This window comes from Pseudomonas sp. GW821-FHT09E12, from assembly GCF_059416085.1.
In genome coordinates this window covers 664,732-765,671 of record NZ_JBWKOM010000002.1, presented here as the reverse complement: position 1 = coordinate 765,671, position 100,940 = coordinate 664,732, and the positions used below count along the sequence as shown (strand labels likewise).

80 protein-coding genes (1 of these 80 running past the window's edge) are annotated in these 100,940 nt (G+C 64.6%); 35 read left to right on the top strand and 45 right to left on the bottom strand.

The annotated features are described in order from the left end of the window. Nucleotides 1-309: 309 nt before the first annotated feature. From AC07PQ_RS08545 to gspG, 9 genes are all read right to left on the bottom strand, one after another. The gene (locus tag AC07PQ_RS08545) at nt 310-13,002 is read right to left on the bottom strand and encodes a filamentous hemagglutinin family protein (protein ID WP_493184873.1); all 12,693 of its coding nucleotides are present in this window, start codon (nt 13,000-13,002) and stop codon (nt 310-312) included. 212 nt (nt 13,003-13,214) lie between these two features. Then, nucleotides 13,215-14,381 carry a phosphate ABC transporter substrate-binding protein PstS gene (locus AC07PQ_RS08540; protein ID WP_493184874.1) on the bottom strand — a complete coding sequence of 389 codons (1,167 nt, stop codon included), beginning with the start codon at nt 14,379-14,381 and terminating at the stop codon, nt 13,215-13,217. A gap of 534 nt (nt 14,382-14,915) precedes the next feature. Continuing rightward, entirely contained in the window at nt 14,916-16,127 is a 1,212-nt protein-coding gene (gspF, locus tag AC07PQ_RS08535; protein WP_169897576.1) for a type II secretion system inner membrane protein GspF, read from the bottom strand. Further along, entirely contained in the window at nt 16,127-17,548 is a 1,422-nt protein-coding gene (gene gspE / locus AC07PQ_RS08530) for a type II secretion system ATPase GspE (protein WP_007928981.1), read from the bottom strand. The genes gspF and gspE overlap by 1 nt, the downstream gene beginning before the upstream one ends. Nucleotides 17,549-18,473: 925 nt before the next feature. Next, nucleotides 18,474-20,870 carry a type II secretion system secretin GspD gene (gene gspD / locus AC07PQ_RS08525; protein ID WP_493184875.1) on the bottom strand — a complete coding sequence of 799 codons (2,397 nt, stop codon included), beginning with the start codon at nt 20,868-20,870 and terminating at the stop codon, nt 18,474-18,476. Continuing rightward, nucleotides 20,867-21,433 (bottom strand): type II secretion system protein M, encoded by a 567-nt coding sequence (locus AC07PQ_RS08520; protein ID WP_493184876.1) that lies wholly within the window; start codon nt 21,431-21,433, stop codon nt 20,867-20,869. Before AC07PQ_RS08520 ends, gspD begins: the two co-directional genes overlap by 4 nt. Further along, nucleotides 21,426-22,619, bottom strand: a complete 1,194-nt coding sequence (gene gspL, locus AC07PQ_RS08515) for a type II secretion system protein GspL (protein ID WP_493184877.1) — start codon at nt 22,617-22,619, stop codon at nt 21,426-21,428. The genes AC07PQ_RS08520 and gspL overlap by 8 nt, the downstream gene beginning before the upstream one ends. Further along, nucleotides 22,616-23,599, bottom strand: coding sequence for a type II secretion system minor pseudopilin GspK (gene gspK, locus AC07PQ_RS08510; protein ID WP_493184878.1), 984 nt, complete (start codon nt 23,597-23,599; stop codon nt 22,616-22,618). Before gspK ends, gspL begins: the two co-directional genes overlap by 4 nt. An 8-nt stretch (nt 23,600-23,607) precedes the next feature. Next, complete coding sequence (gene gspG, locus AC07PQ_RS08505; protein ID WP_007930668.1) at nt 23,608-24,087, bottom strand: type II secretion system major pseudopilin GspG; 480 nt, start codon at nt 24,085-24,087, stop codon at nt 23,608-23,610. 148 nt (nt 24,088-24,235) lie between these two features. On the opposite strand from gspG, the gene gspI reads away from it, so the two are divergent. Continuing rightward, nucleotides 24,236-24,664, top strand: coding sequence for a type II secretion system minor pseudopilin GspI (gene gspI / locus AC07PQ_RS08500; protein WP_007930666.1), 429 nt, complete (start codon nt 24,236-24,238; stop codon nt 24,662-24,664). A gap of 181 nt (nt 24,665-24,845) precedes the next feature. Here the strand turns inward: gspI and AC07PQ_RS08495 are convergent, their stop codons facing one another. Continuing rightward, nucleotides 24,846-25,277, bottom strand: coding sequence for a type II secretion system protein N (locus AC07PQ_RS08495; protein ID WP_007930664.1), 432 nt, complete (start codon nt 25,275-25,277; stop codon nt 24,846-24,848). Between the two features lie 107 nt (nt 25,278-25,384). On the opposite strand from AC07PQ_RS08495, the gene gspH reads away from it, so the two are divergent. Together gspH and AC07PQ_RS08485 are read left to right on the top strand one after the other, a co-directional pair. Next, the gene (gspH, locus tag AC07PQ_RS08490) at nt 25,385-25,846 is read left to right on the top strand and encodes a type II secretion system minor pseudopilin GspH (protein ID WP_092418651.1); all 462 of its coding nucleotides are present in this window, start codon (nt 25,385-25,387) and stop codon (nt 25,844-25,846) included. Next, complete coding sequence (locus AC07PQ_RS08485) at nt 25,843-26,466, top strand: PulJ/GspJ family protein (RefSeq protein WP_097137032.1); 624 nt, start codon at nt 25,843-25,845, stop codon at nt 26,464-26,466. The genes gspH and AC07PQ_RS08485 overlap by 4 nt, the downstream gene beginning before the upstream one ends. Before the next feature lie 288 nt (nt 26,467-26,754). Here the strand turns inward: AC07PQ_RS08485 and AC07PQ_RS08480 are convergent, their stop codons facing one another. Genes AC07PQ_RS08480 through AC07PQ_RS08470 form a run of 3 tightly spaced genes read right to left on the bottom strand, consistent with a single transcriptional unit; the run spans nt 26,755 to nt 28,901 of the window. Next, a complete protein-coding gene (locus tag AC07PQ_RS08480) occupies nt 26,755-27,705 on the bottom strand; it encodes a FecR family protein (protein ID WP_493184879.1) in 951 nt (316 codons plus the stop codon). Nucleotides 27,706-27,744: 39 nt separating this feature from the next. Then, a complete protein-coding gene (locus AC07PQ_RS08475) occupies nt 27,745-28,290 on the bottom strand; it encodes an RNA polymerase sigma factor (protein WP_493184880.1) in 546 nt (181 codons plus the stop codon). Further along, on the bottom strand, nt 28,287-28,901 hold the full coding sequence (locus AC07PQ_RS08470; RefSeq protein ID WP_493185313.1) for an STN domain-containing protein: 615 nt from the start codon (nt 28,899-28,901) through the stop codon (nt 28,287-28,289). The genes AC07PQ_RS08475 and AC07PQ_RS08470 overlap by 4 nt, the downstream gene beginning before the upstream one ends. Before the next feature lie 281 nt (nt 28,902-29,182). On the opposite strand from AC07PQ_RS08470, the gene AC07PQ_RS08465 reads away from it, so the two are divergent. Further along, on the top strand, nt 29,183-29,530 hold the full coding sequence (locus tag AC07PQ_RS08465) for a hypothetical protein (RefSeq protein ID WP_493184881.1): 348 nt from the start codon (nt 29,183-29,185) through the stop codon (nt 29,528-29,530). Between the two features lie 75 nt (nt 29,531-29,605). Here the strand turns inward: AC07PQ_RS08465 and AC07PQ_RS08460 are convergent, their stop codons facing one another. After that, nucleotides 29,606-30,046, bottom strand: coding sequence for a carboxymuconolactone decarboxylase family protein (locus tag AC07PQ_RS08460; protein ID WP_007925797.1), 441 nt, complete (start codon nt 30,044-30,046; stop codon nt 29,606-29,608). A gap of 341 nt (nt 30,047-30,387) precedes the next feature. Between AC07PQ_RS08460 and pdxR the strand changes: the two genes are divergently transcribed. The 3 genes from pdxR (at nt 30,388) to AC07PQ_RS08445 (ending at nt 32,803) form a co-directional block, all read left to right on the top strand. Further along, complete coding sequence (gene pdxR / locus AC07PQ_RS08455) at nt 30,388-31,821, top strand: MocR-like pyridoxine biosynthesis transcription factor PdxR (RefSeq protein WP_493184882.1); 1,434 nt, start codon at nt 30,388-30,390, stop codon at nt 31,819-31,821. 183 nt (nt 31,822-32,004) lie between these two features. Continuing rightward, entirely contained in the window at nt 32,005-32,286 is a 282-nt protein-coding gene (locus AC07PQ_RS08450; protein WP_007925793.1) for an antibiotic biosynthesis monooxygenase family protein, read from the top strand. A 97-nt stretch (nt 32,287-32,383) separates the two neighbouring features. Then, the gene (locus AC07PQ_RS08445; protein ID WP_493184883.1) at nt 32,384-32,803 is read left to right on the top strand and encodes a cupin domain-containing protein; all 420 of its coding nucleotides are present in this window, start codon (nt 32,384-32,386) and stop codon (nt 32,801-32,803) included. Nucleotides 32,804-33,011: 208 nt separating this feature from the next. Here the strand turns inward: AC07PQ_RS08445 and AC07PQ_RS08440 are convergent, their stop codons facing one another. Further along, nucleotides 33,012-37,880 (bottom strand): NAD-glutamate dehydrogenase, encoded by a 4,869-nt coding sequence (locus tag AC07PQ_RS08440; protein WP_493184884.1) that lies wholly within the window; start codon nt 37,878-37,880, stop codon nt 33,012-33,014. A 496-nt stretch (nt 37,881-38,376) separates the two neighbouring features. Between AC07PQ_RS08440 and AC07PQ_RS08435 the strand changes: the two genes are divergently transcribed. The 11 genes from AC07PQ_RS08435 to AC07PQ_RS08385 all read left to right on the top strand — a co-directional run bounded on the left by AC07PQ_RS08435 (nt 38,377) and on the right by AC07PQ_RS08385 (nt 49,915). After that, on the top strand, nt 38,377-38,730 hold the full coding sequence (locus AC07PQ_RS08435) for a hypothetical protein (RefSeq protein WP_493184885.1): 354 nt from the start codon (nt 38,377-38,379) through the stop codon (nt 38,728-38,730). A 167-nt stretch (nt 38,731-38,897) separates the two neighbouring features. After that, nucleotides 38,898-39,608 (top strand): FadR/GntR family transcriptional regulator, encoded by a 711-nt coding sequence (locus tag AC07PQ_RS08430; protein WP_007925785.1) that lies wholly within the window; start codon nt 38,898-38,900, stop codon nt 39,606-39,608. Between the two features lie 113 nt (nt 39,609-39,721). Continuing rightward, nucleotides 39,722-40,915: an L-2-hydroxyglutarate oxidase gene (lhgO, locus tag AC07PQ_RS08425; protein ID WP_493184886.1), complete on the top strand. Its 1,194-nt coding sequence runs from the start codon at nt 39,722-39,724 to the stop codon at nt 40,913-40,915. A gap of 63 nt (nt 40,916-40,978) precedes the next feature. Then, complete coding sequence (locus AC07PQ_RS08420) at nt 40,979-42,319, top strand: MFS transporter (RefSeq protein ID WP_493184887.1); 1,341 nt, start codon at nt 40,979-40,981, stop codon at nt 42,317-42,319. Between the two features lie 223 nt (nt 42,320-42,542). Beyond that, entirely contained in the window at nt 42,543-43,502 is a 960-nt protein-coding gene (locus AC07PQ_RS08415; protein ID WP_007925774.1) for an AAA family ATPase, read from the top strand. Between the two features lie 5 nt (nt 43,503-43,507). Further along, on the top strand, nt 43,508-44,452 hold the full coding sequence (locus AC07PQ_RS08410; protein ID WP_367602812.1) for a DUF58 domain-containing protein: 945 nt from the start codon (nt 43,508-43,510) through the stop codon (nt 44,450-44,452). After that, the gene (locus AC07PQ_RS08405) at nt 44,449-44,943 is read left to right on the top strand and encodes a DUF4381 domain-containing protein (RefSeq protein WP_007925765.1); all 495 of its coding nucleotides are present in this window, start codon (nt 44,449-44,451) and stop codon (nt 44,941-44,943) included. Before AC07PQ_RS08410 ends, AC07PQ_RS08405 begins: the two co-directional genes overlap by 4 nt. Beyond that, complete coding sequence (locus AC07PQ_RS08400; protein ID WP_493184888.1) at nt 44,936-46,012, top strand: vWA domain-containing protein; 1,077 nt, start codon at nt 44,936-44,938, stop codon at nt 46,010-46,012. Before AC07PQ_RS08405 ends, AC07PQ_RS08400 begins: the two co-directional genes overlap by 8 nt. Then, entirely contained in the window at nt 46,009-47,769 is a 1,761-nt protein-coding gene (locus tag AC07PQ_RS08395; RefSeq protein WP_493184889.1) for a vWA domain-containing protein, read from the top strand. Before AC07PQ_RS08400 ends, AC07PQ_RS08395 begins: the two co-directional genes overlap by 4 nt. Further along, complete coding sequence (locus tag AC07PQ_RS08390) at nt 47,766-49,415, top strand: BatD family protein (RefSeq protein ID WP_493184890.1); 1,650 nt, start codon at nt 47,766-47,768, stop codon at nt 49,413-49,415. The genes AC07PQ_RS08395 and AC07PQ_RS08390 overlap by 4 nt, the downstream gene beginning before the upstream one ends. Before the next feature lie 122 nt (nt 49,416-49,537). Next, entirely contained in the window at nt 49,538-49,915 is a 378-nt protein-coding gene (locus AC07PQ_RS08385; RefSeq protein WP_493184891.1) for a hypothetical protein, read from the top strand. Between the two features lie 414 nt (nt 49,916-50,329). On the opposite strand, the gene AC07PQ_RS08380 is transcribed toward AC07PQ_RS08385, so the two are convergent. The 4 genes from AC07PQ_RS08380 to AC07PQ_RS08365 all read right to left on the bottom strand — a co-directional run bounded on the left by AC07PQ_RS08380 (nt 50,330) and on the right by AC07PQ_RS08365 (nt 55,387). After that, complete coding sequence (locus AC07PQ_RS08380; RefSeq protein ID WP_493184892.1) at nt 50,330-51,235, bottom strand: transporter; 906 nt, start codon at nt 51,233-51,235, stop codon at nt 50,330-50,332. Nucleotides 51,236-51,387: 152 nt separating this feature from the next. Next, entirely contained in the window at nt 51,388-52,179 is a 792-nt protein-coding gene (locus tag AC07PQ_RS08375; RefSeq protein WP_007923242.1) for a hypothetical protein, read from the bottom strand. A 225-nt stretch (nt 52,180-52,404) separates the two neighbouring features. Continuing rightward, nucleotides 52,405-53,898 (bottom strand): DUF1254 domain-containing protein, encoded by a 1,494-nt coding sequence (locus AC07PQ_RS08370; RefSeq protein ID WP_007923239.1) that lies wholly within the window; start codon nt 53,896-53,898, stop codon nt 52,405-52,407. A 34-nt stretch (nt 53,899-53,932) separates the two neighbouring features. Next, the gene (locus tag AC07PQ_RS08365; protein WP_493184893.1) at nt 53,933-55,387 is read right to left on the bottom strand and encodes a DUF1254 domain-containing protein; all 1,455 of its coding nucleotides are present in this window, start codon (nt 55,385-55,387) and stop codon (nt 53,933-53,935) included. Nucleotides 55,388-55,751: 364 nt separating this feature from the next. On the opposite strand from AC07PQ_RS08365, the gene AC07PQ_RS08360 reads away from it, so the two are divergent. From AC07PQ_RS08360 to AC07PQ_RS08350, 3 genes are read left to right on the top strand one after another with little or no spacing between them, the layout of a single operon-like run. Continuing rightward, entirely contained in the window at nt 55,752-56,996 is a 1,245-nt protein-coding gene (locus tag AC07PQ_RS08360; RefSeq protein WP_062825713.1) for an exonuclease SbcCD subunit D C-terminal domain-containing protein, read from the top strand. Beyond that, complete coding sequence (locus tag AC07PQ_RS08355) at nt 56,993-60,634, top strand: AAA family ATPase (protein WP_493184894.1); 3,642 nt, start codon at nt 56,993-56,995, stop codon at nt 60,632-60,634. The genes AC07PQ_RS08360 and AC07PQ_RS08355 overlap by 4 nt, the downstream gene beginning before the upstream one ends. Continuing rightward, entirely contained in the window at nt 60,631-61,230 is a 600-nt protein-coding gene (locus AC07PQ_RS08350) for a glutathione S-transferase (protein ID WP_493184895.1), read from the top strand. Before AC07PQ_RS08355 ends, AC07PQ_RS08350 begins: the two co-directional genes overlap by 4 nt. A gap of 145 nt (nt 61,231-61,375) precedes the next feature. On the opposite strand, the gene AC07PQ_RS08345 is transcribed toward AC07PQ_RS08350, so the two are convergent. From AC07PQ_RS08345 to AC07PQ_RS08310, 8 genes are all read right to left on the bottom strand, one after another. After that, the gene (locus AC07PQ_RS08345) at nt 61,376-61,633 is read right to left on the bottom strand and encodes a hypothetical protein (protein ID WP_007923226.1); all 258 of its coding nucleotides are present in this window, start codon (nt 61,631-61,633) and stop codon (nt 61,376-61,378) included. Beyond that, on the bottom strand, nt 61,630-61,836 hold the full coding sequence (locus AC07PQ_RS08340; protein WP_493184896.1) for a hypothetical protein: 207 nt from the start codon (nt 61,834-61,836) through the stop codon (nt 61,630-61,632). The genes AC07PQ_RS08345 and AC07PQ_RS08340 overlap by 4 nt, the downstream gene beginning before the upstream one ends. 115 nt (nt 61,837-61,951) lie before the next feature. Then, nucleotides 61,952-62,077 carry a hypothetical protein gene (locus AC07PQ_RS08335; protein ID WP_007923222.1) on the bottom strand — a complete coding sequence of 42 codons (126 nt, stop codon included), beginning with the start codon at nt 62,075-62,077 and terminating at the stop codon, nt 61,952-61,954. Nucleotides 62,078-62,289: 212 nt separating this feature from the next. Then, nucleotides 62,290-62,469 carry a hypothetical protein gene (locus AC07PQ_RS08330; RefSeq protein ID WP_007923220.1) on the bottom strand — a complete coding sequence of 60 codons (180 nt, stop codon included), beginning with the start codon at nt 62,467-62,469 and terminating at the stop codon, nt 62,290-62,292. 167 nt (nt 62,470-62,636) lie between these two features. Then, nucleotides 62,637-63,809, bottom strand: coding sequence for a lactonase family protein (locus tag AC07PQ_RS08325; RefSeq protein ID WP_007923218.1), 1,173 nt, complete (start codon nt 63,807-63,809; stop codon nt 62,637-62,639). Then, complete coding sequence (locus AC07PQ_RS08320; RefSeq protein WP_007923217.1) at nt 63,796-64,089, bottom strand: DUF5629 family protein; 294 nt, start codon at nt 64,087-64,089, stop codon at nt 63,796-63,798. Before AC07PQ_RS08320 ends, AC07PQ_RS08325 begins: the two co-directional genes overlap by 14 nt. Before the next feature lie 271 nt (nt 64,090-64,360). Beyond that, on the bottom strand, nt 64,361-66,736 hold the full coding sequence (locus tag AC07PQ_RS08315) for an efflux RND transporter permease subunit (protein ID WP_009043611.1): 2,376 nt from the start codon (nt 66,734-66,736) through the stop codon (nt 64,361-64,363). 47 nt (nt 66,737-66,783) lie between these two features. Beyond that, on the bottom strand, nt 66,784-67,833 hold the full coding sequence (locus AC07PQ_RS08310; protein WP_493184897.1) for a WD40/YVTN/BNR-like repeat-containing protein: 1,050 nt from the start codon (nt 67,831-67,833) through the stop codon (nt 66,784-66,786). A gap of 394 nt (nt 67,834-68,227) precedes the next feature. Here AC07PQ_RS08310 and AC07PQ_RS08305 point away from each other — a divergent pair, with 394 nt between their 5' ends. Next, nucleotides 68,228-69,862 carry a SulP family inorganic anion transporter gene (locus AC07PQ_RS08305; protein ID WP_493184898.1) on the top strand — a complete coding sequence of 545 codons (1,635 nt, stop codon included), beginning with the start codon at nt 68,228-68,230 and terminating at the stop codon, nt 69,860-69,862. A 135-nt stretch (nt 69,863-69,997) separates the two neighbouring features. On the opposite strand, the gene pepN is transcribed toward AC07PQ_RS08305, so the two are convergent. From pepN to AC07PQ_RS08275, 6 genes are read right to left on the bottom strand one after another with little or no spacing between them, the layout of a single operon-like run. Continuing rightward, nucleotides 69,998-72,655 carry an aminopeptidase N gene (gene pepN / locus AC07PQ_RS08300; protein WP_493184899.1) on the bottom strand — a complete coding sequence of 886 codons (2,658 nt, stop codon included), beginning with the start codon at nt 72,653-72,655 and terminating at the stop codon, nt 69,998-70,000. 13 nt (nt 72,656-72,668) lie between these two features. Beyond that, nucleotides 72,669-73,499, bottom strand: coding sequence for a DUF2797 domain-containing protein (locus AC07PQ_RS08295; RefSeq protein WP_009043607.1), 831 nt, complete (start codon nt 73,497-73,499; stop codon nt 72,669-72,671). Then, complete coding sequence (locus AC07PQ_RS08290; RefSeq protein ID WP_007920905.1) at nt 73,496-73,756, bottom strand: YeaC family protein; 261 nt, start codon at nt 73,754-73,756, stop codon at nt 73,496-73,498. The genes AC07PQ_RS08295 and AC07PQ_RS08290 overlap by 4 nt, the downstream gene beginning before the upstream one ends. Before the next feature lie 15 nt (nt 73,757-73,771). Beyond that, the gene (locus tag AC07PQ_RS08285) at nt 73,772-74,644 is read right to left on the bottom strand and encodes a rhomboid family intramembrane serine protease (protein WP_007920906.1); all 873 of its coding nucleotides are present in this window, start codon (nt 74,642-74,644) and stop codon (nt 73,772-73,774) included. Then, on the bottom strand, nt 74,641-75,618 hold the full coding sequence (locus AC07PQ_RS08280; RefSeq protein ID WP_493185314.1) for a metallophosphoesterase: 978 nt from the start codon (nt 75,616-75,618) through the stop codon (nt 74,641-74,643). Before AC07PQ_RS08280 ends, AC07PQ_RS08285 begins: the two co-directional genes overlap by 4 nt. Beyond that, nucleotides 75,615-76,505, bottom strand: a complete 891-nt coding sequence (locus tag AC07PQ_RS08275) for an NAD(+) kinase (protein WP_007920913.1) — start codon at nt 76,503-76,505, stop codon at nt 75,615-75,617. The genes AC07PQ_RS08280 and AC07PQ_RS08275 overlap by 4 nt, the downstream gene beginning before the upstream one ends. A 105-nt stretch (nt 76,506-76,610) precedes the next feature. Between AC07PQ_RS08275 and AC07PQ_RS08270 the strand changes: the two genes are divergently transcribed. Then, entirely contained in the window at nt 76,611-77,561 is a 951-nt protein-coding gene (locus tag AC07PQ_RS08270) for a DUF1853 family protein (protein WP_493184900.1), read from the top strand. Nucleotides 77,562-77,585: 24 nt separating this feature from the next. On the opposite strand, the gene AC07PQ_RS08265 is transcribed toward AC07PQ_RS08270, so the two are convergent. The 3 genes from AC07PQ_RS08265 to AC07PQ_RS08255 all read right to left on the bottom strand — a co-directional run bounded on the left by AC07PQ_RS08265 (nt 77,586) and on the right by AC07PQ_RS08255 (nt 79,948). Beyond that, the gene (locus AC07PQ_RS08265; RefSeq protein WP_087092872.1) at nt 77,586-78,872 is read right to left on the bottom strand and encodes an arsenic transporter; all 1,287 of its coding nucleotides are present in this window, start codon (nt 78,870-78,872) and stop codon (nt 77,586-77,588) included. Between the two features lie 40 nt (nt 78,873-78,912). Further along, nucleotides 78,913-79,260 carry a metalloregulator ArsR/SmtB family transcription factor gene (locus AC07PQ_RS08260; protein ID WP_493184901.1) on the bottom strand — a complete coding sequence of 116 codons (348 nt, stop codon included), beginning with the start codon at nt 79,258-79,260 and terminating at the stop codon, nt 78,913-78,915. A gap of 130 nt (nt 79,261-79,390) precedes the next feature. Next, on the bottom strand, nt 79,391-79,948 hold the full coding sequence (locus tag AC07PQ_RS08255; protein ID WP_007920924.1) for an NADPH-dependent FMN reductase: 558 nt from the start codon (nt 79,946-79,948) through the stop codon (nt 79,391-79,393). A 226-nt stretch (nt 79,949-80,174) separates the two neighbouring features. Between AC07PQ_RS08255 and AC07PQ_RS08250 the strand changes: the two genes are divergently transcribed. Both AC07PQ_RS08250 and AC07PQ_RS08245 read left to right on the top strand, forming a co-directional pair. Further along, the gene (locus tag AC07PQ_RS08250; RefSeq protein WP_025809195.1) at nt 80,175-80,411 is read left to right on the top strand and encodes a hypothetical protein; all 237 of its coding nucleotides are present in this window, start codon (nt 80,175-80,177) and stop codon (nt 80,409-80,411) included. An 86-nt stretch (nt 80,412-80,497) separates the two neighbouring features. Then, the gene (locus AC07PQ_RS08245; protein WP_493184902.1) at nt 80,498-81,391 is read left to right on the top strand and encodes a LysR substrate-binding domain-containing protein; all 894 of its coding nucleotides are present in this window, start codon (nt 80,498-80,500) and stop codon (nt 81,389-81,391) included. On the opposite strand, the gene AC07PQ_RS08240 is transcribed toward AC07PQ_RS08245, so the two are convergent. From AC07PQ_RS08240 to dnaQ, 3 genes are all read right to left on the bottom strand, one after another. Continuing rightward, nucleotides 81,388-81,978: a GNAT family N-acetyltransferase gene (locus tag AC07PQ_RS08240; RefSeq protein ID WP_007920929.1), complete on the bottom strand. Its 591-nt coding sequence runs from the start codon at nt 81,976-81,978 to the stop codon at nt 81,388-81,390. The genes AC07PQ_RS08245 and AC07PQ_RS08240 overlap by 4 nt on opposite strands. A gap of 14 nt (nt 81,979-81,992) precedes the next feature. Further along, on the bottom strand, nt 81,993-84,248 hold the full coding sequence (locus tag AC07PQ_RS08235; RefSeq protein WP_007920932.1) for an Orn/Lys/Arg family decarboxylase: 2,256 nt from the start codon (nt 84,246-84,248) through the stop codon (nt 81,993-81,995). Between the two features lie 119 nt (nt 84,249-84,367). Then, a complete protein-coding gene (dnaQ, locus tag AC07PQ_RS08230; protein ID WP_102679362.1) occupies nt 84,368-85,126 on the bottom strand; it encodes a DNA polymerase III subunit epsilon in 759 nt (252 codons plus the stop codon). A 195-nt stretch (nt 85,127-85,321) separates the two neighbouring features. Between dnaQ and AC07PQ_RS08225 the strand changes: the two genes are divergently transcribed. Then, the gene (locus AC07PQ_RS08225; protein ID WP_493184903.1) at nt 85,322-85,645 is read left to right on the top strand and encodes a DUF2388 domain-containing protein; all 324 of its coding nucleotides are present in this window, start codon (nt 85,322-85,324) and stop codon (nt 85,643-85,645) included. Between the two features lie 144 nt (nt 85,646-85,789). Continuing rightward, nucleotides 85,790-86,740 (top strand): glycerophosphodiester phosphodiesterase family protein, encoded by a 951-nt coding sequence (locus AC07PQ_RS08220; RefSeq protein ID WP_007920940.1) that lies wholly within the window; start codon nt 85,790-85,792, stop codon nt 86,738-86,740. Between the two features lie 16 nt (nt 86,741-86,756). Here AC07PQ_RS08220 and rnhA read toward each other — a convergent pair whose 3' ends face one another. Both rnhA and AC07PQ_RS08210 read right to left on the bottom strand, forming a co-directional pair. Beyond that, the gene (gene rnhA / locus AC07PQ_RS08215; RefSeq protein WP_007920943.1) at nt 86,757-87,209 is read right to left on the bottom strand and encodes a ribonuclease HI; all 453 of its coding nucleotides are present in this window, start codon (nt 87,207-87,209) and stop codon (nt 86,757-86,759) included. An 83-nt stretch (nt 87,210-87,292) separates the two neighbouring features. After that, on the bottom strand, nt 87,293-88,057 hold the full coding sequence (locus AC07PQ_RS08210; protein ID WP_493184904.1) for a class I SAM-dependent methyltransferase: 765 nt from the start codon (nt 88,055-88,057) through the stop codon (nt 87,293-87,295). Nucleotides 88,058-88,122: 65 nt separating this feature from the next. Between AC07PQ_RS08210 and gloB the strand changes: the two genes are divergently transcribed. From gloB to AC07PQ_RS08175, 7 genes are all read left to right on the top strand, one after another. Further along, nucleotides 88,123-88,890, top strand: coding sequence for a hydroxyacylglutathione hydrolase (gene gloB, locus AC07PQ_RS08205; protein ID WP_007920947.1), 768 nt, complete (start codon nt 88,123-88,125; stop codon nt 88,888-88,890). 99 nt (nt 88,891-88,989) lie between these two features. Continuing rightward, entirely contained in the window at nt 88,990-90,444 is a 1,455-nt protein-coding gene (locus AC07PQ_RS08200; RefSeq protein WP_493184905.1) for a transglycosylase SLT domain-containing protein, read from the top strand. A 246-nt stretch (nt 90,445-90,690) separates the two neighbouring features. Then, complete coding sequence (locus AC07PQ_RS08195) at nt 90,691-92,520, top strand: extracellular solute-binding protein (RefSeq protein WP_101337780.1); 1,830 nt, start codon at nt 90,691-90,693, stop codon at nt 92,518-92,520. Next, nucleotides 92,517-94,370, top strand: coding sequence for an extracellular solute-binding protein (locus AC07PQ_RS08190; protein WP_493184906.1), 1,854 nt, complete (start codon nt 92,517-92,519; stop codon nt 94,368-94,370). Before AC07PQ_RS08195 ends, AC07PQ_RS08190 begins: the two co-directional genes overlap by 4 nt. Nucleotide 94,371: 1 nt before the next feature. Then, nucleotides 94,372-95,445, top strand: coding sequence for a microcin C ABC transporter permease YejB (locus tag AC07PQ_RS08185; RefSeq protein WP_007920957.1), 1,074 nt, complete (start codon nt 94,372-94,374; stop codon nt 95,443-95,445). A gap of 1 nt (nt 95,446) precedes the next feature. Next, on the top strand, nt 95,447-96,466 hold the full coding sequence (locus AC07PQ_RS08180) for an ABC transporter permease (protein WP_101337778.1): 1,020 nt from the start codon (nt 95,447-95,449) through the stop codon (nt 96,464-96,466). Nucleotide 96,467: 1 nt separating this feature from the next. Then, nucleotides 96,468-98,078 carry an ABC transporter ATP-binding protein gene (locus tag AC07PQ_RS08175; RefSeq protein WP_493184907.1) on the top strand — a complete coding sequence of 537 codons (1,611 nt, stop codon included), beginning with the start codon at nt 96,468-96,470 and terminating at the stop codon, nt 98,076-98,078. Between the two features lie 97 nt (nt 98,079-98,175). On the opposite strand, the gene AC07PQ_RS08170 is transcribed toward AC07PQ_RS08175, so the two are convergent. Continuing rightward, nucleotides 98,176-98,544: an antibiotic biosynthesis monooxygenase family protein gene (locus tag AC07PQ_RS08170; RefSeq protein ID WP_007920961.1), complete on the bottom strand. Its 369-nt coding sequence runs from the start codon at nt 98,542-98,544 to the stop codon at nt 98,176-98,178. A 101-nt stretch (nt 98,545-98,645) separates the two neighbouring features. Between AC07PQ_RS08170 and AC07PQ_RS08165 the strand changes: the two genes are divergently transcribed. After that, nucleotides 98,646-99,116: a MarR family winged helix-turn-helix transcriptional regulator gene (locus tag AC07PQ_RS08165; RefSeq protein ID WP_087092849.1), complete on the top strand. Its 471-nt coding sequence runs from the start codon at nt 98,646-98,648 to the stop codon at nt 99,114-99,116. Nucleotides 99,117-99,144: 28 nt separating this feature from the next. Here the strand turns inward: AC07PQ_RS08165 and AC07PQ_RS08160 are convergent, their stop codons facing one another. The 3 genes from AC07PQ_RS08160 to AC07PQ_RS08150 all read right to left on the bottom strand — a co-directional run. Next, nucleotides 99,145-99,753: a GGDEF domain-containing protein gene (locus AC07PQ_RS08160; protein ID WP_493184908.1), complete on the bottom strand. Its 609-nt coding sequence runs from the start codon at nt 99,751-99,753 to the stop codon at nt 99,145-99,147. A 91-nt stretch (nt 99,754-99,844) separates the two neighbouring features. Beyond that, nucleotides 99,845-100,423, bottom strand: coding sequence for a hypothetical protein (locus tag AC07PQ_RS08155; protein ID WP_493184909.1), 579 nt, complete (start codon nt 100,421-100,423; stop codon nt 99,845-99,847). Between the two features lies 1 nt (nt 100,424). Further along, nucleotides 100,425-100,940 carry the end of a xanthine dehydrogenase family protein molybdopterin-binding subunit gene (locus AC07PQ_RS08150; protein ID WP_493184910.1) on the bottom strand. The gene runs 1,632 nt beyond the window's last position, so the window shows 516 of its 2,148 coding nt (coding positions 1,633-2,148); the start codon falls outside the window, past its right edge — the gene reads right to left on this strand; its stop codon occupies nt 100,425-100,427.

Genomic DNA, 100,940 nt, shown 5'->3' with positions numbered 1-100,940 from the left:
TAGCGGAGTCAGGCACAGCAAAGCCAGGCACAACCTCCCCGCGAGGGCGGGTGAGTACATGTTCGGTCCCTCGAGACAGCTTGATATCAAAATAGTGGCGCGATGTTAATTTGCCATTATTTTGCCGTCAATCATCCGCCGGGCCGGCCGATAGGCGCCGGTCTTCTCCATGAATGCGGGCAGAAAATGGCAAACCCGCGGACTAGAGCCTTCGCCTAGGTCTCAAGGGGTGATAGGCACCTGTGTGGCAGCTCTGCAAAAAAAAGGGGCGATCAATGATCGCCCCCAAACGTGTTGCCACGAGAGAACCTATAAGGTCAGTTGCCGCCGCTCCTCCTCGGTCAACTGCTGGCGCGCCTGATCGCTCAGCGGCCCGGCGCCCAGCACTTGCACCGGGCTGTCCGGGTTGTAACCGGGGTTGGCCCGGCTGGCGCCATCCTGGGTCGGCGCCAGGCGCTCCTGGCCGAAACTCAGCACCTGCACGCTAAACACCGACGGCATGTTCTGCCGCGCCGCCGCCTGCTGCTGGCGCGCCACATCCTCGGCGGCCTGGGTCGCCGAAGACGCCGCCGAACTGGCCGACGTCAGGGCCCCGGTGTTGACCGACGCCACCACCGGAATCCCCGAGGACTTGCCCTGGGTCTGGATATTCGCGGCGTTGACCACTTGCAGGGCGAAGATATTGACGTTGCCCGAGACCCGGATCCCCGCCTCGCCGGCGTCGATGGTGCCCAAGGGCGCCAGCAGGTCGATATCCCCGGCGGGCACCTCGGCAATCGGCGCCAGGGTGGCGATCCCCGCCCCCGAGCTCGGCACGTTCGACGACAGCGTGACATTGCCCCAGTTGTCGTAGACCCGCTTGGGCGGGGTGTAGATCACGGTGGTCTTGGAACCACGTCCGGCGTTGATGTCGCCGGCGTTCGACCAGCCAAGGATCGACCCGCCAAAGGTGGTCATAACCCGGCTCTGCCCCAGCAGGATGCTGCCTTGGGAATACAACTGGATATCGCCGGCGCCCTGGGTGATGACCCCGGCGCTGGCCGGCGGCGCCTCGCCTTCGATGCCGAATACCTGCTGCCCGCCCGGGGTGAGCATCTGGATATCGCCGCCAAACAGGGTGTGTACGCCCGCGCCGCCATACATCGTGATGTCGCCGTCGTAAACGATCGGGTTACCCGCCACATCCTTGCTCGGCAGCAAGGCGGCAATCGCGTTGCGACTGCGCAGGAAGCTGCCGAAACGCGGGCCGTTGGCATCGTTGTATTCGCGGCCGCCCTCACGCAGTTCCTCGAAGTAGACGCGACGGGCGAAGACCCGCTGCTGCTCCGCCGGCAAGCTGGCAAAGTAGCCCCGCGCCTCGTCGCCGGAACCCTCGAAGGCAAAGTGCTCCTTGAGCCACTGCAACAATTGCGCTTCATAGGTCTTGGCGACTTTGCCCCGTTGCTCGGCCAGCGGCACGCCGGCCTCGGCCTGATTGCTCGGGTCCAGGTAGGGCGTGACGAACTTCAGGTAATCCAGGCCGGCGGCCCCAACCCCGGCCTGCATGACGATGCTGGCGCCAGGCCGCGAGTCGCCGGCCACCACCGGGCCGAGACTGCTCACCGAGGCCTTGTCCTGCATCAGGATATTGCGTCCGGCGCTGATCTCCAGCGTGCCGGGGCCGGCGACGTTGAAAGAGCTGAACAGCAGGTCGCGTCCGGCGGAAACGATGGAAATATCCCGAGGATCGTTATGGACGAACAGGTTGCCGCTGCTGGTGCCGCTACCGGACAGCCCCCCCAGGGAACTGGCGATGACGGTGGGGATCCCTGTCGGCTCGCCCAAAGCAGTTCCCGAGTTGACAATATCGCGCCCCGCCTTCATCCACACCGGCCCGGCCGCTTCGTACCAGGTTTGTCCAAGCCGTGAACCGGCGGTGAAGTTCAGTATTTCACCACTGCGCAACCCGACTATATCCCCGCCAACCGCATAAAAGCGCGCCGCGTCACGGCTGGCAAACTGATTGCTGGCGGTATTGGAACCAAAGGCAAACAGCGAAAACTCGGCCTTGGTGTTCGGGATCGTAATGCCGTCGCTGCTCAGATTAGTCACTATGGGGTTAGCTATGGGGTTATTAGGGTCCATACCCCAACCCGCGAATGCCGGAGTAAAAGGCGTGGGCATCGCGCTCAGAGAGGCTCCAGACTGGTTGATGGCATACCCGCCGGCATAAATCGAATCCCCGGCCAGCACTTCCAGGCGACCCTGGGTCGACGGCGCCAACAGCAACGAGTACTGCGAGTTGTTACTCGTACCCCCCAACGCCGAGCCGCCGATAAACACATCGCCACTGGCGGCAACTGCGCTCAATTGCGAAGGGAAGATGAATCGGCCATCGGTCGGCGAGCTGTTGCGGTTGCCAATAGGTTGACCGTTATTGCCTAGATCACCGGCCTGCACACTCGGGGTCAGATTGCCGCCCGCCGAAAACAGGTTGATCGCAGTGCTATCGGTCCACAGCGAGAACCAGCCATAGCCCCCCGCTCCATAAGAAGTACCGTCATAGGTGAATGCCGAGGCGTTTTCAGTAGACGTCCGCCCTGGGTCGCCCGTACCGGCCAGCACCAGGTCACCACGGGTGGCCAAGCTGGCCGTGGAGTCGCCGAGCATCAACACCATGCCCCCTGTCGCGGTGCCCAGGGACGCGTTGAACGGATCGTAGGCGCGGGTCTCCTTGCTGTCGTTGAACAGCGCGAGACTGCCATAGTTCAAGGCAATCCCCCCCAGGCTCGAGGCTTGCAGGCCGAGCGCGCCACGCAGGTTGCTCAAGACCCCGTTCAAGCTCAGGTTCTGCTGGGTGTAATCGGTGGAGACTGAATTGATGACCGATGCACTGGTGGTGGCCCGAGCCGATAATCCGGGGTTCAGATCACCACCCACGCGCACCTCCAGATCACCACCGCCGGTCAGCAGCAGTTCACCTGCCGGGGTCACTCGACCGCTGCTGCCCACCGCCAGCACCAGCCCCTGACTACGTGGCGAGGAAGCCGCATCCGGAGCGCCACGACGGCTGAGCAAGCCGGCATCACGGCCCACGTCCAACGTCAGATTGCCACCGCCCAAGGTGCCGATACCGGTAAAGCCCACCAGTATTGGCAGTTGCGCAATCAGGCTGCTATCGGGATTACCGGTATTCACTGCTCCACGACCATTCACATAAGTGCCGAAGTTGATCCACCAACTGGCCGGAATCGGCGTAACCCCGGCCGTATCACCAGTCCCCTGGCGCCAGAGCCAATTGCCCAGGTTGGAACTGGCCAATTGAGCGCGGGCGTTTTCGTTACGCGGGAGGGTGTAGCTACTGAACACATCGCCGGTCAGACTGCCACCGCTACGCAACAGCAGGTTGCCGCCCTGATCCGGGTACCAGGCCGCATACAGACTACCCGGGGCCTCGTTGACCAGGGCTTCGTAAGCGGCCGCCGCACTGCCCAGCACACTGTCATCGCTGCCCCGACTGCGCGGCTGATCGAAAGCGGCCTGCAGATCGCCGGCTCGTGCGGCCGTCGAAGCCCCGGCGGTATAGACCCCATATGACGACTGCATGGCCACATTACCCGCCGCCAGCAGGTCCAGATCCCCGGTACCGGTGCGTAGTACACTGAAGTTCTGGGTGACTGGCGTCACTCTGTTCACCGGGCCGACGATGACCTGCTCCGGCGTGCCGGGGATGGCTTCGCCCAACGAGGTACACAGGCCTTCTGCACACCAGGATTCATATTCCGCCAGAACCGGTGTTCCCTCGACAAAGCCAGGGTCGATCAACACCCCGAGGTCGTTCCACACATAGTTGAAGCGATTGCACATACCTTCGGCGCACCAGGACTCATCCGCCGGCGCGACCCGTGTGCCTTCGACGAAACTCGGGTCGATCAACACCCCCAGCTCGTTCCAGAACCAGGCCCCCGCCGGACGCTCCGGAGTTCCCGGAATAATAATGGTCTCGTGCCCCTCGAGGACCGCGTAATGGGTATCGGCCAAGGTCAGGTCGCCAGCCATCACCGGTTTGATCGCCCGGGTGTCGGCGGCCTGGGTATCGGCCCCCGACACCAGGCGCATCGACCAGGACAACGAGCCTTCCGGCAACAACGGAGCGACGGCCCAGTTACTGCCCTGGCGCCCGCCGGTCACTGTGCGCAGGGGCACCGAAATCACCCCGGACGGCAACTTGATATCGGTTTCCGACGGAATCAACGCGCCCACCTTGAGCGCCAGCGAGCCGGCCAGTTGCACGCCGTCCGGGTTGTTCGGGCCAAAGCTGTCGCGTCTCGGCAACGGCACCCCGGCCGGCCAGGTCATGGCGCCCAGCGAGGCCGCACGGGGCAGTCGCGTTCCAGCGTCCAGGGTCATGCCGCTGGCCAGGGTCACGGCCTCGCGGATCAGGGTGCCGGCGGCATACACCTGATTGCCGGCGCTGTCGCGCACCGCTGCTTGCAGCACGGTGCCGGCCAGCAGTTCCAGCGGGGCCTGCAGGGTCGCCTCGACCGGCAGCACGGTCCCCTGCGCCAGGCGTACCGGCTTGATCGGCAACGCGTAGTTGAGGGTCTTGCCGGGCGGGAACAGGCTGCCGTCAGCCAGCGTCACCCCCGGCCCCGGCACCACCACGTCGCCGCCAAAGGCTTGGCGACCGGGTGTCAGTACCCAGCCGGCATCGTCCGGGGTCGGCGGTGGCGGCGCGAAACCGTCGTTGATACTGCCGTAGATATCCAGGTTGCCACCGGCGCGAATCACCAGGTTGCCCGGTTCGCCGGAGCCGTACACCGCGGTTTTCTGCGCATGGGGATTGACGCTGGCATAGCGATAGCCGGAGAGGTCCAGGTCACCGCTGATCACCAGATCGCCCTGGGTGACGATCTCCAGCCCTGGGCGCAGGTGGAAGGCGTCGGCATAGCTGGCGTTGTTCAAACCGGCCAGCTTGCCGTTCATCAGGCCAGCATTGCCCAAGGCATTGTCGATAAAGCGCTGGCTGTCCTGATGCTTGGCGTCCAGGTAGGCCTGATCGATCACCTGGTACGGCCGACCGCTGGCGGCCGGCGCCGTGCCCTCGGGGGCATCGGTGTAACGGGCGGTACCGTTTACCGCGATGGAACGGGCCCCCAGGATGTTCAGCCGGCCACTGGCGTCGATGGCGATATCGCCCAGGGTCGGATCGTTGGCATCCAGGCGCGGGGCATTGAGCTCCAGCGTCCCGCGGGCCTGGCCGTCGTACTGGCCAGGCGCCGTACCGGCAGCGACCGAGGTGCCATGGCGCAGGTCGATGCGTGCGCCGTCGGCCAGGGTCAATTGGCCCTGGCCGGAGTTGAGTTCGACCAGCGCACGGTTCGGCGAATCGATGATCTTGCCGTAGCTGTCGACCCGCAGGGCCGTGCCGTGGACATCGAGCACCGAGCTGCCGGCCAGGGTCAGGCCCTGGCTGGCGGCCAGGCGGATGCTGCCGACCCGCTCGCCACTGGCGTCGATGCTGCCCAGCACCGTCAACTGGCCGTTGTCCACGGACACGTTGACTTCGCCGGCCTTGAGTTCGTTGCCGATGGTCAGGTCGCCGCGCTTGATCTGGAAGCTGCGGGCACCGAACACCTGGCCCTGGTTGAGGCGCTGGTTGAGCGCGGCGAAATCCCCCAGGGTCTGCGCGCGGATATCGACGCTGCCAGCCTTGTAGGGCACCAGGGTGCCGCCGGCGTCGTAATACCCGCTGCTGGCGCCGAGCAGCGCGCCTTGCAGATCCACCTGACCGCCGCCCTCGCCCACCGCCAGCACTTTCAGATTGCCACCGTGGTTGTTCTCTGCCGACAAGTCGATCCGCGATCCCGCCGCCTGGCGGATATCGCCCTCGCGGCTTTGCAGGATCACATCGCCGCCCCAGCTGTATTGGCTGACTTCGTTGAAGGTGACCTGGCGCCCGGCCAGGTCCAGATGTGCGCTGTCGGTCAGGTTCAAGGCATGCTCGGCATTGACCGTCAGCTTGCCGCTAGGCAGGACCACGGCGCTGTCCAGTTCGACGTTGTTACCGGCCAGCAACACTTCAGCGCCAAGGCTGTCGATGGCCGGCAAGGCCGCCTGCTGACCCGGCGCGCGGCTCAAACGCAGGTCGCCCCCCGCCGTGAGGCGATTGACCGAACCGGCCTCGCCGGTGAGCAACGGCGTGCTGATATTCAGGTTGCCGCCGCTGTAGGCGAAGCCCTTGCCGGCTTCATAGGCACCCTGGGACTGGTACACCGCCAGGCTGCCCTTATGGTTAGCGGTCAGGCGTTCGCTGGCGCTGAGATTGACGTTGGCAAAGCCCAGGGCCAGGCGGGCGTAGTCGGCCAAAGGATCGGGCTGAGTGTTGGGGCCATAGCCGAATTCGATGCGCCGGGCCCGGATTTCCAGGGTGCCGCTGCCGGCGCCGGCGCCGTTGGCAATCACCGCGGCGGGCGTACCGGCGACCCCGTTCCAGATCAAGTTACCGGTCTGGATCAACGCCACATCGCCGGCCGCGCCGGCGCCGTAGATCGCCGGGGTGCTGAGCATCAGGTTGTCGAGCATCGACTGGCCGTTGCTGTCCAGGGTGCTCAGGGTGGTGCTGCCGTAGAAATTCAATGACTGGCCGGCGGTCAACGACAGGGTTTCCAGCGCCGGCGCCCCACTGGCGATATCGCCGCGCAGCAAGCGGTTCATGACCTCCTGGTTGAGGGTCAGCCCCGACGGCAGTGCATTGCGCGCCTGGGCGGCGGCCAACGCCTCTGGACTGCCGACATTGATCCCACCGACCGCCAGCGCCAGGTGACGGGTGCCGTAACGCACCGCGTCGCCCAACCTGAAGGTGTTGGTGGTGGCGAAGGCAATGGTGCCTTGGGAGTACAGCGTGGTTTCGCCCTGGCAGGTAGCCTGTGCACAGTCCCCGATCAAGATACTGCCAGGCCCTCGGGAAATATCACCCTCGGTCGGCGCGAGCATTTGCAGCACACCGTTGGAGACGGCCAGCACACTGCGAAGTCCGGGTTGGTAGATGAAACCATCGGTGGAGTCGTAGGCCGCTTCGCCACGCCCCAGGGTGTTGATCGATGCGCCCTGCTCGATTTGAATCGCGCCACTGGGCAGGCCGGAAACGAGGAACACTTCAGGGGCCGACAAGGTCGCGCCCTGGCGCAACGTCACCGACTCGGCGGCACGGTTCGCATCGAAGCCAACAAAATTGCCGCCCTGGCCATACACCACGGTCGGCGCTCCGCCAATGCTCATGCGGGCCGTGCCAATGGCGTTCAGATCATCGGCATGGAACGCCACCCCGTTGCCGCTGGCAGTGGCCCCGGCCGGCAGAATCTCGATGGCGCTGCCGCTGGACATCACCTCCAGGCTCGCGCCAAAACCGCCTTCGGCCGCCGCCGAACGTGCTACCCCAGCGAACTCGAAACCGTTGGGAGAACCGTTCTGGCCGGCGATCAGGCTGACCCGCAAGGTTTTGCCATCGGCCTCCAGCGCCGCCCGAGGCACGCCCTGGCGCGCGGCATCGCTGCGCACGAAATCGGCATACGGGGTTTCGTTGTATTGCGAGTAACTGCGCAACACCGCAGCCGGGGTCAGGATCACCTGGTGGCTCAAGGCATTCTGAATCCCGGTCTGGGCGATGGACAGCCGGCCGGCGCTGGACCAGGAGCCGTTGCGCATGGCCGCGCCGCGGGTCAGCGCGGTGGCGCCGAATGGCGCGGCCAAGCCATTGATCTCGACCCGGAACGCCCCCGGCAGCAAGGCATAGGTCGACGGCAGCAAGGTGTAGGTGCCCGCCGGCAAACCGGGGACGCCCGCGTCGATGCTGATCTGCTGGCCCACCAAGGGCGTTGTCGCCCCCGCCTCGCCGCCGCTGGGCGCGACATTCGCCTGGACCCCGGGCACGATGGCATACACCGGATTGGTATCCAGCCCCGGCAAAGTAAAGCGGCCATCGGCGCCGAACTGCACCAAGGGGTTATAGCGCGCATCGGTCGAACCGCCGCGTCCGGAAACGAATGCCGCGCCCAGCAACTGGCCACCCCCGGAGAGGTCCAGTACCGCGCCCTGCGGCACCTCGATCGACTGCCCCAGCAACTGCGCGCCCACCACTAGGTTACCGCTGGAACTGGTGCCACCCACACCCAGCAAATCCACTTGCTGACCGTCGAAGCGCCAGGTCACACCGTCCACCGTGCCGCCATAGGGCAAGGTCAGGCCCGCGGCGCTGACCGACGTCAGGCTGCCCGGCAGCAGGCTGAGTTCCTTGGTATAGCGCAATATCCCCACCTGGGTGCCCAGGGAAATATTGCCCAGGGGCGCCCGCAGCACGCCGCCCTGCTCGATGACGGCCGCACCAAGGGTCAGTTTGCCGAACACCGAATAGGGTTGCGCCGGATTGGCGCTGCCGGTGCGCCCGATACTCAGGGTGCGGTCTGGATCGTAGTCCAGGCCATTGCCCCGATAACCCGCGAGCACCTGGGCCACCGCGCCGGTGGCCGGGTAGATCTGCGCCGCCGCCAGCCGCAGGTCGGCCTGGGTGCTCAGGTTGGTATTGCGCGTATTGACGGTGCTGGCCAGGAAGCGCAGGTCGCCCTGGCTGATCAGTTGCGTGTCGTCGAAGGCGCGGCGGTCTATGGCCTGGCTCAGGCCGCTGGCGGTGGTGTCATGGGCACCGATACTCACGCCATCGCGGATATCCAGTACGTTACCCGCCGTGACCAACAGGCTGCCCGTCGAAGCCTGGGTCGAAACTCCACCCTGCACTGTAGGGCGCATCGAGCGGTCAGGCGCATCCACCGCGCCGACACCCGCCAGGCGTACATAAGGCGCGGCCAGTTGCACCCGCGAACCGGTCGCGGCGCCATCGCTCAACGCCAGGGCACCGGCATACAACTGCAGGCTCTGCCCCAGAGACAGCGACAGCGTGCCGTCGAAACTGATCAGGCCGTTGCTGAGCAGCGACAGGTTATCGAAGCCCCCCTCCTGAACCTTCTCCATCCCCAGCCGGGCATGGCCATAGGCAAGACGGTCTTGCACGGCTTCGGGACCGACGCCGCCGGGCAGCAGGCTGTCGGCGCTGACCTGGCCAACCACCATCTCCCGCGCCTGGCGTACCCGCTGCGACGCATTGGTGCGGTAGAGCGGTGTCTCCAGCGCCACATTCAGTGAGCCGCCCGCCGCGCCGCTGCCACCAGCGTGGGCGCTGAAACTGCCGTCCAGGTACAAACCGTTGTTCGACGCCAGGGAAATACTGCCGCCGCCGCTGGCAATCGCCACCGGCCCTTGACCCGCCACATCGACCATGGCCTGGGCGCCGGAAGCCTCCAGGCGCGCGCCTTCACGCACCACCACGAATTGATTGGCCGCGCTGGCGATACCGGTCTGCGGATCGATTTGCCCGCCGATCACGATGCTGCCACCCGCGTCCACCTTCCCGTAGCGACGCCGCAGGGCATCGGTCGCGGTAGCCGCCCGCGCGGCGACATCGAGCACCGCCTGTTCCCCCACCCAGATCGAGCGGCCATGACCGGCGCTCTCGACGTCTTCGGCCACATCCGGCGCAACCGAGATACCGCTCAAGGTGATGGCGCCGCCCCAGGCATTCAATGCACCGTCCACGGTCAACTGACCGATGCTGCCCAAGGTGATCGACTGGCCCGGATCGACACTGATGGCCGATCCCTTACCCACCACCAGCTGGGTACTGGCCATGTCCGCCGCGCTCGAACGCAAGGTGCCGGCCCGCAGGTTGATGCTCGCGCCCTGGCGCTGGCCGAGTACGGATTTGATCGGATCTTCCTGGTAAAGCTCCGGTAGCCAGCGCTCCAGCACAGAGGTCAGGTCCGCGCCCGTTGCCATACTCCTGGCCTGATCGCCCAACAGATACACCGGTTGGGTCACCTCGACCTGTGCCCCGTCGGCCACCTTCAGACCCTGATTGCCGGTGATGTCATACGCGGCGAAGCCTTTGTCGAAGAACTGCGGGGCCAGCACCAGGGTGTCGGCAGCAGTGTCGGCGGCGCGTTCACCAATCAGCACCTTGCCGCTCTGCAGGCTCAAGGTGCCGCCACCGTTCACGCCATAGCCGCGCAACTCACCGTCCAAAGTGAGCGTACCGATAGCCGCCGCGCTGTTGGCATTGGCCGCCAGGGTGACATTGCCGCCCTTGCCGGCGCGGGTCTTGCCGTCGCTCATCAGCGCCGCGCCCGACGACACGTCGATCAGGCTGCCGCTCTCCAGTGCGACATCGGCGCTGCTGCGCAGCGAGACGCTGCCGCCATTGAGGTAAGGCAAGCGACTGCCATCGGCGGGATCCAGCAACAGGTTGCTCCACAGGCCGCTGGTGTCCAGCCGGACGCCACTGCCAACTGTCAGCGTCGCGCGCTTGCCCCCCGTCGCCGCCAGGGTAGTGTCGAGCTTGCCATTGCTGGTGATCTGCTGCAGCACATTGCCCAGGGCGAGACTGCCGCCATGGGCTGTCAGGTCGGCATCAACCTGCACCTGTGGCCCATACAGGGTGATATCGCCGCCGGAACTGACCTGCAGCGCACCGTCAACCAGAATGCTGCCGGTGGCGGCGACCTTGATGCTGCTGAGCTGGAAACCGTTGAGCTGCTCGGTGTCGAGCCACAAGGTGCCCTTGCGCTCATCGGGCAGAACAGTGTCCAGGTCCAGCCCATTGGCTATCGCCGCGGCCTGCCCCAGCACCACTTGCTTGACGGTATTGGCATCGGCACTCAGGGCGTACTGCAGGCTGGCGCTGTCCTTGACGTAGTAAGGCACATAGGCCCCCACCACCAACTGCCCGCCCCGGGCCACGGCGTTTTGTCCTTGCTGGTAGCCATCGAGCCCCGGGCGTGGGGCCTGAGTCTGGCGATCGCCCTGGAAGGTATCACCGACGATCTGCCCTTCGAGTACCGCATGGCGAGTGCTGACTTCCAGGCGGCCGGCGTCTCGACCCACGCTGTAGCCTTGCTCCAAGCGCTCGCGGGGGGCAATCAATGAGTTGTAGTGATACTCGGTCTGGCCCCAGCGCACGCTGTGCTCTTCGAAACCCTTGTAGAGCCCGCTGTAGAGAATGTCGCCCGGAGCCCTGGACAACTCGATCAGCCGGCCATCGGCGGTCCGCAGCCAGGTCTGCTGGATCATTCCGTCCTGCACGTCCAGGGTGCCGCCGGAGAGGTTGATCTGCGAACCCTGCTGAGTCACCACCTCATTGCCGCTCAGACGTACGCTGCCGCCCTGGGCCATCCATTCGCCGACGTTGTGCGGCTGGGTTCCCAGATAACCGCCCACCTCCAGCAAGCCGCCAGCGGTATACCAGCGATCCGTGGCGTAGCCGTTGGTCCCCGCCGGGACCAGCACCAGCTCGCGGGCATCGACCCAGACATCGTTGTTGTTGAGGTTCTTGCTGTCGCGGTTGACCGAGGCGTCACGCTGCTCGTTGCCCTGGATATTGACCTTGACGCTGTTGGACTCCATCGCCACCTTGACGCCCACCGCCCCTGACACATCGATCACCGCACCGTCGCGCACCAGGCTGCGCTGCCCGGCATTCACCGCGACCTGGCCGCCGGTGGCCAGGGTGATCGAACCGCTCTGGAAGTCCACGGTGCCGCCGCTGGCGATCTCCACCAGTGACTGGTCGCGACGATAGGTATCGGCCGGCGTCGCGTTGCCAGCCAGGTTCAAGGCTGGCGTCAGCAACCCGTCCCGCTGGCTGTCCAGGGCCGTGCTGCTGTCGATCAGGATCGCGCTGGTACTGCCCTCGCCCAGGGTGACCTTGGCGTCGCTGCCACGGGCATTCAGATGCAGGGTGCCGCGGGCGTCCACCGAGGTGCTGCTCAGGGCCAGGCCTTGTTGCAGCACCTCCTGGGCGCTCAGGGTGATGTCGCCGGTAGCCGCCTGGATCGAGCCGTGGTTGCTGACCTTGCCGATGCCCGAAGCGACGACCTCGTTGCCGCGGGTGGTCGAGGTCGGGTTGCCGTCGGTGCTGTAGCCTTTCTTGATCACAAAACTGTCGCCGGCCACCAGAGCGGTCTGGCCTCGCGGAGTATTGATGCTGCCCGCGTTATCCACTTCCTTGCCCAGCAACAGCACATAACCGCCGCTGGAGGTGGAAGAACCTGGCGTGTGGGTCTGGAGCAATGCGCCCTGCTCCACCAGCACCTTGCCAGCGGCGTCGCTGAACGTCGGCGCACTGTCGCTGGCGCTGAACAGCCCACGGTTGTTGAACTGCTCGTCGCTGATGGTGGTGGCCGCAGCCACCAGGTTGCGCACATTGATCTGGCTGCTGCCGCTGAACACCACGCCGTTACGGTTGAGGATCATCACCGTGCCGTCGGCCTTGAGCGCGCCCTGGATCTGGCTCGGCGAGGTGCTGTTGTTGACGCGGTTGAGCGCGGCCCAATCGGCGTTTTGCTGGAACTCGACGGTGGTGTCACGGCCGATATTGAAGGTTTCCCAGTTGAGAATCGCCTTGTCGGCGGTCTGCTTGATCGACACCAGCGCCTTGCCGTTGGCATCGGTCTGCACCGGCCCCTCGGCATTGACGAACAGCGGCTTGCCGTCGGCCCCGAGCAGCACATTCAGGCCATTGCCCCCCAGGCCGTTATGCACAGTCTGTGGAGCGCTCAGCGCCGCCGCGCGCCCGGCCGCTTGCGCGGCCTGCTGGGCGGCGATGGCGGCTACTGTGTTGTTGAGATTGCTCATCGAACGTTGCAGTTGATTGTTGACCCGCTGCTGTTGCGCCAGGGGCGGTGGCGTACCGGCCGGCTGCGCCACCGATGGACGCGCCGCGCCGGCGCCCTGGTTCGCGCCCATGGCCCCGAACCAGCCCGAACTGAAAGCCTGGGGCTGCGCCGCCTGGGCCGTGCCGGCAAGCATCAACAAGGCAATGGCATGTGCCAACGGCTTGAGTCGTAGCACCGGTTGCCCGGCGACAGCGGAGGCGTTGATGAGTCGGGAAACAGGTAGATTCGGCTCAGAGCGCATCACTTGCGAGTCCTTCTTACGGTTCGGGCGAATGGCGGGTGCAGCGGTCGACGCCAAACATTCGCGGGGTTACTGCTAAGGCGGTTATGGGCAGGCGCGACCGAACTCTTGTCATGCAAAGTTCATCTACGCGACAACAGGCGGAAACGAGAAAGCCGGCAATGGCCTGAGCCATTGCCGGCTGTTACGCGAACCCTGCCGAGGGCGGGGTATCAGGCCGGACGACCGATGCCGTTGCAGACGTTGGTGTTGCCGACACGCAGGGCGCTGGTGGTGTTGTAGAAGGTGTTGTGAACAGCGGACTGCCAGGCGGCCGACAGCGGGATGAAGGAGTGGCTCGACACCGTGGTGTTGTTGCCACCGGTGTAGTGGGTGTTGAGGAAGTTACGGATACGCAGGTTGTCACCGGCGTCCTTGTAGCACTGGCTGAAAATCAGGTTGGTGTAGCCAACGATTGGGTAGCCGGTGCTTGGGTTGGGGAAGGTCGGTACCCAATCCCGAGGGTTAGCTGGATCCTTGCCGCTGGCTGGGTTGGTAGGTGGCAACTCGGTATCCAGAGTGATTTGCACGTTGACTTGAGTTGGCAGGAAACCATTGACTGTGGCCACCTTGGCAGCATTGTTGAACTCGGCGAAGTCAGGGCTGACATAACCGATGGCGCCATTGGTGTTGGCCACGGTGGAAGCAATCGCGCCGCTACCGGAAACACCGACGTAGGTCGAGCCGGCTGGAGCATTGGTGGCCGGGTTGAAGCCCACGGCTGTGGCGAAGCTGTTGCTGGCGGCAGGTACCGAAGCAGGTTTCACAGCTTTCAGGTGAGTGGTGAAGATTTCGGTGGTGCCACTGCCGTCGGTGCGATAGACGACCGTGATAGGCAGGTTTGGACCGGCAACCCCGGCGAAGACGATTTGATTCCAGTTTGTGATCTTGCCCGAGAAGATATCGGCCAGTTGAGCACTGGTGAGGTTCAGCGTGGTTTGGCCAGCGACGTTGTAAGGCACGGTCACCGAAGTGGCTTCGGCCGGGATCTGAATCAAAGGACCGAAAGAGGCACGGCCCTTGTCGGCGCTGGCGTTGTAGGCGTTAAGTTCGGTCAGGCTCACGATTGAGTCGCTACCGGCGTAGTCGACGTTGATGCCAGCAGCCAGGTTGAACTTGGTGGAGTCATTGTTGAAGAAGGCCTGCTTGCCTGCGCCGCTGCCTACGCCGATGTAAGGGTTGAAGCCAGGAGTCGAGGAAGCCAGGATGCCGGTACCGGCGGTGGTGCCGTACAGGTTCTGTGGCAGAGTGGCACCGCCACCCACAACAGCCGCCATCGATTGGGCCGAAGCCAGAGCCGCTACGGCCAGGGAAGCTGCGATCATAGTGCGCTTAAACATGAAGAATCTCCTTTCGTCGTGTGTATACGGAGGTCAATGGTTCTTGCATGACGCCATGGCGCTCAGATCCTCTGCCCTGCTCTGAGAGCGTTGTGCGGGGTGAGGCCATGGGGAAGAAGTTCGCAGTTTCCGGTGACAGATAAAGGAAAAAACCTCGGGAGAAATGCCTTGATTTTCAAAAACTTTCTCGGGTGTTCGAGGGCCCTGGCGCGGGCTTTTCAGCGCAGCTGACAGCGAGGTGTCGCGGGGCCTTTTGCCAGCTCTTGGCCAGGCGCGGCGCGGGTCTTGGGTTGGGGGCGCTGGGGGTGGTTGTGCATGACAGAACGAGGAACCCGAGTTCGGCGGATTCGACGCTCGGGTGATGAATGGAGCACAGAAAAAAGTTGCCTGGGCTGACCCTTTCCCCTGTAGGAGCGAGCTTGCTCGCGATGGCCCTGAACCTTGACGCGGTTCTTCCCGAAACATCCCGCTGCCTTGAGTCTTTTTCGCGAGCGAGCTCGCTCCTACAGAAAAGCGAGCCCGCGATCGATGTCGTTACTGCACCAGCTGGTTGATCTCGATGATTGGCAGCAGCACCGCCATGACGATCACCAGCACCACCCCGCCCATGACCACGATCATCAGTGGTTCGAGCAAGGCGGTCATGCCCATGGCGCGGCGTTCGATGTCGCGGGACAGGGTTTGCGCGGCGCGTTCGAGCATGGGTGGCAGGGCGCCGGTTTTTTCGCCGCTGGCGATCAGGTGGATCAGCACCGGCGGGAAGACCTTCTCCACCCGCAGCGCAGCGGCCAGGTTGACGCCTTCGCGGACCTTGGCGGTGGCGTCGCTGACGCTCTGGCTCAGGCGGTCGTTGGACAGGGTCTGGCGCGCCGCTTCCAGGGCGCGCAGCAGCGGCACCCCGGCGCCGCCGAGGATCGCCAGGGTCGAGGCAAAGCGCGCGGTGTTCAGGCCCAGCACGAAGCGCCCGATCAGTGGCAGGCGCAGCACCCGGCTGTGCCAGTTCAAGCGGGCCTGGGGGTTGCGCAGGTACAGGCGCCAGCTCCAGAAGCCGCCGGCCAGCACGCCGAAACACAACCAGCCCCAGGCGCGGATGAAGTCACTGGCGTTGAGCATCGCCAGCGTCAGCCCCGGTAGGTCCTGGCGTGCCTGGGAGAAGGCGCTGACCACCTGCGGCACCACGTAGCTGAGCAGGAAGATCACGATGCCCACCGAGACCAGCCCGACCACGCCAGGGTAGATAAAGGCAGTGAGGATCTTGCCGCGCAGGGTGTTGCGCTCTTCGATGTAGTCGGCCAGGCGCTCCATGACCTGGGCCAGGTCGCCCGACTCTTCGCCAGCGGCGATCAGCGCCCGGTAGATGTCCGGGAAATCCCGCGGCCGCGCCGCCAGGGCTTCGGCCAGGCGCATGCCGCTGCGCACATCGGCGCGCACCGCGCTGAGGGTGTGGGCGATGTGCTTTTTTTCCGCTTGTTCGACCGTGGCACTCAGCGCCGCTTCCAGCGGCAGGCTGGCGCCCAGCAGGCTGGCCAGCTGGCGGGTGGCCCAGGCCAGGTCGTTGTCCGACAGCTTGGCGCTGAACAGGCTCCCGCCACCGGCCTTGGGTGTGTTGCTCTCGACCTGCACCATCAGCGCCGTCAGCCCACGGCTGCGCAGCACGCCGAAAGCAGCGCTCTGGCTGTCGGCTTCCAGGTGCCCGGACTCGATCTTGCCGAGGGCGTCGGCGGCTTCGTAGCGATAACGGTTCATCAGGCGTCCCGGGTTACGCGCAGGATTTCTTCAGGGGCGGTGGCGCCGCTGCGCACCCAGCGCTCGCCGTCCTCGCGCATGCTCAACATCCCGGCGCGCCGTGCGGCGGCGCGCAGCGCCTGTTCGTCGGCGCCCTGGTGGATCAGGCTGCGAATGTCATCGTCGATGCAGAACAGCTCGTGAATACCAGTGCGTCCGCTGTAGCCGACCTGGTTGCAGGCCGGGCAGCCCACCGGGCGCCAGGTGCCAGGGGCGGTCGGGTCTTCTTCCTTGCAGTGCGGGCACAGCCGTCGCACCAGGCGCTGGGCCAGCACCCCGAGCATCGACGAGGCCAGCAGGAACGGCTCGACGCCCATGTCGATCAGGCGGTTGACCGCCGACACCGCGTCGTTGGTGTGCAGCGTCGCCAGCACCAGGTGGCCGGTGAGCGAAGCCTGCACGGCGATCTGCGCGGTTTCCAGGTCGCGGATCTCGCCGATCATGATGATGTCCGGGTCCTGGCGCAGGATCGCGCGCAGGGCCAGGGCGAAGGTCATGTCGATCTTGGCGTTGACCTGGATCTGACTGATCCCCGGCAGGTCGTATTCCACCGGGTCTTCGACAGTGAGGATATTGCTGGTGCTGGCGTCCAGCCGCGCCAGGGCAGCGTAGAGGCTGGTGGTCTTGCCGCTGCCGGTGGGGCCGGTGACCAGCACGATGCCGTGGGGCTGGCGGATCAGGTGGTCGAGCTTGCCCAGCACCTGGGGGTCCATGCCTAAGGTTTCCAGTTGCAGGCGCCCGGCCTGTTTGTCCAGCAGACGCATCACCACCCTTTCGCCGTGCCCGGTGGGCACCGTGGACACGCGGATATCGATGGGCCGCCCGGCCACGCGCAAGGCGATGCGGCCGTCCTGGGGCAGGCGTTTTTCGGCGATGTCGAGCTGGGCCATGATCTTGATCCGCGACACCAGCGCGCCATGCAGGGCCTTGCGCGGCGAGACCACGTCGCGCAGCGTGCCGTCGACCCGGTAGCGCACCACCGAATGGCTTTCATAGGGCTCGATATGGATATCGCTGGCCTCGTCCCGCGCGGCCTGGGTCAGCAAGGCGTTGATCATGCGGATCACCGGCGCGCCGTCCTGGGTGTCCAGCAGGTCGGTGATTTCCGGGATGTCCTGCATCAGGCGGTCGAGGTCGACCTCGTTCTCGGCGGCGCCGACCACGGCGGCGGCACTGCCGGTGTCGGAATAGGCGCTGGCCAGCAGGCCGTCGAGTTCTTCGTCGCGCACCCGCTCCAGCCGCGCCGGGCCGAACTGGCGGCGCGCTTCGCTGATCGACCAGCCGGGGGTCGAGGGGCAGACCAGGAGTACGGCGCCCTCCTCGCCATGGCGCAGGAGGATGCGTTGGGATTTGGCCCAGGCGTAAGGGAGTTGGGGGTTCATGGGAGTAACTCCTGGGCTTGGCCATGGGCTTGGCCTTGACCGTGTACATATCCGTTACTGCGGTCACGGCGGCTGGCGGTTCCGCCCTTACGGCGGGGTCGGGGTACATATCCGTTGCTGCGGTAACGGCCACCTAGGGTTTCGCCCTTACGGCGAGTCACTTTGAAAAGCCCAAAGTAACCAAAGGCTCTTGCCCCCAGCGTCCGGTCCTCGCCAAGGCTCGGATTCCCTCGCTCCGGTCCTGCTCCGTGGGCCGCCGCCACAGGCCATCCATGGCCTGGGGCGGCTAACCCGGCATCCCTGCCGGGTTGCCCACTGCGCAGAACCTCCACTCGGCCTCCCGACGGGGCAAGAAAATCAAAAACAACGCGAGGCGACCTGCCGGTCGGCCTGTCTGAGAACACGTTCCCTGTAGCCGCTGCCGCAGGCTGCGATCGGCTGCGAAGCAGACGCAAAACCATGCGCCTCGATCTGCCTGATACATCGCGTCGTCTGGTTTGGCGTGCGCTGCGCGCCCGATCGCAGCCTGCGGCAGCGGCTACAAGAAGCGCGTACAACGCGCTTGGCTTTGGCTGTGGCTTTTGATCTTGCCTTTGATCCACCCGCCCCTTTCCCAGAGGCCGAACGCAGGCGTTGCGTAGGGGGTAGCGCGGCAGGGATGCCGCGCTAGCCGCCCCAGGCCATGGATGGCCTGTGGCGGCGTGCCCCCGGAGCAATGCAGGAGTGAGGGCATGCCGAGCCCTAGCGAGGCACCGAATGGAGGGGCGAGACCTTTTGGTTACTTTGGGCTGGGCCGGCATTCCGGCGTTTGCCAAAAGTGACCCGCCGTAAGGGCGGAACCGCCAGCGGCCGTTACCGCAGCAACAGATATGCCCCCCATCACCCAACGCACCAGACGCCGAGCGCATAAACGCAACAGGCGAACTCATTGCACCGGCACCGCTTTGATCCTCGCCCTCGGCGCTGGCGCAGGCGACGACACCGGCACAGCCCCCGGCACCCCCTGCTCCGCCGTCGGCAATTGCGGCGCCTGCATGTCCGGCATGGCCCAGCTGCGGTCCGGCTGCAGGCCGCCCTGGGCGCGGCGCATAAAGTCGTAGCGGTTGAGGGTGATGCTGCGCCCCGCGGCGCTGTCGCGAATGATGTAGGGCCGCAGGAACACCATCAGGTTGGTCTTGTTGGTCGAGCGGCTTTCGTTGCGAAACAGCGCGCCGATCCCGGGGATAGTCGACAGCCACGGCACCGCGTTGTTGCTCTGGCTGTAGCCGTCCTGCAGCAGTCCACCGAGGACCATGATCTGGCCGTCGTCGAGCAGGATGCTGGTGTCGATCGCGCGTTTGTTGGTCACGGTACCGGCCTGCACCGAGGCGCGCTGGTCGACGCTGCTGACCTCCTGATAGATGTCGAGCTTGACCGTCCCGCCCTCGGAAATCTGTGGCCGCACATTCAGCTTCAGGCCGACTTCCTCGCGCTGCACGGTCTGGAACGGGTTGTTGCTGTTGCCGCCACCGCCGGTGACGTAGCTGCCGGTGACGAAGGGAATGGTCTGGCCGACGAAGATGCTCGCCGCCTCGTTGTCCAGGGTCAGCAGGTTCGGGGTCGACAGCACGTTGTTCCCGCCCTTGCTCCTCAGGGCCCGGGCCAGCACCTTGAGGTCGAGGATCTTGCCGATCCCGGGGATGTCCACGGTGCCGTTGACCAGGCCGACGTTGAGGCCCTGGGGCAGCACATCGATGCTGGTCTTGCCGTTGAGGTTGAGGCCGCTGCCGCCGAGGTTGGCGCCGCCGATGACGCCGCTGCCGCCGAGATTGCCGGTCTGCCACTGCACGCCGAATTCGGCGGCGTCGTCTTCGTTGACTTCGACGATCAGGCTTTCGATCACCACCTGGGCGCGACGCTGGTCGAGCATGTCGATGACTTCGCGCAGGTTGCGGTACAGCGGTTCCGGCGCGGAAATCAGCAAGGTGTTGGTGGTGGCATCGGCCTGGATGGTCACGCCGCCGGCGCTGAAGGCGGTGTTCTGGTCGGAGGCCTGGGTGCCGCCCTGGCTGCTGCTGGAACTGCCGCCCTGGGCATAACCGCTGCCGGAGCTGGCGCCGCCGAGGCTGGAGCTGCCACTGGTGGAGCTGGTGCTGCCGCTCTGGCCGCTGCTGGAACTGCCGCCCTGGCTCATGCCGCCCATGCTGCCGAGCATGGCCCGCGCGTTGTCGCCGGTGCCGCTGTCGCTCTCGCCGGTGAGCAGGCCGCGCAGGGCCTGGGCCAGCTTGCCGGCCTGGGCGTTGCGCAGGTACACCACGTGCAGGTTGCTCGGGTTGCTCTGGGCGTTGTCCAGCTTGTAGATCAGGTTGCGCGCAAGCTCGGTGCGCTCGGGGCTGCCAGTGCGGATGATGATCGAGTTGGAACGCGGGTCGCCGACCACGCTGACCTTCTGGGTCGGGTCGGCGCCCTGGGTTTCCAGCAGCTCGGAGACCATGCCGGCGATGTCCACGGCGATGCCGTTCTGCACCGGCACCACATCGGTATCCAGGGCGCTGGGGATGTCGATGCCTTCGATGATCTGCGCCACCCGGGTGAGGTTCTCGGCGTAGTCGGTGATGACGATGCTGTTGTTGCCCGGGTAGGCGTTGATCGGGTTGTTCGGCGACACGATCGGGCGCAGCACCGGGATCAGGTTCACCGCGTTTTCGTATTGCAGGCGGAAGGTGCGGGTCAGCATGCCGTTGGCCGACGGTTTGCCGGCGTTGTAGATCGGCCCGCCGAGCAGCTTGGCGTCGGCTTCCGGCACCACCTGGGCCACGCCGCCGACGTCCACCACGCTGAAACCCTGCATGCGCAGGGCCGCCAGCAGCATGTCGTAGGCCTGGTGGGCCGGCACTTCGCCTTCGCTGACCAGGGTCAGGTTGCCCTTGACCCGCGGGTCCACCAGGAACTGCTGGCCGGTGGAACGCGCCAGCGCCCGGACCACGGCCTGGATATCGACATCGACGAAATTCAGGCGCACCGGCTGGTCGCCCAGAGGATTGCGCACCACCGTGCTGCTGGCGGCGGGAGCACCGGGGGCGCGTCCCGCACGGCTGATCGGATGCTGGAATTTGGGACGCTGGGTCTGTTGCGCCTGGGCCCGTTCCCGCTCGGCCACCACATCGCCGCCACTGCGATTGGTCTCGCCCAGGGGCCGCCCCAGTTCGCTGTCCACCAGCAACGGTGGCTGTGGCTCCTGGTTGTGACTGCACGCCGCCAGCGCCAGGGCCAGCGGCCCCAGCAGGAGCAAGGGCAACGCCTTGCGCGATTGGCGGGCGTAAAAAGAACCTGACCACTTCATGAAGCTTCCTTAGCGCCAAGCGCCTGATCCATGCGAACGGTTCCGGACAGTTTGCCTGCCGTGCCATCGATGTCGGCCGGCCCTGCGCGTTGCAGGCGGGCCTCCACCACTTCCAGGGAAAACTGCCGGGGATTGCCTAGCAGCCAACCGACCACGGCATCCGCCGGGGCCTCTTGAAAACTCAAGTGCCAGGCCCGGGGCTCGCCCTCGCCCGCCAGCTGCAACTGGTACAGCCCCTGCAGGCCGGCGGCATCCAGGGTCTGGCGCAAGGACTGCTCCAGGCTCTGCCCTGTCTCACCGCCACGGGGCCCGCCGGCCTGGTGCAGCACCAGCTCCAGGGCTTCGGACTGGGAGCGCAGCTTGGGAAGCTCGGCCTGCCAGTAATCGATCTTGTTCAGCGCCGGCTCGATCAGCACCAGCCACACCAGCAAGCCGCCCAGCAGCGCCGCCGCGCCGGCCAGCAGGCGTTTCTCGCGCAGGGCCAGGCCGTTCCAGTACAGCTGTGCCTGGGCGGCCTGACGCTGCCAGCGTTGCCGGTAACGGCTGAGGTTCAGCTTATTCATCCTCGTCTTCCTCGCTGTCGTCGGCTTCCATCGGCACCGCGCCGGTCGCCATGCCTGTGGCGGCGCGCAGGGTCCAGCCCTGGTCGCCGGGGCTGGCTTCGAGCCCGGCCTGGGTCAGCAGGCCCTGCCAGCCGCTGTCGGGCGCAGGGACACGGGTGTCGCTGAGCAGGCTCAGCTGCAATTCGCCGTTCTGATAGTTCAAACGCTCGACCCCGCCGATCACGAAAGGCATGGCATTGCTGGCCTGCAGCACCAGGCTGTTGAAGCTGTGCGGAGCGTCGCCGCTGGCCCCGCTCTGGCGCGCCGCCAGTTGCTGACGCGCCTGTTGCAGGGGGTTGAGGATCACCGGCAATTCCGGGAACACCTGCTGCACCCGTTGGCTCATCTGCGCCTTGAGCTGCTGGCCCTGGGCCGCCTGGCGCGCGGCGTACAGGTTCAGGCCCAGGGTCCAGACCACCAGCGCCACCGCGCACAGCGCCGCGGCACGACCCCAGCCCTGCTGGCGAGCGCTGTTGTCCTGCACCCCGCCGTGCAGGCCCCAGTCGGGTGCCTGGCCGGTCCAGCGGCAGCTGTCCGGCAGTTGCTCCAGGGCCGCTGGCGGGGCCGCCTCGCCTATCCATTGCAACCCGGCGCCGTTGGCCAGCAACGCCTGCAAGGCATCTTCGGGTAGCGGTTGCACACTGCCCTGCCGCGGGCTATGGCGCAGCAACAGGTGCTGGTCTTGCAGGCAGGCGCTCAACTGGCCCGCCGCCGGCACCGGCAAGGCATAGGGCGCCGGGTACAGGCCGCGCAGTTTCAGGCCGGACTGCTCCAGCACCTGGCCGAGCCGCGCCAGCGCCTCGCGCGGCAACCAGCTGATGTGCACCTGGCCGTCGCTGTCGCGCGGGCTGTGGGCCACGTACAGGCTGTCGCTGTGGCCGAGAATCAGCGCCTGGGCGGCACAGGCCACCGCCGCGCTGACCTTGGCCGGGGCCAGGGCCGGTAGCTCGATACTCGCCAGCAGGCTGTCCTCGGGGTGCAGGAAACACTCCACCGCCGGCGCCTTGGGCATCTGCCCCAGTTGCATCAGGCTGGCTTCGCCGGCTTCCTTGACCTGGCCTTCCTTAGCCTGGAGCCGGGCAAAGCTCACCCGGCTCTCGGCCGTCAGTGTGTGCAAGGGCGGCAGGCTGACGCGCAAGCGGCTCATACGCCCACCCGCGACCAGATCACCCGGGGCATGTTGTCTTCGCTGCGGTGCAGCAAGGCCAGCAGCTTGACCCGGCGCCGCTCGCCACGGGCCTGGCCTTGCAGGCGGAACCATTCGCTGGTGATGCCGACCCGCACCGCGTCCGCCGGTACCTGCGGCATGCGCAGGCGGTTGATGAAGTCACCCTGGTTGATGAACCACTGGCCGCTGTCGCGCTCGGCGATCAGCGCCTTGGCCCGTGGCAGCGCCAGCCCCGGCACGGTCGCGGCGAGCACTTCGGCGCTGGCGGTGTTGCCGTTGACCCAGGTATTGGCCGGCAGGATGGTGACAAAGGGTTGCAAGCGCGCCAGCAGCTTTTCGTCGACGCCGTTCACCCCCAGCAAGTCGTCGAGACTGCGTAGCATCGGTTGCTTGGCCGGCAGCGGTTTGCGCGCGGCCTCGGGCGAAGTGTCGCGACCGCTCTGGAAACCGTTATTGACCGGCGCCGCCGTGCCTTCCGGGCTCAACTGCCGTGGGTAGGAAGCGATCACCCGCTGGCTGATGCGCTGGCCCAGGGTCGCGCTGACCCCGAGCAGCTCGCACAGGCGCTGGAAATTCTCTATCTGCAACGGGTCGAGGCGGTCGTTGGCCAGCAGGTTGCGCAGGTTGAACTTGCTCTGCTCGTCCTCCAGCCGCCCCTCGAACGGCCCGGCGCCGGGGCCTAGGGCCGCGAGCTGGATCGGCCGCGCCCAGTTCTGGTCGAGGCGGGTCAACACGTCGCGCTGGCGGTCTTCCCACAGGCGCTGGCGGCTGACTTCCATGCCGCCCTGCAACTGCCAGCTGCCCTGGACCCGCAGCTGCTCGCTTTCCAGCCCGCGGGTGAACAGGGTCTGGCGGGTCAGCATGCCGCCGGCGATCACCGCCACCACGGCGGCGATCAACAAGGCGCTGATAATGGCCATGCCACGCTGTTTCGCCGCTGTCGGCGAACGGGCTGTCATGGCGGCGCTTACAACTGCCAGGAGCCGATATCGGCATTCACGCCGTCACCGTCTGGCTGGCCGTCGGCCCCCAGGGAGAACACATCCACTTCGCCATTGGCCCCCGGGTTCAGGTAATGGTAAGGACGGCCCCAGGGGTCGTTGGGCAGGCGTTCCAGGTAGGAGCGCCAGTTGCTGTTCTTGGCATCCGCCGGGCGCTCCACCAGCACTTTCAGGCCCTGGTTCATGCTCGGGTAGGTGCCGTGGTCGAGGCGATAGAGCTTGAGGGCCTGCATCAGCCCGCCGATGTCCTGCTTGGCCGCGGTGGCCCGGGCCTGGTCCGGACGGTCGAGTACCTTGGGCACCACCATCGCGGCGAGGATCCCGAGAATGACCACCACCACCATGATCTCGATCAGGGTGAAACCGCCCTGTCCGCGTGGGCGGCGGGGCTGGAGGCGGGGCTGACAGCAGGATCCGGGGTGTGACGTGAAGCGCACGACATCCATCTCGACGTTCCTTGGCTTGATTTCGATTCGTCGGGCAGTGTTACAAGAAAATATGTCAGTGATATTGACGTTGCTCGGGAGCGTCCGTAGCCAATCGGTCAAATTTGCCATGTAGCCTGCAAGCCTCCATTTGCGCCACGAGACGTCCATGCCGGGGCCACGCCAGCCACTACTCAAACGACCCGCCGGACCGCCAGCCGCTGAACAGCGGGGTTTCACCCTGATCGAGGTGTTGGTGGCGCTGGCGATCATCGCCGTGGCCATGTCGGCGGCGATCCGCGTGGCCGGGTTGATGACCCAGAGCAATGGTTTGTTGCGGGATAAATCCATCGCCTTGCTGGCGGCCCAGTCGCGCCTGGCGGAACTGCGCCTGGAAGGCCGCCTGCCGCCCGGGACCAAAAACATCGAATGCGATCAGGGCCGGCTCAAGCTGCGCTGCGAACAGAACATCGCGCCCAGCCCCGACCCACGGCTGTCCCGGGTCAGCGTGCGGGTCCTCGACCGCAGCCGCGAGGCCCCGCCCCTGGCGCGCCTGGACACCCTGGTTGCGCGGACACCGAAAAACCCCAATCGCTAAGGAATAACCCTGTAGGAGCGAGCTTGCTCGCGATGGACGTTAACGATAATGCGTGTTGAGTGGATGAACGCGGCGTTCTCGGGTCCATCGCGAGCAAGCTCGCTCCTACAGGGGACTCCGCTAGGCATGGCCTGCGTAGCGCCGAAGGCTCCAGCGTGCAGCCACTTGTCGTACAGAGCCATCACTGCCGGGTCAGCACCGGCAGCGCCGGGCTTTCCGGCAACTTGCTGACATCCAGCCGCGAGCGCTCGCCGCCGCGCTCGATCACCACCCCGTCGCCCTCGATGGCCACCAGTTGCACGCCCTGGGCCAGGCGCTCGCCCACCAGGAAGCTGCGCGGCGGCGCGTCGTTGAGGCTGAGGATCGCTACCGCGCCGCGGGGGCTGGCCATCAGCCCGGTGACCTTGATGTCCAGCGCCAGCGGCTGGTTGGAAAACCACTGCTGCGCCGGGCTCTGCGCCTGGGCGGCCAGGGCTTGCGGCGGCGCCTGCGGGGTGCGTGACTCGGCGGGGGTCAGCAGCAGCGACGACCAGGTCGCCACCCCGGCCACGATCGCCAGCAGGGCCACGGACTGCACCAGCTGCGGCGGGGAAAATCGATGGACGAATGCCATGGCAAGGACCTCCTGTTTGTCCGTCTTCGCAGCCTAGCGCGAAATGGTCACGTTTTTATTTCACATTCGCCGGGCAGGATGAAAACCGACGCACAGGAGCGCGCCCCATGACCCCATCCCGACAACAGGGCTTCACCCTGATCGAGCTGATGGTGGTGCTGGTGATCATCGGGATCGCCAGCGCCGCCATCAGCCTGAGCATCCGCCCCGACCCGCTGCAGGGCCTGCGCAAAGATGCCGAGCGCCTGGCGCAGTTGCTCCAGGTGGCCCAGGCCGAGGCCCGCGTGGATGGCCGGCCCATCAGTTGGCGGGCGGATGCCAAGGGTTTCGCCTTCAGCCGGCCCAGCGACGACGGCCGCGGCCTCGACCAGTTCAAGGACGACCCGCAACTGCGCCCGCGGCCCTGGGAAAGCCCGACGATCAAAGTGCGCATCGAGCCCGGCCCGCGGCTGGTGCTCAACGCCGAATGGATAGACGCGCCGCTGCAGGTGCAACTGTCCGACGGCCGGCACAGCCTGACGGTGCAACGCACCGCCACAGGCGTGGTCCGGGTGGTGGCACAGCCATGAGGGCGCGGACCAACCAGCGCCAAGGCGGCTTTACTCTGATCGAGGTGATGGTGGCGATCCTGCTGATGGCGGTGGTCAGCGTGATCGCCTGGCGCGGGCTGGACAGCGTCAGCCGGGCCGACAGCCATTTGCAGGCCAGCAGCGAGCAGACCGAGGAACTGCTGCGCACCCTGCACCAGCTGGAACGGGACGTGGCGCTGCGGGCCAGTGTCGAACTGATGGAACCGGTGCCGGCCGGGGCCGATGCCGAAGCCGTCGATGTGCCGGCGGCCCTCACCGTGCGCAGCGCCGACAGCGGCACCTTCCGCCTGGATGTGATCCGCAGTTCGGCGACGCCCGGCGAGGGCCTGCAACGGGTGCGCTGGTGGCTCAAGGGCGACACCCTGTACCGCGCGGCGGCGCCGGCCCGCGATCGTTATCCGCTGCCCGCGCCGAAAAACGGCGTGGCGGTGCTGGAGCACGTCAGCGACTTGCAACTGCGGGTCTGGGATCGGGACAAGGGCTGGCGCCAGCTCAGCGGCAACCGCAAGGAAAACCCGCCAGGCCTGGAGATCCGCCTGGTGCGGCAGACGCCCCAGGGCGAGGAGCGTTATCGCCAGGTGCTGGGGCCGTTGGAATGATTGCCGCGTCGAGCTGGACGCCGCACCTGTAGCCGCTGCCGAGCGCAGCGAGGCTGCGATCGAGGACGAAGTCCTCGCCAAACCTGAGCACGCGGTTTGCCAGGAAAACTGGATTGCCCGGTTTACGACCGCTGCGCAGCCGATCGCAGCCTCGCTGCGCTCGGCAGCGGCTACAGAAACTCGCGCCCCCGTCGAAATGGAGGCTTGCCCGCGATCCAGGCCACGCGGGTTGCCTGAACGAACGCTATCGCGAGCAAGCTTCGCTCCTACAGATCCAGGTGGCAGGTCTCAGCTCAACAACACCACGCCGCCCGGCAATTCGGTGCACTTGGCGCCGTAGGCGTCACGGATCAGCAGCGCCACGCCGGCCAGCTGGTTGAGGTTGAAGCGCGCCTGCACCTTGCGCTTGCCCAGCTCGGCGTTGAGCAGCACCAGCATGCCCGGACGGTAGCGGTTGATCTCGTCGATCACCGTGTTGAGGGTGGCGTTGTCGAACACCAGCACCTGCTCGCGCCAGGCGATCACCGCCGTTGGGTCCACCGCCGTCGGCTCGCCGACCTGGCGGCTGTCGTAGGTCAGTTGGCGACCGCTGTCCAGGCGGATCAGCCGGCCGCCGACCTCGACCTGCAGCGCGCCATCGATGCAGGTCACGCAGACGCTGTGGTTGGTATTGCGCACATTGAAGCGTGCCTGGGAGGCGCTCAGCCAGCCGTTGCCGGCCTGGACCCGCACCGGCAGCGCACTTTGGCTCAACACCTCGACCTCGCCTTCGAGCAGTTCGATGCCCTGCCCGCCGTCGGCCAGTTCGCGCCGGCTGATACGGGTCTGGGTGTTGAGTTCCAGGCTCAGCCCGTCCTCCAGTTCGACCCGGCGCTGCTCGCCGACCTCGGTGCGGTAGTCGGCGCTCAGCCCGGCAAAACCGCCGGGCACCGAGACCCGCACCGCCACCAGGGCCACCGAGGCCGCCAGCGCTCCACCGAGAAAGGCCCGGCGGCCGAAGCGCCGCGGCTGCGCCTGTTGCTGGCAGCGTTCGGCGGCCGGCTTCAGGCTGTGCCACAGCAACTTGGCCTGCTCGAAGGCCTCGGCATGCTGCGGGCTCTGCGCGCACCACTGCTGCAAGGCCCGGGCGTCGGCCGCGGTGGCCCGCCCCGAGGTCAGCAGGAGCAGCCAGTCCTGGGCCTCGTTGCGCAGCCGGTGGTCCGGTGTCGCCCGAGAAGTGGAGATGCTAAAGATGTTCAAGCGTGCGGGTACTCACGGATTAATCGGGACCTTTAGTGACTAGGACGGTTTTCCGGCGCCGGGACCGAACCGCTGAATCACTTTTCTTTCAAGGCGCGAGGCGCAGTGGCCCAGGGCAGCCTTGATTTCCTTCTCGACCATCCGTGTCGAAATGCCGAAGCGCTGGGAGATTTCCAGGTGCGGCGCCTCCTCCAGGCGCGCAGCGATAAAGATCTTGCGGCGGCGCGCCGGCAGTTCGTAGAGCGCCTTGAGCAGCGATTGGATTTCCTTCTGCCCGTCCACCACCCGCGACGGGTCCAGGGCCTCGTCGCTGATCTGCAGCAGTTCCTCGACCTCGCTGCCGGTGAGTAGCCGGGCATCGGCCTCGCGGCGGTCGGCGGCGATGTTCAGGGCCATGCGATACAGGTAGGCATTGGGCTGGGCGAGGTTCGGCGGCTCTTCCATGCGGTCGACCCGCAGGTAGGTTTCGTGCAGCACATCGTTGGCCAGGTCCTCCGAGCCCAGGCGCCGGCGCAGACGTACCTTGAAGTCGTCGTAGGAGGTCAGGAACAACCTGACCATCGCACTGTGCCCGGTATTCTTCATGCCCCGGAGGCTCCCTGGCGTTGTCTGCAATCCATGCGTTTTCCTGCGCTGTCGGGTATCAGAAGCAAGGTCACTGGCTGGCGCAGCGAACTTGGCGCGGGTCGTTCGACCCAGGTCTCGCTCAGGCTCTGCACCAGCGCCTCGTCGCGCCGCAGATCGCCGGTGGTGGTGACCAGGCGGCTGTGCTCGATATGCCCGCCGCGGTCGATCCACAGTTGCAGCACCGCGCGATAACGCCCCGGCCGGGTCAGTTCCGAACGGCACAGGCCGGCCTCCACCGCGCGTTGCAGCGCACTGGCGAAACTGTCGCTGGCCCAGGCCCCGGCACCGCCGCCCGTCCCCTTGGGGGCAGGTGCATCGCTGAGCTGGGCGACTTGCAAGGTAAAGGCATCGGAACGGGCGTAACGGGCCATCAAACCACTTCCTGTCAGCAGGCGACTCAGGGCGTCCCGGGCGCTGTAGCGCCCCTGGACCCGTACCGAGCGACGCCCTCGGGTCAGCTCGCGGTCCACCAGCACCGCCATCCCGGTCGAGCGGCTGAACAGTTCCAGCGCTTCGGCCAGGTCTTGCGCGGCGATGTCCAGGTCCAGCAGCCGGTGCGAATCCACCATCGGCGGCGCGGGTTGCGCCGCCCGCAACCCGCCCGAGGCGGCCAGCGCCAACAGCAGCGCAAGCCCCCAGCGCGCGAACACCGCGTGAAAGAAAGACCGATACCCGACCTTTGCTCGGCGTCGCTGCACGGCTGACCTGTCCCTGAAAACCGTCATCCTGAGGCCAGTTTATGAACCTGATGTGACGGTGCCCGCAAAAAAACCATCACCTTTGCGCCACCCGCCTTGCTTTACACTCAAGGACCGCAACGGCCCCTCCCGGGCCCGCCAGGAGGCCCCCGATGAAACAGCTTCGCACCCTTGTCGCCAGCCTGATGCTCGGCGCCCTGCCGCTGGCCGGCCACGCCGCCACGCCCGTCGAAGCGCCCGCCGCCGCTCCCGGCAAAACGCCCACGGAGGGGTGTATCGATGTCAGCGTGGGTGGCTACAAGGCCCCGGACTACGGTTGCCTGAGCCAGCAGATGGGCAACAACCCCGACGGCGCCAAGGCCGAGCAGAAGAACCAGGAAGCCCTGCAGGTGCCGGTCCACAAGCGCCCGCCAAACCAGATGGGCCTGGCCACTCCGGCCGCCACCAGCACGCGGATGGGCAATACCTTCGGCACCTCGGTGAAGCCGCAGCGGCCTTGAGGTTGTGTGTTCGGGCCCTGTCGCGAGCAGCCGTTTGCCGAGCATTGGCTGGCGTGGATGGAAAAGGAATCCGGGCTAGACGCTGGGCTGTTGGCGGAACGCCACGGCCAGGCGGTTCCAGCAGTTGATCGCCGCCACCGCGACCGTCAGGTCGACCAGCTCGCGCTCGCTGAATTCGCCACGCACGGCCTGGAACAACGCATCCGGCACCGCGGATTCGGACAACAGGGTCACCGACTCGCTCCAGGCCAGCGCCGAGCGTTCCCGCGGGCTGAACAACGCCGAATCGCGCCACACGCCGAGGGCGTACAGGCGCCGCTCGCTCTCGCCGTTCTGGCGCGCCTGCACCGCGTGCATGTCGGCGCAGAACGCGCAGTGGTTGAGTTGCGAGACGCGGATCTTGACCAGCTCCAGCAGGGGTTTCTCGATGGACAGGTCGAAGCTTTGTGCCTCGAGCATCAACAAGCCCTTGAGGGCTTCCGGCGAGGCGCTGTAGTAATCCAGGCGGGGTTCCATCGGGAGTCACCCTGAGCGTGTGTTGGTGTTCCCCCAGCCTAAGGTCCGCGTCGGCCTGCCCCTATAGCCAATCCGGGGGTTTATCGGCAGTCCATCGGGCCGGGGTCGGCTCAAGACCGCCGAAGCCCTTCGGGCTTATCGTCCGAACGCGGCCCGAGCCTGCGGTAGCGGCTACACCGCCCGGTCCGAAGGCAGCGCCGAACCCTGTAGCCGCTGCCGAAGGCTGCGATCGCGGACGCAGTCCGCGCCAGGATGTCAGGCCAATCCCGATACCAGGCCGCTACACCAAACCCGGCCGGGCGGGTAATCTGGCGGGCACTGATCGTTTTGGAATGTCATCGATGGAACTGCATGTCGTCATCAACGGGCGCAAGGACCTGGCCGACCAGCTGTATCGGCAACTGCGCGACGCCATCGAGTGCGGGCGGCTGGCGGCGGGCGCGCAATTGCCGCCGAGCCGCCTGCTGGCCGAGCAACTGGGGATCTCGCGCAAGACGGTGTCGGACACCTACAGCCTGTTGACCTACGAGAACTTCCTGATCGGCCGGATCGGCCGCGGCACCTTCGTCAATGCCCGGCCGGTGAAGGCCGAACCCAAGCAGAGCGCCGCCGACCTGGCCTGCGCACAGAGCCTGGAAAAATGGCGGGAGCTGCCCTCGCCCCTGCGCCATCCGACTCTGGAAGGCACCTCGCGCTACGAGTTCATCGGCGGCGCCACCAGCCGCAATCAGTTCCCCCAGGAAGAGTGGCGACGCTGCACCCAGGACGCCCTGCGGCGGATCGCCCAGAGCGGCGGTTTCTACAGCCAGCCGGAAGGCCTGCCGGCGCTGCGCAATGCGATTGCCGGGCATGTCTCGTTCTCGCGCGGCGTGGTCTGCAGCGACGCCGACATCGTGGTCTGCAACGGCGCGCAACAAGCCCTGGACCTGATCGCCCGGGTGGTGCTCGAACCCGGCAGCCTGGTGGCCATGGAAGACCCCGGCTACACCCCGGCGCGCCTGCTGTTCAGTGCCCAGGGCGCGACGGTGATCGGCGTGCCGGTGGACGACCAGGGCATCCAGGTCGAGCGGATTCCCGATGGCGTACGGCTGATCTACGTCACCCCGTCCCATCAGTTCCCCCTGGGCATGCCCATGAGCCCGGCCCGCCGCGAGGCCTTGCTGGAGCGGGCGCGGGAGCTGGGGGCGATCGTCATCGAGGACGATTACGACAGCGACTTCCGCTACGAGGGGCGCCCCACCGATTCCCTGCAAAGCCTGGATAAGCGCGGCGTGGTGGCCTATGTCGGGACCTTCTCGAAGACCATGCTGCCGCAGCTGCGCCTGGGCTACGCGGTGCTGCCACCGGCGATCCTCGGCGCGGTGATCAAGGCCAAGCGCCTCACCGACTGCCACACCTCGACCCTGCCGCAATGGGCGCTGGCCAAGTTCATCGCCGAGGGTTACCTGCTCAAGCACATCCGCCGCTGCCACACGGTGTACGCCGGGCGCCGCGAGCGCATCCTGCAGCGCCTGAACGGCGACCTCTCGCCCTGGCTGCAGGCGGTGCCGTCCACCGCCGGCTTCCACATGGCGGCGCTGTGCAAGGTGCCGGTGAATATCCCGCTGTTGCTGGAGCTGGCGAAGAAGGTCGAGGTCGGGCTCTACCCGCTGCACGGCTTCTATTATCAGGAGCCGGCCAGGGACGGGCTGTTCATCGGCTTTGGCGCCATCGAGACCCTGGACATCGACCCGGCCCTGGACAAGGTGCGCGACATCCTGCAACAGATCGCCTGATTGGCCCCGGGCTTTTCCCGGGGATTGGTTATTTTTGTTGCAATCTTGCGGCCCTATTCTGAGCCTCCAGCAAACGCCGTGACTGCAACTGCGATCTTGAGATTCTGCACCTGCTCCGTCGGAGTGCCGCCCAAGCCGATCGCAGCCTGCGGCAACGGCTACAGGACTCGCGGAGGGTTCTAGATGTCCAGTCCAGCCATCAATATTGTGCAGATCAGGGCCGCCCAGGGCCGTTCGGAGGAGCTTGGCCAGCAGTTGACCACGCTTCTCGCCGCCCTGCGCGAGGCTCCCGGTTGCCTGGCGTACAGCGCCCAGTGCAACACAGCGGACTCGCACCGCTGGACCGTAAGCGGCCAGTGGCGCTCGGCGGCCGAGATGCAGGCGCATTTCCATCTGCCGGCGGCCCAGGGTTTCATCGACCTGCTGGCCAGCCGCCTGGCCTGCGCCCTCGACTTCGAACACTGAGGCATTGGTCTGCGCTTCTTTGCCGGGATTGGTTATAGGCCGGTCGCACCAGCGGGCTTACCTTGAGCCGACCCCTTTCGCACCGGAGAAACCGACCATGAAGACCCTCGCTGCCCTGACCTGCGCCCTCGCCGGCCTGACCCTGCTCACCGCCCTGGGCGCCGCTGCCCATGACCCGGAGTACGGCCAGGAAAAAACCAGGATCCTGCAGGAACATGCCCTGAACAACCTGCCGGGCAAGACCGCGCTGATGCTCACCGTCGACTACGCACCGGGCCAGGCCACGGTGCCGCACATGCACAAGGGCGCGGCCCTGGCCTATGTGCTCGAAGGCGAGATCACCTCGCGGGTCAACGACGAACCGGCCATCACCTACAAGGCAGGCCAATCCTGGTACGAACCGGCCGGCTCGCAGCACCCGGTGTCGGCCAACGCCAGCGCCAGCAAACCCGCCAGGCTGCTGGTGTTCATGCTCAAGGACGCCAAGGACGAAGTGCTGACGCCGCTGAAGCAGTAAGCGCCTGGCAGCAGATACTCCGTAGGAACGAGGCTTGCCCGCGATAACGTCAGTACAAACAGCACAAGGCCAAGCCGATAAAAAGGCGCCTGGCCGCTGCGCGGATCGCGAGCAAGCTTCGCTCCTACAGAAGCGGCTACAGCATTTCTTGAGGCCATGAAAAAAGCCCCGTATCTCGCGATACGGGGCTTTTTCATTTACCGCTCGATCAGGCCGCTACAAGGCCCGATTGACCGCTCATGGCCAGGTCCAGCAACTCGCGGTTGGCCACCGCGTACATGGCGTAGTCGGTGCCGCTGGCGGCACGGATTTCCACCAGCATCGCGCGCCAGCGCTCGACCATGCTCTGGTTCTGCTCAAGCCACAGGGCCACGCGGGCTTCCATGTCTTGCGGCGCGTCGGCCATTTGCAGGACCGAGATGGTGATCGCCCGCTGCTGCCAGTCCACGTCATCGCGGAAGGCTTCGCGTGCCTGGGCCTGCCAGTTGTTGGCCACCGGCAGATCGCTGATCTGCTGCAGGTACCACGGCAGGTCCAGGGCGCTGCCCACGGCGAAGTAGGCCTTGGCCACATCGGCGGCGTCGTGCCCGGTGACATCCGCGGCCTCGATGATCGGCAACAGGGTGTACAGGTGGGTGGTACCTGCCACCATGCGCGCCAACAGCTCAGGCACGCCGGCTTCGACGTAGGCGGTGTAGCGGGTCTGCCAGCCTTCGCGAGTCGGGCCTTCCAGCAGTTCGTCGAGCTTGAGGCCCAGCGCCGCCAAGTGCGGACCGAAGTGCGCGACGTCACGGGCGGCATCCTGCTCGTTGCGACGGCTGCGCAGGAACCAGCGGGTAGCACGACGACCAAGGCGCATCAGCTCGTCCATCAGCTCCAGCTGCACCTGAGCCGAGACCTGGTGGTCCAGGGCTTCGATCTGGCGGAACCAGTGCGGGAGATGGAAGATGTCACGCACGATCACATAGGCGCCCGCTACGTTGGCCGGGCTCATGCCAGTGGACTCCTTCAGGCGCTGCACGAAGGTGATGCCCATGTGGTTGACCAGGTCGTTGGCGATCTGGGTGCTGACGATCTCGCGCTTCAGGCGGTGGCGGCGCATGGCTTCGGCGAACTTGCTGACCAGGGTCGGCGGGAACGCGGTTTCCATGTCGCGGGTCAGGTAGTCGTCGTCCGGTACCAGGGAGTTGAGCAACTGCTCCTTGAGGTCGATCTTGCTGTAGGAGATCAGCACCGACAGTTCCGGACGGGTCAGCCCGTGGCCGGCGGCGACGCGCTCGTTGAGCTGCTCTTCCGACGGCAGGAACTCGATGGCGCGGTCCAGCTTGCCACGGCCTTCCAGGTCGCTCATCAGGCGCTTGTACTCGGCGATCCGCGCGAAGGCACGACGGGCCGCCAGGGACAGGGCCTGGGTCTGCTTGTAGTTGTTGCCCAACACCAGGCCACCGACTTCGTCGGTCATGCTCGCCAGCAACTGGTTACGCTGCTTGTCGGTCATGTCGCCGGCATGCACCACTTCGTTGAGCAGGATCTTGATGTTCACTTCATGGTCGGAGCAGTCCACGCCACCGGCGTTGTCGATGAAGTCGGTGTTGGAACCGCCGCCATTGAGGCCGAACTCCACACGACCCAGCTGGGTCATGCCGAGGTTGCCGCCCTCGCCCACCACCTTGCAGCGCAGCTCGTTGCCGTTGACCCGCAGCGCATCGTTGGCCTTGTCGCCGACATCGGCGTGGCTTTCGGTGCTGGCCTTGACGTAGGTACCGATACCGCCGTTCCACAACAGGTCCACCGGCGCCTTGAGCAAGGCGTTGAGCAGCTCGGTCGGGGTCAGCTTGTCGGCCTGGATGTCGAAGCGTTCTTTCATCTGCGGCGAAATGGCGATGCTCTTCGCGCTGCGCGAGAAGATGCCGCCGCCTTCGGACATGATGCTGGTGTCGTAGTCGCTCCAGGCCGAACGCGGCAGGTCGAACATGCGCTGGCGCTCGGCGAAGCTGGTGGCCGGGTCCGGATTCGGGTCGATGAAGATGTGCATATGGTTGAAGGCCGCGACCAGCTGCAGTTTGTCGGACATCAGCAAGCCGTTGCCGAACACGTCGCCGGCCATGTCGCCGACGCCCACCACTGTGATGCTGTCTTCCTGGACATTGATGCCGCGCTCGCGGAAGTGGCGCTGCACGCCGACCCACGCGCCCTTGGCGGTGATGCCCATTTTCTTGTGGTCGTAACCGGCGGAACCGCCGGAAGCGAACGCATCGCCCAGCCAGAAGCCATAGTCGATGGCGATGCCGTTGGCGATGTCGGAGAAGGTCGCGGTGCCCTTGTCCGCCGCCACCACCAGGTACGGGTCATCGTCGTCATGACGTACCACGTTGGCCGGCGGCACCAGGGCGCCGTCCTTCAGGTTGTCGGTGATGTCCAGCAGGCCGGAGATGAAGATGCGGTAGCAGGCGATGCCTTCGGCCGCGATCTCGTCCCGGCTGCCGCCCAATGGCAGGCGACGCGGCAGGAAGCCGCCCTTGGCGCCCACCGGCACGATCACCGAGTTCTTCACTTGCTGGGCTTTTACCAGGCCGAGGACTTCGGTACGGAAGTCTTCTTCGCGGTCGGACCAGCGCAGGCCGCCACGGGCAACGTTGCCGAAGCGCAGATGCACGCCTTCGACGCGCGGCGAGTAGACGAAGATCTCGAACTTCGGCACCGGCTTGGGCAGCTCGGGAATCAAGTGCGGGTTGAACTTGAAGCTGAAGTACGACTTGTTATGGCCGTTGGCGTCGGTCTGGTAGAAGTTGGTCCGCAGGGTGGCCTTGATCAGGTCCAGGTAGCGACGCAGGATGCGGTCTTCGTTGAGCACTTGGACATCGTCCAGGGCGCTGAGGATCGCGTGCTCCAGGCGTTGCTGCTTGTCTTCCAGGTCATCGCTGCCGAGCTTGCGCGCCAGGTAGAAGCGGGTCTTGAACAACCGGGTCAGCTCGCGGGCAATATCGGTGTGGTTGTTCAGGGTGCTGGCGATGTAGCCCAGGTCGAAGCCCAGGCGGATCTGCTTCAGGTAACGGGCGTAGGCACGCAGCAGCGCGACGTCGCGCCATGGCAGGCCGGCGGTCAGCACCAGGCGGTTGAACGCGTCGTTCTCGGCATCGCCACGCACGATGTGGACGAAGGCGTCCTGCAGGGTGTCGTTGAGCTGCTGGATATCCAGGTTCAGGCCTTCGGCCGCGGTGAAGGCGAAGTCGTGGATCCAGAACTCACGGCCGCTGGCGTGACGCAGGCGATACGGGAACTCGCCGAGCACGCGCAGGCCGAGGTTTTCCAGGATCGGCAGCACGTCGGACAGCGCCAATGGGGTATCGGCGTGATACAGCTTGCAGTGCAGCAGCGGCTGGCTGGTGGATTGGGTCAGCGGCTGGTAGAAGCTCATCACCAGCGGGTTGGCCTCGGACAGGCTCAGCAGGTGCTGCATGTCGACCACCGCCGAATGCGCGGCGAAGCGCTCGCGGTAGCCGGCCGGGAAGCCTTTCGGGAAGTCGGCCAGGACATTGGTGCCGTGGGCTTCGCCGAAGCTTTCGACAGTCAGCGCAGCGTAGTCGTCCTGCCAGCTGCGGCAGGCCTGCACCACTTCTTTTTCCAGCAGCAGCGGGTCGATGTCGATGCGGTTCTTCGGGTCGACCCGCAGGATCAGTTGCACGCGCGCCAGCACGGACTCGGAGAAGAAGGTCCAGAACTCGCAGTCGGTGGCCTTCAGGCGATCCATCAGCACCTGCTGGATCTTCTGCCGCACTTCGGTGGAATAGATGTCGCGCGGCACATAGGCCAGGCAGTAGCAGAAACGACCGTACGGGTCCTTGCGCAGGAACACGCGGATCTTGTTGCGTTCCTGGATCTGCACGATCGACATCACGGTGTTGAACAGCTCGTCGACCGGGGTCTGGAACAGGTCGTCGCGCGGCAGCACCTCGAGGACCTGGGCCAGTTCCTTGCCCAGGTGCGCCTTGGCCTGGAAGCCGGAGCGCTGTTCGATGATTTCCACCTTGCGGCGGATATAAGGAATCACCCGCACGCTTTCGCCGTACACCGACGAGGTGTACAGGCCCATGAAGCGGCATTCCTTGAGTACGTTGCCATCGGCATCGATCTGGCGGATCGACACGTAGTCCGGGTAGGCCGGACGGTGTACACGGCTTGGGTGCGCGGCCTTGGCGAACGACAGCGGCGTCGGTTCGCGCAGGTAGTTCACGGCGTAGTCTTCGATGCGCAGGTCGTCGACGGTAAGGCCGGCGCGCAGCAGCTTGGTCAGGCCGAGGAAGGAGTCCTGGTCGTACTCGATATGGCCACCGTGGTGGTCCTCGCGCACCACGAACTCTTCGTAGCCAAGGAAGGTGAAGTGGTTGCCCACCAGCCATTCCAGGAAGCTCTTGATCTCGCCCTTTTCATCGGCGTCGATCTCGAACTGGCTGTTGCCGATGCCATCGATCAGTTCCTGGACCTTGGCTTTCATCGGCTCGAAATCGGCCACGGCGACGCGCACCTCGCCAAGCACCTGCTCCAGTTCCTTGCTCAGGACATTGAGCTCGGCGGTGTTGGCGCAGCGGTCGATCTCCAGGTACATCAGCGATTCTTGCAGGATGCCTTCGCCCTGGGTGCCCTTGGGCAGGATTTCCAGCAGCTCGTTCTTGCTCCCGCGACGCACGCTCAGCACGGTGGTCTGCAGGGTGTGGATGCTGTAGCCGCGACGGTTCAGCTCGGTGCGGACCGAGTCCACCAGGAACGGCAGGTCATGGTGCAGCACTTCGACCGCGGTGTGGGTCGACTGCCAGCCATGACGTTCGTAATCGGGGTTGTAGACGCGCACTTGCGGTTGCGCGTGGTCGAAGCGCTCAAGCAGGCGCCAGGCAGAAAGGGTGCAGCCCGCCAGGTCGGACAAGCGACGCTGGGTGAGTTCGTCCAGAGAAATGATGCCGAAGAATTGTTCAGCGAACAGCGCCACTTGTGGCAGTGCCTGTTCACTGATGTGCTGCGCCAGTGCCGCTTGCAGTTGGTGCTGGAAGTCGGCCTTGCTGGCTGCGGTGAAGAACGCCATCTGTGGTACTCCGCTTGGGCTTGTTATTGAGTAAAGCGTCGCATGCAATCCCCTTGCGGGGGTGTCGGTCATCCTGCTCCTGGATCTCGGGCAGAGGTCGCAGGATGACAGGGTGGTGAAGCTGTACGAGACGCTCAGGTCACATTCACCGTTCCCGGATGGGCATCTGCAAAAACGACTGCCACGGTGCGCCGGGCAATGCCTTTACAGGTGCTCATCCGTTGCGCAGCTTAACGAGTGCGGCAAGCGCGCTGCTTGCGGTGCTGCGACATATTCGGTCATTGGCAGGCAACTGGCGGGCCAAGCCTTGAACAACACTAGCAGCCGCCGGACAAAACGGCGGCCGCGCCGAGGCTTTACGGGACTGTCGTGCCAGAAACGGCCCGCGCCGGGAACCCACTCTCTGACACACAAAGCAGCAGAAATTCCCCCGGGCTGGCAGAATTGCACTTTGTTCGCCCCGCTCCCCACCGGAGCCAGCCCCAGGACTCGCCCCATGCAAATGACCACCGCCCACCTGATCGCCAACCCGTGCGACGACGAAGAAGACAACATGGCCATGCTCTGCTGCCACAGCAACCAGGGCGAGATGTTCCTGATGACCCGCTACCCGGACGAGGACGAACTGGAGATCACCCTGGACGGCGAACCCTCGACCCTGGACGGGGTGAAAGTCACCCTGGGCCCGACCCGCCTGCTGATCGAAATCGCCGCGGCCGACGCCGACGCGCTCAATGGCAGCGATCACCTGGAGATCCGCCACAACACCGCGGCGGCGGACCTGGCGGAAGTCGAGGAAACCCTGCGCAACATCCTCAAGGGCACCGGCACCTATATCAGCGAGCTTTGATTTTACGAACTCTGCGATTTTACGAGCTCTGATTTTACGAGCTTTGATTTTACGAGCTTTGATCGACGGGCTTTGTTTCAACCCGCTTTGAGCAAGCGACTGGTTTCTTGACAAGAAACCGGCGCCCCGGCATTGTCTGACAACCTGACTTACGAGCCCCCTCCTCCATGCTTCAGCTCCAGCGCCCCGACACCCTGGTCGAACGAGTGGTCAACGCGATCCGCAAGGAGATCGACGCCGGCCGCCTGACCGCCGAATCGCGCCTGCCGACCGAACAGCAATTGACCGAGCAACTGAACGTCAGCCGCTCGGTGGTGCGCGAGGCCGTGGCGCAACTCAAGGCCGACGGCATCCTGGTCAGCCGCCGCGGGCTGGGCTCGTTCATTTCGCAGAATCCCAACGGCAGCGTGTTCCGTTTTCCCAGCCAGAAGGGCCGCAAGCCCGACCTGGTGCAGATGTTCGAAATGCGCCTGTGGATCGAGACCCAGGCCGCCTCCATCGCCGCCCAGCGCCGCGACGACGCCGACCTGCAACGCATGCGCAGCGCCCTGCAGGAGATGCACGACCAGCGCAGCGATCTGGCCGCGGCCGCCCTGGCCGACGTGGAGTTCCACCGGGCCATCGCCGACGCCAGCAAGAACCACTACTTCGTCGCCTTCCATGATTTTCTCCGTGGCCAACTGGCCGAAGCGCGGCGCACCGCCTGGGAAAACTCGGCGGCCCATTCGGTCGGCGGTTCCGCCGATGCCGGCCGCGAACACCAGGCGCTGTACGAAGCCATCGCCGCCGGTGACCGGCAGCAGGCCGCCGCCTGCGCCGAAGCGCACCTGCGGGCCGCGGCCAAACGCTTGAAAATCGACCTGCCGAGTATCGATTAACCCCCTGTAATCACTGCCTGACGGACGCTGCCGCGCGGCGTCTTTTGTTTGCTTAGCTTTGTCTGACAACCTGATGATCAGACCCGAACAAGAATAACCAAGGTGACATCTGCATGATCTACGACTACTGCATCATCGGCGGCGGCATCGTTGGCCTCGCCACCGCCATGGCGCTGCTCGAACGCCAGCCCGGCGCCTCGCTGCTGATCCTGGAAAAGGAAAACCTCCTGGCCCGGCACCAGACCGGCCACAACAGCGGGGTGATCCACGCCGGCATCTACTACGCCCCGGGCAGCCTCAAGGCCGACCTGTGCAAGCGCGGCGCCCAGGCGACCAAGGATTTCTGCACCCAGCACGGGATCAGGTTCGAGGTCTGCGGCAAGCTGTTGGTGGCCTCCACGCCGCTGGAAGTCGAGCGCATGCATGCCTTGTACGAGCGCTCGCAGCAGAACGGCCTGAAGGTCGAACGGCTGGATGCGCAAGAGCTGCAGCGGCGCGAACCGAACATCGTCGGCCTCGGCGGCCTGTTCCTCGATGCCACCGGCATCGTCGACTACAAGCAGGTGTGCGAAGCCATGGCCCGGGTCATCCAGAAGGCCGGCGGCGAAGTGCAGCTGCAAACCACGGTGCGCGCCATCGTCGAAAGCGCCGACAAGGTCACCATCAGCAGCGACGACAAGGTCTGGAGCGCCCGCCAGCTGGTGGCCTGCGCCGGCCTGCAATCGGATCGCCTGGCGGCCCTGGCCGGGGTCAGGATCGACCACCAGATCATCCCGTTCCGCGGCGAGTACTTCCGCCTGCCGGCGGCGAAGAACGCCATCGTCAATCACCTGATCTACCCGATTCCCGACCCGGAGCTGCCGTTTCTCGGCGTGCACCTGACCCGGATGATCGACGGCAGCGTCACGGTCGGGCCCAACGCCGTGCTCGGCCTGGGCCGGGAAAACTATCGCAAGTTCTCCATCAACTGGCGCGACGTGGCCGAGTACGCAACCTTCCCCGGTTTCTGGAAAACCATCTGGAACAACCTCGGTTCCGGCACCACGGAAATGAAGAACTCGCTGTTCAAGCGCGGCTACCTGGAGCAGTGCCGCAAATACTGCCCGTCCCTGGAAGTCGCCGACCTGCTGCCGTATGAGGCCGGGATTCGCGCCCAGGCGGTGATGCGCGACGGCACCCTGGTGCACGACTTCCTGTTCGCCGAAACCCCGCGCATGGTCCACGTCTGCAATGCCCCCTCGCCGGCCGCGACCTCGGCCATCCCCATCGGCCAGATGATTGCCGAGAGAATTCTCAACGCCCGTTGATCCCCGCTGCACGGGTGCCCGGCGCCCGCATGAAAATAACTACAAACAACAAGGAATCCTCAGATGTCAGTCCATGAGGCGGCCCCGGCCGCATGCGAAACGCCGCAACAAAAACAAAAACGCCTGCGCAAGGTCGCGGCGGCGACCATCTTCGGCTCGATGCTGGAGTGGTACGACTTCTATCTGTACGCCACCATGGCGGCCATCGTCTTCTCGAAAATCTTCTTCGACCCCAGCAACCCGAAAGTCGCCTCGCTGCTGGCGTTCTCCACCTTTGCCATCGGTTTTATCGCCCGCCCCTTCGGCGGCGTGCTGTTCGGCTATTTGGGCGACCGGTTCGGGCGCAAGCAGGTGCTGGTCATCACCTTTTGCATGATGGGTGTGTGCACCACGCTGATCGGCCTGATTCCCAGCTATGCCTCGATCGGCATCTGGGCGCCGATCATCCTGGTGCTGGTGCGGATCATCCAGGGCCTGGGCGCCGGCGCCGAACTGTCCGGGGCGGCGGTGACCTCCTATGAGCACGCCAGCGAAGGCAAGCGCGGCAGCCAGGGGGCCTGGCCGGCGCTGGGCCTGAACCTGGGCCTGCTGCTGTCGTCGCTGACCGTCTACCTGCTGACCATGAACGGCAACGACTTCCTGCTCTCCGGCGGCTGGCGCATTCCGTTCGTCTGCAGCATCGCCCTGGTCGGCGTCGGCCTGTGGGTGCGGCGCAGCATTCCGGAAACCCCGCAGTTCGAGAAGCTGGACAAGGCGCAGGAAAAGCACAGCGCCAAGGCCCAGGCCTCGCCCCTCAAGCTGCTGTTCAAGAACGACCTCAAGGGCCTGGCCGTGGTGCTGTTCGTGGCCATCGGCTACAACGCCCTGAGCTACATTTTCAAGACCTTCTCCCTGGCCTACCTGACCCAGTACAAAGGCGTCGAGGCCCATGTCACTTCGCTGTCGGTGACCATCGCCAGCCTGGTGGCGATAGTCGCCGTGCCCTGCTTCGGCTGGCTCTGCGACAAGTGGAGCAGCAAGAAGGTGCTGATGCTCGGCGGCCTGTGCTCGGTGCTGTTCGCCTATCCGTTCCTGAGCCTGCTCAATACCGGCGAGCCGCTGATGATCTACCTGGCCATCGCCATCGGCACCGGGGTATTGGCGCCAATGATGTTCGCGCCCCAGGGCTCGTTCCTCAGCCGCCAGTTCCCGACCCAGACCCGCTCTTCCGGCTTCGGTACCGGCCGTGAAATCGGCACCGCCATCGCCGGCGGCCTGGTGCCCCTGGGCGGGCTGGCCCTGGTGGCCAACTCGGCCACTCACTCGACCGACGGGGTGGCGCTGATCCTGGCGGTCTCGGCGGTGATGGTGGTGGTCTTCGCCCTGTGCGACCAGGGCCGCAAGCACTCCAGCTTCAAGAACTGAGCACCCGCCACTGACGCGCTGTGAGGGCGGCGCGTCAGGCACCCGCCGCCATCCCCTTGCGCCGATCCTCACAATAGGTCGCAGCCTTGCGGACGATTACCGGTTATTTACAGAAATTTGCCAGGTGCCGTTAGTCGCCGGGGGCCCGGATGGATTAAAGTAACGCCCCCAGCCCTGGCGTTATTCGAACGCCCTCGGTCACCCTCTGCAGGAACAGTCATCGATGGAACATCGTGAAGCGCTACTCGCGCTGCGAACCTTTCTTTCAACGCAGATTCTCGGCCAGGAAAAACTCATCGAGCGCTTGCTCATCGCCCTGCTCGCCGACGGCCACATGCTGGTCGAGGGCGCCCCGGGCCTGGCCAAGACCAAGGCCATCAAAGAGTTGGCCGAAGGCATCGAAGCGCAGTTCCATCGCATCCAGTTCACCCCCGACCTGCTACCGGCCGACATCACCGGCACCGAAATCTATCGCCCGGAAACCGGTAGCTTCGTGTTCCAGCAAGGGCCGATCTTCCACAACCTGGTGCTGGCCGACGAAATCAACCGCGCCCCGGCCAAGGTCCAGTCGGCCTTGCTCGAAGCCATGGGCGAGCGCCAGGTCAGCGTCGGCCGCAGCACTTATGAGCTGTCGCCGCTGTTCCTGGTGATGGCCACGCAGAACCCCATCGAGCAGGAAGGCACCTACCCGCTGCCCGAAGCCCAGCTCGACCGTTTCCTGATGCACGTGAAGATCGGCTTCCCCGACGCCGCCGTCGAGCGGCGCATCCTGCAACAGGCCCGTGGCGAAGCACTGAACGGCGAAACCAAGCCCGAGCGCCGCATCAGCCAGCAGGCGATCTTCGCCGCGCGCAAGGAAATCCTCGGCCTGTACATGGCCGACGCCGTGGAGGAATACCTGGTGCAGTTGGTGATGGCTACCCGCACCCCGGCCAAGTTCGACCCGGAGATGGCCGAATGGATCGCCTATGGCGCCAGCCCGCGCGGTTCCATCGCCCTCGATCGCTGCGCCCGGGCCCACGCCTGGCTGGCCGGGCGCGACTTCGTCAGCCCCGAGGACATCCAGGCGGTGCTGTTCGACGTGTTGCGCCACCGCATCATTCTGTCCTTCGAAGCAGAAGCCGCCGGCATCGACCAGGACCGAGTGGTCCAGCGGATTCTCGACGTCGTAGCCGTCGCTTGACCCCGATGAACGCCAGCCCTGTCGATGCCCCGGGCATCCGCGTCAGCCTCGCCGAGCTGATCGAGATGCGCCATCGCGTGCGCGAAGTGCAGCTGTTTTCCACGCCGAGCCAGCGCAGCCCGCTGGTCGGCCTGCACCACTCCAAGCTGCGCGGCCGTGGCGTCGACTTCGACCAGGTGCGGGTCTACCAGGCCGGCGACGACGTGCGCAGCATCGACTGGCGCGTCACCGCGCGCACCCAGGAACCGCACACCAAGCTGTTCCACGAAGAGCGCGAACGGCCGATCTTCATCATGGTCGAGCAGAGCCGGCGGCTGTTCTTCGGTTCCGGGCTGATGTTCAAGTCGGTGCTCGCCGCCCAGGCCGCGAGCCTGATCGGCTGGGCCGCCCTGGGCCACAACGATCGGGTCGGCGGCCTGGTGTTCGGCGACGACGAGCACTACGAGATCAAGCCGCGGCGCAGCAAACAGAGCCTGCTGCAACTGCTCAACCGCCTGGTGCGGGTCAACCAGTCGCTGCACAGCGAAACCGAACCCGAGCGCGACGCCCTCGGCACCGCCCTTCGCCGTGGCCGCGAAGTGCTGCGCCCGGGCAGCCTGGTGATCGTGATCTGCGACGAGCGTGCCCTGAGCGACGCCGCCGAACAGCAACTGAGCCTGCTGTCGCGCCACTGCGACCTGCTGCTGATGCCGCTGTCCGACCCGCTGGACCACGCCCTGCCCGCCGCCGGCCTGCTGCGTTTCGCCGAACGCGGCGCGCAGCTGGAGCTGGACACCCTCAACTATGAACTGCGCCAGGCCTATCGGGCGCAGAGCGAAGCGCGCATCGCCCGTTGGGAACTGCTGGCGCAGAAGCTGCGGGTGCTGCTGATGCCCCTGAGCACCCAGAGCGAAATGGTCGAGCAACTGCGCGAGTACCTGAACCCGCAACGCCCGGGGAAAGCCCGATGAGCAGCCTCGAGCAACTGCAACCCTTGATCGCCCCGCCCGCCATCGGCCTGTGGCCGCCGGCACCGGGCTGGTGGCTGTTGCTGGTGTTGCTGCCGCTGCTCGGCTTCGGCCTGTGGCGGCTCAAGCGCTTCTGGCCGCGCCAACGCGCCCTGCCCCGCGCCGAACAGCCGCTGGACCCGCTGCGCCTGGCCGCCCTCGCCGAACTGGCGCTGCTGCCCAAGCCCTACGACGGCGCGCCCGCCGGCGCCTGGCTGCAACAACTCAATGGCTTGCTCAAGCGTCTGTGCCGCAACCATTACCCCTACAGCCAGAGCCATACCCTCAACGGCCGCAAATGGCTGGCGTTCCTCGACAACCGCTGCCCGGCGGCCGGCCTCACGCGCTGGATGGTCCTGGTGGAAGGCGCCTACAAGCCCGAGTGCAAGCTCGACGACAAGGCCATCGCCGGCCTGACCCAGGCGGTGGAAATCTGGATTCGCAAACATGTTTGAATTCTCCTGGCCGTGGATCTTCGCCCTGCTGCCGCTGCCCTGGCTGCTGCGGGTGCTGCTGCCGGTGGCCGACAGCGGCGAACCGGCACTAAAAGTCAGCTTCCTCAGCGACCTGGAAGGCCTGGCCAAGCGCCGCGCCCGAGCCAACCTGCCGACCTGGCGCCAGCAGGCTCCGTTCATTCTGTTGTGGCTGTTGCTGCTGGTGGCCGCCGCCCGCCCGCAATGGCTGGGCGAACCGCTGCCGGTGGCCGCCAGCGGTCGCGACCTGCTGGTGGCGGTGGATGTCTCCGGCTCCATGGACTTCCCCGACATGCAATGGCAGGACGAAGACGTCAGCCGCCTGAACCTGGTCCAGCACCTGCTCGGCGACTTCCTGGAAAGCCGCGAAGGCGACCGCGTCGGCCTGATCCTGTTCGGCAGCAAGGCCTACCTGCAGGCGCCGCTGACCTTCGACCGGCACACCGTGCGCGTCTGGCTGGACGAAGCGAAGATCGGCATCGCCGGCAAGAACACCGCCATCGGCGACGCCATCGGCCTGGCGCTCAAGCGCCTGCGCCAGCGTCCGGCGCAGAGCCGGGTGCTGATCCTGGTCACCGACGGCGCCAACAACGGCGGTGAAATCGACCCGCTGACCGCCGCCCGCCTGGCCGCCGAAGAAGGCGTGAAGATCTACCCGATCGGCATCGGCGCCGACCCGGAGCAAAGCGGCACCCTGGGTTTCCTCGGCCTCAACCCGAGCCTGGACCTCGACGAACCGGCCCTCAAGGCCATCGCCGAAGCCACTGGCGGGCGCTATTTCCGCGCCCGCGACAGCCAGGAGCTGCAAGCGATCAAGGACACCCTCGATCAACTGGAACCGGTGACCCAGCAGCCGACCCAGGCCCGTTCGGCGCAAGCGCTGTACAGCTGGCCACTGGCCGCGGCGCTGCTGTTGAGCATGCTGCTGGTGGTGCGCGAGCGCTGGCCGGACCATCCGCTGCAACGCTTCTTCACCCGCGAGCGCTTTCTGCAACCTTTGCCAGACTGGCGCGAACGGCTCAAACGCCTGCGCCTGCGGAGGCGTCGATGAGCGCACCGTTCTGGGCCGAACTCTGGCCCCACTGGTTCCGTCCCTGGTGGCTGCTGCTGTTGCCGCTGCTCGGCTGGCTGCTGTGGCAGTTGTGGCATCGGCAGAAACGCGCTGGCCGTTGGCAGATGATCCTGCCGCCGGCCTTTCACGCCGCCCTGCTCAGCGGCGGCAACGGCCGCGAAAGCAAACTGCCGTGGATCGCCCTCGGCCTGGCCTGGATCCTCGCCGTGCTGGCCCTGCTCGGCCCCGGCTGGCAGCGGGTCGAACAGACCAGCCAGAAACCGGCCGACCCGCTGGTGGTGCTGCTGGAACTGACCCCGGAAATGCTCGCCGGCGACGTCCCGCCCAATCGCCTGGAACAGGCCCGGCGCAAGCTGCTGGACCTGTTGCAGGTACGCAGCGATGCGCAGACGGCAATCGTGGTCTACGCCGGCAGCGCCCACACCCTGGTGCCGCTGTCGGACGACCTGGCCACCAGCCGCAACCTGCTGGAAGCCCTCAAGCCGTCGATCATGCCCCAGCCCGGCCATCGCGCCGACCTAGCCCTGCAAAAAGCCTTGAAGCTGCTGGACCAGGGCGCACTGGGCCAGGGCCGGATCCTGCTGATCGGCTCGTCGCTGAGCGAGCAGGAACGCCAAGGCATCCGCCAGGCCCTCGGTGGCCAGGCGCCGCAGCTGTTGATGCTCGGGATCGGCAGCCGCCAGGGCTCGCCGGTGGCCCAGGAAGACGGCAGCTTTCTCAAGGACGAACAGGGGGCGATCCTCATGTCGCGCCTCGACGGTCCAAGCCTGAAGCGCTTCATCGGCGAAATGGGCGGCCGCTATCGCCCGGCGCGCCTGGACGATAACGACCTGCGCGGCCTGGGCCTGCTCAGCGGCCCGCAGAACCTGCGCAGCGACGGCCAGACCCTGCGCCTGGACACCTGGGCCGACCAGGGTTACTGGCTGCTCCTGCCGCTGTTGCTGCTGGCCGCCTGCGCCGGGCGCCGCGGCTGGCTGTTCTGCCTGCCGCTGCTGCTGTTCGCCGTGCCGCAGCCCAGCTACGCCTTCGAGTTCAACGACCTGTGGCTGCGCCCCGACCAGCAGGGCCAGCGCCTGCTGGAACAGAAGCGGCCCGGCGAGGCGGCGCAGCATTTCGAGGACCCGCAGTGGCAAGGGGTGGCGCTGTACGAGGCCGGCAACTACGCCGCTGCCGCTCAGCGCTTTGCCGAAGGCAACGACGCCCGCGCCCACTACAATCGTGGCAACGCCCTGGCCAGGAGCGGCGAGCTGGAAGCCGCGCTGGATGCCTACGAGCAGGCCCTGGAACTGCAACCGGAGCTTGCCGCCGCGCAAAAGAACAAGGCCCTGGTCGAGCGCCTGCTGCAGGAAACCGAGCCCGCGCCGCCAGAAGAGCCGGCCAAGGGCGAAAGCCAGGACAACGACGAAACCCGCCAGCCGCCGCAAGCCGGCGCGGCGACCCAGGCACCGGTCACCCCGGGCCAGCAGCCGCCGGAGAACAGCCACCCCACCAGCGCCGACGAGTCGACGGACGACGAGGTCGCCACCCCGGGCAACGATACGGTTCCCGGCAGCGAACTGGGCGACGAACAGACCACCACGCCGCCGCTGCGCGATGCCCAGGACAATTTCGACGGCGAACACCGTCAGGCATTGGAACAATGGCTGCGGCAGATTCCAGACGATCCGGGCGAACTGCTGCGCCGCAAGTTCTGGTACGAACAGCAACAACATCAGGATCAGGGAAAAATTCGATGACCCGCTTCACCGCCCTCTTACTCACGCTTGTACTGACACTCGGCGCCTTTGCCGCCCGGGCCGAGGGGCTGGTCGCCAGTGTCGACCGCAGCCGCGTGAACTCCGGGGAAACCGTCGAGCTGACCCTGGAGTCCAACAATGTCACGCTGTTCGGCAAACCCGACCTGACCCCGCTGCAAGCGCAGTTCGAGGTCCAGGGCACGCGCCAGGTCAACCAGTTGACCAGCCTCAACGGCGACAACCAAGCCATCACCCGCTGGATCATCACCCTGCTGCCCAGGACCACCGGCACCGTGGTGATCCCGCCCCTGCAACTGGGCGACGTACAGAGCCAGCCGATCACCCTGCAGGTGCTGCAAAGCGCAAGTCGCAGCGACAGCGCGCCGCTGGAGCCGGTGTTCATCGACGCCAGCCTCGACCAGGACAGCGTCTACGTGCAGGCCCAGGCGGTGCTGACCCTGCACATCTATCACTCGGTGTCGCTGTACGACGACAGTAGCCTGACGCCGCTGCAGATCGACGACGCGCGGGTCGAACAGCTCGGCGAATCGCGCACCTATGAAAAAGTCATCAACGGCGTGCGCCACGGCGTGATCGAGATTCGCTACGCGATCTTCCCCCAGCACAGCGGCGTGCTGGACATTCCGGAGCTGACCTTCAGCGCCACCCTGGCCGACACTGCCAGCACCCAGGACCCGGTGCCCCAGGGCCTGAAGCCGGGCAAGCTGATGCACGTGAGCTCGGCGCAGATGCCGCTGACGGTCAAGGCCAAGCCGGCCGAATACCCGGCCGACGCGCCCTGGCTGCCGGCCCGCAGCCTGAGCCTGGGGGAAAGCTGGAACCCCGAGCCGGACCACAGCCAGGTCGGCGACTCGCTGACCCGCAGCCTGACCCTCAAGGCCGAGGGCCTGTCCAGCTCGCAGCTGCCACCCTTGCCGGTGACCGAAGCCAACGGCCTGCGCAGCTACCCGGACCAGCCGCAACTGAGCAATCAAGTCAGCGACCGCGGGCTGATCGGCAGCCGCGAAGACAGCCAGGCCCTGGTGCCGAACCGCAGCGGCAGCATCGACCTGCCGGCGCTGGAGGTGGTCTGGTGGAACACCCATGAGGACCACCTGGAACGCAGCAGCCTGCCGGCGCGCACCCTGCAGGTGGCGAACAACCCGAGCCTGGTGGTGGACACCCCGGCCGGTGCGACGCCATCTGGCGCCGGTGGCGACAGCGGCACGCTGTGGGCCTGGAAACTCAGCACCCTGCTGCTCGCCTGCACCACCCTGCTCGGCTTCGGCCTCTGGTGGCGCGCGCGCTGGCAACCGGCAATCCTGCGCGCTGTGCAGGCCGGCCCCAACCCGCGCACCCTGCTCGACGACCTCAAGCGCGCCTGCCTGGCCAACGACCCGCAAGCCACCCGCCAGGCCCTGGACGCCTGGGCCCGCCAGCAACCGGAAACCCTGGCCGACATGGCCGCCCGCTTCGTGCCCCTGTCCGACGCCCTGGACGGCCTCAACGGCGCGCTCTACAGCGAAACCGGCCACTACTGGCAAGGCGAAGAACTGTGGCGCGCGATCCGCACCATCCCGATCGCCGAACACGTCCAGACCCCGCTGGCCGACACCAGCAGCCTGCCGCCGCTGTATCCGAAATAATCGAGAAAACCCGGCAACCGTCCGAGCCGATTCCCACCTCCATTTCAGAATTTTCCCCTTCCTCAGCACGGGCCGAGAGTGAGCTAATTCCCGCTCTCCCCCGTCGAGGCAGGCCACGAATCTTGATCATCACCTCCAGTGCCCGATTTCTGCTTGTCACCCATTTGAAGGGCAGCGCACTCCAGCCAACCGACCTCCTGCGAGAGCGGCTGAGCTCGATTCTCGACCGAGAGCTGAACGCGAATTGCCAGTTGTTGTTTTGCAATGTCGAGCAGACGGAGCTGGGTTGGCTGATCCAGTCGAGCCAGCCTTATCCTGTGTTAGATGCCAACCTGTCCCGACTGGCCTTAGCCGACTGCCTGACACTGCGCACTACCGGATTGCGCCTGGAGCGCTTCGAACTGTTCGAGCAATATGAACAACGTGGGCTGGGCGCCACGTGGCGGGAGTGCAGGAATCTGCTTGAAAGGATGTATCTACTACTGCTGGCGCGGGTGTGAGCGATATCAGCCAAGCTTGGCGACGGACAATCCAGATTTCGCTGAACGTCTGCTTCCGGCCAAAAACAGCCGCTCACAAGCGACCATCTCCCACAAAAGCTGACGGTGGAACCAAGCAAAAATCATCCAAGAACGCCGGCGCTTTGGGAAAAAATACTTAAAACATGAACGTAGGTATGACTGGAATGAGCGACAGTCGGAAACTCCAGCGGCGGCTGATTAGATCATCCGGAAGGTCAATGTCGAAGTCCTCTTGTAGCTGAAGGCACTTTTCCGGATTGGCCTTAGCCCCGCCAGCGGAAGTGGTATCCAATTGCGGTAGAGGGCTGGCGGCACAGACTAAACCACTGAGCACCGCACCGCAAAGTGTCAAGCTTGATCGAATCCTTGTTGATTGCATCTATGCACTCCGCTTCACCAAGCGTACTGAAGGCGCAGGGTCCAAGTGTTCACGTCCGGAGAGCCAGTACGTTCTGAAACGGTATCCGAGTAGGCGATCAAGCCACCAAACTGCGGCGACAGCATGAAGCCAACACTGGCGCCGAACAGACCGTTTTCCTGTTTGTTGTCCTGCCAGTCGCCATTGATTTTGGTTTCGCCGCCGCGGTTGTATGTGGCGTCCAAAGAGGCCCACAGCGCGCGGTTGATGGTGTAGCTGTAGTGGGTTTCGATGCCATAAAGCGGTTTTTGCTCAAGCTTGCCATCGCCGTGGTAGTCGTTGTTGTCGCCGTACATCGACACGTAGGTGTTGAACTCAAGCCAGGTCGGGCCGATGGGCGTGCCGAAGGCGATTTCCGGTTTGAACGCCCAACGGTTGGAACCGATGTTGATGATCCGGTCCTTATCGTAGTCCCCGGTGGGTGCGGTGATCCACAAGGCGCCGGTGAGGAAGGTCTCTGGAGTCCAGTTGGCGAACTCTTCCTTGGTCAGCGCCGGGCCACCGAACAGGTTGTGCACCAGAACGAACTGGGTGTCAGCCATGCCACCGTTGTGCTTGGTGCCGTCGAAGAACTGCGCGTTATCGAACGACGCGGAGATGTCGGCATAGGGTTGCAGAATCTGGATCGCACTATTGCGCCCGTCGACGGCAAACGAGCGAGCATAACGAGCGATATACAGATCGGCATTCAGCGACAAGCCATCAATGGGCAACGAGGTATCTATTGGGGTGTTGGTGTCGATCCGGCTGTAATATCCGAACACCATGTTCAGGTCAGTTGGCAGGTTTTGCCAGTCTCGCGCATTGTCTGCGAAACCGAGCATGGGTGTCAGCGTCAGGATGACGGCGGTGAAACGGCCTAGTCTTGAAAGTGAACCCATTGTGTAGCTCCGTATGAAGGTGAGCCGGCCTTGAGTTAAAGATGTTCAGGCGGACAGCACCGAAATTTTCATTCGACATTGGTGATTTCTTGCTATGGCGGTTAGCGACCGCAACAGGCCATAAACGGGCCTTTCAGTTCCAGCAAGTATTGTTATTTTCCAAAAGTGACGTTGATACCAGCGAACAGTGTGAACTGCGGGAGACCATCGCCTTTACGCTCAACAGTCCACTGCGGCTCAATGAAAGCGTTGAGAATATTACTCCCTGACTTCCACGCCTTACCCAAGCCCAACCCCACTGGAATGTAATGGGAGTCGTTCTTCAAATCGAAGGTCCAGGTTCCGGTCGAGCGCAGATACCAGCCCTTTTCCAGGTTGTGAATGATGAAAGGCTGGAAAGTGGCTGACTCCACGTGTGGACGGTCATGATCACCGGCGAACGAACTCTGGTATTGAACGAGCGCTCCAAGCAACCCGCGAGGCGAGGAGTCGATCGCAATGGCAGATAGGCCGGCCTGCCATTTGCCTGTACCTAATTCGTCCTGTTCGGCGGTAGGCGCAGTGATTTGGGGTCCTACGCCCAACTGCACTCCTTCAGTCTTGAGCAGGAAAATATCGAACACGTTAAGGTCGCCAATGCCGGTGCTGTAGCCATCATGTGGGTCTGGACGCGTGCTAACGGGAAGCGTGAAGCGCAAGAGTTGTGGAACGCCTATGAAATCATTTGGAGCCATAGGCAGCGCACCTCGCAGCAACGCATCATTAGTGTGAACGTTGGTATCGAAGAGCTTGGGCGTGTAGTAATCCTGAAAGTTAAGGCCAGGTGCCAAATTCAATGGGTTGTTGCTTTTATTGGCTGTATCCGCGTTGTCCGCCTGTACGCTTACCGCAAGCGGAGCCAACGTTGATATCAATGTCGCTTGCGCAAGAAGACGTCTGATCATGAGCTTTTCCCAGTAAATACAGCTGATAACAATCAACTATGCGCTGACGATTACAGGCCTCTGATTGATTTCACCCCGATACCTCTGCACCGATAAATTGGGAAGACCTGTGAGGTTGGAGGCTGATGCTCACTCTCAGTTGAAAGCGATGATCAAAGGTCTAGTCTCAGACCAACAGGCTGTTCGCGTTACCCTCCTTGCTCGCAGGGCAACGCGAATGTGTTCCTATTGTTTAACCAGGTCACTTGGCTTCCAGCTCTGGTCAAAGAACGCCTGCTTCGGCCCATACAGCCGCACGATCACCAAAAAGCCTTTTTCCGGTACGGTCTTGATCCAGTTCTTGCCCTTGCCCGGAGAGTTCGGGCCGAAGTAAATATCGGTGGAGCCGTCGCTGTTCTGCGCCGGTTTATCCATCTGATTGAGGGACGGGAACGGCTGGCCGTTGTCCAGACCTGACGCGGTCAGGTTGTCGTAGGCGGTGACCGACCAGAACAATGCCGCCGGTACATTTGCCGGGAGGTTGAGCTTGTAGGTCTGGGCGCCGTCGAGGAACCTGCCCTCGGCGTCGCGGGTGGTGGCGGGATACTTGGCGCCGGCGCCGACCATGTTCATGACCATGCCCGGGCTGTCCGAGTAGGCCGAAGTGAAGAACGCCACACGCTGCTCAAGATTGGTGAAGCTGCCACTGGACTGAAACTCGGTGTTCTCCCCGGCGAACGTGTTCACGTACTGACGATCCTTGTAGTACAGGCCGCCCGGCTCTTTCAGCAGTAAATGACTGGTCACCACCTTGCTCATCTTGAACGCGGTGCGCGCTGCTTCATCCAGCAACTTGCGCCGCTCGGCATCCGGGGCGAAGGGTTTGCCCTTCTCGATGCCCAGGGTGTGCAGGAAACCGCGCATGTCCATGTCCGCCGGGTCTACTGCTTCGGCGTCGATGAAGCGCGACAGCATATCGAAGTAGCGACCGTCCTCGGGGAACAGCATGTTGATCGGTGCGCCAGTGGCGTCGGGGAATTGCATCGGCAGGGCCGAGTCCTTCTTGCCCAACGGATAGATCTTCGTACGCTCGACTTCGGCCACCGGCACGCTGAGGTCTTTCGGGTCCTTGAAAAAGGTGCGCCAGAATAGAAACACGTTGTTGCTGCGCGATCGATAGACATACCCCTCGGTGGGTTCCGGCCCTTTGTAATCTGGGGGCAACAGCACATAGGTACCGCCCTTGCCCTTGTCAGGGCCGGCCAGGCCAACGTCACCGCGCCAGGTTTTGCCGTCGATGGTCGGGCCAACGATCGGGCGCTGAAAGAAGTCATCGAACATGCCTTGCACACCGGGCGGAGCTTCAACCACCAGTGGGCCGTACTTCTGCAAATCCAGATAACTCATGGCATAGACAAGGTCGGAGTTCGGCGTCGTCACCAGCGTCTTGGCATTGATGCGCTTTTTCCAGGTCGGCAGGATGTTGTAGCCAGCGCCGAATTGCTTCTCCGAGGCTTCCTTCATCGACCAGATGTTGATCGCCGGCAAAGCCCACAGATACGACTGCACGGCGCGCTGGAACACCAGCTCATCGATCAGGCTGCGTGCAGCCGCTTCGGTCGGGAAGCCCTTTTCGAAAGGCTGGTTCGCCAGTTCCTCATAGCGTGTCGCGGCATCGGCCAGGCCGTTCAGGGAAATGGCTACGGCCAAGGCCGTCAGTGTGGTGCGCAAACGGTTCATCGGCTGTCCTTATGAACGCAGTTGGAAGATCGGTTCAGTTGACCTTGACTACCGCCGGTGGCGTCCACTGGCCATTCATCGCGGCCGCTTCCGGCCAGTAGGCGCGAACGTAGAGCGAGAAGTCAGCGCCTTTAGGCGCGGGAAGCCAGTTGTTTTCCTTGTCAGCGCCCGGCGAATCACTCTGCACGTAAAGCGTCAGCGAGCCATCGGAGTTGGTCTTGAGCGACTTGTTCTTGGTGCCGAGCGAATAGCGCCCCAACGGGTTTTCGGCGAAGAAATGCTGTTGGTTGTATAGCGTCAGCGACCAGAAGCCCTTGACCGGCGGCAGCGCGCCTTTGGGGAAGGTCACGCTGTAGCGCTGGGCGCCGTTGAGCCGGATGCCAGACTCGTCCAGATCCTGGTAGAAATACTTGGTCTCGATCTGTTTGTTGACGAAGATGTTCGATCGGGCGACCGCCGTACGTAGGAAGTAATCGGTGCCAAACGCCGCGCCGTTGCTGATGGTGCTCCAGTGGTGCGGCAACTGTTGGCCGTAGTTGCGGAACTGCAGCAGCGGTTTGACCACCTCACTGTCAGCCTTCTGCGCTTCGTCGATCATGGCTTTTTTCAGCTTGGGATCGCGTTGGGCAATTTGTGCCAGCACCGACAATTGTGCATAGAGCGCCTCCTCTCCCGGAAGCGGTTTGGCGTCCTTGAGAATCGCCGGCAGTTCATCGAAGAACTTTTCCGGAAGCACCCAGCGGGTCTCCTCGTCACCCGACGCCTCGGCAGGGAATTTCGGCGACTGGCTCCAGTCACGCTGCTTGAGTTTGCCGTCGTACTTGGACAGCGGGTACATATCGATGCCCGACAGATAGTGCTGAATGGCCTTGCGATCTTCGGCAGTATCGTCCTGAAACACTCGCGGAATCACGAAACCGGTATTGCTCTTTGCGCGAAACACCTGGGTGATGCCTTCCGGCACTTTGCCGTTCCAGTCCGGCCCCACCAACAGATAGAAGCCAGGTTTGGTGCCGTACATCTTGCCCAGCTCGGCGAAACTGTCGGAACGCAAGTCCACCAATTGATACACCCAGAAACGCTCGCCGAAGTCCGGCACCTGAATCACCACCGGCTCGATATCCAGCGCAATGCTGCCCGCACCATAGACCACGTCCTGGTTCGGACAGGCTACCAGCCGCTCACCGGGGGAAATGTAATCGGTGAGCATCGACAGATGATTGATCGGCGCTACGGGCACTATGCCACCCATCAGGCCCGGCTCCGGCAGATCTTTGAACTTCTGCCGCCGGTTGAAGATATTGGCCATCGGCCAACCCCAGAAATACGCCTCCCGCGCCATCATCCGTACGTAAGTTTCGGTCACCTTCACATCGGCTTCGGGCCTAGAAACTTGCGCCACCAAAGAGGTCTGTGCCTGTACGGCCACTGCGCCGAGCAATACTGCAGTGGCGAGCAGGCCGCTGACGAATAAAGGCGCTTTGTTCATACGGAAGCTTCCTTGCTTGGGCGGTTTCTCGGAGAGCGAATCTTCTGACTAAAGATTGACCGTTAGAAAAACTAGCAGAGGAACCGGGATCAGCCAGAAAAAGGCATGAGACATTACAATTATATTTCCATTTCTGATAACCGCTTCTGAGCGGGACTTATCTATTAAAGGCTGCTCTCTTGCCTTCTGAATGGCAGCCGATAGTTGCCCTTGACGAATGACTACCTCAAGTCAAAAGCACCCTCTTCTACAGACTCCATCCACGCATCCAACCAAACCCCACACCCGATTTACCATTAAACTCTCCCCCCTCACGCCGCTCTCCTCTTCCCTGCGGCTCACCTGATTGTTTGCGGAGTTTGCCTTGCGTCTGTTTCACACCTCCGACTGGCACCTGGGGCAGAACCTCCATGGCCAGGAGCGCGATTTCGAGCATGCCTGCTTTCTTGAATGGCTGTTGCGCCAGCTGGCGCTGCACAGCCCTGATGTGCTGCTGATTGCTGGCGATATCTTCGACACGGTCAACCCGCCGGTCAAAGCCCAGGAGCGGCTGTACGACTTTATTGTCAGCGCCCATGAACAGCAGCCCGGCCTGACCATTGTGATGATCGCCGGCAACCATGACTCGGGTTCGCGCATCGAGTTGCCGGCGCCTTTGATGCGGCGTCTGCGTACCCATGCCCTGGGCCGGGTGCTGTGGCTGGACGATGGGCAGTTGGACAGCGAGCGTCTGTTGCTGCCGTTGCCGGATGCCAGCGGCGCGATTGCCGGCTGGTGCCTGGCGCTGCCGTTCCTGCGGCCGGCGGAAGTCACCGGGCCGCACCTGGGCGACGATTACCTGCGGGGCATCGGCCAGGTGCATGAGTGGCTGATCGCCGCGGCCAACGCCAAGCGTCAGCCGGGCCAGGCGCTGGTCGCCATCAGCCACGCGCACATGGCCGGCGGTTCGGTCTCGGAAGACTCCGAGCGCAGCCTGATCATCGGCAACGCCGAGGCCCTCCCCGCCAGCCTGTTCGGCCCGAGCATCAGCTACGTGGCCCTGGGGCATCTGCACAAGCCGCAGAAGGTCAATGGCGAGGAGCGCATCCGCTACAGCGGCTCGCCGATCCCACTGTCGTTCTCCGAGATCGGCTACCAGCACCAGATCCTCGATATCCAGCTCGACGGCGAGACCCTGGTCAGCGTCGAACCACGGCTGATCCCGCGGGCGGTCAACCTGCAACGCCTGGGCCCGGCGCCGCTGGCGGAGATCCTGCTGCAACTGGCCGAGTTGCCGGACATCGACCTGCTGGCCGAAGAACAGCGCCAGCCCTGGCTGGAAGTGCGGGTGCGCCTGGACGAGCCGCAGCCGGACCTGCGCCAGCAAGTGGAAAGCGCCCTGCAGGGCAAGGCCGTGCGCCTGGTGCGGATTGCCGCCGAATACGCCGGCCATGGCGGCCGCGAGGGCGACGACGGCGCCGCGCAACTGGTGGAGCTGGACCAGCTCAGCCCACAGGACCTGTTCAGCCGCGCCTGGCTGGACAGCTACGGCAGCGAGGTGGACGAACAGACCCTCAAGGACTTTGCGCAACTGCTCCAGGAAGTGCAGCACGAGGAGGAGCAGCCATGAAGATTCTTGCCATCCGCCTAAAGAACCTGGCCTCCCTGGCCGGCCCCTTTGAAATCGACTTCACCGCCGAGCCCCTGGCCAGCGCCGGGCTGTTCGCCATTACCGGGCCCACCGGCGCCGGCAAGAGCACCCTGCTCGACGCCCTGTGCCTGGCGCTGTTCGGCACGGTGCCGCGGCTGAACAATATCGGCCGCGAAACCAAGGTGCCGGAGGTCGACAGCGAAATGCTCACCAGCGACCCGCGCACCCTGCTGCGCCGTGGCACCGGCAGCGGCTACGCCGAGGTCGACTTCGTCGGTATCGACGGCCATCGCTACCGCGCCCGCTGGGAAACCAACCGCGCCCGGGACAAGGCCAACGGCAAGCTGCAGGCCAGTAAGCAGAGCCTGCACGATCTGGACAGCAATCAACTGTTGGCCAGCCAGAAGCGCGACTACGAACAACTGATCGAAGCCAAGCTGGGGCTCAACTTCGAGCAGTTCACCCGCGCGGTGATGCTGGCCCAGAGCGAGTTCAGCGCCTTTCTCAAGGCCGACGACAAGGAACGCAGCGAGCTGCTGGAAAAGCTCACCAACACCTCGATCTACAGCCAGCTCGGGCGGCGCGCCTACAGCAAGAGCAAGGACGCCGAGGAACAGCACAAGACCCTCAAGGCCCAGGCCAGCGGCATCACCCCGCTGGAGCCCGAGGCGCGGGCCGAACTGGACCAGCGCTTCGACGCCGCCCAGCAGCAGCTCAAGGCCCAGCAGGCGCAGCTCAAGCAGTTGGAGCTGCAACACGCCTGGCTCAAGGAGTTGCAGCAGTTGCAAGACCAGCAACAGAGCGCCGCCGAGCAACTGCAACAGGCACAAACAGCCTGGGAAGGCCTGGCCAGCGAACGGACCCGGCTGACCCGCCTGGAGCAGCTGGCGCCGCAACGCCATCAGTTCGCCCGGCAGGTGGAACTGAACCAGCAACTGACGCCGCTGCGCGAACAGATCCAGCAACAGCGTCAGCAACAAGGCGCAGAGCAACAACGCCAAAGCGAACTGGAGCAACAACTGAGCACGGCCCAGGCCGCGTTGCTCGCCGCCCAGGAACAGCAAAACACCAGCGCGCCGCTGCTGCGCGAGGCCTTTGCCGAGCAAAGCACCCTCGCCCATCTGGGCAAGACCTGCGGTGAAGCCGGCGAACTCAAGGACAAGCTGCAACAGGCCAGCGAACAAGGCCAGCAGGCGATCCAGGCCATGCTCGAACAGCAGCGCCTGGTGGGCGAACGCTTGCAGCGGATTGCCGAACAGTTGGAACACAGCGCCCATCTGACGCCGCTGAGCGATGCCTGGAACGCCTACCGCGATCGCCTGCAACAGCTGATGCTGGCTGGCAACCGGCTGAACAAGGGCCAGGAAGAACTGCCCGGCCTGCAACAACGGGCCGCCAGCGCCGCGCAGCAACTGGCCGCGCAACGCGATGAGCTGCAAGTGCTGTATAGCGAAGCCGGCGCCGAGCCCCACGCGGTGGCCGAACAGTTGCAGATCCTCAGTGACCTGCTGCAAGACAACCGCAAGCAACAGCGCGCCTTCGAAGAACTGGCGCGGCTGTGGGCCAGCCAACAGGAACTGGACAAACGCGGCGCGGAACTGGCGGACAAGCAGCAGGCCGCGGCGCGCGAGCGCGAAGAGCTGAACCGGATCGGCCTGCAGAGCAAGGCAGAACTCACGGTCGCCGAACAGACCCTGACGGTGACCCAACAACTGCTGGAACGCCAGCGCCTGGCGCGCAGTGCCAGTGTCGAAGAGCTGCGCGAACAGTTGCAGGACGATCAGCCCTGCCCGGTCTGCGGCAGCCACGAGCATCCCTACCATCAGCCCGAGGCGCTGTTGCAGAGCCTGGGACGCCACGACGAAAGCGAAGAAGCCAACGCGCGCAAGGCGGTGGATGAACTCAAGGAGAAACTCGCCGAGCTGCGCAGCCAGGTCGGCGGCCTGATCGCCCAGCAGAAGGAATTCCTCCAGCAACAGGAGCAGCTGGCAAGCCAGCAGCAGGCCCTGGCGCCAAGTATCGAAGCCCATCCGTTGTCGGCAGCGCTGCTCGACCAGGACGCCGGCAAGCGCGATGCCTGGCTGAACCAGCAACTGAGCCAGTTGAACCAGAGCATCCAGCAGGACGAACAGCGCCAAGGCGCCCTGCTGAAACTGCAAAAGGACGCCGGGCGCCTGCAACAGCAACTGCAAGCAGCGATCGAAGCCAGCCACGAGGCCACGCACCACCTGACCCAACAGCAACAACAGCTGGGCGCGGACCGCCAGCGCCTGGAAGAAGAGCTGTCGGCCTTCGCCACCCTGCTGCCGGCCGATACCCTCGAAGCCCTGCGCAACGACCCGGCCGCGACGTTCATGCAGATCGACCAGCAGGTCATGCAGCGCCTGGAGCAGCTCGACCAGCAGAAGGAAGAAGCGCAAGAGCAGCAACAGCGCCAGCTGGCCCTGGACAAGGAACAGGACCGCCAGCAGACCCGCGCGCAGCAACTGCAAGCCGCCCAGGAACAATTCAATACCCTGGCCGAGCAACAGCAAGCAGCCCGCCGCAAGCTCGCACAACTGCTGGGCGAACACAGCAGTGCCGAGCAGTGGCAGCAGCATCTGGAACAGGCCGTGGAACAGGCGCGCGCCGCCGAGGTGCTGGCCAACCAGCAGTTGCAGGAAGTCCGCCGCCTGCTGGTGCAGCTGGGCGCGGAACTGCAAGGCAAGGAGGAACGCCTACTGGCCCTGGAAGCCGAGCAGCAGGAACTGGGCAGCAAGATCGCCGACTGGCGCCAGCAGCACCCGGAGCTGGACGACGGCGCGCTGGAGCAACTGCTCAGCCTCGACGACCAGCAGGTCGCCGCGCTGCGCCAGCAGTTGCAAGAGCGCGAAAAGGCGGTGGAACAGGCCAGGGTCCTGGTCACCGAACGCGAGCAGCGCCTGCACAGCCATCAGGCCCAGCACGACGGCCAGCTCGACGCCGAACAACTGGCCGGCGCCCTCGGCGAGCTGCACAACCAGCTGGCCGCCAGCGAACAGCTGAGCGCCGAACTGCGCGCCCAGCAGACCGAGGACCAGCGTCGGCAAGACGCCAACCAGGCGCTGGGCGAGCAGATCGCCCAGGCCTACAGCGAATGGCAGCGCTGGGCGCGGCTCAATGCCTTGATCGGCTCGGCCAGCGGCGACACCTTCCGCAAGATCGCCCAGGCCTACAACCTCGATCTGCTGGTGCATCACGCCAACGCGCAACTGCGCCAGCTGGTGCGGCGCTATCGCCTCAAGCGCGGCGGCAGCATGCTCGGCCTGCTGGTGATGGACACGGAAATGGGCGATGAACTGCGCTCGGTGCATTCGCTGTCCGGCGGCGAGACCTTCCTGGTGTCCCTGGCGCTGGCCCTGGGCCTGGCGTCCATGGCTTCCAGCACGCTGAAGATCGAATCGCTGTTTATCGACGAAGGCTTCGGCAGCCTCGATCCGGAATCCCTGCAACTGGCGATGGACGCCCTCGACGGCTTGCAGGCCCAGGGGCGCAAGGTGGCGGTGATTTCCCACGTGCAGGAAATGCACGAGCGGATTCCGGTGCAGATCCAGGTACGGCGCCAGGGCAACGGCCTGAGTACCCTGGAGGTGAAATGAATACGTTGTATTCGTTCCGCCGTTGCCCCTACGCCATGCGTGCGCGCCTCGCGCTGCGCTACAGCGGGGTGCCGCTGGAGATAGTCGAGGTCAGCCTCAAGGCCAAGCCGGCGGCGATGCTGGCGCTGTCGCCCAAGGGCACGGTACCGGTGCTCAATGTTGACGGCCGGGTGATCGACGAAAGCCTGGACATCATGCGCTGGGCCCTGGCCCAGCACGATCCGCAGGATTGGCTCTTGAAGGACGATGGACCGGCACAGCACCGGATCGACGCGCTGATCGCGGAAAACGACCAGGTGTTCAAGCAGCACCTCAATCGCTACAAATACGCCGAGCGTTATCCCGAGCAGCCGATGGAGCATTACCGCGGCCAGGGAGAAGTATTTCTACAGCAGTTGGATGGACTGTTGAGCCAGCACGATTACCTGCTGGCGGACCACCCAAGCCTGGCGGACATGGCCCTGGCGCCATTCGTGCGGCAATTCGCCCATGTCGATCGCGAGTGGTTTGCGCAGACGCCTTACCCGCATTTGCAGCGCTGGTTGCAGCGGTTCCTGGAGTCGGAGCTGTTTGTCGCGGTCATGGCCAAGGCCTGAACTTGCCCTCCCTTCTTTTGTAGGAGCGAAGCTTGCTCGCGAAAAAACACAACGATAACGCGGTGTGACGGATACATCGCCGCTGCGCGGCTATCGCGAGCAAGCTTCGCTCCTACAGAAGATTGTGTTGTTTCGAGAGTTGCATTCAGGCCAGCACACTGCACATCCGCAACGCCGAGCAATCGACGCTGAACGGGCCGAAGAACGCGGCCTTGGGTTTGGCTGGCGGGTTGCCGGCCAACAGGCCCAGGGCCTTGGCGGTTTCGATGTTGTGGGCGATGTTGTGATTGCATTCGATGGCCCGGGCCAGCGAGCCCGCCGAGCCCTGCCCGATCCCCAGCAAGGACGCGCCATTGGTCATGAACGCCAGGACGGCAATGACCCAGAACCTGCGTCCTTTCATAGCAGCGCCACTCCCGCATCCGCAGGGTGTTCGGCGGCTTGCGCGCGGTGCTCGAACTGGATGGCCGGGTAAGCGACCTGGATCGGCGGTTGCACTGCCGACGGGGTCTGGACCGAGAGGCTGACCAGGAGGACCATGGCCAGGTACAGGCCAATGGCGACATAGGCGCCGCGCTTGGCAGAGGTGAGAATCGAGTGGGCCATGGTGGTCTCCGTGGGCATATTTGCGTGCCCACAGAATCCGTTAAAAGCGCCCGCCGCAGAAACCACCTCGATGCATAGTCACCATCAGTTGGATTGATCGTGAATCCGCGGCCAATCAATCCTCAAGCAGGGTCAGCATGCGCTCGCGGGAGGTTTCCGGCTCGCCTTCGACGGGCTGGGCAGCCGAGAGAATCGGGGTGGAATAAAGAAACAGAAGAACCACTGCCAGACGCATCGCCATGCTGTCGATCCTTGGGAAGGAGGAGTCAATTAATTAGCGTCAAATTTAAACATATGGCGATATGACATTACCAAGCTAATTTGCCTGGCATGAGGGAAAATGTCGCATACAGGTGATGCAGGAGCGACATCACTGCCGGTCCGCTGGATGAACGAGTCCATCCAGGGAAGCCAGTGACTTCGCTCCTGCATACCTGGGCGTTGCGGGGAATTTCAGTGTTGGATCTTGTGATCCAGCGCGGCGTAGAAGTTGGCGCTCTGTTGCAGGTATTTCTGGGTGTAGGTGTTGGTCGCGGATTTTTTCTCGCTGATTTCCACGTTGGCGCTGGCTGGCAGGGCCACGGTAGCGGAGATGGCGGAAGCGGCGATCACGGAGAAGAGATTGAAGTTCATTGGGTAACCCTCGTATGCAGTCGGCTTGTTTGCCCGGAAGCCTTGATGCGCCGGGCCGTGAAGCAAAACTACGCCCGAGGGTTGGCGGGTTGAAATCTTTTCCAGCAGTAGCAGATATCAGCGTCATTAATAGAAAGGCTCAGGCCCCGTCAACCGGGGCCTGTGGCTTATTGACGCACCAGGAACTTGATATCGCTGGGTGAATCGAACGGCAATTTCTGCACGGTCTTGCCGAGGAAACCGGTCTTGGCGTCGCGCTCGATCACCACGATTTCGTTGCTCTTCTGGTTGCCGATCAGCACGTACTTGTTGCTCGGATCGAGGCTGAACTCACGAGGGTGATCGCCCTCCACCGAACGGCGCTGGATCTCCTTGAGCTGGCCGGTGGCTTCGTCGATGGCGAACACCAGCAACTGATTGGCCGTGCCGCGGTTGCTCACGTACAGGTACTTGCCGTCTTTCGAGGCATGCAGCGCGCCCGCCGCCTTCTTGTCCTTGCCACCACTGGTCAAGTCGAGGATCTGTTTCTGGCTCAGCTTGCCGTCCTGGTAATCGAACATCACCACCTGGGCGCTCATTTCCAGGGTCAGGTAGGCGTGCTTGCCATCGGCGCTGAACAGCAGGTGGCGTGGGCCGCTGCCCGGCGGCAGCTCGACGAACGCCGGCTCGGCCGCGGTCAGGGGGCGTTCGGCGTTGGCCTTGGGGTCGTAGCGGTAGACGAAGATCTTGTCCGCGCCCAGGTCGCTGGCGAACACGAACTGGCCGTCCGGCGACGACACCACCGAATGCACGTGGGCCGCCACCTGGCGCTCGGGGTTGACCCGGCTGCCTGGGTGGCTGCTGAGCTGGACCACCGGCGACAGCTTGCCATCGGCGCTGACCGGCACAACCGCGAGGCTGCCACCCGGATCTTCGACCACCGAATAGTTGCTGACGAACAGGTAGCGGCCATCGCCGCTCAGGCTGGAATGCGTCGGCTCGTTGCCCAGGCTCTGCACCTGGTTGATCGGGCTCAGCTTGTGGCCCTTGGCTTCGATGCCGAAGCTGCTGACCCGGCCGATCGGGTCGGCTTGCCCCGGCCCGTTCTCGTTGACCACGAACAGCTGTTTCTGGTCCTTGGACAGGGTCAGCCAGGACGGGTTGGCGCTCTTGACCACCTGCAGCGGCTTGGCGTCGATCTTGCCGGTGCGGCCATCGAACTTGAGGCGGTAGATGCCTTCGCTCTGGCCCTGGGTGTAGGAACCGACCAGCAGTTCCTGGGTCTCGACCGGCGCGGCCTGCACGGCCATGGCGCCGACACTGCCAGCCATCAGCAGTGGCCAGAAGTTACGCATCCTCATGTTCATCCTCCTCATCGTTACGGGCACTGAAAGCACTCATGCACACCAGGCGGTGCTCACCGGAATCGCCGACGATGGTCCAGCTCTGCAGGGTATCGTCGAAGGTCGCGGCGTTGACCTGGGCCAGGCTGAAACTCCAGCGCTTGGCCACGCGGCCGTCCATGCATTCGATCAGCAGCTGTTGGTCGTCAAGGGTGAAGTCGAAGGCATGCAGCCCATCGATTTCCAGCATGTCGCAGGCTTGGAGGGCAGTCAGCAAAGTGTCTGTAGCGGCAGTCATGGTCGTCAGTCAGCAATGGAAAGCGGCCATGATAGCGGGTCCGGCGCGGCGCGGCTGTAGTGGCATTGCAAAGTTCGCGCGCCCCATTGCTACAAACCCTGTAGCCGCTGGCGAAGCCTGCGCCAGGGCCGAAGGCCCTCCTGGGCCCGGAAGACCGCTGCGACCGTGCCGATCGATCGCAGCCTCGCGGGCTCGGCAGCGGCTACAGGCCATGGAGGCGGGCAATAAAAAACCGCGACCTGGGTCGCGGTTTTGGTTGACGCCTCGAAGCTTAGTGGGCGAACAGCGAGTTGCCCTTCTGCCCCGCCAGTTTCTCCGGCTTGATCAGGAACCGCGCCAGCGCCGGCAGCAGCCACAGCGCGCCGAACATGTTCCACAGGAGCATGAAGGTCAGCATCAGGCCCATGTCGGCCTGGAACTTGATGGCCGAGAAGATCCAGGTAGCCACGCCGATGGCCAGGCACAGGCCGGTGAACAGCACCGCCTTGCCGGTGGATTTCAGGGTCTGGTAGTAGGCCTCCTGCAACGGCAGGCCGGCACGCAGGAAGCTTTCCAGGCGGCTGTAGATGTAGATCCCGTAGTCCACGCCGATCCCCACCCCGAGCGCCACCACCGGCAAGGTCGCGACCTTGACGCCGATGCCCATGAACGCCATCAGCGCGTTACCCAGCACCGAAGTCAGCACCAGCGGCAAGACGATACACAGGGTCGCCGCCCAGGAGCGAAAGGTGATCATGCACATCACCGCCACGCAGATGTACACCAGCACCAGGATGGTCAGTTCCGAGCGCTTGATCACTTCGTTGGTGGCCGCCTCGATCCCGGCGTTACCCGCCGCCAGCAGGAACTCCAGGCCCTCCTTGTTGTGCTCCTTGGCGAACTCCTGCACCGCATGCACCGCGCGGTCGAGGGTCTCGGCCTTGTGGTCGTTGAGGAAGATCAGCACCGGCGCCAGCGAGCAGTTGTTGTTGTACAGGCCGTCGGCCCGGGCGATGGAGTTGTTCAGCACATCCGGGTTGCGCGACAGGGTTTCCCATTTCAGGTTGCCCTCGTTCATGCCCTTGATCATCTGCTTGGACACGGTCACCAGGGAAATCGCCGACTGCACGCCCTCGGTGTTCTGCATCTTCCACATCAGCTCGTCGATCGGCGCCATGGCTTCATAGCGCGAGCAGCCTTCGGAGGCGGTCTTGACCATCACCACCAGCACGTCGGAACTGGTGGAGTAGTTGTTGATGATGAAGTTGTTGTCCTTGTTGTAGCGCGAGTCCGGACGCAGTTCCGGCGCGCCCTGGTCGAGGTCGCCGATCTTCAGGTTCTGGCTGTACCAGAGGCCGCCACCGAAGGCCAGCAGGGCCAGGAAGATCGACACCGGGGCGACTTTCGGGCTGGCGAAGTTAGACAACAGGCGCCAGAACGGATGCTCGCGGGTGGCGTCCTTCTTGCTGCGCTCGATCGCACGCTTGCTGATGCCGACATAGGAAATCGCCACCGGCAGCAGGATCAGGTTGGTGAACACGATCACCGCCACGCCGATGGACGCGCCGATAGCCAGTTCGCGAATCACCCCGATGTCGATGATCAACAGGGTGATGAAGCCCACGGCGTCAGCGAGGATCGCGATCATCCCTGGCAGGAACAGCTGGCGGAAGGTGCGCCGGGCCGCGGTCAGGGCGTTGTCGGCACCGCTGGATTGCAGGGCGATACCGTTGATTTTCTGCACGCCGTGGGAAATGCCGATGGCGAAGATCAGGAACGGCACCAGCATCGAATAAGGGTCGAGGCCAAAGCCCACGGCGTGCATCAGGCCCAGCTGCCAGACCACCGCCACCAGGGTGGTGATGAGCACGGCGATGGTGCTGCGGATGCACCAGGTGAACCAGTACAGCAGCACCAGGGTGATCAGGAAGGCGACGCCAAAGAACATCACCACCATGATCAGCCCGTCGATCAGGTCGCCGACCTTCTTGGCGAAACCGACGATATGAATCTTCACATTGGGGTTCTGCGCCTCGAACTTGTCGCGGATCTTTTCCTCAAGCTCGTGGGAGAACTTCTGGTAGTCCAGGGCCAGCAGCTTGCCCTGGTCCTCCGGGTCCGGGTAGGACTCCAGCAGCGGGATGTCGACGATGCTCGACTTGAAATCGTTGGCCACCAGGCGCCCGACCTGGCCCGACTTGAGCACGTTGTTGCGCAGCAGGTCGAGGCTGTCGGCCGAGCCGTTGTAGCTCTGCGGGATCACTTCGCCGCCGGCGAAGCCTTCCTCCGTCACTTCGGTCCAGCGCACGCTGGGGCTCCACAGCGACTTGAGGCCCGAGCGGTCGACGCCGGAGATGTAGAACACCTCGTCGTGGATCTGCCGCAGCGTCTCCATGTACTCCTTGGTGAAGATGTCGCCGTCCTTGGCTTCCACCGAGATGCGCACGGTATTGCCCAGGTTCGCCAGGTCATTGCGATGCTCCATCATCTTCTCGATGAAGGGATGCTCGAGCGGGATCATTTTTTCGAAGCTGGTGGACGGTTTGATCAGCGTGGCCTGCCAGAACAGGAAAACGCTGACCAGCAGGCAGATGACGATCACTGCCGGGCGGTTGTTGAAAATCAGACGCTCGAGAAACGTCGCCTTGTCGGTTTGATGACTGCTCATGGAAGTGTTCCCGCCTTCTTATTATTGGCCCGGCTTGCTTGCCCTGATTATTTTCCGAGATCGGCGCCATTCGCCGAGGTCGAGCGCACACCGCCCTGCCCCGCCAGAATCAGGTTGCCATTGCCGGCTGCGGTCACCGCTGCCAGGGAGATCCGGTCCGGACGGTTGTAGACGCTGAAGGTCAAGCCGTTGTCGGTGCTGCGCACCACGCTGCCGCCGTTGCCGACGATCACCAACGAGCCGTCGTCCAGCAGCGTGGCGCCGGACAGGCCGAACTCCAGGCTGCCGCGGGCCGCCTTGAGCTCGACCTGCTCCCAGGTGCTGCCGAAATCGGTAGAGCGATAGAGGTTGCCGCGCAAGCCGTAAGCCAGCAGCGTGGCGGGCTGGGCGGTGCCGATCACGCCGAAGAACGAACCTTCATAAGGGCCTTCGAGGCGTTCCCAGGTCTGCCCCCAGTCGGCGGAGCGGAACATGCTGCCCTGCTCGCCGACGATGAACAGGCCGGAATCCTTCACCGCGGCGATGGCGTTGAGGTGGTATTGGTCTTCGTTGTCCAGGCGGTCGCTGGCGTCTTCCCAGTGCTTGCCGCCGTCGGTGGTGGCCAGCAGCGCGCCGTAGGCACCCACGGCAAAACCGTTGAGGGTGTCCTGGAACCACAGGTCCAGCAGCGGCGCTTCGCGCTTGAGGTCTTCGAATTGCTTGGTCCAGGTCAGGCCGCCGTCTTCGCTGGCGAGCACCTGGGCATCGTGGCCGACGGCCCAGCCGTGCTGGGCATCGACGAAATACACCGCGGTCAGCAGCTGCCGGGTCGGTACCTTGGCCTGGGTCCAGGTCTGGCCCTGGTCGTCGGAATAGAGAATGTGCCCGCGATCGCCAACGGCGACCAGGCGCGAACCGGCATGCACGACATCGAGCATCAGGCCCTTGCTGGCCTTGGCCGATTCGGTGGAGTAGACAGTGTCCGCCGCGGACGCAGCAGCCTGGACCGGGGCCGGCAACAGGGCGACCCCCAACAGCGAGAGCGCTGTAGCCAGCAACGCAAATCTGCGCAAGGCCGGCGGGCGGCAGGAACTCACACCCATGACAGGCTCACTCATAGACCTTTCCCCCATTTATTATTGTTAGGTCGTTCAACCTTTACAGGGCGCCGTTCGGGGCATGGGATCCAGGACACCGTCCTGAAACCTGCAATCTAGAGCCCCTTCGGAAGCTGACCTATCCTATCGGGCTTTAGAAACGTCTGACAATCGACGCCACGTTATCTTTTGTTAACCACCGTACCCTGCCTGGAACCTGACTGCTCAGTCGATACTGAGGCAACGTACGAAGCGTAGCTGAGGCTGGAACACCAACGCCGCGGACTGCGCCCCTCGATCCCCAAGCATCTGCAGCCGATAGCCGCGCAAAGACTGATTCAGGCCATGGGCCGCGCCCCTTGGCTTGGCTATGATTGAGCTGCGTGGTCTGCAAGCCGGACTTCAGGAGTGAGCCATGATTGCCATACGCGAGGCGTGGAAAGCCGGATTGCTGGGACGCGCGCACTGGGCCCGCAACCTGGTGTCCGGGGTGATTGTCGGCGTGGTGGCGCTGCCGTTGGCCATGGCCTTCGCCATCGCCTCCGGGGTCAAGCCTGAACAGGGGATCTACACCGCCATCGTCGGTGGCCTGCTGGTGTCGCTGTTCGGCGGCAGCCGCTTGCAGATCGCCGGGCCCACCGGAGCCTTTATCGTGATTCTGGCCGGGGTCACCGCCAAGTACGGGGTCGACGGCCTGCAACTGGCGACCATGATGGCCGGGATCATCCTGTTCCTGCTGGGCATCAGTCGCCTGGGGGCCCTGATCAAGTTCATCCCGGACCCGGTGATACTCGGCTTTACCGCCGGGATCGGGGTGATCATCTGGGTCAGCCAGTGGAAGGATTTCTTCGGCCTGCCCGCCGTCGGCGGCGAGCACTTTCACCAGAAGCTCTGGCACCTGTTGCAGGCCCTGCCCGACCTGCACCTGGCCACCACCCTGCTGGCCCTGCTCAGCCTGGCATTGTTGTGGGGCGTGCCCAGGGTCGCGCAGCTCAAACGCCTGCCCGCGCCCCTGGTCGCCATGACCCTGGCCACGGCCCTGCAGTCACTGTTCCAATTCGACGGCGTGGCCACCATCGGCAGTGCCTTCGGCGGCATTCCCCAGGGCTTGCCGGCGCTGCAGTTGCCCGAGATCAGCCTGCCCCGGGTGCTGGATCTGATCGGCCCGGCCTTCGCCATCGCCATGCTCGGCGCCATCGAATCGCTGCTCTCGGCGGTGGTGGCCGACGGCATGGCCGGCACCCGCCACGACTCCAACCAGGAACTGATCGGCCAGGGCATCGCCAACCTGGCCACGCCGCTGTTCGGCGGATTCGCCGCCACCGGCGCGATTGCCCGCACCGCGACCAATATCCGCAACGGCGGCAGCAGCCCGCTGGCGGGCATCGTCCACGCGCTGGTCCTGGTGCTGATCATCCTGTTTCTCGCGCCGCTGGCGGCCAATATCCCGCTGTGCGCCCTGGCCGCGATCCTGTTCGTGGTGGCCTACAACATGAGCGAGCTGCACCACTTCAAGCGCATGGTGCAACGGGCGCCCCGGGCGGACGTGGCGATTCTGCTGGCCACCTTTACCCTCACGGTGTTCAGCGACCTGGTGATCGCGGTGAATATCGGGGTGATTCTGGCGATGCTGCATTTCCTGCGGCGCATGGCCTCCTCGGTGGAGGTGCAACAGGTGGTGGAACAGGACCTGCAACACGAGCTGCACGGTAACGGCCAGTTGCATCTGCCACCGGGCGTGCTGATCTACACCATCGAGGGGCCGCTGTTCTTTGGTGCCGCGGAGACTTTCGAACGAGCGCTGGCCCAGACCCACAGCGACCCGCGGGTGCTGATCGTTCGCCTGAGACACGTGCCTTTCATGGACATCACGGGCTTGCAGATGCTGGAGGAAGTGATTGGCCAGCTGCATAAACGCGCGATTGTGGTGAAGCTGTGCGAAGCCAACCTCAAGGTCCACACCAAGCTTGAGCGGGTCGGCATCCTGCACGCCATCGGCGCGCAGAACTATCACCCTGACCTGAGCAGCGCCCTGACCACCACCCTGTAGCCGCTGCCGCAGGCTGCGAACGGCCCGCAGGGACGCAAGAGGCTGGACGGGAGATGTCAGGCAAGCCCCTGCGGGGCTTTTCGCAGGCTCGGCAGCGGCTACAGCTGTCGAGCCTACATAGGCCCAAGCCCGGGGTCAGGCGAGGCTTTTGCTCACGACCTCAAAGACATCGCTGGACAGCTCGCCGGAAGCACGAATGCGCTCCAGCTCGCCTTTCATCAGCGCCTGGCGGGCGCTGTCGTATTTGCGCCAGCGGGTCAGCGGCGCCAGTTGCCGCGAGGCGATCTGCGGGTTGAAGCCGTTGAGCTGGATCACCAGGTCGGCCAGGAAGCGATAGCCGGAGCCGTCCGCGGCGTGGAAGTTGATCAGGTTCTGGCCGGCGAAGGCGCCGATCAGCGCGCGCACCTTGTTCGGGTTCTTGATGTTGAACGCCGGGTGCTGCATCAAGGCCTTGACCCGCTCCAGCCCGCCCGGCAGCGTGCTGCCGGCCTGGACGCTGAACCACTGGTCCATGACCAGGGCGTTGTCCTTGAAGTGCTCGGCGAACACCGCCAGGGCCTTGGCCTTCTCGGCCTCGAACGGCGAGTTGACCAGCACCGCCAGCGCGGTCAGGCGCTCGGTCATGTTGTCGGCGGCGTCGAACTGTTCGATGGCGGCCGCCAGCACTTGCGGCTTCTCGGTGAGCATCAGGTACGACAGCGCGATGTTTTGCAGGGCGCGGCGAGCGAAGTGCTCGGACTCGGCCACATAGGCGGTGGCCTTGGAGACCTCGCGATTGGCCTGGTAACGCTTCCACAATGCATCGAACAGGCGGTCGGCCAATTGCTGCCGGGCGAACTCGCGCGCCACGTGAATGGCCTCGACATCCGCCACTTCGCTGATCTCGGTCAGGTAGGCCTCGCCCGGCAGCGAAAGCATTTCCGCGACCATGGCCTGGTCCAGGCTGTCATCGGCCAGCAGCGTGCCCAGCGCGGTGACCAGACGCTGGTCCAGCACCAGCGCCTGGCCCTGCTGATGCTGGGCAATCAGGTCTTGCAGCACCTGCACCGCCAGTTGCTGGCCGGCGTCCCAACGGTTGAAACCGTCGCTGTCGTGCTGCATGAGGAACATCAGCTGGTCGCGGTTGTACGGGAAGCTCAGCTTCACCGGCGCCGAGAAGCCGCGGAGCAAGGACGGCAGTGGCTGTTCGGCGATGTCGACGAAGGTGAAGGTCTGCTCGGCTTCGGTCACCGAGATCACCCGCGAAGTGCCTTGCGCGGCGGCTTCGCCAGCCAGACGCAGGGCAATCGCCGCGCCCTGGGAGTCCAGCAGGCCCAGCTCGACCGGAATCACGAACGGCAGTTTTTCCACCTTGTCCGGGGTTTGCGGGCAGCTCTGGCGGAAGGTCAGGCTGTAGGTCTTCGCCGCCGCGTCATAGGCCTCGCTGACCGCCAGGCGTGGGGTGCCGGCCTGGCTGTACCAGCGCTTGAACTGGCCCAGGTCGATGCCGTTGGCGTCTTCCATGGCCTTGACGAAATCGTCGCAGGTCACGGCCTGGCCGTCGTGGCGTTCGAAGTACAGGTCGCTGCCCTTGCGGAAGCCTTCGGCGCCCACCAGGGTGCGGATCATGCCGACCACTTCCGAACCCTTCTCGTACACGGTCAGGGTGTAGAAGTTGGAGATCTCGATAAAGCTTTCCGGGCGCACGGCGTGGGCCATGGGGCCGGCGTCTTCGGCGAACTGGTGGGTGCGCAGGTAGGCCACGTCCTGGATGCGCTTGACCGTGCGCGAGTTCATGTCCGAGGAGAAGCCGGCATCGCGGAATACCGTGAAGCCTTCCTTGAGCGACAGCTGGAACCAGTCGCGGCAGGTCACGCGGTTGCCCGACCAGTTGTGGAAGTATTCGTGGGCGACGATCGCCTCGACCCGCTGGTGCGCGGCGTCGGTGGCGGTTTCGGCGCGGGCCAGCACGGCGCTGGAGTTGAAGATGTTGAGGCCCTTGTTCTCCATGGCGCCCATGTTGAAGTCGTTGACCGCGACGATCATGAAGATGTCCAGGTCGTACTCACGGCCGTAGGTCTGTTCGTCCCAGCGCATGGACTTCTTCAGGCTGGTCATGGCGTGCTGGCACTTGTCGATGTTTTCCGGCTCGACGTAGATGCGCAGCGCGACTTCGCGCTGGTTCATGGTGGTGAAGCTGTCCTCGACGCACCACAAATCGCCCGCCACCAGGGCGAACAGGTAGGCCGGTTTCATGAACGGGTCTTCCCAGGTCGCCCAGTGCCGGCCGTCTTCGCCCGGCCCGCTGGCGATCGGGTTGCCGTTGGACAACAGCACCGGATAGCTGTGCTGCTCGGCCACCACGGTGGTGGTGAACTTGCTCATCACATCCGGGCGGTCGAGGTAGTAGGTGATCTTGCGAAAGCCCTCGGCCTCGCACTGGGTGCAGAACATGCCGCCGGACTTGTACAGGCCTTCCAGGGCGGTGTTGCTTTCCGGGTGGATCTTGACGCTGGTGTCGACGGTGAAGGATTCACTGGTCGGCTGCAGGGTCAGGTGGTTGGCGCTCAGCTGGTAATCCGCGGCTGTCAGCTCGCGATCGCCCAGGGACACCGACAGCAGCTCCAGCTGCTGGCCGTCGAGCACCAGCGGCGGCAGGCCAGCGCCATGCGCCGGGTTACGGCGCATCACCAGTTGCGCATGGACCAGGCTGTGGTCCTCGAACAACTCGAAGGTCAGGTGCGTTTCGTCGATCAGGTACTCGGGTGCCTGATAGTCCTTCAGGTAAATCATCTTCGGTTGTTCGGTGCGCATGCGGCGAATCCTTCTACTGATGCACGGCGAGCTGGTAGGCCGTGTATTTACGAATGTTGATCACGCCGGTATCGAAGATCAGGTATTGGCCCTTGATCCCCAACAGCGTGCCTTCGGCAATCGGGTTCTTGTCCAGGTTGAAGCTGACGATCTTGGCCGGGTACTGCTTGACCGGGTAGCGGATCTCGATCGGCTCGACATCGCTGACCGGTTGGATCGCCTGCAGGCCGAAGCGTTCCTGCAAGGCGCGCAGGCCCTCGGCGCAGGAAGCGAACAGCTGGTCGCGCACTTGCGCCAGGTCCACCGCCTCGGCGTCACCCTTGAGCAAGGCGCGCCAGTTGGTCTTGTCGGCCACCTGGGTGCGGAACAGGTCCTCGACGAAACCGGACTGCTGGCGGGTCGCCACGCGCATGATCGGCAGCGCCTGGCTGGCGCCCTGGTCGAGCCAGCGGGTCGGCAGCTGGGTGGCGCGGGTGATGCCGACCTTGATCCCCGACGAGTTGGCCAGGTACACCACGTGGTCGGTCATGCAGAACCGCTCGCCCCAGGACGGCTCGCGGCAGGTACCGGCGTCGTAGTGGCAGCGTTCCGGGCTCATGATGCAGATATCGCACTGGGCCAGCTTGGTCATGCACGGGTAACAGTAACCCTGGCTGAAGCTGGTCTTGGTCTTGCGCCCGCAATGGGTGCAGTGGATCGCCCCCAGGTATTCCAGGCGCACGGTGCTGCCGATCAATGGGTTGACCGGCACCTCGGTGTCGCCAAGGCGAAAGGCATACTGCACGTCCGCCCCGTCCAGGCGCGCCGACATTTTACTGATGGAGCCACGGCCGATCTCGATCAATGGATGGCATCCGACTTGAACAGGATGTTCGGCACTTCGATCGACTTCGACGCACACTCTTGCGGGCCCATGTAGCCGGTGCGCTGCTCTTCGGGCAGGTTCTGCATTTCCCAGGCGATCATCGCCTGCAGGGACAGCTCGCGCTGCTCGGCGGTGAGCTTGCGGCCATCGGACCATTTGCCGATCTCTACCGCCAGCTTCAGGCTCTGGTAGATGTCCGGGGTGATGTTTTCAATCATTTCAACAAACGACGACATAAGCGGTCTCCAGCATTAGAGGGCCAGTTTACGGCGACTGTACAAGCCGCCCAACAAACCTGTGAGGCATCCGACGAGCAACCCACCGACGTGGGCGGCGTTGGCGATTTCACCGAAGCCGATCACCGAGATCAGCCCCGACAGACAGATCAGCAACCACACCAGCATCATCGCCAGGACTCCTCGAGGCAGGCGATAGGCCGGGTTGGGCGACAGCAACTGATAGATCCAGCAATGCCCGAGCAGGCCGTACAGCACGCCGGACAAGCCGCCGAACAGGCTCGGCCCGCTGAACAGGTATTGCGCGTAGTTCGACACCAGGCTGAACAGCAACGTCAGGCCCAGCAGGTTGATGCTGCCCTGGCGCTGTTCGATGCGCCGCCCCAGCTCCCAGTACCACATGCCGTTCATGGCGATGTGCAGGAAGCCGAAGTGGATCAGCATCGGCGTGACCAGGCGCCACCACTGCCCCGCCGCCAGGCTGTCGGCCAGGGGCGTGAACTGGATGTAGTCGCCAACCACGCGAAATTCCAGGAAGGTCAGCCAGCGCAGGGTGCCGAGGTTTTCGCCAAGCAGGGTCAGGGCTCCGACGATCAGGCTCAGCAGCAGGATCAGCGCGGTGGCCGGGCTACGGCGCAATTGCTCGACGAACCCCGGCCGGCGCATGGCGGCGCCGGCCTCGGGGATGTCCAGTTGCTGCTCGGGGTCGCCCGCCGGAAAACGCTCGTACAACGAACGCACATCCTCGCTGATGGCGTCCGGCACCCAGAGCACCTGCTCCCCCGCTTCCTCGCTGACCCGGTGCGGCACCTGCATGCGCTGCAACAACTTGACGAAGCCACTCAGGTCCACATTCAACGGCAGACGCAATACTGCAACAGCACTCATGGCAAGGACTCCTCCGGCCGCTCGACATAGACCCAGACGAATTTATCCGGGTCCAGGCGGGTTTCCTGGTCCAGGCGGTAAGCCACCAGCTTGCCGTAGAGCACCGCGCTGTAATCCAGGCAGGCCAGGTTCGAGCGAATCGGCGCCGGTTTGCCGCTGCGCCAGTAATGACCGACGAACAGCAACGGCTCATCGACGCCGTAGCGCAGCAGGTTGTTTTTCTCCGCCGAGGACAGCGGCGTGCGGGCCACCGGCTCGGGCAGCGCGTCGGGCTGGAACACGATGTCGCCGTAGGTCTGCGGGTCGTCTTCCCAGAACTTGGTGCGGAAGAACGAACGGGTCAGGCCATCGCCGCTGGTCATGGTCAAGCCATGGGGCAGACGCATGTCGGTGCCGCGCAGCAGGCGGTCGAACACGTTATTGGCGAAACTGCCGGGGATCGCCGAGGCCTGAAGGAAGTGCTCGTCGATGCAGCCATCGGGGTATTGCGCCCGCAGCGGCTCGATCAGGCCGGCGTCCCAACAGGCATGCACCACGCGAAAACGCCCGGCGTCGACGAACAGCGGCATCTTGTAGAACCAGGCGAGGAAATCGTGCCAGTCGTTGGGGTACTGCTCGAATTGCGCCAGGGTCTCGTTGATCAGGCGGGCATGGCGCGGCGTGTGTTCGCGCACGAAGTGCTTGCCGCCGCCGGGCGCTGCCGGGGTGACCCAGCCCAGGGCGTTGAACTCATGGTTACCCATGACGCACAGCGCCTGGCCGGCCTCGACCATGTCGTGGACGATGTGCAAGGCTTCGCGGATCCGTGGGCCGCGGTCGATGATGTCGCCGAGGAACACCGCCATGCGCGACGAATGCCGCCAGACGCCGCCCTGCTTGCGATAACCGAGCTTGTCCAGCAGGTGCTCAAGGGTCAGGGCGCAACCGTGCACGTCACCGATCAGGTCGTAGCTACGCGCGGGATCGAGCATCAGTCGCCTCCACCACCCAGTCGACTGCCCCAGCCGAGCTTGGTCCGGCAGACCTCGTAATAGTTGTGGTCCAGCGGGTGGATCAGGCGCAGTTTCTGGGCCTTCTTGCTGACGGTGATGGTGTCACCGGGGGCACAGGTGAAATGGTTCTGCCCGTCGCAGGAAACCTGCGGGTAGATCTGCATATCCTTGGACACGACGATTTTCAGCTCGCTGTTGCCATCGACCACGATCGGCCTTCCCGACAAGGTATGGGGGTACATCGGCACAATCACAATGGCGTCGAGCTTGGGATGCATGATCGGCCCGCCGGCGGACAAGGCGTAGGCGGTGGAGCCGGTCGGCGTGGCGACGATCAGGCCGTCGGCCTTCTGGCTGCAGACGAACTGACCGTCGATGTAGATCTCGAACTCGATCATCCGCGTCGACTTGCCCGGGTGCAGCACCACATCGTTGAGCGCATCGCCCTGGCCGATGGCTTCGGCGTGGCGCCGTACTTCGGCCTGCAGCAGGAAGCGGTTTTCCACCAGGTAGTGGCCATCGAGGACCTCGGCGACCTTGACTTCCAGCTCGTCCGGACGAATGTCGGTGAGGAAGCCCAGGCTGCCGCGGTTGATCCCCAGCACCGGAATGTTGTGGCGCGCCAGGGCACGGGCCGCGCCCAGCAGGCTGCCGTCGCCGCCGACCACGATCACCATGTCGCAGACTTCGCCCAGCAGCTTGCGCGAGGAGGTCTGCAGGCCGTGGCCGGGCAGGACTTCGGCGATGGTGTCTTCGAGGATCACATGCAGGTGGCGGGCGAGCAGAAACTTTTTCAGTCGGCGAACTGTGTCCAGCACCTGCGAACTGCCCAGGCGACCGATAATGCCGATATTGCGAAATTGCTCCATGGGGCTCCTGCAGGGGTTCTGGGACGGGCAAAGCAGAGATTATGGGCGAAAGCCGGCCATAGACAAAATCCTTTCAGCCTCGACGTTAGGCGCTATGCTCGCAGAATGATCCTGTTTCCCGGCTTGCTCGACCTCCCCCGCCAGTTGCGCCACCCCGAAGTGCGCGACCTGGCCTGGGTCATCCTCGCGCCGCCGATGCTCGACGAGACCCCCTGGCCGCAGCGCCATCCACTGGCCGGCAGCGACTGGGTGCAGGCGCCGCAGCTGCTGGCGCACTGGCTGCGCCAGCTGGACCAGGACGGCCGTGCCCTGCGCCGCTGGCTGACCCTCGGGCCGACCAAGCGCCTGGGGCTCTACTACGAACGCCTGTGGCAATTTGCCGTACAGCACGCGCCCGGTGTCGAGCTGCTGGCGGCCAACCTGCCGATCCGCCGCGCCGGCCACACCCTGGGCGAACTGGACATGCTGCTGCGCGACCGCGACGGCATTCACCACCTGGAACTGGCGATCAAGCTCTACCTCGGCCCGCAATCGGGCAACGGCGCGGACACCGCGTTATGGCTGGGCCCCGGCTGCCACGACCGCCTGGACCGCAAGCTGGCGCACCTGAACGAACACCAGTTGCCGATCTCCGCCCGGGCCGACAGCCTGGAGGTGCTGGCGGCCATGGATATCCAGGACTTCAGCGCCCACCTGTGGCTCGGCGGCTACCTGCTCTACCCCTGGCCCGGCACCACGCAACCGCCCCGCGGCGCCCACCCGCAGCACCTGCGCGGGCGTTGGCTGCATCAGCGCGACTGGCCGGCCTTTATCGATCAAAGCCCGCCCGGGCGCTGGCAACCCTTGCCGCGCCAGGCCTGGCTGGCGCCAGCGTCCTACCCGGCGGAACAAACCTGGAGCGCCCCACGGCTGCAAGCCTGGCTGGAGGAACTCGACCCGCACGCTCCGGCGCAATTGCTGGTGCGCCTGACGGAAAACCGCGCCGGCGATTGGGAAGAAGCCGAACGCCTGTTCCTGGTGGCGGACCTCTGGCCGAATGTGCCGGGGACGGGTTGAGCCGCCCTCAGAACGTCAGTCCCCTCACATCACCGACAAGCGCACGGCCAGCGCCGCCAGGGTCACCAGCAGCACCGGCAGGGTCAGCACGATGCCGACCTTGAAGTAGCGGCCCCAGCCGATATGAATGTTCTTGCGCTCCAGCACATGCAGCCAGAGCAAGGTGGCCAGGCTGCCGATCGGGGTGATCTTCGGCCCCAGGTCGCTGCCGATCACGTTGGCGTAGATCATCGCGTCCTTGACCAGGCCGCTGGCCTGGCTGGCGTCGATGGACAGCGCGCCGATCAACACCGTCGGCAGGTTGTTCATGATCGATGACAAGACCGCGGTCAGCAGCCCCGTGCCCATGGCCGCGCCCCAGATGCCGTAGTCGGCGAAGCGGTCGAGCCAGCCGGCCAGGTGCGTGGTCAGCCCGGCATTGCGCAGGCCATACACCACCAGGTACATGCCGAGGGAGAAGATCACGATCTGCCACGGCGCTTCCTTGAGCACCTTGCGCGTGGAAATCTTGTGGCCCCTGGCCGCGATGCCCAGCAGCAGGGCCGCGCACACCGCCGAAATCGCGCTGATGGGAATGCCCAGCGGCTCCAGGGCAAAACACCCCAGCAGCAGGATGACCAGCACCCACCAGCCGGCGATAAAGGTGGCCTTGTCGTGGATCGCGCTGGCCGGCTGTGCCAGCTCTTCGGGGTCGTAGGCCTGCGGAATGTCGCGGCGGAAGAACCACAGCAACACCGCCAGGGTCGCCGCCACGCTGACCAGGTTCACCGGCAGCATCACCGCGGCGTACTGGTTGAAGCCGATGTTGAAGAAGTCCGCGGAAACGATGTTCACCAGGTTCGACACCACCAGCGGCAGGCTCGCGGTATCGGCGATAAACCCGGCGCCCATGACGAACGCCAGGGTCGCGGCCCGGGAGAAGCGCAACGCCAGCAGCATGGAAATCACGATCGGAGTAAGAATCAGCGCCGCCCCGTCGTTGGCGAACAGCGCCGACACCAGCGCCCCCAGCAACACCATGAAGGCAAACAGCTTGCGTCCGCTGCCCTGCCCCCAGCGCGCCACATGCAAGGCGGCCCAGGCGAAAAACCCGGCCTCGTCGAGCAGCAGGCTGATGATGATCAAGGCGACGAAGGTGCCGGTGGCGTTCCAGATGATCTGCCAGACCACCGGGATATCCGTCAACTGCACCACCCCGAACAGCAACGCCAGCACCGCGCCGAACACCGCGCTCCAGCCCACGCCGAGGCCCTTGGGCTGCCAGATCACCAGGGTAATGGTCAGCAGGAAAATCAATGAAGCAGTCAGCATGCCAGGCAGCCTTGAACAGAAAGTGAGGTAAAGGGGGAATTCAGCAGCAGCGCACGGGGCGATCGGCCATGGTCTGCAGGCGTTGCAGGTCAGCCTGCAGCCAGGGGCTGTTGGCCTGCAGGGTGTCCTGCAGCAGGGTGGTCACCCAGGGGGCCAACTGCGGGTGCAGCCGGTAATAGATCCATTGCCCCTGGCGGCGGTCGGCCAGCAGGCCGCAGCTGCGCAACAGCGCCAGGTGCCGGGAGATCTTCGGCTGGCTCTGCCCCAGGGCGGAGGTCAGCTCGCAGACACACAACTCGCCTTCGCGGGTCACGAGCAAGGCGATGCGGCTGCGGGTTTCGTCGGCAAGCGCCTTGAACAGCTCGGCGGGATTGAGAGAGTCGGACACCAGGGCCACTCCAGGCATTTGGAGCGGCGAATATATGAATATTCAGATATGCGGTAAAGCGCTTTTACCATGGCAAGCGGAATATCCATCACCCGCGGGAGCCGGTTGGCCGGCTCCCGCGGTAACAGGATCAGAGCTTTTTATGCTGCTCGACCCACTGGGCGTAGGCATTGATGAAGTTCTGCAGGAACGGCTTGACCGACTCGGACAGCTTGCCCGCCTCGTCGAAGGCCGAACCGGCGCCGCTCAGGTAGGCTTCCGGCTGCTGCATGCATGGCACATTGAGGAACACCAGGGACTGGCGCAGATGATGGTTGGCGCCAAAACCGCCGATGGCGCCCGGGGATGCGCTGATCACTGCCCCCGGCTTGCCGCTCCAGGCGCTCTTGCCGTAGGGGCGCGACCCCACGTCGATGGCGTTTTTCATCGGCGCGGGAACCGAGCGGTTGTATTCCGGAGTGACGAACAGCACGGCGTCGGCTGCACTCACCTGTTCACGGAAAGTCCTGTAGGCTGCCGGTGGATCCACATCGATGTCTTCGTTGTAAAGCGGCAGATCGCCGATCTCGACAATCTTCAGCCGCAGGTTGGCCGGCGCCAGTTCCGCCAGGGCCAGCGCCACTTTCCGGTTGATCGAGGCCTTTCTCAGGCTGCCCACCAGCACTGCAATCGTGTAGACGTTGCTCATAGCGAATTCCCGACTTCTGGTTGAGGAGGCTGGTAGTTATAGATGATCCACCCCGCCCACAGCCACCCGTCAAAGGAAGTTCCGTGAGCTTTTCCAGGCTTCACGCTGCTGTACGCCAACTGCAATCAGGGCCGCGGACTATTTTTTTTCCGCCGCTAAACTTAGTTCGCCCAGGCACGGTCTACAGGACCGCAAATTGAGTGTTTTATCTCCAGAGGCTCTAAAGATGGCAGCAGTACTCGTCGGACAATTTCATGCAAGGGACGCGGAAGGCCGTGTCTATTCGGTGCATGAGTTCCAGGAATCCACCCCCTCGCCAGAGGGCATCGCCGGCTCGGAGCCTGTCACCACCTATCGCCTGGCCATTGGCGATCGCGTCAACAAAATGGACGACAACCAGTTTCTCCTCGTGCAGTCGGGCATCACCCTCATTCGCGAACCCGAGACCATCCTTCCTTCATAACGTACCGTTATGAGCAGAAGTCATAGGCGCGGACATGGGTTAGGATTCAGTGTGAATCCCCCACCGGCTGGACATGGACTTCAAGCATGCGTTTACGTCATATCGAAGTGATTCAGGCGCTCCTGCAAACCGGACACCTGGGCACGGCCGCCGAGCTGCTGCAATTGCCGGTGGCCGAGGTGGAAACGATCCTGCGCGACGCCGAAAGCCAATCGGGCTTCATGCTCTTCGCCAGTGTTCGCGGACGCCTGCAAGCCACCCGCGAGGCCCGCGAGCTACAGCCGGCGATCGCCACCCTGTATGACGCCTTCGAACCGGTGCAACGCCTGGCCGACAGCCTGAAGCAATACCAGGCGCCGCCCTTGCGCATCATCGGCACCCCGCCCCTGGCCCAGCAGCTGTTGCCGCAGAGTATCGCCGCCCTGCGCCGGCGCTTTCCCGACACCCCGTGCCACCTCGCCAGCCAGGCCACCCGCGACATGGTCAAGAGCCTGTTGCTGCGCGAAGGCGATCTGGGCCTGAGCCTGCACAACCCCGATCACCCCGATATCCAGTGCGTGGCCCTGGCCCAGGGCAAGCTGCAATTGCTGGCGCCCCACGGCTGGCTGCAACCTAAGCAGAAGTACATTTCCCTGCAGGACCTGGCGGGCCAGGCCATGGTCGGCCTCGAAGGCCAGGACCCGCTGAGCGTGGCCCTGGACAGCAAGCTGCAGAACCTGCGCCCGAGCCCGACCATCCACACCCGGGTGCAAACCCACCAGATGATGCGCAGCATGGTCGAGGCCGGCGAAGGCCTGGCGATTGTCGACCCCTTCACCGCCCTCGGGGCGCGCGAAGGCGGGCTGGACGTCTGCCCGCTGTCGCCACCGATCCCGGTCACCCTCTATGCGCTGATCCGCGGCGGCAGTCCATCCTCGCCAACCCTGGAAGCGCTGCTGGAAACCCTCACGGAAAAGGCTGAAGGGATGCTGGCCGGCTAGGCCCCGGCTTGCCGCGCCAGCTCGTCGTTGAACAGCCGATACCAGAAAATCGCCACCTCGGCCGTGGTCGGATCGATCCCGCGGTAACGCAAGTGATCGATGCCGCCGACCACATAACCGCAGCGCTCGTACAAGCGGCAGGCCCCCAGGTTGTTGTTCTGGGTCTCGAGCATGATGCCCGGCAGTTTTTTCTTGCGGCTCCAGAACTGCGCCACGTCCAGCAAGGCCTTGGCCACCCCGTGGCGTCGCGCCGGCGCATGCACCGCCAACTCGTCGATATGGGCGTAGCCGTTCCAGTTGGTGCTGACCACCACATGGCCGACCGGTTCGTCGTCCAGGTAGGCCATGAACACCGCGCTATCCGCGGCATCGCGATAGCTGCTGAACTCTTCGGGGTCGATGCCGTAGCACTTGCGGTACGGGGTAATGGGGTGCAACGGCCACTTGGCCACCACCTGCTCGCTCTGTGCCTGGGCATAGGCGCTGACTTCGAAGCTGAAATCGCTGCCCCAGACATACGCGGCGAAACCGTCGTCGGCAACGCGCACCGACAGGCCGGGGTACTTGGGATTGATCATTGGCTGCATAGCGGGAAACGTCCTCAAACCTTGATGCAATCGACGGTGTACTGCCGCCCATTGCCTTCGTCTTCATGCTGCAATCCATGCACATCCGCGACAAAGCCGGGAAAGCTGCTATCGAACGTACGGGCGAAAGCCAGGTAATCGATGATCGAGCGGGTCGACTCGGTGAAGCGCTCGCCCGGCATGATCAGGGGAATACCCGGCGGGTACGGCACCAGCATCACCGCCGCCACCCGCCCGGCGAGGGCATCGATGGACACGGCCTCGACCTCGCCCCGCACCAACTGATCGTAGGCGTCGGCGGGCTTCATCGCCACCTCCGGCAGCACGGTGTACATGCGCTTGAGGTGCTTGGCCGTGGCATTGCTGCGGTAGCAGGCATGCAACTGATCGCACAGATCGTGCAGGCCCATGCCCTGGTAGCGCGCCATGTCCTGCTGGGCGATGCTCGGCAGGCAGGCGGCGAGGCTGACGTTGGCGTCGTAGTTGCGCTTGAACTCCAGCAACTCGGTCAGCAGGGTGCTCCACTTGCCTTTGGTGATGCCCATGGAAAACAGCACCAGGAACGAATACAGGCCGGTCTTTTCCACCACCAGGCCGCGCTCCCAGAGAAACTTGCTGACCACCGCCGCCGGGATCCCGCGCTCGCTCAAGGCACCGCCGGCGGTAAGCCCGGGCATCACCAGGGTAACCTTGATCGGGTCCAGCAGCACATAGTCGTCGGTCACCCCGGCGAACCCGTGCCACTCGCCTTCCGGCTCCAGCAGCCAGTCCGCGGTGCTGACCCGGTCGATGCCTTCCACCCGCTCCGGTTGCCAGATGGAAAACCACCAGTCGTCCGCGGCGATGTGCTGGCGCAGGTTGGCCAGGGCCCGGCGAAAGCTCAGGGCCTCGTCGAACATTTCCTGCAGCAGCGAGCGCCCCGCCGGCCCCTCCATCATCGCCGAGGCCACGTCCAGCGAGGCGATGATGCTGTACTGCGGCGAGGTGGAGATGTGCATCATGAAGGCTTCGTTGAAGCGGTCGCGGTCCAGCTGCCGGGCGCCGCCGTCCTGCACATGGATCATCGAGGCCTGGCTGAAGGCCGCCAGCAGCTTGTGGGTGGAATGGGTGGTGAACACCAGCGGGCTGTCGGCGCTGCGCGAGGTGCCCATGCCGTAACGCCCCTCGAAGAACTCATGGAAGGCCGCGTAGGCGTACCAGGCCTCGTCGAAATGCAGCACCTCGACGCTGTTGCCCAGGCTCTGCTTGATCAGCTCGGCGTTGTAGCAAAGGCCGTCGTAGGTCGAGTTGGTGACCACCGCCAGCTTGACCTTGGGCGGCCGCCCCTGGGTCAGCGGGTTGGCGTCGATCTTGGCCTGGATCGACTCGCGGCTGAATTCGCTCAGGGGGATCGGGCCGATGATCCCCAGCTCGTTGCGCTCCGGACAGAGGAACAGCGGGATGGCGCCGGTCATGATGATCGAGTGCAGCACCGACTTGTGGCAGTTGCGATCCACCAGCACCAGGTCATCGCGACCGACCATGGAGTGCCAGACGATCTTGTTGGCGGTCGAGGTGCCGTTGATCACGAAGAAGGTGTGGTCGGCGCCGAAATTGCGCGCAGCCCGCGCCTCGGCTTCCGCCAGGGGCCCGGTGTGATCGAGCAGCGAACCCAGCTCCGGGACCGACACCGACAGGTCCGAACGCAGGGTGTTTTCGCCGAAGAACTGGTGGAACGCCTGGCCCACCGGGCTTTTGCGATAGGCCACGCCACCGCCGTGCCCCGGGGTGTGCCAGGAATAGTTGGAGTCCGCCGTGTGCTGCACCAGCGCCTTGAAGAATGGCGGCAACAGGCCATCGAGGTAATTGCGCGCCGCCCGCGCCACCTGGCGCGCCAGGAACGGCACCGTGTCTTCGAACAGGTAAAGAATGCCGCGCAGCTGATTGAGTTCGCTCATGGCGTCGGCCGGGGCATTTTCCAGGGTCACCTGCTCGCCCAGGGCGAAGATCGGCAGGTTCGGCGCGCGCACCCGGGCCAGACGGATCAGCTCCACCATGTTCTGCAGCAAGTGGGTGTTTTCCCCGGCGCCTTCGGCGGCGATCAGCATGCAGGCCAGGCCGTGATGGGTCGAGGCCACCAGGCGCCCTTCGGCGTAGTCCACCGCGGAAAAGATGCTGAAGCCTTCCTGCTCCAGCTCCCTGGCGATCCCCCGCACCCGGTCGCCGGCGACGGTGTCGGCCTTGATGTCGCGATGCACGATAAGGACGGGGAATTTCAGGTCTTTGTACATGGCACCAGGCATCCTGAGGCGGCGGACAAGGGTCCGCCAATCACCTCAGGGTAGAAGCTCGGGGGCCGGCGCGGAACCCCGTCAACGACCTCCTGTAACAAAAGGTCGCCCACGAACAACTACTGCTGCTGGGCCTTGGCTTCGGCCAGCTGGGTCCAGAGCGCCGGGGCACCGGCGGATTTGGCGATGATCTCGAGACGCACCTGGTGCTCGACCAGTTCGGCTTCGCTGGCACGAATGACCCGCCCGCGCTGGCGATCCGCCGACAGACGCCGGATTTCGCTGGCACTGTTGCCCGAACCTTCGCTGCCGTTGCCGTCCGAAGCGTTGCCGGCCAGGGACAGGCTGGTCTGGCCACCGGTCATGGTCAGGTAGACGTCGGCGAGAATCTCCGAGTCGAGCAAGGCGCCGTGCAGTTCACGGCCGGAGTTGTCGACGTCATAGCGCTTGCACAAGGCATCGAGGCTGTTGCGCTGGCCGGGGTGGCGTTCCCGGGCCATCAACAGGGTGTCGAGGATGGTGCAGTGCTGGGTGATGTCGGCGCGGTCGTGGCGGCCCATCAGGGCGAATTCGTTGTTGATGAAGCCAACGTCGAACGCCGCGTTGTGGATGATCAGCTGCGCGCCCTGGATGAACTCGAAGAACTCGTCGGCGACTTCGGCGAAGCGCGGCTTGCCCACCAGGAACTCGTTGGTGATGCCGTGGACGCCGATCGCGCCCTCGTCGCTCTCGCGATCCGGCTGCAGGTAGACGTGGAAATGCCGACCGGTCAGGCGCCGTCCCATCAACTCGACGCAACCGATTTCAATGATCCGGTGGCCGTCGGTCACCGGCATGCCGGTGGTTTCGGTATCGAGTACAACAGATCTGTTGGCCATCAGGGGTCAATTCTCAACGGTGGAAGTCTTTCAAGGCGCGGGATTTTAGCACGCTCTCGCGGCATGGCACGCATGGCGGATTCTCCTGGCCCCGGCGTGCGCAGTTTTTAACAATCATTCGCAAAGCTCATGCAGTTCGCCTCACAGGGGCTTGTTAGGGTGCCCGACCATATTTTCAGCGGACCTCGCCCCGTTATGACCCCCAGCAAAACCCGCCTGAGCTTGCTGCTCTGCGCCTGCCTGTTCGCCGACATCGGCCAGGCCACCAGCCTGGTGATCAGCACCGACATCACCATGAGCCTGGCCTTGAGCACAACCGAAGGCAGTTCGAAAGCCACCAGTTCCTTCAAGGACGACAAACTCGTGCTGGCCGCCAGGACCGATGCCGCGGCCTTTGTCGCCAGCGCCGGCGAGATCCGCGGCGCCCAGCTGGAAGCAGCCATGCGGCACATTCGCCAGACGCTCGGCAACCCAGGGTACTCCGACCTGCAACTGGCCAGCGCCATCCTCACCCTTTGACCGTCCCGGAACAGGATCACTAATTCACCCCGCGCATTACGCGCTTCTTTAACTGAGCGAGGTCATTGCGCTACCGTACGGCCCACTCAGGCGGGCGGGGGCTGGCACCCGGCCTTGCGCTCATTTCCAGGAAACCGCCCTCCCATGCTCGAGACTCGACAGATGCTCCCACTGCTGCTGGCCGCGGCCTTCATCAGTGGCTGTTCTTCCCTTCCGGCAACCGACAGCGACGCCGGGCCACGGCCGCTGATCGTCGCCCATCGCGCTGGCGCTGCGGACTTTCCCGAGAACACCCTGCTGGCCATCGACAACGCCCTGCGCAACGGCGTCGACATGCTCTGGCTGACGGTGCAACTGAGCCGCGACGGCGTGCCGGTGCTGTATCGACCGGCGGACCTGAGCGCCAATACCCCGGCCTCCGGCGCGGTCAGCGAGAAAACCCTGGCGCAGTTGCAAACACTGAATGCCGGCTGGAACTTCAAACAGACCGCGGCCGATGGCCAGGTGACCTTTCCCTATCGCTCCCAGGCGGTGACCATCCCCTCATTGCAACAGGCGCTGGCAGCGATCCCCGGCTCGGTGCCGGTCATTCTCGATATGAAGGCCCTGCCCGCCGCGCCCCAGGCCAAGGCGGTCGCCCAGGTGCTGGAGCAACTGCATGCCTGGAACCGGGTGCTGATCTACTCCACCGATGCCAGCTACCAGCAGGCGTTCGCGCACTATCCGCAGGCGCGGCTGTTCGAATCCCGGGACAACACCCGGGATCGCCTGGCCAGCGTCGCCCTGGCCCACAGCTGCACGGCGCCGCCGGCGCCAGACAGTTGGGTGGCCTTCGAGTACCGGCGCCCGGTGCAGCTGGTCGAGGCCTTCACCCTGGGCGAGGCCCGCTCCAAGGTCGATGCCCGGCTGTGGACGCCTGCCGCGGTGGATTGCTTCCAGTCCCGGGGCAAGGTGCGGATGCTGGCGATCGGGATCAATACGGCCGAGGATTACCAGGCGGCCGCCTGCCTGAAGATGGACGCGGTGCTGGTGGATTCGCCCCGCGCGATGCGGGAAGTGAAGCAGCGGCTCGAACGGCCGCTGCGCTGCAACTGACTACAAGCTCAACGCATCAGGCCTGCTTGTAACCGCGCACCTCGTCGACGCCGCGGTTGGCCAGTTGGTCGGCCCGTTCGTTGCCGTGGTGGCCGGTATGGCCGCGCACCCATTTCCAGGTGACCTGGTGACGGTTGACCTGCTCATCGAGCTGCTGCCACAGGTCGGCGTTTTTCACCGGCTCCTTGGCCGCGGTTTTCCAACCGCGCTTTTTCCAGTTGGCCATCCACTCGTTGATGCCCTTCATCACGTACTGCGAGTCGGTGACCAGCACCACCTGGCACTCGCGCTTGAGCTCTTCCAGACCGCGGATCGCCGCCATCAGCTCCATGCGGTTGTTGGTGGTGTTGGCCTCGCCGCCCCAGAGTTCCTTCTCCACGCCCTTGAACACCAGCAGTGCGCCCCAGCCTCCCGGGCCAGGATTGCCCTTGCAGGCGCCGTCGGTGAAGATTTCTACGCTATCGCTCATGCCAGACTTCCAATCGAAAATACCTGTGGCTTGCCGATCGTCGATCGACAACGCCCAAGCCGGGCAGGTTCGGCCCGGCTGAATTAAAGAGGGGGTTCGCTGTGCCGGCGGTTGACCTTGGCCATCGGCAGCGGCACCAGCTTGCCCATCGGCTCGCGGCGTACCTGGCGCACCGGGCGCAGGCCGACCACTATCTTGCGCGCCACCAGCAGGTAGAAGCCGCCGCCGGACAGTTGCCAGTCGCCGGCCTTGCGCTCCCAGCCGGCCAACCGAGCCTGCCAGGCCGCCGAGGCAAGCGGCGGACGATAGCACCCGAAGCGGCGTTTCTCCAGCGCGAAGCCCAGCAGGTTCAACCAGTCGGCGACCCGCGACGGGGAAATGCAGCGCGCCTTGCGCAAGGCGTCATGGGCGAACGCATGCCGCAGGCCCCAGCTGCTCCAGGGATTGATACCGAGGATCAACAGATGCCCGCCCGGTCGCACGGCGCTGGCGGCTTCGCGCAGCAGGCCGTGGGGCGACAGGCAGAAATCCAGGCCGTGCTGCAGCACCACCACATCGGCAGCATGCTCGCTGAGCGGCCAGGCCTGCTCCTCGCAGACGATCTCGACACCGGGCAGCGGCGCGCCCAGGCGGACATTGCGCTGCACCTGGGGCGCCGCCGGCGGGGTTTGCGCCGACGGGCCGTAATGCACCAGGTAGCCGCCGAAGAAGCGCCCCAGCTCGTCGTCGAGCATGCGCCGTTCTTCATCCAGCAGAAATTGCCCCAGTGGCCCGGACAGCCACTCACGGGCGGCACTGATCAGGGCCAGCCAGTCAGGATCGGCCTGAGCGAACGCTTTATCGGTCATTGCATTCTCCAACCCGCCAAGAAGTTCTAAGATGCGCCAATGTTTTCCGCTTGGCGACTCCAACGATGATACAGATCAGTGCCCTGCCCGCGTTCACCGATAACTACATCTGGTTGTTACAGGACCACAGCCATCAGCGTTGCGCAGTGGTCGACCCGGGTGACGCCGCACCGGTGCAGGCCTGGCTCGCCGAGCATCCGGGCTGGGTGCTGAGCGATATCCTGGTGACCCATCACCACCACGACCATGTCGGCGGTGTCGAACAGCTGAAAAAAACCAGCGGCGCCAAGGTCTGGGGCCCGGCCAACGAAAATATCCCGGGGCGCGACGTGGCCCTGAACGACAACGACCGGGCCAGCATCCTTGGCTGGGACTTCGACGTCTACGCGGTGCCCGGGCACACCCTGGGGCATATTGCCTACTACCATCACGGCCTGCTGTTTTGCGGCGACACCCTGTTCGCCGCCGGTTGCGGGCGCCTGTTCGAGGGCACGCCGGAGCAAATGCACCATTCGCTGAGCCGCCTGGCCGCGTTGCCCGCGGACACCCTGGTGTACTGCACTCACGAATACACCTTGAGCAACCTGCGTTTTGCCCAGGCGGTGGAACCGGATAACCCGGACATCGCCGAGCGCCTGCGCAAAGTCAGCGAACTGCGGGAAAACGGCCGCATGACCCTGCCCTCCACCCTGGCCCTGGAAAAGCTCACCAATCCTTTCCTGCGTACCGGTGAAACATCCGTTAAACAAAAAGCGGACGAACGGAATGGCCTCGATAACCGGGCCCAGAGTGCGGTTTTTGCTGCCTTGCGGGCTTGGAAAGATAAGTTCTAAGCAGGTTGCGGGTTGGTACGAAAATTCTGAATGGTTGACCGCACCGGGTGCGCTTTCTAGAATCGCCCGACATTTTTGCCCGGAACTTACTTCCAGCCAATGTCGTCATCTATTCGTAAATCCATCAATTCAGACGCATTGACGCGGTTGGCTCAAGCCATCGCGGTGGCTGTGTCCGCCACCCTGGCGGGCTGCCAAAGCACGAGCCACGTCCCGCAAACCGACGCTTCGCACACCCAGAATTTCAACGCCCGCATCAAGCAGAAACCCATCTGGCTGAATGAAAAACCCAGCCCGCAATTGCCCCAGGACGTCTGGGAGCGCATGCGCGAAGGTTTCCAGTTGCAGGAAGGCATCGGCGTCAACCCGCGCATCGAACAGCAGCGCCTGTGGTTCGCCAGCAACCCCTCGTTTCTCGAGAATGCCAGCGAACGCGGCAGCCTCTATATCCACTACATCGTCGAACGCCTTGAAGAACGCAACATGCCGCTGGAGCTGGCCCTGCTGCCAGTGATCGAGAGCGCCTACAACCCGATGGCCTATTCCCGGGCCGACGCGGTGGGCCTCTGGCAGTTCATCCCGTCCACCGGTCGTTCCTTCAACCTGCGCCAGACCCGCTTCTACGATGGCCGTCGCGACATCACCGCCTCGACCACCGCGGCCATGGATTACCTGACCCGCCTGCATGACATGTTCAACGGCGACTGGCTGCTGGCCCTGGCGGCCTACAACGCCGGCGAAGGCACGGTCAGCCGGGCCATCGAGCGCAACGAGAAGCTCGGCCTGCCCACCGACTACTGGAACCTGCCGCTGCCGTCGGAAACCCAGGCCTACGTGCCCAAGCTGCTGGCCCTGTCCCAGGTGGTGCTGGCGCCGGAAGCCTATGGCGTGAACCTGAACCCGATCGCCAACGAACCCTACTTCCAGGTCGTCGAGATCAACCAGCGCATGGACCTGTCCAAGGTCGCCGCGGTGGCCAATATCGACGAAGACGAGCTGTTCCAGCTCAACCCGGCCTTCAAGCAGCGCACCACCATCGACGGTCCCCAGCATCTGCTGGTGCCGACGTCCAAGGCGCAACTGCTGAGCGCCAGCCTGTCGACCATGAAACCCGAAGAGCTGATCAGCCAGCGTTCGTTCAAGCCGGTGTTCGAGGGTGCCGACAGTCGCGAAATGGCCCAGGCCAAGCGCAACTATCGGGTCAAGCGTGGCGATAACCTGTCGCAGATCGCCAAGGCCAACAAGGTCGACGTCAAGGACCTGCAACGCTGGAACAAGCTCAGCGGCAAGCAACTCAAGGTCGGCCAGACCCTGGTCATGCAGGACACTCGGGCCAAGGCCAGCAGCAAGACCAGCGCCAAGGCTTCCGGCAAGAAGACCCTGGTCGCCAGCGCCGACAAGAAGTCGACCCAGTACAAGGTCAAGCAAGGCGATTCGCTGTACATGGTGGCCAAGCGCTTCAACGTCGAGATGCAACACCTCAAGCGCTGGAATCCCCGCGCCGGCCAGGCCCTCAAGCCAGGCCAAATGCTGACCGTCTACCTGCCTCACTGATCCCCCAGAGCCCTATCTGTAGCCGCTGCTGCAGGCTGCGATAGGGCCGCAGGCCCTCCTGCGACAGGACGATCGCCGCGACCGTACCGGTCGATCGCAGCCTTCGGCAGCGGCTACGGATTGCGCTGTATCCAGCGGCGACAAGCAAATGTCGTGACCAGCCCGGGGCGGCCTTTTTCCTGTCGATACAAGCTGTTACTGTACGGAGCACAAAGCCCAAGCCGCCTGGATCGGATCTCTGACTTGATGCGTCCCCTCCTCCTGTCCCTAATCAGTCTGGCCTTGAGCTTTCCCGCAAGCGCAACGATCACTGAAAGTCATGGTTACGCGCAGTTCGGCACGCTCAAGTACCCCGCCAAATTCACCCATTTCGACTGGGTCAATCCCGCCGCGCCCAAAGGCGGGACCTTGCGGGTCATGGCGTTTGGCACCTTCGACACCCTCAACCCCTACACCTTCAAGGGCAGCAGCCCGGTTTCCACGCCCAACTTCCTGCAATACGGGGTCAACGAGCTGAACGAGCCGCTGATGGTCGGCACCGGCCAGTACGCGCCGTCCGGCGACGAGCCGACTTCCAGCTACGGCCTGATCGCCCGCTCCGTCGAATACAGCGAAGACCGCAGCTGGGTGGTGTTCAACCTGCGCCCCGAGGCGCGCTTCCACGATGGCCAGCCGATCACCGCCTACGATGTGGCGTTTTCCTATCGGCTGCTGCTCAAGGAAGGCCACCCGCAATACCGCACCAACCTGCAGGAAGTGCAGCGGGTGGACATCCTCGGCCCGCAGCGCATTCGTTTTGTCTTCAAGCGCTCCGGCAACCCGCTGCTGATCCTGCGCCTGGGCGAACTGCCGGTGCTGCCGCAGCACTATTGGAAAGATCGCGACTTCAAGGCCACCACCTTCGAGCCGCCTCTGGGCAGCGGCCCCTACCGCATCACCCGGGTGCAACCGGGGCGCTCGCTGCTGTTCGAGCGGGTCAAGGACTACTGGGGCAAGGACCTGCCGGTCAATCGCGGCTTCAACAATTTCAACAAGGTCGCGGTGGAGTTCTACCGCGACAGCGACGTCGCCTTCGAAGCCTTCAAGGCCGGCGAGTTCGACATCTACATCGAACACCAGGCGAAGAACTGGGCCAACGGCTACAACTTCCCCGCGGTCAATCGCGGCGACATCATCAAGGCCCAGGTGGCGCACCAGATCCCGACCCAGACCCAGGGCCTGTTCATGAACAGCCGCCGGGCGATCTTCGCCGAGCGCAAGGTGCGCGAAGCCCTGGGCCTGATGTTCGATTTCGAGTGGACCAACCGCACCCTGTTCAGCGGCGCCTACAAGCGCGCGACCAGCTACTACCCCAACAGCGAGTTCTCCGCCACGGGCCTGCCGGTCGGCCATGAATGGCTGCTGCTCTCGCCCTACCGCGAGCAGTTGCCCGCCAGCCTGTTCACCCAGCCCTTCAGCCTGCCGCAGACCGACGGCCGCGGCATCCCGCGGGCGACCCTGCGCCGGGCCCTGGGCCTGCTCGCCGAAGCCGGTTGGAAGCTCAACGGCCAGCGCCTGCTCGACAGCAACGGGCAGCCGCTGCGCTTCGAGCTGCTGTTGGTCAACCCGAACCTGGAACGGATCCTCCAGCCCTACGTCGAGAACCTGGCCAGCATCGGCATCGACGCACGCCTGCGCACCGTGGACCGGGCGCAGTACAAGCAGCGCCTGGACCAGTTCGATTTCGACATGATCCTCATGACCCTGAACCAGACCCTCAGCCCGGGCCTGGAGCAATGGCAGTACTTCCACTCCAGCCAGGTCGGGGTCAAGGGCAGCAAGAACTATGCGGGCATCGACAATCCCATCGTCGATCACCTGCTGGAACGCCTGCTCGCCGCGCAGAGCCGCGACGAGCAACTGGCCGCCGGTCGGGCCCTGGATCGGGTGCTGCTGTGGCAGCACTACATCATCCCCAACTGGTACCTCAACTATCATCGCCTGGCGTACCGCAACCGGTTCGCCTTCGTCACCACGCCGCCCTACCAACTGGGCCTGAGCGCCTGGTGGCTGAAGTCTCTGGAGAAAGCCCAATGATGCCCCTGCGTGCCCTGCTCCCGTGGGCCGGCGGCGTGCTGCTGACGGGGATCGCCTGCCTCGCCCAGGCCACCCCGCAACACGCCCTGACCCTGTACAACGAACCGCCGAAGTACCCGGCGAACTTCAAGCACTTCGCCTACGTCAACCCGGACGCGCCCAAGGGCGGCACCTTCCGCGAGTCCGGCTTCGGCGGCTTCGACAGCCTCAACCCGTTCATCAACAAAGGCGTGCCGGCGGACAATATCGGCCTGATCTACGACACCCTGATGCGCCAGAGCCTGGACGAACCCTTCACCGAATACGGCCTGATCGCCGGACAGATCGAGAAAGCCCCGGACAACAGCTGGGTGCGTTTCTACCTGCGCCCCGAGGCGCGCTTCCACGACGGCCATCCGATCCGCGCCGAAGACGTGGTGTTCAGCTTCCAGACCCTGATGCAGGCCGGCGCGCCGATGTACCGCGGCTACTACGCCGATGTCGAGGACGTGATCGCCGAAGACCCGCTCAAGGTGCTGTTCAAGTTCAAGCACACCAACAATCGCGAGCTGCCGCTGATTCTCGGGCAGCTGTCGATACTGCCCAAGCACTGGTGGGAACACCGCGACTTTTCCAAGGGCAACCTGGAAATCCCCCTCGGCAGCGGCCCGTACAAGGTGGTCGAGGTCAAGGCCGGACGCTCGGTGCGTTATGAGCGGGTCAAGGATTACTGGGGCAAGGACCTGCCGATCAACCGCGGCCAGTTCAACTTCGACGTCATGGCCACCGACTATTACCGCGACAACACCGTGGCCCTGGAAGCCCTCAAGGCCGGCCAGTTCGACTACTGGCTGGAGACCAGCGCGAAAAACTGGGCCAACGCCTACAACATCCCGGCCGTAGCCGAAGGCCGGCTGATCAAGGAACAGATCCCCAACGGCAACCCCACCGGCATGCAGGGCTTCGTCTACAACATCCGCCGCCCGCTGTTCCAGGATGTGCGAGTGCGCAAGGCCCTGAGCCTGCTGCTGGACTTCGAATGGACCAACAAGCAACTGTTCAACGGCGCCTACACCCGCACCCGCAGCTACTTCGAGAACTCGGAAATGGCCGCCACCGGCTTGCCCGACGCCGACGAACTGCAGATTCTCGAACCGCTGCGCGGCAAGATCCCCGACCAGGTCTTCACTGAAGCCTTCCAGCCCTCGGTGTGCGATGGCAGCGGCATGATCCGCGCCCAGCAGCGCCATGCCTACCAGCTGCTGCAGGAAGCCGGCTGGCGCATCGTCGACGACAAGATGGTCGACGCCCAGGGCAAGCCGGTGGTGATCGAGTTCCTGCTGGCCCAGACCGAGTTCGAGCGCGTGCTGCTGCCGTTCAAGCGCAACCTCGCGGATCTCGGGATCGACCTGGTGATCCGCCGGGTCGACGTTTCCCAGTACATCAACCGCCTGCGCTCGCGGGACTTCGACATGGTGGTCGGCGGCTTCCCGCAATCGAGTTCGCCGGGCAACGAGCAGCGCGAATACTGGAAGTCCTCCAGCGCCGACAACCCCGGCAGCCGCAACTTCATCGGCCTCAAGGACCCGACCATCGACGCCCTGGTGGAAGACCTGATCAACGCCGACTCGCGCAAGAGCCTGGTGGCCCATGCCCGCGCCCTCGACCGGGTGCTGCAATGGGGCTACTACGTGATTCCCAACTGGCACATCAAGACCTGGCGCGTGGCCTATTGGGATCACATAGGCCACCCGAGCGTCTCGCCCAAGTACGACGTCGGCATCCAGACCTGGTGGATCAAGCCCGACGCCAAGCCGGCCGTGACCCCGGACACCCACTCGCAGGCCGCCCCCGACGGCGTGGAGCAATAAGATGCTGGCCTACATTCTGCGGCGACTGCTGCTGATCATCCCCACGCTGTTCGGCATCCTGCTGATCAACTTCGTGATCATCCAGGCCGCGCCCGGCGGCCCGGTGGAACAGATGATCGCCAAGCTCGAGGGTTTCGAAGGCGCCACCAGCCGGATCGCCGGCGGCGGCGCCGAAGTCTCGGTGGCCGGGTCCAGCTACCGCGGGGCCCAGGGCCTGGACCCGGCCCTGGTCAAGGAAATCGAGAAGATGTACGGCTTCGACAAGTCGGCGCCGGAACGCCTGTGGATCATGATCAAGAACTACGCGACCCTGGATTTCGGCGACAGCTTCTTTCGCGACGCCAAGGTGGTCGACCTGATCCGCGAAAAGCTCCCGGTGTCGATCTCCCTGGGGCTGTGGAGCACCCTGATCATGTACCTGGTGTCGATCCCCCTGGGGATCGCCAAGGCCACCCGCCACGGTAGCCACTTCGACGTCTGGACCAGCTCGGCGATCATCGTCGGCTACGCAATCCCGGCGTTCCTGTTCGCCATCCTGCTGATCGTGATGTTCGCCGGCGGCAGTTATTTCGACTGGTTCCCGCTGCGCGGCCTGACCTCGAACAACTTCGACCAGCTGAGCTGGGGCGGCAAGATCCTCGACTACTTCTGGCACCTGGCGCTGCCGGTGACCGCCCTGGTGATCGGCAACTTCGCCACCATGACCCTGCTGACCAAGAACAGCTTCCTCGACGAGATCAACAAGCAGTATGTGGTCACCGCCCGGGCCAAGGGCCTGACCAGGCGCCGCGTGCTGTACGGCCATGTGTTCCGCAACGCCATGCTGCTGGTGATCGCCGGTTTCCCCTCGGCCTTCATCGGCATCTTCTTTACCGGATCCTTGCTGGTGGAGGTGATCTTCTCCCTCGACGGCCTGGGCCTGATGAGCTTCGAGGCGGCGATCAACCGCGATTACCCGGTGGTGTTCGGCACCCTGTTCATCTTCACCCTGCTGGGGCTGGTGGTGAAACTGATCGGCGACCTGACCTACACCCTGGTCGACCCACGCATCGACTTCGAAAGCCGGGAGCATTGAGATGAACCTGTCCCCCCTCAATCGCCGGCGCTTCGAACTGTTCAAGGCCAACAAGCGCGGCTGGTGGTCGCTGTGGCTGTTCCTGGTGCTGTTCGGCCTGAGCCTGGGCGCCGAGCTGATCGCCAACGACAAGCCGCTGGTGGTGCACTATGACGACGGCTGGTACTTCCCGGCGCTCAAGCGCTACCCGGAAACCACCTTCGGCGGCGAGTTCCCCCTGGAGGCCAACTACAAGAGCCCGTACATCCGCGAACTGCTGGCGGCCAAGGACGCCTGGGTGCTGTGGGCGCCGATCCCGTTCAGCTACCAGAGCATCAACTACGACCTGAAAGTCCCGGCCCCCGCGCCGCCCTCGGCGGACAACCTGCTGGGCACCGACGACCAGGGCCGCGATGTGCTGGCGCGAGTGATCTACGGCTTCCGGGTCTCGGTGCTGTTCGCCCTGACCCTGACCGTGCTCAGTTCGATCATCGGCGTCATCGCCGGGGCGCTGCAGGGCTTCTATGGCGGCTGGGTCGACCTGGCCGGGCAGCGCTTCCTGGAGATCTGGTCCGGGCTGCCGGTGCTCTACCTGTTGATCATCCTCGCCAGCTTCGTGCAGCCGAACTTCTGGTGGCTGCTGGGGATCATGCTGCTGTTCTCCTGGATGAGCCTGGTGGACGTGGTGCGCGCCGAGTTCCTGCGCGGGCGCAACCTGGAATACGTGCGCGCCGCCCGCGCCCTGGGCATGCAGAACGGCGCGATCATGTTCCGCCATATCCTGCCCAACGCCATGGTCTCGACCATGACCTTCATGCCGTTCATTCTCACCGGCGCCATCGGCACCCTGACCGCCCTCGACTTCCTCGGCTTCGGCCTGCCCCCCGGCGCGCCGTCCCTGGGCGAACTGGTGGCCCAGGGCAAATCCAACCTGCAGGCACCCTGGCTGGGCATCAGCGCCTTTGCCGTGCTGGCGATCATGTTGAGCCTGCTGGTATTTATCGGCGAGTCCGCTCGCGATGCCTTCGACCCGAGGAAATGAAATGAATCAGGACAATCTGATCGAAGTCCGCGACCTCGCCGTCGAATTTGGCGTCGGCGAGCACACGCAACGGGTGGTCGAGGGCATCAGCTTCGACATCAAGCGCGGCGAAACCCTGGCCCTGGTGGGAGAAAGCGGTTCCGGCAAGTCGGTGACCGCGCACTCGATCCTGCGCCTCTTGCCCTATCCGCTGGCCCGCCATCCGTCCGGGACCATCCAGTACGCCGGCCAGGATTTGCTGACCCAGAAAGAAAAAACCATCCGGCATATTCGCGGCAACCGCATCGCCATGATCTTCCAGGAGCCGATGACCTCGCTCAACCCGCTGCACAGCATCGAGAAGCAGATCAACGAGGTGCTGGGCCTGCACAAGGGCCTGATCGGCAAGGTCGCCACCCGGCGCACCCTGGAGCTGCTGGAGCTGGTGGGCATCCCCGAGCCGCACAAGCGCCTCAAGGCCCTGCCCCACGAGCTGTCCGGCGGCCAGCGGCAACGGGTGATGATCGCCATGGCCCTGGCCAACGAGCCGGAACTGCTGATCGCTGACGAGCCGACCACCGCCCTCGACGTCACCGTGCAACTGAAAATCCTCGAACTGCTCAAGGAGCTGCAAGCGCGCCTGGGCATGGCCTTGCTGCTGATCAGCCACGACCTCAACCTGGTCCGGCGCATCGCTCACCGCGTCTGCGTGATGCAGCGCGGCTGCATCGTCGAACAGGCATCCTGCGAAGAGCTGTTCCGCGCGCCGCAGCATCCCTACACCCGCGAACTGCTGGCGGCCGAGCCCAGCGGCAAGCCGGCGAGCAATGTGGTCGGCCCGCCGCTGTTGCAGGTCGAGGACCTGAAGGTCTGGTTCCCGATCAAGAAAGGCCTGCTGCGCCACACCGTCGACCATGTGAAGGCGGTGGACGGCATCAACTTCAGCCTGCCCCAGGGCCAGACCCTGGGCATCGTCGGCGAAAGCGGCTCGGGCAAATCCACCCTGGGCCTGGCGATCCTGCGCCTGATCGCCAGCAAGGGCGCCATTCGCTTCGAAGGCCAGCAACTGGACGGCCTGTCGCAACAGCAGGTGCGGCCGTTGCGCCGGGAGATGCAGGTAGTGTTCCAGGACCCCTTCGGCAGCCTCAGCCCGCGCATGTGCGTGAGCCAGATCGTCGGCGAAGGCCTGCGCATCCACAAGATCGGCAGCGCCGCCGAGCAGGAACAGGCAATCATCGAAGCACTCAAGGAAGTGGGGCTGGACCCGGAAACCCGGCACCGCTACCCCCACGAGTTCTCCGGCGGCCAGCGCCAGCGCATCGCCATCGCCCGCGCCCTGGTGCTCAAGCCGGCGCTGATCCTGCTGGATGAGCCGACCTCGGCCCTCGACCGCACCGTGCAGCGCCAGGTGGTGGAGCTGCTGCGCAAGCTGCAGGCCAAGTACAACCTGACCTACCTGTTCATCAGTCACGACCTGGCGGTGGTCAAGGCCCTGAGCCACCAGTTGATGGTGGTCAAGCATGGCCAGGTGGTGGAACAGGGCGACGCGCAAGATATCTTCGCCGCGCCGCAGCATCCCTACACCCGGCAGTTGCTGGAGGCCGCGTTCCTGGTGCCGGCCAGCGAGGCATGAGCGCTCGCTGGCCTGCTGTACCGGCCGGCGAGCGCGGATGCAGCAGTGACCGGCAGGCACCTCACGGCCGCAACCACCTGGGCCAGGTATCGGCTGCCTAGGCGACGCAGATGCCCGGTACCGCGACCTTCTGGAACAGATGCGGGGAAGCGACCGCCGAGGACGGATAGTGCGAAAGCTTGGCCCTGAACTCCGGATGCACGAAGGCCGCCCGGAAATGCGCGTTGGACTCCCAGACCGCGTAATTGAGATAGGTCGGGCTTTCGCCGATGGCGCGATGCAGCTGGGTGGAAATGAACCCCGGCTGTTGCTTCATAAAACTGGCATCGTCTTGCCAGGCCTGCAGGAAGGTCGGCTCGTCGGCCTGGTCCAGGGTGAAGACGTTGATCAGGATGACCGGCGCGGCTTCGAGCGTAATCTGGCGATCGATCGGAAAGGCGGGGTCCATAGGGCGAATGAGAGACATGGCAGGCTCCAGGTGTGAGGGCTGAATTCGCAATCAAATTGCTATATTGACATCATGATGTCAATATCCCTGAAGAATCATTTTGTCTGGATAACGACGTTATGCACGAACCTGAACCCACCCCCGCCGGGGCTGCCCTGACCGACTTCATTCTGAGTATGTTCCGGGCCAGCAACCTGACGCTGGCCTGGGGCGACCGGATAGTCGCCCCCCTCGGGCTGACCAGCGCCCGCTGGCAGATTCTGGGCGCGATCGTGGCGGCAGAGCGCCCGCAGCCGGTCGCCTGGCTCGCTCGGGACCTGGAGGCCAACCGACAGAATGTCCAGCGCATCGTCAACGATCTGGAGAAGGAAGGACTGGTGACCTTCCAGCCCAACCCGCATCACCGGCGCGCGCAGCTCGTGACGCTGACAGACAAGGGTACGGCAGCCTTCAATGAGGCCATCCGCCTGTACACCCCGCTGGTCAACGATTTGTCGGCCGGACTTGAAGTTGAAGACATTCAAACGGCCCTGCGCGTGATCACCGAGTTGCGAAACAGGCTCCAAGGGCAGGCTGGCACCGAGCAATAACCCGCCGTATTGCGTCTCGGCCCAACATTCACGCCTTGAACAGCGGCCCGCGGCCCGGTCTGCTCATGGTCTGGTCGGCGTTCGCCAGCAAGGTTTCCACATCGGCCGGCCGGGCCGGATCGAACTCGATCTGGCCGATGCTGAAGCAGATGTCGTAAATGCACTGCTGGGTGGCGGTGCGCTCGTCGAGGATGGCCTGCAGGCGGGTGATGATCGCCAGCTTTTCCATCCGTTCCGAGCCGGTCAGCAGCACCGCGAAACGCTGGTACTCCAGATGCCCGACCACGTCGCTTTCGCGAAAGGCGATGCGCAGGCCGTCGGCGAAGGTCTTGAGCGCCGCCTCGCCTTCTTCCGACCCATAAGCGCGGGCGATACGGTAGATATCGTCAAGATCGAACAGCAGCAAGGTCGCCGGGCAGTTCAGGTCCTTGCAGGCCTGCAGCGCATCGCCGGCCAGCACCGCAAAGCCGTGCGAGTTGGGCAGCAGGGTCAGTTTATCGAGGTTGGCTACCTGCACCGCGGCCAGCTCCTGCTCGGCCCGACGGTTCTGATCGCGCAACAGTTGCCGGGACGGGTCGTCCGCCTCCGGGGCTGGCACCTGGTTCGGTGCCTGGACAGGCTTGTCTGGGGAAAACATCGCACACTCCATTGGCGGGTATCACCTATAGAGCTTAGTTGCCGAGGCCTGCGACTGCCCCGCAACCAGCCCTCGCTGGGGGCCCCAGGCGTCAACTTCCGACCGCCGGGCAGGGTCCGCCCGCCTCGGCCCAGAGCTTGAACTGGCTGACGAACATGTCGTGGGGCACCGGTACCGGCGCGCGGTTGCCACCGGGGTTCCAGCCCCAGAGCACCAGCTTGTCTTCGCTGACATGCTTGATCAGCGCGGCAAAGTCGCGGTCGCCGTTGCTGGCCTTGTCCTTGATCATCTGGCACAGGCGGTCGGCCGGCAGGCCAATCCAGGCCATCTTGTGCGCCGCCGGCGGCAGGCTCCAGTGCGGCGCCCCCGGTGGCATGTGCGGGCCATAGCTGGCTGGCGGGTTGCTTGCGCCATGGCAGGTGGCGCACGGCAGCCCTGCCGCGCCCTTGCCGTCCAGGCCACGGACCACGGCCATGGCGTGGGGCGTGCCAGCGTCGAACTGCAAGGGCGCATCCCCGGGAATATGGCAATTCTGGCAGCGCGGGCTCTGGAACACCTTCTGCACCGTCGCGAACGCCGCCAGCGCCGGGTCATCGGCGGCGAACAGGTCCGAGGCATAACCGCCCAGGCCGACCAGGATCAGCGAGCCGAGGAACAGGTGGCGTTTCATCTCACACCCCCGCCAGTTGCAGCGGCAGCTCGCGCAGGCGCTGGCCGGTCAGGGCGAACACCGCGTTGGCCACCGCCGGCGTCGTGGGCGGCACGCCTGCCTCGCCGATACCGCCGGGTTTCTCGCTGCTGGCGACTATGTGCACCTCGACCTCGGGCATCTCGTTCAGGCGCAACACCTGGAAGTCGTGATAGTTGGACTGCACCACCCGGCCGTCCTTGAAGGAAATGCGGCTGTGCAGGGCCATGCCCAGGCCGAAGGTGATGCCCGACTCCATCTGCGCGGCGATGCTTTGCGGGTTCACCGCGATGCCGCAATCCACCGCACAGACCACGCGGTGCACGCGAATCCGCTCGGCCTCCTGGGACACCTCGGCCACCTGCGCCACATAGCTGCCGAAGGACTCGTGCACCGCCACGCCCAGGGCATGGCCATTGGGCACGGGCTTGCCCCAGCCGGCCTTCTCCACCGCCAGGTTGAGCACGCCCAGGTGCCGTGGGTGATCCTTGAGCAGGGT

What these genes read in the sequence shown, in the direction of transcription:
- AC07PQ_RS08545 (WP_493184873.1), bottom strand. Translation starts at nt 13,002, where the DNA reads ATGCGCTCTGAGCCGAATCTACCTGTTTCCCGACTCATCAACGCCTCC.
- AC07PQ_RS08540 (WP_493184874.1), bottom strand. Translation starts at nt 14,381, where the DNA reads ATGTTTAAGCGCACTATGATCGCAGCTTCCCTGGCCGTAGCGGCTCTG.
- gspF (WP_169897576.1), bottom strand. Translation starts at nt 16,127, where the DNA reads ATGAACCGTTATCGCTACGAAGCCGCCGACGCCCTCGGCAAGATCGAG.
- gspE (WP_007928981.1), bottom strand. Translation starts at nt 17,548, where the DNA reads ATGAACCCCCAACTCCCTTACGCCTGGGCCAAATCCCAACGCATCCTC.
- gspD (WP_493184875.1), bottom strand. Translation starts at nt 20,870, where the DNA reads ATGAAGTGGTCAGGTTCTTTTTACGCCCGCCAATCGCGCAAGGCGTTG.
- AC07PQ_RS08520 (WP_493184876.1), bottom strand. Translation starts at nt 21,433, where the DNA reads ATGAATAAGCTGAACCTCAGCCGTTACCGGCAACGCTGGCAGCGTCAG.
- gspL (WP_493184877.1), bottom strand. Translation starts at nt 22,619, where the DNA reads ATGAGCCGCTTGCGCGTCAGCCTGCCGCCCTTGCACACACTGACGGCC.
- gspK (WP_493184878.1), bottom strand. Translation starts at nt 23,599, where the DNA reads ATGACAGCCCGTTCGCCGACAGCGGCGAAACAGCGTGGCATGGCCATT.
- gspG (WP_007930668.1), bottom strand. Translation starts at nt 24,087, where the DNA reads ATGGATGTCGTGCGCTTCACGTCACACCCCGGATCCTGCTGTCAGCCC.
- gspI (WP_007930666.1), top strand. Translation starts at nt 24,236, where the DNA reads ATGCCGGGGCCACGCCAGCCACTACTCAAACGACCCGCCGGACCGCCA.
- AC07PQ_RS08495 (WP_007930664.1), bottom strand. Translation starts at nt 25,277, where the DNA reads ATGGCATTCGTCCATCGATTTTCCCCGCCGCAGCTGGTGCAGTCCGTG.
- gspH (WP_092418651.1), top strand. Translation starts at nt 25,385, where the DNA reads ATGACCCCATCCCGACAACAGGGCTTCACCCTGATCGAGCTGATGGTG.
- AC07PQ_RS08485 (WP_097137032.1), top strand. Translation starts at nt 25,843, where the DNA reads ATGAGGGCGCGGACCAACCAGCGCCAAGGCGGCTTTACTCTGATCGAG.
- AC07PQ_RS08475 (WP_493184880.1), bottom strand. Translation starts at nt 28,290, where the DNA reads ATGAAGAATACCGGGCACAGTGCGATGGTCAGGTTGTTCCTGACCTCC.
- AC07PQ_RS08470 (WP_493185313.1), bottom strand. Translation starts at nt 28,901, where the DNA reads ATGGTGGATTCGCACCGGCTGCTGGACCTGGACATCGCCGCGCAAGAC.
- AC07PQ_RS08465 (WP_493184881.1), top strand. Translation starts at nt 29,183, where the DNA reads ATGAAACAGCTTCGCACCCTTGTCGCCAGCCTGATGCTCGGCGCCCTG.
- AC07PQ_RS08460 (WP_007925797.1), bottom strand. Translation starts at nt 30,046, where the DNA reads ATGGAACCCCGCCTGGATTACTACAGCGCCTCGCCGGAAGCCCTCAAG.
- pdxR (WP_493184882.1), top strand. Translation starts at nt 30,388, where the DNA reads ATGGAACTGCATGTCGTCATCAACGGGCGCAAGGACCTGGCCGACCAG.
- AC07PQ_RS08450 (WP_007925793.1), top strand. Translation starts at nt 32,005, where the DNA reads ATGTCCAGTCCAGCCATCAATATTGTGCAGATCAGGGCCGCCCAGGGC.
- AC07PQ_RS08445 (WP_493184883.1), top strand. Translation starts at nt 32,384, where the DNA reads ATGAAGACCCTCGCTGCCCTGACCTGCGCCCTCGCCGGCCTGACCCTG.
- AC07PQ_RS08440 (WP_493184884.1), bottom strand. Translation starts at nt 37,880, where the DNA reads ATGGCGTTCTTCACCGCAGCCAGCAAGGCCGACTTCCAGCACCAACTG.
- AC07PQ_RS08435 (WP_493184885.1), top strand. Translation starts at nt 38,377, where the DNA reads ATGCAAATGACCACCGCCCACCTGATCGCCAACCCGTGCGACGACGAA.
- AC07PQ_RS08430 (WP_007925785.1), top strand. Translation starts at nt 38,898, where the DNA reads ATGCTTCAGCTCCAGCGCCCCGACACCCTGGTCGAACGAGTGGTCAAC.
- lhgO (WP_493184886.1), top strand. Translation starts at nt 39,722, where the DNA reads ATGATCTACGACTACTGCATCATCGGCGGCGGCATCGTTGGCCTCGCC.
- AC07PQ_RS08420 (WP_493184887.1), top strand. Translation starts at nt 40,979, where the DNA reads ATGTCAGTCCATGAGGCGGCCCCGGCCGCATGCGAAACGCCGCAACAA.
- AC07PQ_RS08415 (WP_007925774.1), top strand. Translation starts at nt 42,543, where the DNA reads ATGGAACATCGTGAAGCGCTACTCGCGCTGCGAACCTTTCTTTCAACG.
- AC07PQ_RS08410 (WP_367602812.1), top strand. Translation starts at nt 43,508, where the DNA reads ATGAACGCCAGCCCTGTCGATGCCCCGGGCATCCGCGTCAGCCTCGCC.
- AC07PQ_RS08405 (WP_007925765.1), top strand. Translation starts at nt 44,449, where the DNA reads ATGAGCAGCCTCGAGCAACTGCAACCCTTGATCGCCCCGCCCGCCATC.
- AC07PQ_RS08400 (WP_493184888.1), top strand. Translation starts at nt 44,936, where the DNA reads ATGTTTGAATTCTCCTGGCCGTGGATCTTCGCCCTGCTGCCGCTGCCC.
- AC07PQ_RS08395 (WP_493184889.1), top strand. Translation starts at nt 46,009, where the DNA reads ATGAGCGCACCGTTCTGGGCCGAACTCTGGCCCCACTGGTTCCGTCCC.
- AC07PQ_RS08390 (WP_493184890.1), top strand. Translation starts at nt 47,766, where the DNA reads ATGACCCGCTTCACCGCCCTCTTACTCACGCTTGTACTGACACTCGGC.
- AC07PQ_RS08380 (WP_493184892.1), bottom strand. Translation starts at nt 51,235, where the DNA reads ATGGGTTCACTTTCAAGACTAGGCCGTTTCACCGCCGTCATCCTGACG.
- AC07PQ_RS08375 (WP_007923242.1), bottom strand. Translation starts at nt 52,179, where the DNA reads ATGATCAGACGTCTTCTTGCGCAAGCGACATTGATATCAACGTTGGCT.
- AC07PQ_RS08370 (WP_007923239.1), bottom strand. Translation starts at nt 53,898, where the DNA reads ATGAACCGTTTGCGCACCACACTGACGGCCTTGGCCGTAGCCATTTCC.
- AC07PQ_RS08365 (WP_493184893.1), bottom strand. Translation starts at nt 55,387, where the DNA reads ATGAACAAAGCGCCTTTATTCGTCAGCGGCCTGCTCGCCACTGCAGTA.
- AC07PQ_RS08355 (WP_493184894.1), top strand. Translation starts at nt 56,993, where the DNA reads ATGAAGATTCTTGCCATCCGCCTAAAGAACCTGGCCTCCCTGGCCGGC.
- AC07PQ_RS08350 (WP_493184895.1), top strand. Translation starts at nt 60,631, where the DNA reads ATGAATACGTTGTATTCGTTCCGCCGTTGCCCCTACGCCATGCGTGCG.
- AC07PQ_RS08345 (WP_007923226.1), bottom strand. Translation starts at nt 61,633, where the DNA reads ATGAAAGGACGCAGGTTCTGGGTCATTGCCGTCCTGGCGTTCATGACC.
- AC07PQ_RS08340 (WP_493184896.1), bottom strand. Translation starts at nt 61,836, where the DNA reads ATGGCCCACTCGATTCTCACCTCTGCCAAGCGCGGCGCCTATGTCGCC.
- AC07PQ_RS08335 (WP_007923222.1), bottom strand. Translation starts at nt 62,077, where the DNA reads ATGGCGATGCGTCTGGCAGTGGTTCTTCTGTTTCTTTATTCCACCCCG.
- AC07PQ_RS08330 (WP_007923220.1), bottom strand. Translation starts at nt 62,469, where the DNA reads ATGAACTTCAATCTCTTCTCCGTGATCGCCGCTTCCGCCATCTCCGCT.
- AC07PQ_RS08325 (WP_007923218.1), bottom strand. Translation starts at nt 63,809, where the DNA reads ATGAGGATGCGTAACTTCTGGCCACTGCTGATGGCTGGCAGTGTCGGC.
- AC07PQ_RS08320 (WP_007923217.1), bottom strand. Translation starts at nt 64,089, where the DNA reads ATGACTGCCGCTACAGACACTTTGCTGACTGCCCTCCAAGCCTGCGAC.
- AC07PQ_RS08315 (WP_009043611.1), bottom strand. Translation starts at nt 66,736, where the DNA reads ATGAGCAGTCATCAAACCGACAAGGCGACGTTTCTCGAGCGTCTGATT.
- AC07PQ_RS08310 (WP_493184897.1), bottom strand. Translation starts at nt 67,833, where the DNA reads ATGAGTGAGCCTGTCATGGGTGTGAGTTCCTGCCGCCCGCCGGCCTTG.
- AC07PQ_RS08305 (WP_493184898.1), top strand. Translation starts at nt 68,228, where the DNA reads ATGATTGCCATACGCGAGGCGTGGAAAGCCGGATTGCTGGGACGCGCG.
- pepN (WP_493184899.1), bottom strand. Translation starts at nt 72,655, where the DNA reads ATGCGCACCGAACAACCGAAGATGATTTACCTGAAGGACTATCAGGCA.
- AC07PQ_RS08290 (WP_007920905.1), bottom strand. Translation starts at nt 73,756, where the DNA reads ATGTCGTCGTTTGTTGAAATGATTGAAAACATCACCCCGGACATCTAC.
- AC07PQ_RS08285 (WP_007920906.1), bottom strand. Translation starts at nt 74,644, where the DNA reads ATGAGTGCTGTTGCAGTATTGCGTCTGCCGTTGAATGTGGACCTGAGT.
- AC07PQ_RS08275 (WP_007920913.1), bottom strand. Translation starts at nt 76,505, where the DNA reads ATGGAGCAATTTCGCAATATCGGCATTATCGGTCGCCTGGGCAGTTCG.
- AC07PQ_RS08270 (WP_493184900.1), top strand. Translation starts at nt 76,611, where the DNA reads ATGATCCTGTTTCCCGGCTTGCTCGACCTCCCCCGCCAGTTGCGCCAC.
- AC07PQ_RS08265 (WP_087092872.1), bottom strand. Translation starts at nt 78,872, where the DNA reads ATGCTGACTGCTTCATTGATTTTCCTGCTGACCATTACCCTGGTGATC.
- AC07PQ_RS08255 (WP_007920924.1), bottom strand. Translation starts at nt 79,948, where the DNA reads ATGAGCAACGTCTACACGATTGCAGTGCTGGTGGGCAGCCTGAGAAAG.
- AC07PQ_RS08250 (WP_025809195.1), top strand. Translation starts at nt 80,175, where the DNA reads ATGGCAGCAGTACTCGTCGGACAATTTCATGCAAGGGACGCGGAAGGC.
- AC07PQ_RS08245 (WP_493184902.1), top strand. Translation starts at nt 80,498, where the DNA reads ATGCGTTTACGTCATATCGAAGTGATTCAGGCGCTCCTGCAAACCGGA.
- AC07PQ_RS08240 (WP_007920929.1), bottom strand. Translation starts at nt 81,978, where the DNA reads ATGCAGCCAATGATCAATCCCAAGTACCCCGGCCTGTCGGTGCGCGTT.
- AC07PQ_RS08235 (WP_007920932.1), bottom strand. Translation starts at nt 84,248, where the DNA reads ATGTACAAAGACCTGAAATTCCCCGTCCTTATCGTGCATCGCGACATC.
- dnaQ (WP_102679362.1), bottom strand. Translation starts at nt 85,126, where the DNA reads ATGGCCAACAGATCTGTTGTACTCGATACCGAAACCACCGGCATGCCG.
- AC07PQ_RS08225 (WP_493184903.1), top strand. Translation starts at nt 85,322, where the DNA reads ATGACCCCCAGCAAAACCCGCCTGAGCTTGCTGCTCTGCGCCTGCCTG.
- AC07PQ_RS08220 (WP_007920940.1), top strand. Translation starts at nt 85,790, where the DNA reads ATGCTCGAGACTCGACAGATGCTCCCACTGCTGCTGGCCGCGGCCTTC.
- rnhA (WP_007920943.1), bottom strand. Translation starts at nt 87,209, where the DNA reads ATGAGCGATAGCGTAGAAATCTTCACCGACGGCGCCTGCAAGGGCAAT.
- AC07PQ_RS08210 (WP_493184904.1), bottom strand. Translation starts at nt 88,057, where the DNA reads ATGACCGATAAAGCGTTCGCTCAGGCCGATCCTGACTGGCTGGCCCTG.
- gloB (WP_007920947.1), top strand. Translation starts at nt 88,123, where the DNA reads ATGATACAGATCAGTGCCCTGCCCGCGTTCACCGATAACTACATCTGG.
- AC07PQ_RS08200 (WP_493184905.1), top strand. Translation starts at nt 88,990, where the DNA reads ATGTCGTCATCTATTCGTAAATCCATCAATTCAGACGCATTGACGCGG.
- AC07PQ_RS08195 (WP_101337780.1), top strand. Translation starts at nt 90,691, where the DNA reads ATGCGTCCCCTCCTCCTGTCCCTAATCAGTCTGGCCTTGAGCTTTCCC.
- AC07PQ_RS08190 (WP_493184906.1), top strand. Translation starts at nt 92,517, where the DNA reads ATGATGCCCCTGCGTGCCCTGCTCCCGTGGGCCGGCGGCGTGCTGCTG.
- AC07PQ_RS08185 (WP_007920957.1), top strand. Translation starts at nt 94,372, where the DNA reads ATGCTGGCCTACATTCTGCGGCGACTGCTGCTGATCATCCCCACGCTG.
- AC07PQ_RS08180 (WP_101337778.1), top strand. Translation starts at nt 95,447, where the DNA reads ATGAACCTGTCCCCCCTCAATCGCCGGCGCTTCGAACTGTTCAAGGCC.
- AC07PQ_RS08175 (WP_493184907.1), top strand. Translation starts at nt 96,468, where the DNA reads ATGAATCAGGACAATCTGATCGAAGTCCGCGACCTCGCCGTCGAATTT.
- AC07PQ_RS08170 (WP_007920961.1), bottom strand. Translation starts at nt 98,544, where the DNA reads ATGTCTCTCATTCGCCCTATGGACCCCGCCTTTCCGATCGATCGCCAG.
- AC07PQ_RS08165 (WP_087092849.1), top strand. Translation starts at nt 98,646, where the DNA reads ATGCACGAACCTGAACCCACCCCCGCCGGGGCTGCCCTGACCGACTTC.
- AC07PQ_RS08160 (WP_493184908.1), bottom strand. Translation starts at nt 99,753, where the DNA reads ATGTTTTCCCCAGACAAGCCTGTCCAGGCACCGAACCAGGTGCCAGCC.
- AC07PQ_RS08155 (WP_493184909.1), bottom strand. Translation starts at nt 100,423, where the DNA reads ATGAAACGCCACCTGTTCCTCGGCTCGCTGATCCTGGTCGGCCTGGGC.